At 67.9% G+C, this 115,343-nt stretch carries 84 protein-coding genes, 3 tRNA genes and 1 pseudogene (2 of these 88 running past the window's edge); 37 read left to right on the top strand and 51 right to left on the bottom strand.

Translation table 11 applies throughout. The features are described from left to right. Together ACFPFG_RS33035 and ACFPFG_RS33030 are read right to left on the bottom strand one after the other, a co-directional pair. Window positions 1-135, bottom strand: partial view of a response regulator gene (locus ACFPFG_RS33035; protein ID WP_380110078.1) — the 5' portion only. Its footprint begins 2,796 nt before the window's first position; 135 of the gene's 2,931 nt are visible here — the first part of the coding sequence; the start codon lies at window positions 133-135; its stop codon lies beyond the left edge, outside the window. Between the two features lie 131 nt (window positions 136-266). After that, window positions 267-923 carry a response regulator gene (locus ACFPFG_RS33030; RefSeq protein ID WP_183022038.1) on the bottom strand — a complete coding sequence of 219 codons (657 nt, stop codon included), beginning with the start codon at window positions 921-923 and terminating at the stop codon, window positions 267-269. 332 nt (window positions 924-1,255) lie between these two features. On the opposite strand from ACFPFG_RS33030, the gene gloA reads away from it, so the two are divergent. Then, on the top strand, window positions 1,256-1,705 hold the full coding sequence (gloA, locus tag ACFPFG_RS33025; RefSeq protein WP_220808962.1) for a lactoylglutathione lyase: 450 nt from the start codon (window positions 1,256-1,258) through the stop codon (window positions 1,703-1,705). A gap of 82 nt (window positions 1,706-1,787) precedes the next feature. Here the strand turns inward: gloA and ACFPFG_RS33020 are convergent, their stop codons facing one another. Beyond that, window positions 1,788-2,312, bottom strand: coding sequence for an OmpA family protein (locus ACFPFG_RS33020; RefSeq protein WP_380110075.1), 525 nt, complete (start codon window positions 2,310-2,312; stop codon window positions 1,788-1,790). 238 nt (window positions 2,313-2,550) lie between these two features. On the opposite strand from ACFPFG_RS33020, the gene ACFPFG_RS33015 reads away from it, so the two are divergent. Further along, entirely contained in the window at window positions 2,551-3,177 is a 627-nt protein-coding gene (locus ACFPFG_RS33015; RefSeq protein ID WP_197956145.1) for a gamma-glutamylcyclotransferase, read from the top strand. A gap of 134 nt (window positions 3,178-3,311) precedes the next feature. Further along, on the top strand, window positions 3,312-3,950 hold the full coding sequence (locus ACFPFG_RS33010) for a superoxide dismutase family protein (RefSeq protein ID WP_197956144.1): 639 nt from the start codon (window positions 3,312-3,314) through the stop codon (window positions 3,948-3,950). 20 nt (window positions 3,951-3,970) lie between these two features. Here the strand turns inward: ACFPFG_RS33010 and ACFPFG_RS33005 are convergent, their stop codons facing one another. Genes ACFPFG_RS33005 through ACFPFG_RS32985 form a run of 5 tightly spaced genes read right to left on the bottom strand, consistent with a single transcriptional unit; the run spans window position 3,971 to window position 9,408 of the window. Then, entirely contained in the window at window positions 3,971-4,747 is a 777-nt protein-coding gene (locus tag ACFPFG_RS33005; protein WP_183022033.1) for a CoxG family protein, read from the bottom strand. Then, complete coding sequence (locus ACFPFG_RS33000) at window positions 4,737-5,243, bottom strand: (2Fe-2S)-binding protein (RefSeq protein WP_183022032.1); 507 nt, start codon at window positions 5,241-5,243, stop codon at window positions 4,737-4,739. Before ACFPFG_RS33000 ends, ACFPFG_RS33005 begins: the two co-directional genes overlap by 11 nt. Then, window positions 5,240-6,136, bottom strand: coding sequence for an FAD binding domain-containing protein (locus ACFPFG_RS32995; protein ID WP_183022031.1), 897 nt, complete (start codon window positions 6,134-6,136; stop codon window positions 5,240-5,242). The genes ACFPFG_RS33000 and ACFPFG_RS32995 overlap by 4 nt, the downstream gene beginning before the upstream one ends. Then, the gene (locus ACFPFG_RS32990; RefSeq protein ID WP_380110073.1) at window positions 6,129-8,423 is read right to left on the bottom strand and encodes a xanthine dehydrogenase family protein molybdopterin-binding subunit; all 2,295 of its coding nucleotides are present in this window, start codon (window positions 8,421-8,423) and stop codon (window positions 6,129-6,131) included. Before ACFPFG_RS32990 ends, ACFPFG_RS32995 begins: the two co-directional genes overlap by 8 nt. Window position 8,424: 1 nt before the next feature. After that, complete coding sequence (locus ACFPFG_RS32985) at window positions 8,425-9,408, bottom strand: Bug family tripartite tricarboxylate transporter substrate binding protein (RefSeq protein WP_312371896.1); 984 nt, start codon at window positions 9,406-9,408, stop codon at window positions 8,425-8,427. Window positions 9,409-9,655: 247 nt separating this feature from the next. On the opposite strand from ACFPFG_RS32985, the gene ACFPFG_RS32980 reads away from it, so the two are divergent. Further along, window positions 9,656-10,204: a MarR family winged helix-turn-helix transcriptional regulator gene (locus tag ACFPFG_RS32980; protein WP_312371899.1), complete on the top strand. Its 549-nt coding sequence runs from the start codon at window positions 9,656-9,658 to the stop codon at window positions 10,202-10,204. Window position 10,205: 1 nt separating this feature from the next. Here ACFPFG_RS32980 and ACFPFG_RS32975 read toward each other — a convergent pair whose 3' ends face one another. After that, complete coding sequence (locus ACFPFG_RS32975) at window positions 10,206-10,784, bottom strand: nucleotidyltransferase family protein (protein ID WP_197956140.1); 579 nt, start codon at window positions 10,782-10,784, stop codon at window positions 10,206-10,208. Window positions 10,785-10,836: 52 nt separating this feature from the next. On the opposite strand from ACFPFG_RS32975, the gene pdxH reads away from it, so the two are divergent. After that, window positions 10,837-11,484 carry a pyridoxamine 5'-phosphate oxidase gene (gene pdxH, locus ACFPFG_RS32970; RefSeq protein ID WP_183022026.1) on the top strand — a complete coding sequence of 216 codons (648 nt, stop codon included), beginning with the start codon at window positions 10,837-10,839 and terminating at the stop codon, window positions 11,482-11,484. A gap of 30 nt (window positions 11,485-11,514) precedes the next feature. Here pdxH and ACFPFG_RS32965 read toward each other — a convergent pair whose 3' ends face one another. Further along, window positions 11,515-12,468, bottom strand: coding sequence for an AEC family transporter (locus tag ACFPFG_RS32965; protein ID WP_183022025.1), 954 nt, complete (start codon window positions 12,466-12,468; stop codon window positions 11,515-11,517). Between the two features lie 78 nt (window positions 12,469-12,546). Then, a complete protein-coding gene (locus ACFPFG_RS32960; RefSeq protein ID WP_183022024.1) occupies window positions 12,547-13,452 on the bottom strand; it encodes a LysR family transcriptional regulator in 906 nt (301 codons plus the stop codon). A gap of 139 nt (window positions 13,453-13,591) precedes the next feature. On the opposite strand from ACFPFG_RS32960, the gene ACFPFG_RS32955 reads away from it, so the two are divergent. The 3 genes from ACFPFG_RS32955 to ACFPFG_RS32945 all read left to right on the top strand — a co-directional run bounded on the left by ACFPFG_RS32955 (window position 13,592) and on the right by ACFPFG_RS32945 (window position 16,589). Then, on the top strand, window positions 13,592-14,461 hold the full coding sequence (locus ACFPFG_RS32955; RefSeq protein ID WP_183022023.1) for a pirin family protein: 870 nt from the start codon (window positions 13,592-13,594) through the stop codon (window positions 14,459-14,461). Window positions 14,462-14,568: 107 nt separating this feature from the next. Beyond that, window positions 14,569-15,255 (top strand): isochorismatase family protein, encoded by a 687-nt coding sequence (locus ACFPFG_RS32950; RefSeq protein ID WP_183022022.1) that lies wholly within the window; start codon window positions 14,569-14,571, stop codon window positions 15,253-15,255. Between the two features lie 272 nt (window positions 15,256-15,527). After that, window positions 15,528-16,589 (top strand): tyrosine-type recombinase/integrase, encoded by a 1,062-nt coding sequence (locus ACFPFG_RS32945; protein ID WP_197956139.1) that lies wholly within the window; start codon window positions 15,528-15,530, stop codon window positions 16,587-16,589. Between the two features lie 46 nt (window positions 16,590-16,635). Here the strand turns inward: ACFPFG_RS32945 and ACFPFG_RS32940 are convergent, their stop codons facing one another. From ACFPFG_RS32940 to ACFPFG_RS32900, 9 genes and pseudogenes are all read right to left on the bottom strand, one after another. Beyond that, window positions 16,636-18,834, bottom strand: coding sequence for a TonB-dependent receptor domain-containing protein (locus ACFPFG_RS32940; protein ID WP_197956138.1), 2,199 nt, complete (start codon window positions 18,832-18,834; stop codon window positions 16,636-16,638). A 240-nt stretch (window positions 18,835-19,074) separates the two neighbouring features. Further along, window positions 19,075-19,530: a hypothetical protein gene (locus ACFPFG_RS32935; RefSeq protein ID WP_197956137.1), complete on the bottom strand. Its 456-nt coding sequence runs from the start codon at window positions 19,528-19,530 to the stop codon at window positions 19,075-19,077. 123 nt (window positions 19,531-19,653) lie between these two features. Further along, window positions 19,654-19,968: a hypothetical protein gene (locus ACFPFG_RS32930; RefSeq protein ID WP_183022018.1), complete on the bottom strand. Its 315-nt coding sequence runs from the start codon at window positions 19,966-19,968 to the stop codon at window positions 19,654-19,656. Between the two features lie 49 nt (window positions 19,969-20,017). Continuing rightward, complete coding sequence (locus ACFPFG_RS32925; RefSeq protein ID WP_197957399.1) at window positions 20,018-20,473, bottom strand: Fur family transcriptional regulator; 456 nt, start codon at window positions 20,471-20,473, stop codon at window positions 20,018-20,020. Window positions 20,474-20,612: 139 nt separating this feature from the next. Next, complete coding sequence (gene msrA / locus ACFPFG_RS32920; protein WP_197956136.1) at window positions 20,613-21,179, bottom strand: peptide-methionine (S)-S-oxide reductase MsrA; 567 nt, start codon at window positions 21,177-21,179, stop codon at window positions 20,613-20,615. A 331-nt stretch (window positions 21,180-21,510) separates the two neighbouring features. Then, window positions 21,511-21,783 (bottom strand): annotated as a pseudogene (locus ACFPFG_RS32915) (DDE-type integrase/transposase/recombinase); the annotation flags it as partial. 654 nt (window positions 21,784-22,437) lie between these two features. Next, window positions 22,438-22,659: a hypothetical protein gene (locus tag ACFPFG_RS32910; protein ID WP_374617712.1), complete on the bottom strand. Its 222-nt coding sequence runs from the start codon at window positions 22,657-22,659 to the stop codon at window positions 22,438-22,440. A 12-nt stretch (window positions 22,660-22,671) separates the two neighbouring features. Continuing rightward, complete coding sequence (locus ACFPFG_RS32905; protein ID WP_380110068.1) at window positions 22,672-23,592, bottom strand: hypothetical protein; 921 nt, start codon at window positions 23,590-23,592, stop codon at window positions 22,672-22,674. A 93-nt stretch (window positions 23,593-23,685) separates the two neighbouring features. Next, window positions 23,686-24,456 carry a helix-turn-helix transcriptional regulator gene (locus tag ACFPFG_RS32900; protein ID WP_380110067.1) on the bottom strand — a complete coding sequence of 257 codons (771 nt, stop codon included), beginning with the start codon at window positions 24,454-24,456 and terminating at the stop codon, window positions 23,686-23,688. Window positions 24,457-25,424: 968 nt separating this feature from the next. On the opposite strand from ACFPFG_RS32900, the gene ACFPFG_RS32895 reads away from it, so the two are divergent. The 10 genes from ACFPFG_RS32895 (at window position 25,425) to ACFPFG_RS32850 (ending at window position 36,585) form a co-directional block, all read left to right on the top strand. Continuing rightward, window positions 25,425-26,123, top strand: coding sequence for a TetR/AcrR family transcriptional regulator (locus ACFPFG_RS32895; protein ID WP_183022012.1), 699 nt, complete (start codon window positions 25,425-25,427; stop codon window positions 26,121-26,123). Further along, window positions 26,120-27,361: an efflux RND transporter periplasmic adaptor subunit gene (locus ACFPFG_RS32890; RefSeq protein WP_380110065.1), complete on the top strand. Its 1,242-nt coding sequence runs from the start codon at window positions 26,120-26,122 to the stop codon at window positions 27,359-27,361. The genes ACFPFG_RS32895 and ACFPFG_RS32890 overlap by 4 nt, the downstream gene beginning before the upstream one ends. Window positions 27,362-27,363: 2 nt before the next feature. Then, window positions 27,364-30,591, top strand: coding sequence for an efflux RND transporter permease subunit (locus ACFPFG_RS32885; protein ID WP_380110063.1), 3,228 nt, complete (start codon window positions 27,364-27,366; stop codon window positions 30,589-30,591). Between the two features lie 43 nt (window positions 30,592-30,634). Next, a complete protein-coding gene (locus tag ACFPFG_RS32880; protein WP_197956129.1) occupies window positions 30,635-31,345 on the top strand; it encodes a protein-L-isoaspartate O-methyltransferase family protein in 711 nt (236 codons plus the stop codon). A gap of 77 nt (window positions 31,346-31,422) precedes the next feature. Then, entirely contained in the window at window positions 31,423-31,770 is a 348-nt protein-coding gene (locus tag ACFPFG_RS32875; protein ID WP_012205782.1) for a rhodanese-like domain-containing protein, read from the top strand. Window positions 31,771-31,860: 90 nt separating this feature from the next. Next, complete coding sequence (locus tag ACFPFG_RS32870) at window positions 31,861-33,336, top strand: TolC family outer membrane protein (RefSeq protein ID WP_183022007.1); 1,476 nt, start codon at window positions 31,861-31,863, stop codon at window positions 33,334-33,336. 370 nt (window positions 33,337-33,706) lie between these two features. Further along, entirely contained in the window at window positions 33,707-34,390 is a 684-nt protein-coding gene (locus tag ACFPFG_RS32865; RefSeq protein ID WP_183022006.1) for a response regulator, read from the top strand. Further along, entirely contained in the window at window positions 34,387-35,808 is a 1,422-nt protein-coding gene (locus ACFPFG_RS32860; RefSeq protein ID WP_197956127.1) for a sensor histidine kinase, read from the top strand. Before ACFPFG_RS32865 ends, ACFPFG_RS32860 begins: the two co-directional genes overlap by 4 nt. A 91-nt stretch (window positions 35,809-35,899) precedes the next feature. Further along, entirely contained in the window at window positions 35,900-36,160 is a 261-nt protein-coding gene (locus ACFPFG_RS32855; RefSeq protein ID WP_374617706.1) for a type II toxin-antitoxin system Phd/YefM family antitoxin, read from the top strand. Window positions 36,161-36,171: 11 nt separating this feature from the next. Then, entirely contained in the window at window positions 36,172-36,585 is a 414-nt protein-coding gene (locus ACFPFG_RS32850; protein WP_097202247.1) for a type II toxin-antitoxin system VapC family toxin, read from the top strand. 58 nt (window positions 36,586-36,643) lie between these two features. Here the strand turns inward: ACFPFG_RS32850 and ACFPFG_RS32845 are convergent, their stop codons facing one another. From ACFPFG_RS32845 to ACFPFG_RS32825, 5 genes are all read right to left on the bottom strand, one after another. Next, entirely contained in the window at window positions 36,644-37,963 is a 1,320-nt protein-coding gene (locus ACFPFG_RS32845) for a 3-deoxy-D-manno-octulosonic acid transferase (protein ID WP_380110058.1), read from the bottom strand. A 15-nt stretch (window positions 37,964-37,978) separates the two neighbouring features. Beyond that, window positions 37,979-39,367: a phosphomannomutase/phosphoglucomutase gene (locus ACFPFG_RS32840; RefSeq protein ID WP_197956124.1), complete on the bottom strand. Its 1,389-nt coding sequence runs from the start codon at window positions 39,365-39,367 to the stop codon at window positions 37,979-37,981. A 149-nt stretch (window positions 39,368-39,516) separates the two neighbouring features. Beyond that, entirely contained in the window at window positions 39,517-41,403 is a 1,887-nt protein-coding gene (locus tag ACFPFG_RS32835; protein ID WP_380110055.1) for a propionate--CoA ligase, read from the bottom strand. 115 nt (window positions 41,404-41,518) lie between these two features. Then, entirely contained in the window at window positions 41,519-42,190 is a 672-nt protein-coding gene (locus ACFPFG_RS32830) for an outer membrane protein (RefSeq protein WP_380110053.1), read from the bottom strand. A 189-nt stretch (window positions 42,191-42,379) separates the two neighbouring features. After that, window positions 42,380-42,982 carry an isochorismatase family protein gene (locus ACFPFG_RS32825; protein ID WP_063325974.1) on the bottom strand — a complete coding sequence of 201 codons (603 nt, stop codon included), beginning with the start codon at window positions 42,980-42,982 and terminating at the stop codon, window positions 42,380-42,382. 195 nt (window positions 42,983-43,177) lie between these two features. On the opposite strand from ACFPFG_RS32825, the gene ACFPFG_RS32820 reads away from it, so the two are divergent. From ACFPFG_RS32820 to ACFPFG_RS32810, 3 genes are all read left to right on the top strand, one after another. Next, complete coding sequence (locus tag ACFPFG_RS32820; protein ID WP_012205793.1) at window positions 43,178-43,813, top strand: C40 family peptidase; 636 nt, start codon at window positions 43,178-43,180, stop codon at window positions 43,811-43,813. A gap of 162 nt (window positions 43,814-43,975) precedes the next feature. Continuing rightward, window positions 43,976-44,233 (top strand): GlsB/YeaQ/YmgE family stress response membrane protein, encoded by a 258-nt coding sequence (locus ACFPFG_RS32815; RefSeq protein WP_183021998.1) that lies wholly within the window; start codon window positions 43,976-43,978, stop codon window positions 44,231-44,233. A 76-nt stretch (window positions 44,234-44,309) separates the two neighbouring features. After that, window positions 44,310-44,996, top strand: a complete 687-nt coding sequence (locus tag ACFPFG_RS32810) for a hypothetical protein (RefSeq protein ID WP_380110049.1) — start codon at window positions 44,310-44,312, stop codon at window positions 44,994-44,996. A 7-nt stretch (window positions 44,997-45,003) separates the two neighbouring features. On the opposite strand, the gene yghU is transcribed toward ACFPFG_RS32810, so the two are convergent. Beyond that, window positions 45,004-45,843 carry a glutathione-dependent disulfide-bond oxidoreductase gene (gene yghU, locus ACFPFG_RS32805; RefSeq protein WP_380110047.1) on the bottom strand — a complete coding sequence of 280 codons (840 nt, stop codon included), beginning with the start codon at window positions 45,841-45,843 and terminating at the stop codon, window positions 45,004-45,006. Between the two features lie 129 nt (window positions 45,844-45,972). On the opposite strand from yghU, the gene ACFPFG_RS32800 reads away from it, so the two are divergent. Further along, window positions 45,973-46,461 (top strand): EVE domain-containing protein, encoded by a 489-nt coding sequence (locus tag ACFPFG_RS32800; RefSeq protein ID WP_380110044.1) that lies wholly within the window; start codon window positions 45,973-45,975, stop codon window positions 46,459-46,461. A 188-nt stretch (window positions 46,462-46,649) separates the two neighbouring features. After that, on the top strand, window positions 46,650-47,675 hold the full coding sequence (locus ACFPFG_RS32795) for an FUSC family protein (protein WP_197956119.1): 1,026 nt from the start codon (window positions 46,650-46,652) through the stop codon (window positions 47,673-47,675). Here ACFPFG_RS32795 and ACFPFG_RS32790 read toward each other — a convergent pair whose 3' ends face one another. Continuing rightward, entirely contained in the window at window positions 47,676-48,941 is a 1,266-nt protein-coding gene (locus ACFPFG_RS32790; RefSeq protein ID WP_380110042.1) for an MFS transporter, read from the bottom strand. 133 nt (window positions 48,942-49,074) lie between these two features. Here ACFPFG_RS32790 and ACFPFG_RS32785 point away from each other — a divergent pair, with 133 nt between their 5' ends. Next, window positions 49,075-49,764 carry a hypothetical protein gene (locus tag ACFPFG_RS32785; RefSeq protein WP_380110040.1) on the top strand — a complete coding sequence of 230 codons (690 nt, stop codon included), beginning with the start codon at window positions 49,075-49,077 and terminating at the stop codon, window positions 49,762-49,764. Window positions 49,765-49,967: 203 nt separating this feature from the next. On the opposite strand, the gene ACFPFG_RS32780 is transcribed toward ACFPFG_RS32785, so the two are convergent. After that, window positions 49,968-50,585, bottom strand: coding sequence for a LysE family translocator (locus ACFPFG_RS32780; RefSeq protein WP_183021991.1), 618 nt, complete (start codon window positions 50,583-50,585; stop codon window positions 49,968-49,970). Window positions 50,586-50,650: 65 nt separating this feature from the next. On the opposite strand from ACFPFG_RS32780, the gene ACFPFG_RS32775 reads away from it, so the two are divergent. Then, window positions 50,651-51,580 (top strand): LysR family transcriptional regulator, encoded by a 930-nt coding sequence (locus tag ACFPFG_RS32775; RefSeq protein ID WP_374617700.1) that lies wholly within the window; start codon window positions 50,651-50,653, stop codon window positions 51,578-51,580. 140 nt (window positions 51,581-51,720) lie between these two features. On the opposite strand, the gene lpdA is transcribed toward ACFPFG_RS32775, so the two are convergent. Genes lpdA through aceE form a run of 3 tightly spaced genes read right to left on the bottom strand, consistent with a single transcriptional unit; the run spans window position 51,721 to window position 58,030 of the window. Further along, window positions 51,721-53,565: a dihydrolipoyl dehydrogenase gene (gene lpdA / locus ACFPFG_RS32770; protein WP_183021989.1), complete on the bottom strand. Its 1,845-nt coding sequence runs from the start codon at window positions 53,563-53,565 to the stop codon at window positions 51,721-51,723. 15 nt (window positions 53,566-53,580) lie between these two features. Next, window positions 53,581-55,293: a dihydrolipoyllysine-residue acetyltransferase gene (aceF, locus tag ACFPFG_RS32765; protein WP_380110037.1), complete on the bottom strand. Its 1,713-nt coding sequence runs from the start codon at window positions 55,291-55,293 to the stop codon at window positions 53,581-53,583. 19 nt (window positions 55,294-55,312) lie between these two features. After that, window positions 55,313-58,030 (bottom strand): pyruvate dehydrogenase (acetyl-transferring), homodimeric type, encoded by a 2,718-nt coding sequence (gene aceE / locus ACFPFG_RS32760; RefSeq protein ID WP_183021987.1) that lies wholly within the window; start codon window positions 58,028-58,030, stop codon window positions 55,313-55,315. A 320-nt stretch (window positions 58,031-58,350) separates the two neighbouring features. On the opposite strand from aceE, the gene ACFPFG_RS32755 reads away from it, so the two are divergent. The 6 genes from ACFPFG_RS32755 (at window position 58,351) to ACFPFG_RS32730 (ending at window position 65,963) form a co-directional block, all read left to right on the top strand. Beyond that, window positions 58,351-60,924 carry a PAS domain-containing sensor histidine kinase gene (locus ACFPFG_RS32755; protein ID WP_183021986.1) on the top strand — a complete coding sequence of 858 codons (2,574 nt, stop codon included), beginning with the start codon at window positions 58,351-58,353 and terminating at the stop codon, window positions 60,922-60,924. Next, entirely contained in the window at window positions 60,921-61,571 is a 651-nt protein-coding gene (locus tag ACFPFG_RS32750) for a response regulator transcription factor (RefSeq protein ID WP_012205807.1), read from the top strand. The genes ACFPFG_RS32755 and ACFPFG_RS32750 overlap by 4 nt, the downstream gene beginning before the upstream one ends. Before the next feature lie 85 nt (window positions 61,572-61,656). Next, window positions 61,657-62,511 (top strand): bifunctional methylenetetrahydrofolate dehydrogenase/methenyltetrahydrofolate cyclohydrolase FolD, encoded by an 855-nt coding sequence (folD, locus tag ACFPFG_RS32745; RefSeq protein WP_183021985.1) that lies wholly within the window; start codon window positions 61,657-61,659, stop codon window positions 62,509-62,511. Window positions 62,512-62,586: 75 nt separating this feature from the next. Continuing rightward, the gene (locus ACFPFG_RS32740; protein WP_312371973.1) at window positions 62,587-64,635 is read left to right on the top strand and encodes a M3 family metallopeptidase; all 2,049 of its coding nucleotides are present in this window, start codon (window positions 62,587-62,589) and stop codon (window positions 64,633-64,635) included. 214 nt (window positions 64,636-64,849) lie between these two features. Beyond that, window positions 64,850-65,545 carry a glutaredoxin family protein gene (locus ACFPFG_RS32735; protein WP_380110033.1) on the top strand — a complete coding sequence of 232 codons (696 nt, stop codon included), beginning with the start codon at window positions 64,850-64,852 and terminating at the stop codon, window positions 65,543-65,545. A 43-nt stretch (window positions 65,546-65,588) separates the two neighbouring features. Continuing rightward, window positions 65,589-65,963: a hypothetical protein gene (locus tag ACFPFG_RS32730; RefSeq protein ID WP_220808979.1), complete on the top strand. Its 375-nt coding sequence runs from the start codon at window positions 65,589-65,591 to the stop codon at window positions 65,961-65,963. A 21-nt stretch (window positions 65,964-65,984) separates the two neighbouring features. Here the strand turns inward: ACFPFG_RS32730 and rpiA are convergent, their stop codons facing one another. Continuing rightward, entirely contained in the window at window positions 65,985-66,677 is a 693-nt protein-coding gene (gene rpiA, locus ACFPFG_RS32725) for a ribose-5-phosphate isomerase RpiA (RefSeq protein ID WP_312371976.1), read from the bottom strand. Between the two features lie 34 nt (window positions 66,678-66,711). Between rpiA and ACFPFG_RS32720 the strand changes: the two genes are divergently transcribed. Continuing rightward, on the top strand, window positions 66,712-67,758 hold the full coding sequence (locus ACFPFG_RS32720; RefSeq protein ID WP_183021980.1) for a quinone-dependent dihydroorotate dehydrogenase: 1,047 nt from the start codon (window positions 66,712-66,714) through the stop codon (window positions 67,756-67,758). A gap of 174 nt (window positions 67,759-67,932) precedes the next feature. Here ACFPFG_RS32720 and ACFPFG_RS32715 read toward each other — a convergent pair whose 3' ends face one another. The 4 genes from ACFPFG_RS32715 to ACFPFG_RS32700 form a co-directional block, all read right to left on the bottom strand. Continuing rightward, the gene (locus ACFPFG_RS32715) at window positions 67,933-68,304 is read right to left on the bottom strand and encodes a hypothetical protein (RefSeq protein ID WP_183021979.1); all 372 of its coding nucleotides are present in this window, start codon (window positions 68,302-68,304) and stop codon (window positions 67,933-67,935) included. Window positions 68,305-68,306: 2 nt separating this feature from the next. Next, complete coding sequence (locus tag ACFPFG_RS32710) at window positions 68,307-68,726, bottom strand: phage holin family protein (RefSeq protein WP_183021978.1); 420 nt, start codon at window positions 68,724-68,726, stop codon at window positions 68,307-68,309. Window positions 68,727-68,734: 8 nt separating this feature from the next. After that, complete coding sequence (locus tag ACFPFG_RS32705; RefSeq protein ID WP_012205816.1) at window positions 68,735-69,046, bottom strand: DUF883 domain-containing protein; 312 nt, start codon at window positions 69,044-69,046, stop codon at window positions 68,735-68,737. A 202-nt stretch (window positions 69,047-69,248) separates the two neighbouring features. After that, a complete protein-coding gene (locus tag ACFPFG_RS32700) occupies window positions 69,249-70,349 on the bottom strand; it encodes an NAD(P)/FAD-dependent oxidoreductase (protein ID WP_183021977.1) in 1,101 nt (366 codons plus the stop codon). A gap of 232 nt (window positions 70,350-70,581) precedes the next feature. Here ACFPFG_RS32700 and ACFPFG_RS32695 point away from each other — a divergent pair, with 232 nt between their 5' ends. The 5 genes from ACFPFG_RS32695 to ACFPFG_RS32675 all read left to right on the top strand — a co-directional run bounded on the left by ACFPFG_RS32695 (window position 70,582) and on the right by ACFPFG_RS32675 (window position 79,032). Further along, window positions 70,582-72,933: an efflux RND transporter permease subunit gene (locus tag ACFPFG_RS32695; protein WP_183021976.1), complete on the top strand. Its 2,352-nt coding sequence runs from the start codon at window positions 70,582-70,584 to the stop codon at window positions 72,931-72,933. Continuing rightward, window positions 72,914-74,194 carry a hypothetical protein gene (locus tag ACFPFG_RS32690; protein WP_197956111.1) on the top strand — a complete coding sequence of 427 codons (1,281 nt, stop codon included), beginning with the start codon at window positions 72,914-72,916 and terminating at the stop codon, window positions 74,192-74,194. The genes ACFPFG_RS32695 and ACFPFG_RS32690 overlap by 20 nt, the downstream gene beginning before the upstream one ends. 104 nt (window positions 74,195-74,298) lie before the next feature. Next, window positions 74,299-75,318, top strand: coding sequence for a helix-turn-helix transcriptional regulator (locus ACFPFG_RS32685; RefSeq protein ID WP_183021974.1), 1,020 nt, complete (start codon window positions 74,299-74,301; stop codon window positions 75,316-75,318). A 55-nt stretch (window positions 75,319-75,373) separates the two neighbouring features. Next, window positions 75,374-77,230 carry an ABC transporter ATP-binding protein gene (locus ACFPFG_RS32680; RefSeq protein WP_380110028.1) on the top strand — a complete coding sequence of 619 codons (1,857 nt, stop codon included), beginning with the start codon at window positions 75,374-75,376 and terminating at the stop codon, window positions 77,228-77,230. Then, a complete protein-coding gene (locus ACFPFG_RS32675) occupies window positions 77,227-79,032 on the top strand; it encodes an ABC transporter ATP-binding protein (protein ID WP_380110026.1) in 1,806 nt (601 codons plus the stop codon). The genes ACFPFG_RS32680 and ACFPFG_RS32675 overlap by 4 nt, the downstream gene beginning before the upstream one ends. On the opposite strand, the gene ACFPFG_RS32670 is transcribed toward ACFPFG_RS32675, so the two are convergent. The 15 genes from ACFPFG_RS32670 to ACFPFG_RS32600 form a co-directional block, all read right to left on the bottom strand. Further along, window positions 78,984-79,706 carry a 4'-phosphopantetheinyl transferase family protein gene (locus ACFPFG_RS32670; RefSeq protein WP_374617694.1) on the bottom strand — a complete coding sequence of 241 codons (723 nt, stop codon included), beginning with the start codon at window positions 79,704-79,706 and terminating at the stop codon, window positions 78,984-78,986. The genes ACFPFG_RS32675 and ACFPFG_RS32670 overlap by 49 nt on opposite strands. Then, entirely contained in the window at window positions 79,703-81,109 is a 1,407-nt protein-coding gene (ccrA, locus tag ACFPFG_RS32665) for a crotonyl-CoA carboxylase/reductase (protein WP_183021970.1), read from the bottom strand. Before ccrA ends, ACFPFG_RS32670 begins: the two co-directional genes overlap by 4 nt. After that, a complete protein-coding gene (locus ACFPFG_RS32660) occupies window positions 81,106-81,879 on the bottom strand; it encodes a thioesterase II family protein (protein ID WP_183021969.1) in 774 nt (257 codons plus the stop codon). The genes ccrA and ACFPFG_RS32660 overlap by 4 nt, the downstream gene beginning before the upstream one ends. Then, window positions 81,876-91,730, bottom strand: coding sequence for an amino acid adenylation domain-containing protein (locus ACFPFG_RS32655; RefSeq protein WP_380110023.1), 9,855 nt, complete (start codon window positions 91,728-91,730; stop codon window positions 81,876-81,878). Before ACFPFG_RS32655 ends, ACFPFG_RS32660 begins: the two co-directional genes overlap by 4 nt. Further along, the gene (locus tag ACFPFG_RS32650; protein WP_183021967.1) at window positions 91,727-95,134 is read right to left on the bottom strand and encodes a non-ribosomal peptide synthetase; all 3,408 of its coding nucleotides are present in this window, start codon (window positions 95,132-95,134) and stop codon (window positions 91,727-91,729) included. Before ACFPFG_RS32650 ends, ACFPFG_RS32655 begins: the two co-directional genes overlap by 4 nt. Further along, a complete protein-coding gene (locus ACFPFG_RS32645) occupies window positions 95,131-99,774 on the bottom strand; it encodes a type I polyketide synthase (RefSeq protein WP_380110021.1) in 4,644 nt (1,547 codons plus the stop codon). The genes ACFPFG_RS32650 and ACFPFG_RS32645 overlap by 4 nt, the downstream gene beginning before the upstream one ends. Next, the gene (locus tag ACFPFG_RS32640; protein WP_380110019.1) at window positions 99,771-107,714 is read right to left on the bottom strand and encodes an amino acid adenylation domain-containing protein; all 7,944 of its coding nucleotides are present in this window, start codon (window positions 107,712-107,714) and stop codon (window positions 99,771-99,773) included. Before ACFPFG_RS32640 ends, ACFPFG_RS32645 begins: the two co-directional genes overlap by 4 nt. Next, window positions 107,711-109,837 (bottom strand): AMP-binding protein, encoded by a 2,127-nt coding sequence (locus ACFPFG_RS32635; RefSeq protein ID WP_380110017.1) that lies wholly within the window; start codon window positions 109,835-109,837, stop codon window positions 107,711-107,713. Before ACFPFG_RS32635 ends, ACFPFG_RS32640 begins: the two co-directional genes overlap by 4 nt. Before the next feature lie 101 nt (window positions 109,838-109,938). Beyond that, a complete protein-coding gene (locus ACFPFG_RS32630) occupies window positions 109,939-112,083 on the bottom strand; it encodes a TonB-dependent receptor (protein WP_380110014.1) in 2,145 nt (714 codons plus the stop codon). 154 nt (window positions 112,084-112,237) lie between these two features. Then, on the bottom strand, window positions 112,238-113,068 hold the full coding sequence (locus ACFPFG_RS32625; protein WP_183021962.1) for an outer membrane lipoprotein-sorting protein: 831 nt from the start codon (window positions 113,066-113,068) through the stop codon (window positions 112,238-112,240). A gap of 40 nt (window positions 113,069-113,108) precedes the next feature. After that, window positions 113,109-113,936: an AraC family transcriptional regulator gene (locus ACFPFG_RS32620; protein ID WP_197956102.1), complete on the bottom strand. Its 828-nt coding sequence runs from the start codon at window positions 113,934-113,936 to the stop codon at window positions 113,109-113,111. Continuing rightward, the gene (locus tag ACFPFG_RS32615; RefSeq protein ID WP_183021960.1) at window positions 113,926-114,891 is read right to left on the bottom strand and encodes a helix-turn-helix transcriptional regulator; all 966 of its coding nucleotides are present in this window, start codon (window positions 114,889-114,891) and stop codon (window positions 113,926-113,928) included. Before ACFPFG_RS32615 ends, ACFPFG_RS32620 begins: the two co-directional genes overlap by 11 nt. 169 nt (window positions 114,892-115,060) lie before the next feature. Beyond that, a tRNA-Val gene (locus ACFPFG_RS32610) sits at window positions 115,061-115,135 on the bottom strand. Between the two features lie 38 nt (window positions 115,136-115,173). Beyond that, a tRNA-Val gene (locus tag ACFPFG_RS32605) sits at window positions 115,174-115,248 on the bottom strand. A gap of 38 nt (window positions 115,249-115,286) precedes the next feature. Then, window positions 115,287-115,343: transfer RNA gene (locus tag ACFPFG_RS32600), tRNA-Val, on the bottom strand (it continues 18 nt past the right edge of the window).

Genomic DNA, 115,343 nt, shown 5'->3' with positions numbered 1-115,343 from the left:
CAGGGCTGCAAGCATTGCCACAACAATGACAAGAAGAGAAAAAACCAAGCCACCACCAAAAAGCAGTGTCTTGTTATATTTGGATAGAAGGTGGAGTTCTTCCTTTTCTCCAGCCTCTTTTTTATATGTTTCCATCTGGGCATCAAGATACAACCATAAAACAGGCTGTGAATCTCCTCATGTAATGACAGAAATCTTGCAGGAAAGCTGCCGATGGCATAAAACTCCGCCGAAGCGCCTGTGGCCATGACGACGCATTTCTGCTCCTATTTCCTGACGTCAATCCAGCCCATCTCAATTCCATAGCGGATGAGATCAATATCCTTGCGTATACCCAGTTTGTTCATGACTGCCACCTTGTGCGTGCTGACCGTCTTGATACTGCGGTAGAGTTTTTTTGCTATTTCGGACACCGTCAGGCCGGAGATAAAAAGAAGCAGAACCTCTTCCTCCCGTTTTGAAAGCTCTATCGATGTGCGCACCGCACCCAACCATTCTCCTCCCAGGAGCTTGCTTGCACTGGGCGATATGAATTGACCATCTGTGTATGCAGCGTAGATGGCGGGCAGCAGACTTCCCAAAGAATCAGTTTTATGCACAATTCTGTAGATTCCTTGGCTGGTAAGAGATTTCATGATTCCAATATTCTCGATCATTGTCAGCATGACGATCTTGACACTTGGGAATCTTTTGCGAATGACATTCAGCATCACCAGACCGTCGCCGTAGGTCCCACCGGGCATGCAATAATCGGTCACCAGTACATCGCATTCGTTGTTCCTCAGAAAGCTGATGATTTCCGTGGAGTTTTTCGCTCTACCTACAATCTCTATTTCACGCTTATCCTCCAAAACACTTTCTATGCCTGCTAGAACTGCCGGATGGTCATCGGCAATTAATATCCGCAAGACGAAGTTTTTCATAACTCAATAATTAAAATAATTCCACGAAGAACATTCCTATTCTAGGCAGCCGGCTACTAGGATTTAATTGGATTTGTCTGATTTTTTAAGCTAAAAATCTAAGATTTGTCTGATTTGTAAGTGTTATTGACGAAAAATCGGGTGCCAGTCCTAGGCTCCACTCCTAGAATTCAACAGACAGTTGCATCAATGGTTGAATGAATTCGGGCTGGATGATGCACGGACCCGAAGCGCCCGATCTGCGGGGAAGGTGCCAGGCCTGTGCGCGATGAAATCACTGCGGCGCTTGGCGGGCGGCTGAAGAGATGTCGGAATCCCGGCACAATCCAGGGATGCGAATCCTCCACACCATGCTGCGCGTTGGCAACTTCCAGCGCTCCATCGATTTCTACACACAGGTTCTTGGCATGCAGCTGCTGCGAACCTCCGAGAACCCCGAGTACAAGTACTCCCTGGCCTTCCTGGGCTTCGAGGGAGGCAACCCGGGCCAGGCCGAGATCGAGCTGACCTACAACTGGGGCACCGAGGCCTATGACATGGGCTCGGCCTATGGCCACATCGCCATTGGCGTGCCAGACGCATATGCCGCCTGCGAGAAGATCAGGGCCTGTGGCGGCAACGTGACGCGCGAGGCAGGTCCCGTCAAGGGCGGCACCACGGTGATTGCCTTTGTGACGGATCCGGACGGCTACAAGATCGAACTCATACAAGAAAATTCGCGCGCCCACGCCGGGACCCAGCCTGACGGTGACGCGAAGTTCGACCCGCTGCGCAATTCCTGATCCACGCAGCCCTCAAAAAGAAAAGGCCCGGAGCGTCAATCGCTCCGGGCCTTTTCTTTTTGGCCGTTTACAGCGGCAAGGCTCAGTCCACCAGGATCACTTCCACACGGCGGGCTTCGGCGTTGCTGCCGTCAGCCTGCAGCTGTTCGGGCTTCTTGAGTTCGACCTTTTCCTGTGCCACGCCCAGCGCGGACAGGGCGGCTTGGACTGCCAAGGCGCGCTTTTTGGCCAGCTCGGCGTTGAGTTCGGCGCTGCCCGTGGCGTCGTGGTAGCCCGAGATCACGGCGCGCTTGCCGCCCTGCACACCGGCGACCACGTCGGCCAGCGCTTCATTGGCACCCGCGGCCAGCTCGGCCTTGGCCGATGCGAAGTAGAACTTGACCACGCCGTTTTCGACCACGACACGTGCCACGTCTTCCTCCACGACCATGGGCGCCATGGCTGGCACAGGTGTGGCGCCAGCGGCCGTTTTTGCAGGGCCGTGCGCAATGCCGCGCTGGTAGACCACGACACCAACGACCGTGGAGACGACGAGCGCAATCAGCGCAAACAAAAAGCCCAGGGCAAAACGTTGTTGGCTATCGTCGTCGGATTGACTGAAGGACATGAAGCACTCTCCGTGAATGAGCTGTTGAAGGAAACCTGAAAGACTGCGAAAAACCGGCCGATTGTAGAGGGCCGCCGTCAACGCCCCTGCGCCCTGCCCGAGCCCTGCGCTGCCGCTCGGCTGCAACTGTGGCGCTGCAGAGACAAAAGACCGGCCTTGCCAGGGCAACGCAGGCACTTGTGCACCGTTTGCGCGTCCAGGCGTTAAAACGTCATTGTTCTTTCATGCTGTCGCGCCCATGTCCGCCCTGCCAGAATTTTCATTCGCCCGCCGAGAGTCCCAGCCCATGCTGGACGAGGCGCTGCACCGATGGGGCGGGAGCGATGATCTCTGGATCTTTGGCTACGGCTCGCTGATCTGGCGACCGGATTTCGATTTCTGCGAACGCCGCACGGCGCGTGTCTTTGGCTGGCACAGGGCGCTGAAGATGTGGAGCACCATCAATCGCGGCACGCCCCAGAATCCTGGATTGGTCTTTGGCATGCTGTCCGGCGGCAGCTGCCAGGGCATGGTGTTCCGCATTCCCCGGCACCACGGCCACGCCGTCATGGAAAAGCTGTGGCAGCGCGAGATGGCCAATGCCGTCTATGACCCGCGCTGGCTGCCCTGCCGCACCGGCCAGGGCACGGTGCAGGCCCTGGCGTTCACGCTGTCCCGGCAAAGCCCCAATCACACGGGCGAGCTGGCTCCCGAGGACTATCGCCGCATCTTCAGCGAGGCCAAGGGCATCTATGGCAGCACGCATGACTATGCGCGCGCGACCTTCGATGAGCTCAAGCGCCTGGGCATCCGTGACCGCGCGCTCCAGCGCCTGCTCAGCTACGCGGGCCAGCCCGATGCAGGCGCGCTGCAGGGCCCCGTTTGACGCCATCGCCGCACACGGGCGCAGAACGCTGTGCTCTCCGACATGGCCACCGTATCGCAAGCGGCATGATGGCGGCTGCGCGCCGTGCGCCCCGTGATTTTTTCAGTTCCCATTCCAACCAGGAGATTGCCGCCATGCCTTTGAACGCTTCCCAATCCAGCCACGCCGCCACTTCGCAGCCCGCCACCCCGTCCGCCGCCGTGAAGCTGCTGATGGCTACCGGCATGGTGCTGGCCCTGGGTGCCTGCGGCAGCCAGGCCAAGCCTCCTGCTGCAGCCGCAGCGTCCGTCCCGGCGGCTGTTACCGCAGCCCCCGCTGTCCGCAATGTGGCCATGGCCCAGTTGCAGCCCACGCAAGGCAGCAAGGTCAGCGGCAGCCTGCAGTTCACCCCCCAGGCCGATGGCAGCGTGCGGGTGCAGGGTTCGGTCCAGGGGCTGGCGCCGAACAGCGAGCATGGCTTTCATGTCCATGAAAAAGGCGATTGCTCCAGCCCCGACGGCCTGAGCGCGGGCGGCCACTTCAACCCCACAGGCCACGCCCATGGCCGCTTCGATTCTGCGACCCATCACACGGGCGACCTGCCCAGCCTGCGTTCCGATGCGCAAGGCATGGCAAGCATAGACTTCGTGTCGCGCGGCCTGGCACTGGACCAGGGCCCCAACAGCGTGGTGGGCCGCGGCCTGATCGTGCACAAGGACCCGGACGACTACACCACGCAACCCACCGGCAATTCGGGCGCGCGCCTGGCCTGTGCCGTGATCACGCGCGGTTGACGCCCAGCCTGGACTGCCGTTCAGTGCAGGCAGTCGCGCAACCATGCCGCGCATTGCTCGGCGCGTGCGCCCGGCCATTGGACGCTGAGCGTGGTGTCGCCACGGCGCAGTTCGACATGAATGATGTCGGCAGCGCCCGCGCCGCCCTCACCGCCCGTGCTGCCGAATAGCCGCCCCCACCAGCCACGGCCCCGCAGGTCTTGTGCCGTGGAGGGCAATTCCGAAGCTGGTGCTGGGGCTGGCGAATTCCGGGCTTGCACCACCTTTTCCCTGGCTGGCTCGGAGGCCGGCGCTGACACGACAGGCACAGGTGCCTGCATGACCGCCTCGCCCGCTGCGGGCTCCCCTCCCCCTCCTTCAAGCCGCGCGGCCAGATTGGCACCAAACTCCTCCCATATCCGGTCGGCCTTGGTTTTCATCACGCTCAGCCCGAAGGCGCCCAGACGGCCCAGCAGGTCCACATCGACCTTGATGCGCAGTTCGGTGCCGCCATCCGGCGTGGCGTTCAGGAAGATTTCGCTGCGCTGCTTGAGCGAGCTGGCCACCGAGGTGTCCTCTCCCGTCCCTTCCACGCGCAGATACTCGGGCGCGCGCTGCTCGACGATGCGCGTTCGCAACTTGAATCTGGCGCTGATGAAGGAGATCTTCTGGTGCATCACCGCCACGTATTCGGTGGGGCTGACCACTTCGATGGACTGCATGCCCGGTACGGCGCCACCCATGACCTGGGGATCGAGCAGCAAGGCCCACACTTGCTCTCGCGGGGCCGAAACGGCCAGGGTTTTCTCAATTTCCATGCATTTTCTCCGCGGCCACAAGGACCGATTCCACGATCTGGGTGTAGCCCGTGCAGCGGCACAGGTTGCCGTTGAGGCCATGGCGCACTTCGTCGGCGCCGGGATGGGGATTGCGCCCCAGCAGGTCGCAGGCGGCCATGATGAAGCCCGGCGTGCAGTAGCCGCATTGCAGTCCGCCGCATTGCATGAAGCTTTGCTGCAGGGGATGCAGCCGGTGCGACGGGTCTGCGCCCGCGCCGCCCGCAATGCAGTCGGCCAGTCCTTCGATGGTGGTGAGCGCGCGACCCTGTACCTGCACGGCCAGCAGCAGGCAGGACTTCACCACTTCGCCATCCAGCAGCACCGAGCAGGCGCCGCATACGCCCGTCTCGCAGCCGCGCTTGGTGCCCGTCAGGTGCAGGTCGTCACGCAGGAAATCCGACAGCAGCCGGCGCGCAGGCACCTCCACGCTGCAGGGCTCGCCGTTGACGGTGCATTCGATGCGATGTCGGCTCATGCCAGCTCTCCTTGCTCCAGTGCCAGGTCCAGGCCGAACAGTTCGGCCACGGTGCGGCGCACGTTGACGCGCACCATCTCTCGGCGGAAATCCGCGGAGCCGCGCAGGTCCGAAACCGGCGTGATGTCGGCCGCGACGATGTCACCCGCCTCCGCCGCCAAGGCCCAGGTGAGGGCACGGCCTTCAAGAAAGGCCTCGGCGCGCCGCTGGCGCACCGGTATGGGCGTGGAGGCGCCCACGACCAGGCGCGCATCGCGGCAGATGCCCCCGTCTGCGTGCGCCACCAGGGCCACGCTGGCCAGCGGCCGGTGTTCGGCCGCCGTGCGCAGAAAGCGCGTGTAGACACCGCTGCGCCGAACATCGCCTTCGCCCATGGGTGGCACGCGGATCTCGCTGACGATCTCGTCGCCTTCCAGCGCCGTGGCGTAGTAGTCGACCAGGAAGTCCTCGATGTCCAGCAGGCGCTCGCCTCTTGCGCTGGCCAGCACGATCTGGGCGCCCAATGCCATCAGGCAGCCGGGCGGGTCGGTGGAGGGGTCGGCATAGCAGAGGTTGCCGCCCACCGTGCCCTGGTTGCGCACCTGCGGGTTGGCCATGCGCTGTGCCATGCGGGCCAGAACCGGATAGTGACGCGACACCAGCGGCGAGGCCGCCAGGTCGGCATGGCGCACCAGGGCGCCGATACGCAGGCCACGCACCGGGTCGAAGTCCAGGCCGCGCAGCGCATCGATGCCTGCCAGCGAGACCAGGTGCGTGGGCGCGAGCATGCGCTGGCGCAGGCCCAGCATCAAGGCCGTGCCGCCTGCGATCACGCGGCAGTCCTCGCCCAGTTGGGCCAGCAACCGGCTGGCCTCCGCCACCGAGGTGGGCTCCAGGAAGTCGAAGTCATGCATGGCGGTCCTCTTCGGCGCATGCGCGCAGCGCGGCCAGGATTTTCTCGGGCGTGATCGGCAGGTCATGGATACGCACGCCGATGGCGTCATATACGGCGTTGGCGATGGCAGGCGCACCCGGCAGGATGGCGGTTTCGCTGGCCCCTTTGGCGCCATAGGGGCCGTTGGGCTCGTTGGACTCGACGAAGCCGCCACGCAACAGGGGCACGGCGTCGGCCGTGGGCATGATGTAGTCGGCGAAGTTGCCGTTGGCAAGGCGCCCGCCCTCCAGGTGCAGTTGCTCGTAAAGGGCCCAGCCCATGGCCTGGACGGTGGCGCCATTGGTCTGGCCGTGGATGGCGACGGGGTTCAGCGCCTTGCCGCAGTCGTCGGCCACATAGCTGTCAAGCACCCGGACCTGGCCGGTTTCCGTATCGACCTCGACCTCGACGGCCTGGGCCGCGAAGGAGTAGGCCGGCGCGATGTTGCCGTGCAGCTGGGCGTCGTGCATCTGCGTCTGGGCATCCCAGGTGTGGCTGACCTGTATGCCCTCGCCGCCATGGCGCCAGATGTGCTGGCGTGCGAGCTCGGCGATGTCCGCCGTACGGTCGGTGCCGCGCACGCGCACCAGGCCATCGGTCAGCTCCAGGTCGTCGGCCTGCGCCTCCAGCACGACGGCGGCCAGGGCCAGCAGCTTGCCGCGGGCGGCCCGTGCGGCACCCATGGCGGCATTGCCTGCAGCCATGGTCACGCGCGAGGCCAGCGAGCCTATGGCGAAGGGCGTGCTGTCCGTGTCGGGTGGGGCCACGCGGACCTGCGACAACGGCAGCGTGAGTTCATGGGCGACGATCTGGCTGAGCATGGTGGCCGCGCCCTGGCCCATGTCGCATTCGCCACTGAGCACAAGCACATGGCCATCCTCATGGATGCGCACCACCACGGTGGAGCCGTCCCAGTCGCCCATGGTGCGGTTGCCGCTGACATGCATGGCAGCGGCCATGCCCACGCCCCTGCGGCGGGCGCCAAGGGCCTGGCGGGGCCGGGCGCGCTTGCCGCGCCAGTCGATGGCATCAGTGGCCTGGTCTATGCATTCCTTGAGGCCGGCGCTGCCGATCTTCCAGCCATGCACGGTCACGTCGCCGGCTTGCACTGCATTGAGCTTGTGGACCTCGGCCGGATCCAGCCCCAGCTGCCCGGCCATGGTGTGGATGTGGCTGTTGAGCGCGAACAGCATCTGCGTGCCGCCAAAGCCTCGGAACGCGCCGTGCGGCGGATTGTTGGTATAGACCAGGGTCGCATGCGAGCGCACGTTGCTCTGCCTGTGCATATTGTCGCTGCGCATAGCGCTGACATGCATGACTTCGGCCGACAGGCCCGCATAGGCACCGCACTCGGCAACGATGCGCACCTGCTTGGCGAGGATGCGGCCGTCACGCGCCATGCCCAGCTTGAGCGTGATGCGCTCGGGCACGCTGGAGCAGCAGGCCAGGAAGTCCTCCAGCCGGTTGTTGACCAGGCGCACGGGCCGCCCGGTGCGCAGGGCCAGCAGGCCCGCCACGAGCTGGTTGTCGTCCTCGACGATCTTGCCGCCAAAGCCGCCGCCCGTGGTGGCCTGCACCACGCGGATGGCGGACACCGGCAGCTCCAGCGCCGCCGCCAGCCGGGCGCGCGCCAGGAAGACCGATTGCGTGGAGGTCTGTACCAGCAGGCGGCCGTCGGCGTCGATGGAGGCCAGGGTGGCCATGGGCTCCAGATAGCCCGGGTACTGGGCATGCGTGGTGTAGGTGGCTTCGTGGACGAGGTCGGCGGCGGCGAAGCCCGCCTCGGGATCGCCGCGCTCGAAGCGGATTTCGTGCGCGACGTTGCCCCGGCCCGGGTGCACGCCGGGCGCCTCTTCGTCCAGGGCCTCTTCGGTGGAGAGGATGGCGGGCAGTTCTTCGTACTCGACCTCGATCAGGTCCAGCGCATCGCGGGCGATCTCTTCTGTGGCGGCGGCCACGGCTGCCACCTCTTCCCCCGCAAAGCGCACCAGGCCGTCGGCCAGGATGCGCCGCTCCTTGTGGCTCACGCCCCAGGGCGTGCGCGGAGCATCTGCCCCGGTCAGCACGGCTTTCACACCGGGCAGCGCACGCGCGGCGGCAGTGTCCATGCGCACGATGCGCGCATGCGGATAGGGGCTGCGCAGCACCTTGGCGTGCAGCATGCCCGGCAGCTTGAGGTCGCCTGCATACTGGGCGCGGCCCAGCACCTTGGACAGCGCAGTGACCTGGGCCGTTTCGCGGCCCAGCGTGGAATTCGATGTATTCATGTCATTGCGCCGTGATGCCGAGCTCACGGATGACCGTGCCCAGGCGCTCGTAGTCGGCAGCGTTGACATCGGCCAGCACCTGCGGCGTCCCGCCCACCGGCACGGCGCCGAAGGTGGCCATCTTTGCCACCACCTCCGGCATCTTGAGGATGTCGTTCAGATGGGTGTTGAGCACCTGCACCACGGCAGCCGGCGTGCCCCGGGGCGCAAAGAAGCCGTTCCATGCCCCGGCGGCGATGTCCTTGTAGCCCAGTTCCGCCAACGAGGGCACGTCGGGCAGCAGGGGCGAGCGCCTGGGGTCGGTCACGGCCAGCGCACGCAGCTTGCCGGTCTGCAGGTATTGGGACACCGGCCCCAGCGTGACATAGGCCAGGCCCACATGGCCCGCCGCCACATCGTTGACAGCCGGCGCCACGCCGCGATAGGGAACATGCTGGATCTTCAAGCCTGCGGCGCGGTTCAGCCACTCGGCACCTATGTGCATGGGCGAGCCTGCGCCCGGGCTGGCATAGCTGAGCGTCTGGCCGGCCCTGGCCGCAGCCACCATGTCGGCCACGCTCTTGAAGCCCGTGGAAGGATGGGCCACGAGCAGCACCGCCTGGCTGGCCGTCTGTATCACGGGGGCGAATCCCTTCAAGGGATCGTAGGTCGCGGCCGGCGGCAGCCTCATCACCATGGGAGCGATGGTGAAGGGGTTGGGCGTGAACAGCAGCGTGTAGCCATCGGGCGCCGCCCTCGCGACCATATTGTTCCCCAGGGTGCCGCCCGCCCCGGGCCGGTTGTCCACCACCACGGGCTGGCGAAGCCGTGCAGAGAGCTTTTCGGCAAACAGGCGCGCCATGGCGTCCGTATCACCTCCTGCGGGATAGGCGACCACCACGGTGATCGGCCTGGCGGGATAGTCCTGGGCAAAGGCCGGGCCACAGGCAGCGGCGGCCAGGGCCAGTGCTGCAATGGTCAGGCCGCGCCGACGTTGGGGGTTCATCACTGGCTCCTTCGTCGAAAACGCGGACATGCGGGGATCGATGACTGGCATGGCCGCAAGGGCTGGCTATGGGATGGATTTCAATATTCCATACATGAAACATTGACTCTCCAAAGAATCGATATCGAATTTTCGTCAATAAGTTGATGAATCAACTTACTGAAACCACCAATTGACCATGGTCAAATTTCCATAAATTTCTTCACCAGGAAAACATTGGGCGGCCTGTGAAACAATCGGGAAGATCATGTCCAACCCGTCTTCTCCCCCTCCCCTGGCCGCCACGAACGCGGTCAATCCCTGGACCGACCTTGACGAAGCCGGCAGCGGCCTGACCGTCGATGCCTTCCTGACCACGCTGATGAGCCAGGTCGGCAATGCGCTGCGGCGCACCATCACCGTCCCCTATGCGGATGCGGCGGATCTGACGGTATCGGAATGGCGCCTGCTCGCCCTGATCGCCCATGCGGGCGAATTGCCGTTCAGCGCGCTGGTGGTGCAATCGACCTCGGACAAGGCGCTGGTCAGCCGCACGCTGCGGCTGCTTGAAGAACGTGGCCTGGTGGCGTTACAGGCGCAGGGCTCCACGCCGCGCAAGAAGATCCAGTGCGCCATCACCTTGGCGGGCCGGCAATTGCACGATGAGGTGATGCCCGTTGCACGCCGCCACCAGGCCGCCGCACTGCGCGTGCTGTCGCGGGAGGAGCGGGAGGTGATGCACCGTGCGCTGGTCAAGCTGCGTGGCTACTGTCAGACAAGCCAGGCCGGCCAGGCGAACGAAGGCGGGGAAGGCTGAATCAGCTGCAGGCGGTCTTGCCCCGCGCTTGCAGCAAGGCCTCGGCACGCGCCAGATCGTCCACGGTATCAATGTCGGCGAGTATGCCGACATCCTCCACACCGATCAGCACCAGGGCCCGCGCATCGCGCAGCGCCTTCAACAGGGGCGCCCCGCCCTTCTCGCCACTCAATGCCATGAGCGCCTCGCCGCAGACCGCCCCAAAACCGACCGGATGTCCACGTTGGCCTGCATGGATGGGCTGCGCCGCCTGCGCTCCGCTGCGCAGCGCATCGGCCACTTTCAGCAGCGTCTGCGGGCTCACCAGCGGCAGGTCGGCAGGCAGCACCAGCCAGCCCGGCGCACCTGCCGTGGCACGCACGGCGGCGGCCAGCGAGTCACCCATGCCCGGGTGGCCTGCATCCTCCAGGTGCCAGGGCAGACCGCTGGCGCGCACGGCGGCCAGCGTGTGATCGAGCACCGTGCTGCCGCCCAGCGGTGCGGACAGCTTGTGCAGGGTGCCGCCCGAGGCACGGAAACGCTCGCCACGGCCCGAGGCAAGGATGAGCACGCAAGGGCGGTCTTTGAAGTCTGTGAGCATGCGCAACTCTAGCCCAGCAAATGAGAGGCTGGGCGCAGGCACAATGCAGGCCATGAGCAGCATTTCCACCTCGATCGCCGATCTGCGCAAAAGCTACGAGCGCGCGGAACTGAGCGAATCGGCCTCCCTGGCCGATCCGCTGCAGCAGTTTGACCAATGGCTGCAGGAAGCCCTGAGTGCCCAGGTGCCCGAGCCCAATGCCATGACGCTGGCCACCGTGGGCGGTGACCTGCGGCCCAGCACGCGCATCGTGCTCATCAAGGGCTATGACGAGCGCGGCCTGGTCTGGTACACCAACTACGACAGCCGCAAGGGCCAGCAACTGGCGGGCAATCCGTTTGCAGCGCTGCAATTCCACTGGGTGGAGCTTGAGCGCGTGGTGCGCATCGAGGGCCGCGTGGAAAAGGTCAGCGATGCCGAAAGCGATGCCTACTTCAACAGCCGCCCGCTGGACTCTCGCATCGGCGCCTGGGCCAGTCCGCAAAGCCAGGTCATCAGCGGCCGCAGCGTGCTGGTGGCCAATGCGGCCAAGTACGGCGCGCAATTCCTGCTGAACCCGCCGCGCCCGCCGCACTGGGGTGGATTCAGGCTTGTGCCCGAACGCTGGGAATTCTGGCAAGGCCGCAAGAGCCGGCTGCACGACCGCCTGTGCTACCAGCTGGAAGGCGGTGCCTGGCTGCGCCAGCGCCTGGCGCCCTGAGCCCTGGATCGCTGGCGCTGCTGAAACCCATCAGCCCAGCAGACGCTGGGCCAGCCACAGCATCAGCGGCACGGTAAGCAAGGCCAGCGCCGTGGACACCGCAATGCTGGCGGACACCTCCTCCTGCATCACGCCATAGCGCTGCGTGAACAGGAACACGTTGGCCCCCACGGGCAGCGCGGCCGCCGTGAACATCACGGCCACCGGCAGGCCGCGCAGACCGAAGGCCCAGGCCAGCGCAAGCAGCAGCAGCGGATGCACCAGGTTCTTGACCAGCGCGATGCCCACGGCCTCGCGCAGGTTCTGGCCCACCTTGGTATAGGCCAGGGTGACACCCACCAGCAGCAGCGCCATGGGGCCCAGTGCCTGGCCAAGAACCTGCAGGGAGCGATCCACCACGCCAGGAAGAGCCAGTCCGGTCTGTGCGAACAGCAGGCCGGCGAGTATGGGCAGCGGTACAGGATGGACGATGCCGTTGCGCACGGCCTGCAGCACCGTGCGCCACATGGGACGCGGCGCGCTCTGGCCCGACCGCTGGTGTTCGCGGGCCTCGGCCAGCTCGAACACGATGGTGGCCGCCGTGAGCAGAATCAGCGCGTGCAGCGAAACGAGGGTGAACAGCGTCACCAGCCCGCCCTCCCCGTAGACCAGCCCCACCAGCGGCACGCCGATCATGACGGTGTTGCTGAACATATTGGCCAGCCCCCGCGCGGCCGAACGCGTGCAAAAGCCCCCCAGGAACATGGACACCCCGAAGATCAGCGCAGTCGCCAGGAAATACAGCGCCACGGGCTGAAAGTCCAGCTCCTGCACCCGCACCGCGCCCATGGTGCGAAACAGCAGCGCCGGCGTGAGCACCAGGAAAACGAGGTTGGACAAATCCTTGATGGCGGCGGCCCGCACCCAGCCCAGGCGGGCGGCAAGAAAGCCTGCGCCAATGCAAAGAATGACGGGGATGAGGGAGGCAAAGACGGGAGAGTTCACTAGCGGGATCGGGAAGCTGCGCCTGCGCAGGCTTGCGGCGCGCGCAGATTATGCGCCGCAGGCCCTACCCTGCCACATTCAGGCTTCTTCCAGGGCCTCGAAGGCCTGGGCCAGATGGTCGATCAGCAGCCGCACGGCGGGCAATTGCCCGCGCCGGGATGCGTACACCACATGGATCAGCTCGCGGCGCGGCCCCCATCCCGGCAGGACGTTGAGGAGCTCGCCGCGCGAGAACTCGCCATCCACGAACATGCGCGGCAGCTGCACCACGCCCACGCCGGCCAGCGCCGCATCGCGCAGGGTCAGCATGGCGCGTGTGACCAGGCGCGGGTGATGGCGGATCTCGGCAAGTGCACCGTCCGGGCCGTTGAGCACCCATCGGTGCTCGTCCTGCGGCTGGCCCAGGTCCATGCTGGGCAGGCGCTCCAGGTCGGCGGGGCCCGTGGGGTGGCCATGTGCCTGCAGCAACGCGGGGCTGGCAACCAGGCACTGTGCCCTTTCGGCCAGCACACGCAGCCTGAGTTCGCTGTCCTGCAGCGGCGGCGGCCGCACGCGCACGGCCAGGTCCATTCCTTCCGCCACCACGTCGACCCGGCGATTGGTCTCCTCCAGATGCAGTTCCACGCCCGGATGCTGCGCCATGAAATCGGCCAGCATGGGACCGATGCGCGTGGCCAGCAGCGCCACGGGACAGCTCATGCGCACGATGCCGCGGGGCTCGGCATGGATGAGGGCGATGGACTCCTCGGCCGCCTCGGCCTCCGTGAGCATGGCGCGGCAATGGGCGTAGTAGCTGCGCCCGGCCTCGGTCACGGCAAAGCTGCGCGTGGAACGCATCAGCAGTTGCGCGCCCAGCCGCTCCTCCAGCAAGGCTACGCGACGGCTGAGCTTGGATTTGGGAGCTCCCAGGGCCCGGCCCGCCGCAGCGAAGCCGCCGTGCTCGACCACTTTGGCGAAGTAATAGAGGTCGTTGAGATCAGGCATGACCATTGTTCTTAATTCAGGACGATGAAGGCAGATTTTGCCATCTACCGCATTCATCGTTCAAATTTTAAGATTCTCCCATGTGCAAGAAGTGGCTGGCGCAAACGCTGCGGCAGCCACGATTCCCAAGGAGAAGCAAATGCTCAAGAAGATGCTCGGCGTCTACAGCGCACCCCGTGCCCATTGGGTGGGTGACGGCTTTCCCGTGCGCTCGCTGTTCAGCTACGGCAACCATGGTGCGGCTCTGAGCCCCTTTCTGCTGCTGGACCACGCGGGCCCCGCCAGCTTCGAGCCCGCTGCCCAGCCTCGCGGCGTGGGCGTGCATCCGCACCGCGGCTTCGAGACCGTGACCATCGTCTATGAGGGCGAAGTCGAGCACCGGGACTCGACCGGCGCTGGCGGCCTGATCGGCCCTGGCGACGTGCAGTGGATGACGGCCGGCTCGGGCATCCTGCATGAGGAATTCCATTCCCATGCCTTCACCGAACGTGGCGGGCGGCTGGAGATGGTTCAGCTGTGGGTGAACCTGCCCGCCAGGGACAAGTCGGCTGCACCCGGCTACCAGACCCTGCTGGATGGACAGATCCCGTCCGTGGAACTGCCCGGCGGCTCAGGCCGGGTAAGGGTGATTGCCGGAGCCTTCGCGAACAGCCAGGGGCCGGCGCGCACCTTCACGCCCATCAATGTCTGGGACCTGCGCCTGACAGCCGGCAGCACCACCGAGCTGCGCGCCAAGGCCGGGCACACGCTGGCCCTGGTCGTGCTGCGCGGCACGGTGCTGGTCAACGACGCAGAGGTCGTTCGCGAGGGCCAGCTTGTGCACTTCGATCGCGAGGCTGACCTGGTGCGGCTGGAGGCCAACAACGACGCCACCGTGCTGTGGCTGGAGGGCGAGCCCATTGCAGAGCCCGTGGTGGGCCATGGGCCGTTCGTGATGAACAGCGAGGCCGAGATCCGCGAGGCCATTGCCGACTTCAACGCTGGTCGCTTCGGCCATATGGCGGCCTGAGCCCGGTCTGCCGCAAGGCTTTTCGCCCCTGCCCACAAGGCAGGGGCATCCCCTTCCCACCTCGACACCCCCTTTCCTTTCCCTTCACTTTTTCAGAGGAGCCCACCATGTCCCACAACCCGCTTGCCCATTTCGGAGACTCCCGTCCGGTCATCGACCCGGAGGACGCCGCCATGCTGCTGATCGATCATCAAAGCGGTCTCTTCCAGACCGTCAACGATATGCCCATGACACGGCTGCGCGCCCACGCTGCCGCCCTGGCGAAGATGGCCACACTGACCGGCATGCCAGTCATCACCACGGCATCCGTGCCACAGGGACCCAACGGCCCGTTGATTCCCGAGATCCATGCCAACGCTCCGCATGCCCGGTATGTGGCGCGCAAAGGCGAAATCAACGCCTGGGACAACCCCGACTTCGTTGAGGCCGTCAGGGCGACCGGCCGCCGCACTTTGATCATTGCCGGCACGATCACCAGTGTCTGCATGGCCTTTCCATCCATCAGCGCAGTGCACGAGGGCTACAAGGTGTTTGCAGTGATCGACGCCTCAGGTACCTACTCGAAGATGGCCCAGGAAATCACGCTGGCCCGCGTGGTGCAGGCTGGCGTGGTGCCCATGGACACGGCCGCCGTGGCCTCGGAACTGCAGCGCACATGGAATCGCGAAGACGCTGCGCAATGGGCTGAGGTCTATACCCAGATCTTCCCCGAGTACCAATTGCTGATCGAAAGCTACGGCAAGGCACAGAGCGTGGCGCTCCATGGCGAAGCCCTGGACTCGCAGCGCGCCTGAGTACGGCGGTTGAAGAATGCGCCGATAGCGCCAGCCTGATCGGCGCAGACCGCATAGCCAGGCATGGATGCCGGTGGAGAACCGGCCAGGAACGCGGGCGAGCCCTGTTCCTGGCCTGCACAGAAGCTGTGCGAATGGAGCATGCCGTTGACCCCCTCTTCTGGCGACTTGTCGCCACTGATGTTTCATCAGTCGCCGGCAAGATTGCTTATCGATTTCATGTAAGTTACATTGAATACCTGAATTGCCCTTCCATTTCGTTCGCAAAGCCTATGACGTCGTTGAACTCCCCAGCACCTGCCAGCAGCAAGCCGCCTTCCACTATCCCCGACGGGCTGGCCCTGTTCCGGCATTGGCTGGAAACCGAGGGCGCCAAGGGCTGGGATGCCCTGGACACGGCACCCGACAGCGGCTACGAAAAGGTATGGCGTGCCTGGCTGCGCAGCCTGGGCGATGCCGGCATCTCAGCCGAAGGAGGTCCCCCCTCGCCTGCCCCGCCGAAAGGGAAAGCCAAGGCGAAGGCCCGCGCCTGGCAACAGGCCACCGCCGTTGATGTCCAGAATTTCCTGCGCCCGCGCGAAGGCCAGTTGTCGGGCCACCAGCCCGGCCGCCGCATCAGCGAGGTCACGCGCAGGCGCTACTGGCGATTGCTGGAACGCATCTACGACCATGCGCTGGACCACGGCTGGATCAGCGCCAATCCCGCCGCAGGGCTGGCGCCGCAGGAACGCCCGCCTGCCGAAGACGGCCAGGGCCATTGCCTTCCCGCGCCGCTGTGGAATGCCCTGCCCCGCCACATTCCGATGGCCGACGGCTTTCAGTCGGCACGCGACCGCGCCATCTTGCTGCTGCTGTACGAACTGGCGCTGGCGCCCGAGGAGGTGCGCGGCCTGTGCTGGCGCGACGTGCTATCCACCGGACCAGGCGATGGCCTCCCCTGTCAATTGCATATCGATGGCGCGCGCGCCGCACAGCAGCGCACGCTGGAGCTGTCCGAAACGGTGGTGAAGGCGCTGCAGGACTGGAAGGGATTCAGCGCCGGCCAGCGCGGTCCGGAGGCCGTCCAACCCGGTGCCACGGTCTTTTACTCACGCGAGGGGCAGCCGCTGTCAGTGCGCGTGCTATTCCATGTGGCGTCGCAACTGATACAGCGCGCCCATGCCGCGCTGCCTGCCTCGGCGCAGCAGGCGCCGCTGCACCGCGTCGGGCCGCAGGTGCTGCGCAACACGGCCATCGTGCAGTGGCTGCGCGCGGGCCGTGCCGAGACCGAAGTCGTGCAGTGGATTGGCGTTGACAGCGCGCGCGCCCTGCGCCATCTGCAGCATTACCTGTAGCAGACGGCGCTGGAGCGCGGCGGGCAGTTCGCCCTGGAGTGCGTTCTTAGAACGACACCTTCACGCCCACCGTGATGTTGCGCCCCATCAGCGGCGCAGCGTTCTTGATGAACGATGTGTGGGCGAAGGCCAGGCGGTTGGTCAGGTTGTTGCCCTTGATGAAGAACTGCCAGGGCATGCCACCCGAGGTGCGCAGCGTGTAGCTGGCAGAGACGTTGAGCATGCCGTAGCCGTCCGTCTCGGTCTCATAGGCGGTGACGCGGTTCTGGCGCAGCACCTGCACCCATTCGGCCTGGGCATCCCAGCCCTTGTAGAAGGTATCCACGCGCAGGCCCACGCGTGCAGCGGGGATGCGCGGCAACGCGGAGCCGTCTTCCAGCCGCGCACGCACCGCGTCGCCGAACAGGGTCACGCCCCACTGGCGCGACAGCTTCTGGCGCACCTGGCCCTCCACGCCGGTGAAGCGCGCATCGGCCTGGGTGTACTGCAGCAGTTGCAGGCCATCGTGCTCGTCCAGCGTGGCGCCGTAGATATAGCCCTTGACGCGATGGTGGAAGGCATTGACGCTGAACGTGGTGTCGCCTGCCGTCTTGCGCAGGCCGATGTCCAGCGCCTGCGAGCGTTCGCGCTTGAGGTCGGCATTGCCGCGTTCGTAGGTGGAAGTCGCCATGTGCAGGCCGTTGGCGTACAGCTCCTCGGCCGTGGGCAGGCGGCTGCCCTGCGTCAGCGAAGCCGAGAGGCTGTAGCCCGGGGTGAACTTCCACACCGAGCCCAGCGAGAACGATGTGCCGCTGTGGCTGCGCGAGATGCCGCTTTGCTGGGCGTCCACGGTCTGGCGCTCGTGGCGCAGCGCAGCCTGCCAGCGCCAGTCCTGCCAGCGGTATTCCTCCAGCAGGTAGATGCTGTTGCGGCGGGTTTCGGTGGGTTGCACATAGGCCTCCTCCCCCTCGGCGCTGAACTTGCGCTGCACGGTCTGCAGGCCGACGACGCCGCGCCAGCCGGCGATGGGCTCCAGCTCTGCCTCCACGCGCAGGTCATGGGCGCGGTTCTTGAACGTGGTCGAGACCTGGCCACCTTCGATCTCGTCATGGCGATAGTCGGTCCAGCCACCGCGCACGCGCAGCGCCGCGATGCCAGCCGTCGGATTGCGCCATTCGCCGCGCAGATCCCAGCGCTCGCTGTTGAGATCGACCACCGGCACGCTGCCATGGTCGTGATCGTGTTCGTCGCCGCCATGGTCATGTCCGTCCTCGTCGCCGTGGTCATGGCCGCCGCAGTGCAGATGGTCGCCATGGGTGTGGCAGCCCTCGAAGCTGTGGTTGTGGCCCGGCAGGCCATAGCGCGCGGTCTGGCGGGTGTACGCCAGGCCCAGGTAGCCTTGCGTGCCGATCCAGGACAGGCCCAGGCTGCCCGTGTCCGTGCGGTTGAAGCTGCCGCCCACGCGCCCCTGGGACTGGCCGTTGGGCGCCCAGCCGCTGCCCACGCGGTAGTCGCCGGCATCGCGCGCCATGCCCTCGGCATGGATGGCCAGCTGGCCGGCGCCGCCCGTCAGCGAGAACGCGCCCGCCGTCTCGCCCGCGCCGGTGCTGCCGCGCAGCTGGGCCGAGCCCGTGATGCCGTTCTTGGGAATGGACGTGGGAATCTTGTCGTCCAGGATGTTGACCACGCCGCCCATGGCACCGCCGCCGCCGTAGATCAGCGCCGAGGGGCCGCGCAGCACTTCGATCTGCGTGGCCAGCATGGGCTCGCTGGCCACGGCATGGTCGGGGCTGATGGTGGAGGCGTCATGCAGCTCGGAGCCATCGCTGAGGATCTGCACGCGCGGGCCGTCCATGCCGCGGATGATGGGGCGGCTTGCGCCCGCACCGAAATGGCTGGCGTGGATGCCGGGCTCGCCGTCCAGCGTCTCGCCCAGCGTGGCCGCCTGGCGCAGCGTGAGCACGTCGCCTTCCAGCACCGTGGCCGGCGTGGACATGTCGGCCGAGGTCAGGCCCAGGCCGCTGGCCTTGACTGTCACCTCGTTGAGCACGGGGGCATCACTGCGCGGTGCGCCCGCCTCGGCGGTAGCTGCGGCCGCGGGTCCGGCTGCGGGGATGGGGTCGGCAGGCTCTGCCGCCATGGCCAGGCCGCCCGTCGCCGGGCCCAGCACGCCTGCCAGCAGCAGTTGCTGCAGCAGCGGGCGCAGTTTCGTCCTCTCCCCCTGCGCTTTGGCGTCCTGGTGGTATTGCTTTGTTGTCACTCTCATCACTGGTCTTCCCGGCAGCGGCCGGCCACGGCCCTGCGGGGCGTGGAAATCCGGGCGCTGCAAAAAATGGCGTCGGAAGCGGACGGCCACGGCACGCCCTGCAGGCGCGTGCGGCCATCCGATCGGATATGCATTCAAGGAACTGCCGGACCTGGGCGCGGCGCCTTGTTGCGATCAATGTAGCAAGGCGCGGCCAAACGGCTCTTGAGGACAGGCGCATGCAGCGCCAGCCCCGGAGATTCAAGCCGCCAAGTAGACAGTGATGGGATGCGGGGGACCCCGCGCATCGAAGAAGGCCGCCAGCATGCGGCCATCGCGCACGACGACCGGCTGGACGGGTTCGGCCTGCTCGCCCCAGAAAGGCGGCAAAACCACGGCGGATGGCGGCCCTGCCATACCTTCGTGCAACTGGTCCAGCAGTTGGCAGTCCGCCGGGCCGTGGCCCGAGAACAGCGCATGGACCCAATCGACGGGTGCATTGCAGGAAGAGGCAACCACCTCCACCGGGCCATGGAGCGTGGCTGCGGCCAGGCCGCCCGCGTGCACCACGCGGTGCATCTGGCCCAGCAACGGCGCCAGGGCAACGGACCAGACCAGCAGCCAGGCCACCAGCCACGCCCGATCCGGCACGGCGCCACGCAACGCAAGCCTTGAGGCCTGCGCTGGCAAGTGACGTTCCGGGGGTTGCAAGGGCATGGAGGGATCAGGGGCTGGATGGGCAGCGCAGAGTGTATGCGCCAATTTGCGGGGCAGGCTTCACCATCGCGTCACAAAGACTGGCGATTGCTCACGGCGCCACACGGCGGGCAGGTCCCCCACTCAATGCGCATGGCGCATGCCGCAGAACTTGCCCAGCGCCAGGCCCTTGCAATCGGCCTGCAGTTGCTTTTGGCATTGTTCATGGTCGCGGCCGGCGGCCAGGCACTGCGCGGCGGCTTCGTGGGCCTTGGCCATGGCGCGATGGCGTTCCATGTCGGCCCGGGCATGGGCATCGAGCGGCGCCGAGGCGCCCTGTGCCTTGGCGTCCGCAGGGGTCTTGGCGTGGTCATGGTCGTGATCGTGCGCCTGGGCAGCAGCGGCCAGAAAGACGGCGGCCAAGATCAGGGAAACGGAACGGAAGGGGGCGAAGGTCATGCGAGATCCTGAAGGGGCTATGCAAGAGAAAAAGGGGAAAACGGCCACCTCACGCGGACGCAGCCTTCCGGGAGTGCCCGGTGCCGCTGCAGTCCTGGCACAGCCCCGTCACCGACACATCGATGGCCTGGCCCTGCAGGCCGCTGGCCGCCAGGGCCTGCTGCAATTGCAGCAAGGCGGCCTGCAGTTGCACGCCGCCCCCGCCTGCCTCCCCTCCCAGACGAAAGGCGCTGTGGCAATCCGCGCACTCGAAGTGCGCAGCGGCGTCGCCTTCGCAGGCCGCGCCCTGCAGGGGCCTGCCGTACCGGGCCACGCGTGCCGCATCCACGCTGCGGCGCAACACGCCAGCTGCGGCCAGCCGGTCCAGCAGCCGGTAGACGGTGACACGGTTGACCTGCACTCCCTGGGCATGCAGGACGGCTTCCACGTCCGCCTCGCTCAGCAGCGCATCGGTGCGCAGCTCCCACAGCGCCAGCACGGCCCGCGTGGCGCGGGTCGAGCGCATGCCGGCAGGCAAAGGCAAGGGGGCGGGAGTCGACGAGGACATGGGCAATGCAAACGGGCTGAACGCAACAAGACGGCGTTATCGCAACCGGGTTGCATTATGCCCGCAAATCACAACCGCTTACACAACCCACCTGGCCTCATTGCTTGACCCAGCGCGCAAACGCACCCCGGAATTTCTGCACCTTGGGCCCCACCACAAAGGCGCAGTAGCCCTGGTTGGGATGGTTGAGGAAGTAGTCCTGGTGATAGTCCTCTGCCGGCCAGTAGCTGGCCAGGGGCTGCACCTCGGTGACGATGGGCGCGTCGTAGGCACCGGCCTGAGTGAGTTCGGAGATCAGCGTGCGCGCCACTTCGGCCTGTTGCTCATTCGTGGTGTAGATGCCGCTGCGGTACTGCGTGCCCACATCATTGCCCTGGCGGTTGAGCGTGGTCGGGTCGTGCGTGCCGAAGAACACGGTCAGCAGGTCGCGCAGCGGGATCACGGCAGGGTCGAACTGCACGCGGACGACCTCCGAATGGCCCGTCTGGCCGGTGCAGATGTCTTCGTAGCTGGGGTCGTCCAGATCGCCATTGGCGTAGCCGCTTTGCACGTCGCTCACGCCGCGCACACGGTCGAAAACGGCCTCGGTGCACCAGAAGCAGCCGCCGCCCAACACTATTGTTTCAAACCTCTTATCCTGTTGATTTTGTTCAGTTTTTTCCATGAAGCATGCTTCCTAAGTTTTGATAAAACGGCCGAAATCAGGTAAGTTCTTGGCAGAAATTTGCCAAAGAACACCTGCCGCAAAGGGTCCCTGCCAATGTCTGCCCTGCCTCTGGCGTCACACAGGTCCGATGGAAAAACAAGACCAAGGAGAAGCAGGTCAAGTTTAGGGTACGTGTCAACAAGAAGGTGAACGGGGAACCTGGAGTTGACCCGGTCCGGTGGGCGGTTTCTGGTTTGATTCTCAAACCATCTGGGGTGCTTCGTCAGCGTACGATGTACGATGGGTCGTGCTTGCAGGCATTGAATCGTGTCTGCTGGCTCCTTTCAAAGCCCTGGTCACGATGGTGGATGACATCTTGCGGCTTGCGCTGGGTCAGCGCCATATTGAGCGCCGATAGCACCAAGTCGGTCGTCATGCTCTCGCCCATAGACCAACCCACCACACGCCGGCTCCACACGTCGATGACCACGGCCAAGTACAGGAACCCCGCCCAGGCGGACACGTAGGTCATGTCGGCCACCCAGAGTTGATTGGGGTCGCTGGCCTTGAACTGGCGCTTGGCCAGGTCGTTGGCGGGTGAGACGCGTTTGTCTTGGCGCGTGGCAAGACGGCGCAGCCGTACCAACTCCTCGCGCTCGACGCAGCTCAAGCCGTCCTTGCCGGGCAGCGGCTTGCCACTATCAATGGCGGCTTGACCGACCCCGTTGGTGATGGACTGCGCCGGATACGGCGGCCTGACTTTGGACCTTTGCGGCTCCTTGAACACAAAAAATGATGTGTCCACGCAACCGGGTCAACTCAAACTCCATCTCATCTTCTCCCTCTTTGCTATATGCGCAGTATTAATATACCAGAATATATTAATAAATCAATATTGGCCTTGATTTATCTTTTGCCATATTAATTATATTCATATGGCAAATAATGAGAAAAGTATGACCAATGAGCAAACAAAGAAAATTAAAAATGGAACCTCTTAAATACTGCAAAGAACCAAAATTTCAAATAAAAGCTAAATTTTTATATTTTTCTACACCAACCATCTGAACAAAAATCTTTTTTAAATTTCTGAAAAATTTCATTTTTACTTAAATAAAACAATCATCAAAAGTATTTCTTTAAAGAAAAATAAACAATGGATTTTTTAATTGAACACATATTTGACTTATTAGATTCCCACAAAACAGCAGCCCATAATATAACAAAAAAAAGAAAGCCCCATCGCTGAGGCTTTCTTGTTTGTCAACCAAGGATATTAAATATGTCCCTCTCTTTTTCCAACATGACGAACAATCAAAAGAATTACTCCAACGATAAAAACCACTCCTCCGAGACTTTTATCAAGACCTCCGAGCAAGAGAGAAGCAAGAGCCAGCAGTGTTACCCGCCAGAAAAATATCATGCAAAAAAGAACAATGACAACAAAGATAAAGGATTTCATCTCGAAAATATTTCCCAAATAAGAGAAAATCTCCATAGGAGCTTTTCATTACCAAAAATGAGGAACACCCTTTGGTATTTCTTTTGTTGATTTAGGAATTTTGAATCGATTGATAATTGCGTCTTTAATATCTCCACCAATACTCAGCTCTTCCAGATTGAGAACGGGAGGCAAAAGTGAAGATTGAATATTAATAATTGGCTGCTTGGTCTTCGGGTTATCCAAAGAGAACGAATCAACTGCAATCACTGAATGCAATTGCCTGCCATCGTCCATGGCATAGGTTTGCAGTACATACCCATAGACTGTCAAGAGGAGTTCGGCAGAACGACTGCCCCGCTCCTTCAATTTAGTCAATTCCCCTTCAATTTGCCTTGCTTCAGCTTCCGATTTTGGCTTGTATTCCATTTTATATGGAAGACTACCCAGCAAGATATTGCTGTAATAAGTCTGAGGAGGAAAGGATTTATCTTTAATCTTAACTTCAATACCAGCAACACTCGGCGAGTTGAACTTGAAGTTGTTTTTTTCGTGGTCGTACTGGGTTACAGCAACCTTCTGAAAGGTGGTGATTTTGATATTGCCAAGCTTTTGGGCGTTATTCTTATATGCTTCCAGTTGTGGCTTGAGAGATTTCAGAATATCTTGTTTCTTGAAGCTATCGTCTTCGTTGCGATAGTTCTCGGACAATGTATGTGCAAGCATGCTGTCTGAACCTTTATAACCTTGACACCAATAAAGATAGGTGTATTTCATAAAGGTTGCATCACCAATTTGAAATTGGTCGTTGAAATCCAATGAGGTAGGGTAGGTCAGACTCTCTGAGTTCCTGCGAGCCAATCCAAAGACCTTTTCTTTTTGGTCAGTGGGATTCTGCATAGAAATAACTTTTTGACTTCCTTTGTCGCAAGCAATCAAAGGAAAGGGCAGAGCCAAGGTCAAAGTCAGCAAAATTCCAATTTGCCTCATAATTTTTCCGTCAGTTTACCGTAGCACCATGCCACAGAGGTAAAGGAATTTTTAAACGGATAGAGGTACTGTGCTACTGTCAGAACTGACAGGTCAAGGACAAATCAGACCTTGGCTGATAGCTCTAGCCACAGCTTGATGACGGCTTGATACACCAAGCTTTTGCATTGCATTGCCAATATGAAAATTGGCTGTTCTTTCGGAGATATTAAGAATCTTTGCCATTTCCCAAGAAGTTTTTCCCATGGCAGACCATTGCAAACAATCTTTTTCACGGATAGTCAGCACAACAATTGGCTTCTTATTTTTTGACGACGGTAAATTATCCAAGGCTTCATGCAAATGCAAAGCCAATAGCAATGCTTGGCCCGCCATATGGACTTCATGCCGCCCGGCCATCTCAATAGATGTTTCAGGTGGTCTATCTGATGTAATACTTAAAAGAGCACCACCAAACCCTCGTTTACCCCCAACGGTTACGGTTACCCCACTTGCTAGACCATGCTGACGAGCCTCATCCATCACAGGGTCTATTGAGGTAGAGAGTTTATTCCACATCACAGGCAACGGACTACTAACTGCACGAGCAATTACAGGGTCACGAGGCATATGGTTAACTTTTTGATAGTGCAACATCCAATCCGCAGGATACGTAGTAATAATTCCTTTATCTGCCAAATCTTCAATTGGAACTATTGGTCTCTCATCAGCATAAAAGACATTTTCATTTGTTGGCGGAGTCAAATTCGAATAGAAGAAATTACTAAATCCAAGTTTTTCAACTTGAGAATTGAAGACACAAGACAGCTCTTCGCAAGAGTCTTGCTTTAATAATTCTTCAAAGAAATGTAACTGATGGAACATTCGTGAGAGCTATTCTTCAACCATTGATTGAACTGAATCAAGCCAAAATATAAAAATAAAGCTCCGAATAGGAGCTTTAATAAAATACTTTTTTGGCTTATTGGTTTTCTTCAATCTTGTAGCCGTTTTCATAAAGCCACTGCTTCAACTCTGGGTTTCCGGCTTCGGGCTTAGTCTTTTGCAATTCTTTCAGGATAGCCTGAAGCCACAGAGGCAACCGACCTTTACTGCCATGCCATGTCTCTGAATGGTTATTTTTATTGCGATAAATGGGGACAAGGGTAGTATTTGATTTACCTTTATTGCTTGACTTTTCAGGCATTGCAACAACAGGGGCTTTAAACCCAAGGTCTTCAAAAGAAAGCTTGTACTGTGCAATTTTTGCTTTGATTTCTTCAACAACAGTCGCTTTTTAAGCTTGAATAATTTCTTGTTCTTTAGCTTGCAGTTCTGCAATCTTCTTTTGAAGTTCCGCAAGTGTCAGTTCTTCTGCCATCTCTTAAACCCCTTTGAAAAACTTTAATCCTCAATGATAGTGAGCTTTCTATTATTCTAAAAGCTTTTAACACTGCATAGCCCAGAGGCCTCCCGACGGAAGGTCAGTCATTCGGACAGGCCCGAACAAACGGCCATCAAAAGTAATAGCAAAGCAAAAATATCAAGATTTTTAAGTATGCTAGAGATTTGTGAACACAATAGAAATTTCACAAATTCCCACTTTTAAATTTCACACATCATTGATTTTATTGAGTTTTTTTACTCAGAAACAGAATTTGTGCACCAGAAACAGCCGCCGCACAGATAAATGGTTTCAGTCGCCATATGCGTCTTTTCTATGAGGATGCCAAAAAAATAGCTGCACGCCATCCATGCAGGCCGTTGCACCTACAGGTTAGCCCATGCACAAGCCAGGTGACGACGAACGGTTCTGCGGTTACGATAACTAACCCATCAGTCATTAATTTTCCGTGACCGACACCCCCGCCTCTTCACCCGCCCCCGCCGAGCCTTCAGGAAAGCGCAGCCGACGCAAGCAGGAGCGTCCCGGCGAGTTGCTGGAAGCGGCGCTCGACCTCTTCGTGGAAAAGGGCTATGCCGCCACCCGCGTCGAAGAAGTCGCCGCCCGCGCCGGGGTGTCCAAGGGCACGTTGTTCCTCTATTTCGCGAGCAAGCAGGAGCTTTTCAAGGCCGTGGTGCGCCACAGCATCGCGGGCCGCTTCGGCGAGTGGAGCGAAGAACTCGACAACTACTGCGCACCTTCAACCGATCTGCTGCGCTACTGCTTCAAGTCCTGGTGGGAACGCATCGGCAGCACCAAGGCGTCGGGCATCACCAAGCTCATGCTCAGCGAGGCGGGCAATTTTCCCGAGCTGTCGCAGTTCTACCACCAGGAAGTGGTTCTTCCAGGCCATGAGCTGATCCGACGCATCCTGCAGCGCGGCGTCGAGCGCGGCGAGTTCCGGCCCATGGATCTGGACCTGTCCGTGCACTGCGTGGTCGCCCCGATGATGTTTCTGATGATCTGGAAGCATTCGCTGGGCGGCTGCCTGCCCCATGGCGACTTCGATCCCGAGCGGTTTCTGGAATCCCAGATCGACTACCTGCTGCATGGCATGTGCCTGCCCCTTGCAGCCACCACACCACCCTCCTCCCCGCCCACACCATGAAGCGTCGCACCGGCTGGCTGATCGGCCTGGCCTTATTGATCGCCATCGGCGCCAGCGTATGGCGCGCCGCATCCACCCGGCACAGCAAGCAAAGCGCCATCGCCGCAGCCACCCAGCCGCGCGAGATGCCGGTGCGCGTGGGTCCGCAGGAAGTGGTGCAGCTGCAGCCACGCCAGCTGCAGTTGACCGTGCCCGTCAGCGGCGTGGTCCAGGCCGTGCGCAGCGCCGTGGTCAAGGCCTATGTGGCCGGCGAGCTGCGCGGCCTGCAGGTGCGTGAGGGTGACAGCGTGCGCAAGGGCCAGGAGCTGGCCCGCGTGGACGCCACCGAGGTCGAGGCCCGCTGGCGCCAGACCCGCCAGCAGGCCGATGCGGCCCAGGCGCAGCTGCAGCTGGCCCAGCGCCAGCACGACAACAACCAGGCCCTGGTCACGCAAGGCTTCATTTCGACCACCGCGCTGGCCACCTCCCAATCCAACCTGGATGCCGCACGCGCCAACCTGGCTGCCGCCCAGGCCGCCGCCGATGTGGCCCGCAAGAGCGTGACCGACAGCGTGCTGCGCAGCCCCATGGACGGCCAGGTTTCACAGCGCCTGGTGCAGGACGGCGAACGCGTGGGCGTGGAAACGCGGGTGCTGGAGATCGTCGATCCGTCCGACCTCGAGGTCGTGGCGCAGTTGGCGCCCGCCGATTCGGTGCGCGTGCAGGTCGGCCAGCAGGCCCAGTTGCAGGTCCAGGGTGCGGGCGACGATGTGGCCGCCGTGCCCGCGCGCGTGGTGCGCATCAACCCCAGCGCCCAGGCAGGTTCGCGCAGCGTGGCCGTCTATCTGCGTGTGCAGGCTGCACCGGTCAACGCAGGCGCCGCCGGCAGATCCATCCCCATTGTGCGCCCGGGCCTGTACCTGCAGGGCAGCATTGTCACGGGGCAGACCGAACAGCTGGCCGTGCCCTTGACCGCCGTTCGCACCGACCAGCCCCAGCCCTATGTGCAGTTGCTGCAGCCTGCGGGCGAGTCCGAAGCGGACAAGACCCTGCTGCGCGTGCAGCACCGCCCTGTCACGCTGGGCAGCCAGAGCGCGCAGGATGGCGCCACCTGGATCGCCGTGTCCAGCGGCCTGCAGGCCGGTGACCGGGTGCTGGCCGGCAGTGTGGGCGGCCTGCGCGCAGGCACGGCGGTGCAGATGCAGCAAATGCAGCAGGCCCCGCAGCCCCCGGCTGCGCCAGCCCCCGGAGCCCGCTGACCATGTGGTTCACGCGCGTCAGCCTGGCCAACCCTGTGTTCGCCACCATGCTCATGCTGGCCCTCATGGTGCTGGGCGTGTTTTCCTACCAGCGGCTCAAGGTGGACCAGTTCCCGAATGTGGACTTCCCCGTGGTCGTGGTCACGGTGGACTATCCGGGCGCCTCACCCGAGATCGTGGAGTCCGAGGTCACCAAGAAGATCGAGGAAGGCGTCAACTCCATTGCCGGCATCAACGCGCTGACCTCGCGCAGCTATGAGAGCACCAGCGTCGTCATCATCGAATTCCAATTGCATGTCGATGGCCGCCGCGCTGCCGAAGATGTGCGCGAGAAGGTGGCCTCGGTGCGCCCCACCCTGCGCGACGAGGTCAAGGAGCCGCGCGTGCTGCGCTTCGATCCGGCCAGCTCGCCCATCTGGTCCGTGGCCGTGCTGCCCCAGGCCGATGCCGGCGCCAGGGCGCCCGATGCCGTCGCGCTGACCAGCTGGGCCGATCAGGTCCTCAAGAAGCGGCTGGAGAACGTGCGCGGCGTGGGCGCCGTCAACCTGGTGGGCGCCACGCCGCGCGAGATCAATATCTACCTGCAGCCCGAGGCGCTGGAAGCCTATGCCATCACGCCCGACCAGATCGTGAACGCCGTGCGCAGCGAGAACCAGGACCTGCCGCTGGGCGCCATCCGCTCGCGCGAGCAGGAGCGCGTGGTGCAGATCGACGCACGCATGAAGCGCCCGCAGGACTTCGAGCGCATCATCGTCGCCCAGCGCGGCGGCGCGCCCGTGCGGCTGGGGCAGCTGGCGCGCGTGCAGGACGGCGCGGGCGAACTGGAAACCGTGGCCCTGTACAACAGCAGCCGCACCCTGCTGCTGTCCGTGCAGAAGGCCCAGGACGAGAACACCATCGAAGTCGTGGACGGCCTGAACGCCACGCTGCGCGAGATCGCCGCCGAAGTGCCGGCCGGCGTGCGGCTGGAGCCCATTGCCGACAGCGCCCGCCCCATCCGCGTGGCCGTCAACAACGTGCGCCAGACGCTGATCGAGGGCGCGGCACTGACGGTGCTCATCGTCTTCCTGTTCCTGAACTCCTGGCGCTCCACGGTGATCACGGGGCTGACGCTGCCGATTGCGCTGATCGGCACCTTTTTGTTCATGTACTGGTTCGGCTTCTCGATCAACATGATCACGCTGATGGCGCTGTCGCTGTGCGTAGGCCTGCTGATCGACGATGCCATCGTGGTGCGCGAGAACATCGTGCGCCATGTGCAGATGGGCAAGGACGCGCATGCGGCCGCGCTGGACGGCACGCAGGAGATCGGCCTGGCCGTGCTGGCCACCACGCTGTCCATCGTGGCGGTGTTCCTGCCCATCGGCTTCATGGGCGGCATCATCGGCAAGTTCTTCCACGAATTCGGCATCACCATCGTGGCGGCCGTGATGATCTCCATGTTCGTGAGCTTCACGCTGGACCCCATGCTCTCCAGCGTCTGGCATGACCCGACCATCCACGCCCATGGCGACAAGCGCGGCCGCAGCCTCTACGACCGCACGCTGGGCCGGGTCACGGCCTGGTTCGAGCGCGCTACCGACTCGCTGTCCCACTTCTACCAGGACGTGCTGGGCTGGGCGCTGCGCCACAAGATCACCACCCTGGCGGCGGCACTGGCCATCTTCGTGGCCAGCATCTTCCTGGTGCCGCTGCTGGGCACGGAATTCGTGCCCAAGGCCGATTTCTCGGAAACCACGGTGAGCTTCAACACGCCCGTGGGCTCGTCCATCGAGGCCACGGAGGCCAAGGCCCGCCAGGTCGATGCCATCATCCGCGCCCTGCCCGAGGTCCGCTACACGCTGGCCACCATCAACACCGGCACGGCCCAGGGCAAGATATACGCCAGCATCTACATCCGCTTGCTGGACCGCCATTTGCGCCAGCGCAGCGGCGATGAACTGTCGGGCGTGCTGCGCGAGCAGCTGCAAAGCGTACCCGGCATCACGGTCACGCATGTGGGCCAGCGCGAGCCCGTGGGCGGGCAAAAGCAGGTCGAATTCTCGCTGCAGGGCCCGGACCTGGGCGAGCTGGAGCGCCTGAACCGCGTGGTGATGGAACGCCTGCGCGGCATTCCCGGCCTGGTGGACCTGGACAGCAGCCTCAAGCCCGACAAGCCCGTGATCGATATCACGGTGCGGCGCGATGCGGCCGCCGACCTGGGCCTGTCGGTAGGCTCCATGGCAGCGGCGCTGCGCACCTGGGTGGCCGGCCAGACCGTGGGCAACTGGCGCGCCAGCGACGACCAGACCTATGACGTCAAGGTGCGCCTGGCGCCCGAATCGCGCAGCACGCCCCAGGACCTGGAGCGCCTGCCCTTCGCCCTGCCCTCCACCTCGGGCGACGGCGGCATGCGCATCGTGCGGCTGAACCAGGTGGCCACCGTCACGCCAGGCACCGGCCCCAGCCAGATCAACCGCCGCGACATGACGCGCGAGGTCGCCTTCAGCGGCAACGTCTACCTGCGCTCCAGCGGCGAGGTCTCGGCCGACATCCGCAATGCCCTGGCCGACATCGCCCTGCCGCCCGGCTACCGCACGCAGTTCAGCGGCGCCACCAAGAGCATGAACGAATCGTTCGGCTATGCGGTGTCCGCCCTGGCGCTGGCCATCATCTTCATCTACATGATCCTGGCCAGCCAGTTCAAGAGCTTCCTGCAGCCGCTGGCGCTGATGACTTCGCTGCCGCTGACGCTGATCGGCGTGGTGCTGGCGCTGATGATGTTCGGCTCGGCCCTGTCCATGTTCTCCATCATCGGCGTGGTCATGCTCATGGGACTGGTCACCAAGAACGCCATCTTGCTGGTGGACTTCGCCATCCGCGCGCGCGGGCCGCACAGCGACCCGGACACCGGACAGATCCGCGACGGCCTGCCGCGCGAGCAGGCCCTGCTGCTGGCGGCACGCGTGCGGCTGCGCCCCATTCTGATGACCACGCTGGCCATGATCTTCGGCATGGTGCCGCTGGCCTTCGCACTCAGCGAAGGTTCCGAGCAGCGCGCGCCCATGGGCCAGTCGGTGATCGGCGGCGTGGTCACCTCGTCGCTGCTGACCCTGGTGGTCGTGCCCGTGGTCTATTGCTACCTTGACGACTTCTCCCAGTGGCTGCGGCGCCTGTGGAACGGCGACCGGCACGACGCGGCACCCGGCCAGGGCGCCGCCAGCGCCCCCACCCCGCCGCGAGACTCGTAGAATCAAAGGTTTGTCCTGACAAGTCTTTCTCCGGAGATACCCCATGAGCCTGCCCCTGAACAGCCTGCCCGAACACCACAGCGCCCAAGCGCACGCGCGCTACAACATGATCGAGCAACAGATCCGCCCCTGGAACGTGCTTGATGAAGAAGTGCTGGCACTGCTGGGCAAGGTGCACCGCGAGAATTTCGTGCCGCCCGAGCACGCCGGCCTGGCCTTCATGGACCTGGAAATCCCCCTGGTTGCCTCGGCCGAGGAAGCCGCCGCCAAGGGCTGGTGCATGCTGGCCCCGCGCATCGAGTCCCGCATGCTGCAGGACCTGAAGATCAAGCCCACCGACCGCGTGCTGGAAATCGGCGCCGGCTCGGGCTACATGGCCGCCCTGCTGGCCGCCCAGGCCAAGGAAGTCGTGACACTGGAGATCGTGCCCGAGCTGGCCGAGATGGCCCGCGAGAACCTGCTGGGCGCCGGCATCACCAATGCCGAGGTCAAGCTGGCCGATGGCGCCACGGCAGCGGCCGCTCTGGGCCAGTTCGACGCCATCGTGCTCAGCGGCTCGGTCGCCCAGGTGCCGCAGGCCCTGCTGGCCCAGCTCAACGACGGCGGCCGCCTGGCAGCCATCGTCGGCCAGCTTCCCATGATGCGTTTCACGCTGGTGCAAAAGAACGGCCACCAGTTCGAGACCAGCCAGCCCTGGGACGTGGTGACCGCACGCCTGGCCAACTTCGAAGAGCCTTCGCGCTTCACGTTCTGAAATCCGCCATGGCGGCCGGAGTCCAGAGGATTCCGGCCGCTGCGGCAACTCCATTCCATTCCGCAAGGATCTTTCCGATGCTTCCCCAAGTGCCTCCCGCGCAACTCAACGATTGGCTGAACCAGCACTCCAGCGGCTCCGATGCCCTGCCCCTGGTGCTGGACGTGCGCGAGCCCTGGGAAGTGGCCCAGGCCAGCGTACGCCCCGAGGGCTTCGAGCTGCGCTGCATCCCCATGGGCGAGATTCCCTCGCGCCTGCAGGAACTCGATCCGGATCACCCCACAGCCTGCCTGTGCCATCACGGCGCACGCAGCATGCATGTCGCTGCCTTCCTGATGAACAACGGCTTCGAGACCGTGGCCAATATCAGCGGAGGCATCGATGCCTGGTCGCGCGAGCGCGACCCAGGCGTGCCGCGCTACTGAGCGGCAACACGCAAAAGAAACCCGGGACACGGCTGTACACCAGCCGTCCCCGGTGCTTCGTGACGACTGTGTTTTGATTCGAGGACCTCTATGCCCCTGCTTCGGCCCCTTGCCCCTGTCGCTTCCGCCCTGACCCGCCCATACGCCTGGCCCCTGCGCCACATGGCCTTGCTGCTGTGCGCGGCCGGCATGGGCTCGGCCCTGGCACAGGCTCCTGCCCCAGCCGTCCTTGCGCCCGCCCCTGCGGCCCCGCAGTCTGCCCTGCCCTCTCTGACAGCCTCTGCGGCCGCGGGCCAGAACCTGTCCGAACTGGTGGCCAAGGCGCGCGGCTACGACGCCCAGTGGCAGGCCCAGCAGGCCGACGCCCAGGCCGCCGCCAGCCGTGCCGAGCAGGCACGCTCGGGCCTGTTGCCCAGCGTGGGGCTGCAGGCCGGCGCCAACACCTCGCATGTGGAAGTCAGCGTGCTGCCGGGGAGCTTTCGCTCGCCCCAGCAGAACCTGCAGCTCAGCGCCCAGCAGCCGCTGTACCGCCCGGCCAACAAGATCGCCTACGACCAGGGCCAGCGCGGCGTGGACGTGGCGCGCGCCCAGTTGGACAGCGGCGAGCAGAACCTGCTGGTGCGGGTGGCCCAGGCCTACTTCGACGTGCTGGGCTCCCAGGACAGCCTGGCCGTGGTCAGAACCCAGAAGGCAGCCATTGCACAGCAGCTGGAATTCGCCAAGCGCAACTTCGAGGTCGGCACGGCCACCATCACCGACTCGCGCGAAGCACAGGCCCGGTTCGACCTGGCCGGCGCGCAGGAAATCGCCGCCGAGAACGATCTGCGCGTCAAGCGCCTGGTGCTGGACCAGATCGTCGGCGCCGTGGGCACCGTGCCTCGCCCGCTGGCCCAGCCGCTGCAGTTGCCGGCCCTGATGCCCGCCGACGCCCAGGCCTGGGTGGACACCGCACTGCAAGGCCAGCCCCAGCTGCGCCAGGCCCGCCTGGCGCTGGACATCGCCCAGCTGGAAACGAAGAAAGCCGAGGCCGGCCACAAGCCCACCGTGGACCTGCAGGCCGGCTACGTGGTCAACCGCTATCCCAACGGCTCGGTCACGCCGCAAATCGGCACCAGCTACCGCACCAATGCCGCCAGCGTGGGCGTGGTCATGAACCTGCCCCTGTTCGCCGGCTTTGCCGTGCAAAACCGCATCAAGGAAACCCTGGCGCTGGAAGACAAGGCGCGCGCACAGCTCGACGACGCCCAGCGCAACGTGGAGCAAAGCACGCGCACGGCCTTCTTCGGCGTGCAGTCGGGCCAGGCACAGGTCAAGGCGCTGGAGGCCGCGCTGGCGTCCAGCCAAAGCGCGCTGGACGCCAACAAGCTCGGCTACGAGGTCGGCGTGCGCATCAACATCGACGTGCTCAACGCACAGAGCCAGCTCTACCAGACCCAGCGCGACCTGGCCCTGGCGCGCTACCAGGTGCTGCTGGGCCAGCTCAAGCTGCGCCAGGCCGCCGGCACGCTCAGCGACGACGACCTGCGCGCCATCGATGCGCTGTCGCTCCGCGCGCCAGCCCCTTGAATCCCTGAAGCGCCCGCACGGCCGGCAGTGCCCCTGGCTGATGCCCGGCCGCCGTGGGCCGCGCGCCTGGCGCTGCAGCCCTGTGCTCTGGCAAAGCCGAGGCACGCAAACCTGCCACGACCAGAATCCAGGCAGCCAGCGCGCACAGCGCCGCCAGACGGCTCAGCAAGGAACAGCGGGAGGGTCTTGGCATGCGCGCCTTGCCTTCGTGGGGGTTGTCGAGCGGGCCACTGTGGCAAACCAGCCTGAAGACCTGCCCCGGCTTTCCTGAAGGAATGCTGAAGCGCATCGCCCGCGCCTTGACCGATACTCGCGGCAGCCCTCCCGCAGGCGCCGGTCCGCGGCATGGGAGCGGCACAGGAAACACACGATGAGACTGCTGCTGGTGGAGGACGATCTGGATCTGGGCAATGGCGTGCGCATCGCATTGGGCGATCACGCCATGGATGTGGTCTGGGTGCGCCGCCTGTCCGATGCGCTGCGCACGCTGGAGCAGCAAAGCTTCGAGATGGTGCTGCTGGACCTGGGCCTGCCCGATGGCGACGGCATCAGCCTGCTGACGCGCCTGCGCCGCGAATGGCGCCGCCTGCCCGTGCTGATCCTGAGCGCACGCGACAGCCTACACGACCGGCTGCACGGCCTGGACAGCGGCGCCGATGACTATCTGGTCAAGCCCTTTGCCCTGGCCGAACTGGTGTCACGCGTGCGCGCCCTGGCACGCCGCAGCTATGGGCAGGGCGACGGCACGCTGCATCTGCGCGGCCTGTCGCTGCACGAGCCCACGCGCCGTGTCAGCGTTGCAGGCCAGAACGTCGAGCTGTCGCGCTGCGAATTCGACCTGCTGGCCCTGCTGCTGCGGCGCATGGACCGCGTGGTCACGCGCAGCGGCATCGAGGAGGAAGTCATCCCGGGCGGCAGCGCCAACGGCAGCAATGCCCTGGAAGTCCATGTCTCCAACCTGCGCCGCAAGATCGGGCCGGGCTTCATACGCACGGTACGCGGCATTGGCTATGTCATCGACTCGCAGCCGATGGCTCCCCCCTCCTGCCCATGACATCGCACACCCTGCCGGGGCACCAGGCCAGCCCGAGATGGCGCCGCTGGCTGCGGCCCACACTGGGCCGGCGGTTGCTGCTGGCCCAGATGGGCGTGCTCACCGCGATCTGGACCGCGTTGCTGGTGGCAGCCATCTACATGGCCCACTTCCACAATGAATTGCTGGTCAGCAAGCCGGTCTACGAACTCGTCATGGCAGTGGCCGAGGACCTGGCCGACCTTCCGGACCGCCAGCAGCACAGCCTGGCCGCGCTGGACACGGCCCTGCGCCATGAGTACGGCGACGGAGACGACGACATCCGCTTCACGCCCACGCTGCTGGTCTGGCAGCGCGGCCAGCTCCTGTACCGCTCGCCCACGCCGGCACCCACCCTGCGCAACCGCGTGCTGGACACGGTCGAGGACATAGATTTCGAAGGGCAGACCTGGCGCATGAGCACGCTGCGCTCGGCCTCGGGCCAGACCGAAGTCACGCTGATGCTGCCGTCCTTCAAGGAACTGCTGATCACCCTCAACACCCGCAGCTATTACCTGCTGCCGCTGCTGATCAGCCTGCCCTTCCTGGCCTTTCCTGCCTGGTGGTCGGTACGCGCGGCGCTGCGCCCGCTGCGCCGCGTGGGCGACGAGCTGGCCACACGCGGCCCCGACGACCTCAGCGCGCTCACCTATGCGCCGCCGCACGCCGAGCTGCGGCCGCTGGTGCAGGACATCAACGCCCTGCTGGCCCGCGTGCGCTCCAGCAGCGAACGGGAACGCAACCTGATTGCCGATGCGGCCCATGAACTGCGCACGCCGCTGGCAGCCATGCACGTCAACGTGGAAGCCATGCTGCGCCATGGCGGCGAACCGCACCAGCAGGAACTCATGGACAGCCTGCTGCGCAGCAACCAGCGCGCCAGCCGCATGGTGGCCCAGTTGCTGCAGCTCATGCGCAGCGAGACCGAAGCGCCCGGCATGGCCATGCAGCCGCTGCGCCTGGACCTGCTGCTGGAAGACCGGCTCGCTGCACTCGACGCCCTGGCCTGCCGCCGCCCGGTGGAACTGGCCCTGGAAGCCAGCGAGCCACTGAGCGTGATGGGCGAACGCGAAGGCTTGGTCTCGCTGATCGACAACCTGGTGGACAACGCCATCAAATACAGCCCCGCGCACGCCACCGTGAGCGTGCGGCTACAGCGCCAGGGCGACAACGCGGTACTTCAGGTGCGCGACCGGGGCCCGGGCATCGCCGAGGCCTGGCGCCAGCGCGTCTTCGACCGCTTCTTCCGCGTACCCGACCAGAGCCAGAGCGGCAGCGGCCTGGGCCTGGCCATTGCCAGGACCGTGACCGAGCGGCACGGCGGCAGCATCAAGCTGCACAACGCTGAGGATGGAGGGCTGCTGGCAAGCGTCAACCTGCCCGTGCTGCAGGAAGGATAGGGCCCTTGATGCGTGCATGGGCCCAGGATTGCAGAGCCAACAGTCCAGGAACTAGACTGGGCCTGTAACCCGTGAGCGAAGGAGCGCAATCATGAAATCCTGGCCTGTGCAAGATGCCCAAGACCACTTCAACGAGCTTCTGGAAGCCTGCCTGACCGATGGCCCGCAAGTGTTGACCCGGCATGGCGCAGACACTGCCGTGCTCGTTCCGATGCAAGAGTGGCGCCGCCTGCATCCCGCTGCCGAACCTGCTTCGCTCAAGGAACTGCTGCTCTCGGAAGTGGGCCGCGCAGACCTGCTGATCCCGCCGCGCGGCCAGGCACACCGCAGGCCCATCGAACCCGCCAACTGAGTGCGCCAGAAATGTATTTGCTGGACACCAACATCATTTCAGAGCTGCGGCGCCCCAGGCCCCACGGAGCCGTCCTGGCCTGGCTTCAATCCCTGCCTGAGCCGGAGCTCCATCTGTCCGCGGTCAGCCTGGGCGAAATCCAGGCGGGCATAGAGCTGACCCGGCAACAGGATGCTGAGAAGGCCCAGGAAATCGAACGCTGGGCAGATCTGGTCTCCGCCTCCTACAACGTGCTGCCGATGGATGCCGAGACCTTCCGCATCTGGGCCCGGCTGATGCACGGGCGCTCCGATGCGCTGTATGAGGACGCCATGATTGCAGCCACGGCCATCCGCCACAGGCTGGTCGTGGCCACACGCAACATTCGCGACTTCGCGGATTTTGGCGTGGCGCTTGTCAACCCCTTTGAGTCGCCCTTTCGCTGAACGGGCAAAAGCCCTTTTGCTGCGCAGTCTTGCCTGCCCGCCCCCTGGCACAGGAGGATCAGGCAAGCGACCGCAACAGCCCGGCCACCGCCTGCGCCGTGGCCTGTGCGGCCCCGCGGTGCTGGTCCAGGAAGCCGCGCGCCTGGGCCACGGCATGGGCGTGGGCCTGTCGATCCCGGGCCAGGTCCACGGCCAGGCGCAGCCCGTGCTCCAGGTCGGGCGCGCGCAGCGCGGCGCCGGCTTCGCAGGCCAGGTCCGAGGCCTCGCTGAAGTTGAAGGTATGCGGCCCCAGCACCACGGGGCAGTCGCAGGCCAGGGCCTCGATGAGGTTCTGGCCGCCCAGCGGCGCAAAGCTGCCGCCCATGAGCGTGGCGTCGGCCAGGCCGTAGTACAGGGTCATCTCGCCCAGCGAATCACCGAGCCAGATGTCGATGTCATCCGCCGCAGCCCCGCAGGGCGGGCCACCCACCCACTGGCTGCGGCGCGAGACATGCAGGCCGCCGCCAGCCAGCAGCGCCGCCACTTCGTCAAAGCGCTGCGGATGGCGCGGCACGACCAGCCATTGCACGGCCCGGCCTGCCGGCCCCAGCGTGCGCAGGGCGGACAGCAGCATGGCCTCCTCGCCCTCGCGGCTGCTGGCCAGCAGCACCACGGGACGGGACACCGCAGTCTTCCATTCGCGGGCGCGCTCCAGCAGCGCAGCGTCCGGACGCGCATCGAATTTCAGGTTGCCGAGCACGCCGCGCACGGGCGCACCCAGCAGGCGCAGGCGCTGCGCATCGTCCTCGGTCTGTGCCCAGGCGGCGGCCAGGGCGGCATAGGTAGGGCGCGCCAGTGGCGCCACGCGCAGCGCCTGGCCCAGCGATTTGTCGCTGAGTCGCGCATTGGCCAGCGCCAGCGGCACGCCCTCTTCGTGGCAGATGGCGACCAGGTTGGGCCACACCTCGGTTTCCATGAGCACGCCGACCGCTGGCCGGAATTGCTGCACGAAGCGGCGCACGGCCGCTGGCGTATCCCAGGGCTGCCAGACCTGCAGGTCGCCGGGTTGCAGCAGCCGGCGGCCTTCGGTGCGGCCTGTGGCCGTGCCATGGGTCAGCAGCAGGCGCATACCGGGCAGGCGCTCGCGCAGCGCAGCCAGCAAGATGGCGGCAGCACGTGTCTCGCCCAGCGATACGGCATGGATCCAGACCCATTGCCCGCGTCCGTCCTGCCCCAGCGTGGCCGGCTGGTAGCGGCCAAAGCGCTCGGGAATGTGCTCGGCATAGACGGGCTCGGCCTCGGCGCGGCGCAGCAGCTTGCGGCGCAGCAGCGGCTGCGCCGCCCAGGTCACGGCGCTGTACAGCGCGCGCGCCCAGGACGTGGGAGAGCGTGAAGTCATCGCCTGGCGCGCAAATCAGTGCGCGGCGCCGCCAACCTGCGCGCCGGGCTTGACGCGCTCCAGCAGCGCCAGCATCTGCGCCTCGATGCGCGACAGCGCCTCCTGGGTCTGGCCCTCGAAGCGCAGCACCAGCACGGGCGTGGTGTTGCTGGCGCGGATCAGGCCGAAGCCGTCGGCCCAGTCCACGCGCAGGCCGTCGATGGTGCTGACCTGGGCCGGTGCGGCAAAGGTCTCGGCGGCCAGGGCCTGCAGTTCGGCGGCCAGGCGATGGGGCTCGCCTTCGGCGCAGGCCACATTCAGCTCGGGAGTGGAAAAGCTGGTGGGCAGCGCGTTGAGCAAGGCGCTGGGATCGGCGTGGCGGCTGACGATCTCCAGCAGGCGGCAGCCCGCGTAGGTGCCGTCATCGAAACCGTACCAGCGTTCCTTGAAGAAGATGTGGCCGCTCATCTCGCCGCCCAGCGGCGCATCCAGCTCCTTCATGCGGGCCTTGACCAGGGAATGCCCGGTCTTGAACATCACGGGCTCGCCACCTGCCTCGCGGATGGCGGGCGCCAGGCGCTGCGTGCATTTCACGTCATAGACGATGCTGCCGCCGGGCACGCGCGAGAGCACGTCCTTGGCAAACAGCATCATCTGGCGGTCGGGGAAGATGTTCTGGCCGTCCTTGGTGACGATGCCCAGGCGGTCGCCGTCGCCGTCGAAGGCCAGGCCCAGCTCGGCATCCGTGGTGCGCAGCGCCTCGATCACGTCACGCAGGTTCTCGGGCTTGCTGGGATCGGGATGGTGGTTGGGGAATTCGCCGTCCACTTCGGAGAACAGCTCGATCACCTCGCAGCCCAGCGCGCGGAAGATGCCGGGCGCCGAGGCCCCGGCCACGCCGTTGCCGCAATCCACCACGATCTTGATGGGACGCGCCAGCTTCACATCGCCCACGATGCGCGCCTGGTAGTCGGCCAGCACATCGGCGCGGCGCACGCTGCCGGTGCCCATGATCGTCCAGTCATCGCTTTCGACGCGGCGGCGCAGGGCCTGGATTTCCTCGCCGTAGATGGCGCGGCCGGCCAGCACCATCTTGAAGCCGTTGTAGTCCTTGGGGTTGTGGCTGCCCGTGACCTGGATACCCGAGCGCGCCAGCGTGCTGGCCGCGTAGTACAGCATGGGCGTGGTGGCCAGGCCGATGTCGATCACCTCGATGCCGACCTCGGTCAGGCCGGCAATCAGCGCCGCGGACAGCGAGGGTCCCGACAGGCGGCCATCGCGTCCCACGGCCACCACGGTCTCGCCGGCCGCCAGGGCCGCCATGCCGAAGGCGCGGCCCACGCCAAGCGCCACCTCCTCGTTGAGCGTGGACGGCACGATGCCGCGGATGTCATAGGCTTTGAAGATGGAAGATGCGACCTGCACGTCGAAAACGCTTTCTCGTCGGTTGAAAACAGGGCGCCGCAGCCCGGAACACGGCCCGGCTGCGGCCCAAGGCGCGATTGTAGGCGCGGCAGGCGGGGGCGCCGCCGCACATCACTCCGGCTACAAACGGTTGCAGCGCACGCCCGTCCTCACAGTTGCTGCTGCACCTGGGCCAGCGCAGCCGGGTCCTCCATGGTGCTGAGGTCGCCCGGGTCGCGCCCCTCGGCCACGGCCTGCATGGCGCGGCGCAGCAGCTTGCCGCTGCGCGTCTTGGGCAGCGCACTGACGAAGACCACGCGCGAGGGCCGTGCCACCGCGCCCAGCCGCGCATCGACCAGCTTCATCACATCGGCCTGCAGCGCCGCGCGCTCGGCCTCGCCCTCCAGCGCCGTCCGGGGCACGGCAAAGGCCAGCGCCGCCTGGCCCTTGAGCGCATCGGCCACGCCGACCACGGCGACCTCGGCCACCTGGGGATGGGCGGAGATGCATTCCTCGATCTCGCGCGTGCCCAGGCGGTGGCCGGCCACGTTGATCACGTCGTCCGTGCGCCCCAGGATGAAGAAGTAGCCGTCCTCGTCGCGAATGCCCCAGTCGAAGGTGCTGTAGACCATGCGGCCCGGAATGCTCTTCCAGTAGGTGTTGACGAAGCGCTGATCGTCACGCCAGACGGTCTGCATGCAGCCCGGCGGCAGCGGTCCCTCGATGGCCAGCACGCCCTTTTGCCCGGCGCCGAGCAGCTCCTCCCCAGTGGCCTCGTCGATCAGCTTGACGTCATAGCCATAGACGGCCTTGCCCGGGCTGCCGAAGCGCGTGGTCTGCTGCTCCACGCCGTTGCACAGCGTGAGGATGGGCCAGCCTGTCTCGGTCTGCCAGTAGTTGTCGATGATGGGCTTGCCCAGGGCCTGGCTGATCCACTGCGCCGTGGGCTCGTCCAGCGGCTCGCCGGCAAGCCACAGCGCCTTGAGGCTGGAGATATCGTGGCGGTGCAGGTACTCGGCATCGTGCTTCTTGAGCACGCGGATGGCCGTGGGCGCCGAGAACATGTGGGTGACCCGGTACTTCTCCACGATGCTCCACCAGATGCCAGCATCGGGCCGTATCGGCAGGCCCTCGTAGAGCACGGTGGCCATGCCGGCGATCAGCGGCGCATAGATGATGTAGCTGTGACCCACGACCCAGCCGATGTCGCTGGTGCAGAAAAAAGTCTGCCCTGCCTCGGCCCCGAAGATCAGCGGCATGCTGGCGGCCAGCGCCACCGTATAGCCGCCCGTATCGCGCTGCACGCCCTTGGGGCGCCCCGTGGTGCCGCTGGTGTAGAGCGTGTAGCTGGGGTCGGTGGATTCCACCCAGGTGCAGGCGACCTGGGCGTCGGCGTGCAGCGCACGCAGGCTGGCCCAGTCGTGGTCACGGCCTTCGCGCATGGGCGCGGGCGCCAGGCCACGGTCCACGATGAGCACGGCCGCTGGCTTGTGGCTGGCCAGTTGCAGGGCCTCGTCCAGCAAGGGCTTGTAGGCCACGACGCGCCCGCCGCGCGAGCCCGCGTCGGCACTGACGATGACCTTGGGCTCGGCATCGTCGATGCGCGAGGCCAGCGCCGCCGAGGCAAAGCCGCCGAACACCACCGAATGGATGGCGCCCAGCCGCGCGCAGGCCAGCATGGCAAAGGCCGCCTCGGCAATCATGGGCATGTAGATCTGCACGCGGTCGCCCTTGTGCACGCCCAGCGACTGCAGTACGGCGGCCATGCGCTGCACCTCGGCATGCAGTTCGCGGTAGGTGTAGACCTTTTCCGTGCCGGTCTCGGTGGAGATGGCGATCAGCGCGTTCTGGTCGGCGCGCCCGGCCAGATGCCGGTCCACGGCGTTGTGGCAGAGATTGGTCTGCCCCCCGACAAACCACCGTGCAAACGGCGGATTGTCGTAGTCGCAGATGCGCTGGGGCGGCACATGCCAGTCGATGCGGCGGGCCTGCTCGGCCCAGAAGGCATCGCGCTCCTCGATGGAGCGGCGGTGGAAATCGTCGAAACGCGGGGCCATTGTCTGTCTCCTGTCGTTGTCATGGATTGGCGGCTTCTGAATTCATAATTATTCATAATGCGCTTGCCAAAAGCTGACAACTCGGCGCTGCGCTGGCAGGCAGGCCCCTACAAACTCAGAAGCTGTAGCGCAGGCCGACCGAGATCTCGCTGGAACTCAGCTTGGCGCGCATCTGCTCATCCTGCAGGCCACGGACATTGGTGAAGTTGTTGGCGCCACTGTGGGTCTTGCCCATTCCCACATAGCGGTAGCCCAGGTCGATGCTGAGCTTTTGAATCGGCGAGTAGCTGACGCCAAAGCCCAGCGCATAGGCCAGATTGTTCTGGGAATCGCTGAAGTACTGGCGATTCGGATTGCCTTGCCAGCCGCTGGACTGCAGGTGGGCCAGGCCCAGGCCCGCCGTGCCGTAAACGGAGAACTGCGCGTTCAGGGGGAAATCCTTGTACGCATTGATCATCAGGCGCTGAGAACGGATGCTGTGGTGATTGAAGCTCGTGGGAAAGCGCGTGGAGCCGCTGGTGAACTCGTTGCTCCTGGGCAGGGTGTATTCGGCTTCCAGGCGCCAGTCCGACGGGAGCTGATAGCCCAGGGCCAGAGAGCCGCCTGTAGCGCGGCGGCTGTCGTCGCCAGGCACGAACTGCCCCAGGCCGGGGCGGGCGCTGGAGTCCATGTCGTGGGCTTTGTAGTTGGCGGAGTTGATGCGGACGGCGCCATAGAAATTGTCGGCAGCCAAAGCGCTGCCCGAGGCGGTCAGGATCAGGGCGGTGAAGGTCAGAACGTGCTTCATACAGTCTCTCTTGGGGGAATGCCGCCACTGTAGAAAAACGCCCTGCCCGCGCCTATTCGGCCGGCTACGCACGCAGCTCCGTAGAACTACGCGGTGCAGCGACAGCCCGCCTCCCAAGAACAGACAGGTCACCATGAAAAAAGGCGCTCCAAAGAGCGCCTCAAGACGGCGGACCCAGGAACCCGTGCCTTACTTGACCAGGGCCAGCAACTCCTTGAAGGCCGGGTGCTCGCAGCTGCGCAGCCACTCGAAGGCCACCATCTCCGTGGTCACCAGCTCGGCACCCGCGCCGGCCAGGCGGTCGAAGGCGGCATCGCGGTTGCGCTCGGTGCGCGAGCTGCAGGCGTCGGTGACGACCCAGACATCGAACTCATCTTCCAGCAGCTCCAGCGCCGTCTGCAGCAGGCAGACATGGGCTTCGCAGCCGGCAATCACCACCATGCTGCGCTCGGGCGCCTGCTGCTGGGGCTTTTGCAGGTGCTTGGGCAGGCTGCGTGCATTGCCGCCCTGGGGCCGTGCAGGAGGACGCAGCCACTCGCCCAGGCCCTCGGCCACGGCGCTGAAATGCATCTTGGACAGGGTCCGGTCGCACAGCGCGCGCAGTTCGGCGTCGTTGGCGCCCAGGCGCGAGGGATTCTGCTCGGTGCCGAAGACCGGCACGTCCACCAGCTGCGCCAGGCGCGCCAGCTTCACGGCATTGGCCAGAACTGCCGGTCCCTCGAAGATGGCCGGCATCAGGCGCTCCTGGTAATCGACGAGTACGAGCTGGGAGTCGGTGGCTTCAAGCAGCATGGCGGATCTTTCTTGGGAATATGGGGCGGCGCGGGCCGCCCTTCTTATAGAGGACAAAAGGGAAAGCTTTCCATTGTCGCAGCTTGCGTGCGCTCCCTGCCGCGCAGCCCGGATTCCTGAGGTAACTCAAAAACCCAGGCTTTCGGGGGTCTTATCGAATTTGTCCTACGTTTTTGCGTGGTAATCTCGCGCCCCATGTCCCGATGGCTTATTGCACTCCTGTTTGTCAGCGTCACGGCACACGCGGCTCCGCCCGAAATGCGTGACGACGATATGAATCAGCTGCTGGTCAACCGCAGCCTCATCTCGCAGCTGCGCGAAGCCCGCCACCACATGGCGGAACGCACTTCCGACTTCGTCAAGGAAGCACGACAAAGCGTCGCCGAAAAGACCTCCGATCTGGTCGTGACCGCCATGGGCTTCATCGGCGTTCCCTACCGCCGCGGCGGCAACAGTGCCGAAACCGGCTTCGACTGCAGCGGCTTCGTCCGCGCCATCTACTCCGAAACCCTGGGCAAGGTCCTGCCGCGCCGCGCTGACCAGCAGGCGCAGGCCACGGAAAAAATCGACAAGAACGAACTCAAGCCCGGCGATCTGGTGTTCTTCAACACCATGCGCCGCACCTTCAGCCATGTCGGCATCTATGTAGGCGACGGCAACTTCATCCATGCACCGCGCACCGGTGCGCAGGTCCGCGTGGAAAGCATGCAAAGCGCGTACTGGGCCCGCCGCTTCGATGGCGCCCGCCGCGTGCAGGATGCCGATGGCCTGGGCCTGGACGCCAGCAAGGCCGCTCTGGCCCTGCAGATGCAGGCAAGCCAGCTGCAGTGATCGCAGCGTCTTTTGCGCCAATCCACAAACGCCTGCCCATGCAGGCGTTTTGTTTTCCAGGGCCCTGCCCTGGCTTCGTTCCAGGTTGAGATGCTGTCCGACAGGGCCACCCGGTGCCCGGCCCTAGAGTCGCGGCATGGAAGCTTCAGTTCGGAGAAAAGCATGATGTCCTTGATTGGTACCCTCATCGTTGGCCTGGTCGTTGGCTTGCTGGCGCGGGCACTCAAACCCGGCGATGACAGCCTTGGCTGGATCATGACCATCCTGCTGGGCGTGGCAGGATCGTTTCTTGCCAGCTATGTCGGCGTCGCCATGGGCTGGTACGAGGCCGGGCAACCCGCAGGCTGGATCGCCTCCATCGTGGGCGCCGTCGTCATTCTCTTCATCTACGGCCTGGTGCGCAGCAAGAGCGCACGCTGACCACCCTGCGCGCCAGCCGCATCCGCCGGCTGGCGCATTTTCCTGATCGACATCTGCCCCGTCTTCACTGGCACGCATGATCTTTCGCACACCGGACAAGACCCCTCCCCCTCCACCACCGCGCCACGATGTGGCGCAAGCGGCCGAGAGCGCGCGCAAACTGCTGCACCGGCGTGCGCTGGTCGGCGCAGCGGCCAGCAGCCTGCCCATTCCGGGCCTGGACTGGCTGGTGGATGCGGCACTGCTGGCGCGGCTGCTGCCGCGCATCAACCGCGAATTCGGCCTCACGCCAGAACAGTTGGACAAGCTGGAACCGGGCAAGCGCGAGCAGGTGCAAAAGGCCGTGGCCATGGTGGGCTCGGTGCTGATCGGCAAGCTGATCACGCGCGACATGGTGGTGCGCCTGGCGCGCGCGGCCGGCATGCGCATGACGGCCACGCAGGCCGCCAAGTACGTGCCGCTGGCAGGCCAGGCCGCAGCGGCAGCGCTGGGCTATGCCACGCTGCGCTATCTGGGCGAGCGGCATATCCAGGACTGCATTCGTGTGGTCGAGCACGCAGAACTCGACATTCCCTCGCGGCTGGATCGCACGGCGCGCAAGGTCGAGCAGACAGGTCAGCAATTGGAAAACGCCAAAAAGGCCGACAAGGCCGATAGGACCGACAAGGACGGGCGCGAGGCCGAGCCCGCCCCCGAGCCCTCCGGCAAGCGCCCGCGCTTCTGGCGCCAGCCCGATCGCGGCCCCTGGGGCCGCTCCCAGTAGACGGCTCTCAGCCCAGGTCCGACGCCTGGTGGCGCTCGGGCACCTGGGTGGCTTCATCTCCCCAGGTACGATTCACGCGGCGCCCCCGCAGCACGGCCGGCCTCTGGGCAATCTCACGGGCCCAGCGCATGACATGCGTGTATTCATGGGCTGACAGGAACTCGGCCGCGCCATACACCTCGTTGAGCACCAGGACCCCGTACCAGGGCCAGATGGCGATGTCGGCAATGCTGTAGTTCGCCCCTGCAATGAACGGGTGCAGGGCCAGTTGGCGATCGAGCACATCGAGCTGGCGCTTGGTCTCCATGGTGAAGCGGTTGATGGGGTACTCGAACTTCTCGGGCGCATAGGCATAGAAATGCCCGAAACCACCGCCAAGGTAAGGTGCCGACCCCATCTGCCAGAACAGCCAGTTCAGCGTCTCGGTACGCGCAGCGGGCTCGGCAGGCAGCAGCGCACCAAACTTCTCGGCCAGGTACAGCAGGATGGAGCCTGACTCGAACACGCGCACCGGCGGCTCGACGCTGCGGTCCACCAACGCCGGGATCTTGGAATTGGGATTGACCTCGACAAAGCCGCTGGAGAACTGGTCGCCTTCGCCGATGCGGATCAGCCACGCGTCGTACTCCGCGCCGGCATGGCCAAGCGCCAGCAGCTCCTCCAGCATGATGGTGACCTTCACGCCGTTGGGCGTGGCCAGCGAATACAGCTGCAGCGGCTGCTGCCCCACCGGCAATGCCTTGTCATGGGTGGGACCGGCGACCGGGCGGTTGATGTTGGCAAAGGTGCCGCCAGAAGGCGCTGGCTGCCATACGGCGGGCGGGACATAGGTGGAGCTGTCGGTCATGCAGGGTTCCTGTGGTTCGCGGGCTGGGGAGAGGTGCCCGGCTGAAGGCCATTGTCCCGTCACCGGCGCGCTCCTGCCGGCGCGCGCGGAACGCCGCCACGGCGTCCGGGGATTTGCCACAATCGCGGCATGACTGCCGCCCCCACCTCCGCCCACCAGTTCTGGCTCATGAAGAACGAGCCAGACGAATTCTCCATAGACCACGCGCTGGCCGCGCCGCAGGCCACCATCGCCTGGGACGGTGTGCGCAACTACCAGGCGCGCAACTTCATGCGCGATGCCATGCAGGTGGGCGATGGGGTGCTGTATTGGCACTCCAGTTGCGCCGAGCCCGGCATCTACGGCATCGCCCGCATTGCAGGCAACCTGCGCGTCGATGCCTCGCAGTTCGACCCGCGCAGTCCCTACTACGACCCCAAGTCCTCGTCCGACAAGCCACGCTGGCTCACGCTGGACGTGCAGGCGCTGCGCAAGACACGCACGCTGCAGATCGCCGAGCTGCGCGAGCATCCCGAGCTTGCCGGCATGCGTGTACTGCAAAAGGGCAACCGCCTGTCGATCACGCCGGTCACGCCCGATGAATGGGCCTTCATCCAAGGCCTGCTCCAACCCGCCTGATATGCCCGACCCGCCTGCTGCGGGCTGCTTTCTTACAAGCAAGAAGCATCTCTCCTGCACATCGCTGCTGCACCGGCCGCTATGCTTTTAGGCATTTGCGAACCTGGATTTCGCATGCTGGAGGGAGAATCTTCGTGCGTTGGCGAAAAGCAAAAGCAAAAACACCCCCTGGAACACCCAAGAGCGGCATGGCCGCTGCGCCCGGCCGCCTGCGTCTGGCGCTGCGCGACGCCATCGCCGCCTCGCTGGGTGCGATGCTGGCCTGGGAGCTGTCCCACTACCTGCTCGGCCACCCCAAACCCGTCTTTGCAGCCGTCACGGCCCTGGTCTGCCTGGCTCCCGGCCTGCCCAGCCACCTCAAGCAGACCTGGGGTCTGGTGCTGGGCTGCGCCATCGGCATCATCGTCGGCGAATTGGCGTGGCTGCTGCCCGACACTATTCCGCTGCTGCGGCTGAGTCTGGCCTCGCTGGTCGCACTGTCTCTGGCCGCCATGCTCGGGCAGCCGCCCGTCGTCCCGATACAGGCGGGAGTCTCCGTCGTGCTGGTCCTGAGCATGGGACCAAGCGCAGCAGGCGAGACCCGGCTGGTTGACGTACTGGTGGGCGCCGGCGTCGGCCTGATGTTCAGCCAGGTGATCTTCACGGCCAACCCGCTGCGCGCCGTGTCACGCTCGGCAAGCGCCTTGCTGGGCCAGTTGGCCGAAGGGCTGGAAGCCACCCTGCGCGCCACCGCCACCCACGACACGCCTGATGCCACCGTCGCGCTGGGCCAGCTCACGCGCAGCAGCGATGCGCTGAGCGCACTGCGCGCAGCCATGGTGGAGGCGCAAAGCGCCAGCCGCTGGTCCCTGCGCGGCCGCCTGGGCGGCGCGGGGCTGCAGACCATCACCGGGCGCTATGACCGCCACGCCGTGCGCCTGTATGCCAGCGCGCTGCTGCTGGGCGAAAGCCTGGTGCGCGGCATGTCCCATGACAGTGGTCTCATGCCGCGCGCCATCGTCCTGCACTGCGAATGGCTGGTCGATGCCTGCCGCCAGTTGTCCGCCAACGGCAACGTGGTGGCCCTGCAGCCCGATGACGCCCTGGCCGAGCTGGCCGCCTCCGCGCCCAAGCCCCCCGCCCAGCCCGTGCCCCCGGCCTGGCTGCCCGCGCTGGACCATGCGCAGCAGATGGAAGAGGCCCTGAAGGCGCTGATAGGCTCGCGCGACGCGTGATCAGACTGCAGCGCGCCCGCGCGGCGCTGCACCCGCACCGCCGATGCGCCCGATCGCGCCGGCCAGCCACCAGCCGATGGCGCACATGGCCGCCGTCACCACCCAGGTCCACTGCCATCCGCCCGCCTGCACGGCCACGGCCGCCACCAGAGGCGGGCCTGCAAACTGCCCCACGCTGGACCATTGCTGCATGAAACCCACCGTGGTCGATACCGTGGACTCATCGGGGGCCAGCCGCACCGCCATGGAAAACAGCGTGCCCGGAATCAGCCCGCCCGCCGCCGAAAACAGCACCACTGCCACAAAGCGAAGCCACAACGGCGCCAGCGATTGCCCCTGCCATTGCAGATAGGCCAGCAGCGCACACGCTGCCATGCAACCAAAGCCCAGGCGCAAGGCACGTGAGGCGCTCCAGCCGCCTTGAAGCAAACGGCCCGAGGCCACATTGCCCACCATGTTGGCCAGCGCCACCACGGCCGTCAGCGTGCCCGATAGCGTGGCGCCCAGGCCGGCCTCGGCATAGACCGTGGGGAGAAAGCCGATGACGGCCATCCACTGCCCTGAATACACGGCAAAGGCCACAGCCACGCACCAGGGACCAGGGCTGCGCAAGGTAAGTTCCAGGCGAGGACGCCAGCCACCACCCGCCACTGACGTGCCAATGGGCACCTGCCTGTCTGCCGGCACGCCACACCAGACGGCAGCCCATGCGAGTGCAGAGACCAGACCCATCAGCAACCACCACACGGGCCAGGATGCCCAGGCCATCACCCACGGTCCCACCAGCAATCCGACGGCACTGCCCAACGGCATATAGGTGCCCCACCAGCCCATGCGCGCGCTCAGATCGCGAGGCGCCACGCTACGCCGGATCAGCCCCGGCCCCGGCATGGCCACCAGCAAAAAGCCCAGCCCCTCCACGGCACGCAAGGCCAGCAGCGGAGCAAAGCCCGTGGCAGCGGCACCCAGGGCGCTGGCCGCAGCCATCAGCAGCAGGCCTGCGAGCATGCTGCGCCGCAGCCCCCAGCGGTCTGCACCCAGGCCCACCACCAGGCCCAGCACCATGCCGGCCACCTGCACGGTAGACAGCAGAAAACCGGCCTGCAGCAGGGACAGGCCCAATTGCTGCTGCAGCACCGGCACGGCCGGCGGCAGCTTGCCCACATGCAGGGCCGCGCTGACGCCGGCCGCCACGACAATCCATGAGGGATGCCCTCCCTGCTTCGTTGTTTTCACTGGATGCTGCCTCCCGGGGGCGCATGCCATGCGCCCTGTAGCTGATGTGTGAAGTATCGAAAGCATAGGCCAAGCGGCGCCTGCAAACAGCACTCTTCTTACCTGCCTACCCGCCCGTATGGAGGCACACTGAACGCCTGCATCAACCCCCGAGGCCCTCCGCATGCGTTCATCGCTAGATTTCAGTTCCTGGTCTTCGCTGCTGTCCACGGTGTTGGGCCTGTTGCTGGTCACCTGCCTGATGATGGGCATTCGCCTGCTGTTCATGCAGACCGTGCAAAAGCGACGCGAGCGTGAAAACCGCCAGATCAATGAACGCCTGAAGTCGCTTATCGCCGCCTACAAGACGCTGGGCGGCTCCTTCACGGGGACGCTGCATGTGAGTCCCCTGCACCTGCGCGATCTGCGCAGGCCTGCCGCCGACGACGCCGATGCACCACCGGCTTTTGGCAGCGAGCGACAACGGCGCATTCGCGATGCGGTCGAAGCCGCGCTGTCCGATGTCATCTTGCTGGGTACGCAAGACCAGGTGCGCATGGCCGCCCAGGCGGCCCAGGACATGGTGGCAGGCCAGCCTGTCGAGACTGCGGCACTCGTCACTTCGCTGCGCGCCTTCATCCGCGAAGCGCTGGATCTGGAGCCGATCCCCGACAGCCTGCATGTTCCCAACCAGGGCCCCACGCGTCCCGGCGGCACGGCGGGCGGGGCACGCAAAGGTGGTGCGGAAGCCGGCGCTTCGAGCAAGGGCGGTGGTGGCAGCAGAGGCGGCGCAGGAATGGGCGCCTCAGGCATGGGCGGCCTGGGCATGGGCGCCGGCCTCCGCCATGGAGACGATGGCACTCCCCCACCATGAAAACCTGCCGCACAGGGTCAAATCGCAAGCCACCGGGACGCCAACCCGCTTGCCGGGCGGACTTGACACTCGCCAGAAACAGCTAAGCCTGCGAGGTACCGGACGGCACCCCGCAGGCCTCGCCTGCCGGGCAGTCGTGCATGCACAGCATGCCTTTCCCCCGTCCTCCCCTTCCCACCGATTCGTATCAGGTCGTCACGACCTCACAGCTGCAGCTTGGCACTGGCCAACAGCACACCGAACCCCACCAACATGCCGCCAAAGGCCCTGTCTATCCAATGCCGCACGGCCAGCAACCGCGCACGAACCCGCTGGGCGGAAAAGCACATCGCCACAATGCAGAACCACGCCACATGGGCCATCGAGATGAATCCGCCATATGCCAGCTGCGTGGCCAGCGGCGTGTCCTGTCCCACGATCTGCAGGAACAGGCTGACCACGAATACCGTGGTCTTGGGATTGAGCGCATTCGTCAGAAAGCCCATGCGCAGTGCCGCCAGGTCGGAGAGCGCGGCCACGGGCTGGCTGGGCAAATCGCCCTCCGGACGGCTGCGCAACATGGTCACGCCCAAATAGATCAGATAGGCTGCCCCCAGCAGCTTGACCGCGTCGAACAACCAGGTGGACTGCTGCATGAGCAGCCCGACGCCGAGCAAGGTATAGCCGACATGGACCAGCACCCCCAGGCCAATGCCCAGTGCCGTGAGCAGGCCCGCGCGGCGCGAGCGCAGCAGGCTGTTGCGCGTGACCATGGCGAAATCCGCCCCTGGGCTGATGACAGCCAGCAAGGTAATGGTGACTACAGCTATCCACTCGGTCATCGGTGATCCATTCGATTCAATGCAACGCGCCTGATAGTATTGGGCTTCAGTGAAAATATATAACGATGTTTTCTGACACAGCTGGTGAACTCAACTCACACACTCCGAGCAAGCGACTGCCGTCGCTGCAGGCCTTGCGCTGCTTCGAAGCGGCCGCCCGACGGGAGAACTTCAGCAAGGCGGCGGAAGAACTGCATCTGACCCACGGCGCCATCAGCCGGGCCGTGCGCCTGCTGGAGGACGATCTGGGCGTGCCCCTGTTTGACCGCCGCAGCCGCCGCGTCTTCCTGACCGAGGCGGGCCGCCACCTGGCCCAGGCCGTGCACGAAGGTCTGGAGCGCATGCGCCAGGCCACGCAGGAGTTGCGCTCGCGCGCCCGGCAGGCGCGCCGCTGGGTGCTGTCCTGCGAGCCCACCTTGCTCATGCGCTGGCTGATCCCGCGCTGGCCCCAGTTCCAGGAACAGCACCCCGAGTTGCAGTTGCACCTGATGGCGGGCGGTGGGCCTTTCTCTTTCGCGGACGGCATCGATCTGGCCATACGACGCGATGACTTCTCTCCGCCAGCGGGCTGTCATGCAGAGACCCTGTTTGCCGAGCGCATAGGCCCGGTCTGCCGGCCCCAGCGGCTGGCGCAGTGGTGCATGCACTCCGACGAGGGGCATGCCACCGGGCTGCGCCCGGAGGCACCCTTGCTGCAAAGTCGCACCCGCCCGGAGGCCTGGTCCACCTGGGCAGAGCACAGCGGTCAGCCTCCACCATCGGGACCCCAGCTGCAGTTCGATCATTTCTATTTCAGCCTGCAGGCCGCCGTGGCCGGCATGGGGCTGGCCATCGGCCCCTGGCAACTGGTGCGCGACGACATCGCCAACGGTGTGCTGGCAGCGCCCATGGGCTTTGTCGAAGACGGTTCGCGCTACTGCCTGCTGTCCCCCGCTCCGCCCACGCCAGATGGCGTGCACGACCAATTGCTGCAGTGGCTGCGCGCCCAGGCCTGAACAGGTCTGCCCCCTTGCCGTGCCTGTGTCTGGACCGGTGTCTGGGCTGATGTCTGTGTCCTTATCTGCGTCTCCCAAAGCAGAAAGGCAGCCGAAGCTGCCTTTCTGTCCTTGCCTGGCCTGAAAGCCAGGCCTTGCGCCTACTTGCGCTGCGGCGGCAGGTCCGTGCAGGAGCCATGCGCCACCTCGGCCGCCATGCCCAGGCTTTCGCCCAGCGTGGGGTGGGGATGGATGGTCTTGCCGATGTCCACGGCATCGGCACCCATTTCGATGGCCAGCGCAATCTCGCCGATCATGTCGCCCGCGTGTGTGCCGACGATGCCGCCGCCCAGGATGCGGCCATGGCCGTGCGCCTCGGGGCTGTCATCGAACAGCAGCTTGGTGACGCCTTCGTCGCGGCCATTGGCAATGGCGCGGCCCGAAGCCGTCCAGGGGAACACACCCTTCTTGACCTTGATGCCCTGGGCCTTGGCCTGATCCTCGGTCAAACCCACCCATGCCACTTCAGGGTCGGTATAGGCCACGCTGGGGATCACGCGGGCATTGAAGGCGCTGGCGGCCAGCTCCTTGTTGCCCTGCAGTTCGCCGGCGATGACTTCGGCAGCCACATGGGCCTCGTGCACGGCCTTGTGCGCCAGCATGGGCTGGCCCACCACGTCGCCAATGGCGAAGATGTGGGGCACATTGGTGCGCATCTGGATATCGACTTCGATGAAGCCGCGGTCCGTGACGGCCACGCCGGCCTTCTCGGCAGCGATCTTCTTGCCGTTGGGCGTGCGGCCCACGGCCTGCAGAACCAGGTCGTAGACCTGGGGCTCGGGCACGGTGATGCCGTCCTTGGCAGGCGCGAAGCTGACCTTGATGCCTTCGGGCGTGGCTTCGGCACCCACGGTCTTGGTGTTGACCATGATGTTGTCGAAGCGCGGCGCGTTCATCTTCTGCCAAACCTTGACCAGGTCGCGGTCGGCGCCCTGCATGAGGCCGTCCATCATCTCCACCACGTCCAGGCGGGCGCCCAGCGTGGAGTAGACGGTACCCATTTCCAGGCCGATGATGCCGCCACCCAGGATCAGCATGCGCTTCGGAACACCGGCCAGGTCCAGCGCGCCGGTGGAGTCCACCACGCGCGGGTCCTTGGGCATGAAGGGCAGGTGCACGGCCTGACTGCCGGCGGCAATGATGGCGCGCTTGAACTGCACGATCTTCTTGCTGCCGGTCTTTTCCTGGCCGTCGCCCGTGGTCTCTTCCACTTCCAGGTGGTTGGCGCCGGCGAAATTGCCGTAGCCGCGCACCACGGTGACCTTGCGCATCTTGGCCATCTGGCCCAGGCCGCCGGTCAGCTTGCCGATGACCTTGTCCTTGTGTCCGCGCAGCTGGTCGATGTTGACCTCGGGCGCGCCGAACTTGACGCCGGCCACCTCCAGGTGCTTGACCTCGTCCACCACGGCCGCCACGTGCAGCAGCGCCTTGGACGGGATGCAGCCCACGTTCAGGCAGACGCCGCCAAGGGTCTTGTAGCGCTCGACGATGACCACGTTCAGGCCCAGGTCGGCCGCACGGAAGGCTGCCGAGTAGCCGCCAGGACCGCCGCCGAGCACGACCACGTCGCAGTCGTAATCGGCCGCGCCACCGGCGTAGCTGGCTGCGGTCGGAGCGGGAGCCGATGCTGCGGGCGCTGCAGCGGCAGGCGCTGGAGCCGCCGCTGCAGGGGCCGGTGCTGCCGCCTGGGGTGCGGCGGCCGCTTCGCCAGCGGCCTCCAGCGTCAGGATCAGGCCGCCTTCGGCGATCTTGTCGCCGATCTTGACCTTGAGTTCCTTGACCACGCCGGCATGGCTGGAGGGGATCTCCATGGAGGCCTTGTCGGACTCCACGGTGATCAGGGACTGGTCCTTGGCCACGGTGTCACCGGGCTGGACCAGCAGTTCGATCACGCCCACTTCGGCGAAGTCGCCGATGTCGGGCACCTTGATGTCGATGATTGCCATGTGTCGGGCCTCCGTTTACAGCAGGATGCGGCGGTAGTCCGCCAGCACTTGGCCCAGGAAGGCATTGAAGCGCGCGGCCGAGGCACCGTCGATGACACGGTGGTCATAGGACAGCGACAGCGGCAGCGTCAGGCGCGGCACGAATTGCTTGCCATCCCACACCGGCTTCATCTGGCCCTTGGACAGGCCGAGGATGGCCACTTCAGGGGCGTTGATGATGGGGGTGAAGTTCGTGCCGCCGATGCCGCCCAGCGACGAGATCGAGAAGCAGCCGCCCTGCATGTCGGCAGCGCCCAGCTTGCCGTCGCGGGCCTTCTTGGCCAGCTCGCCCATTTCCTGGCTGATCTGCAGGATGCCCTTCTTGTCGGCATCGCGCAGCACGGGGACCACCAGGCCATTGGGCGTGTCGGCCGCAAAGCCGACGTGGAAGTACTGCTTGTAGACCAGGGTGTCGCCGTCCAGCGAGGCATTGAACTCGGGGAACTTCTTGAGCGCCGCAACCACCGCCTTGATCACGAAGGCCAGCATGGTCACCTTGACGCCGCTCTTCTCGTTCTCCTTGTTGGTGGAGACACGGAAGGCTTCCAGGTCGGTGATGTCGGCCTCGTCATTGTTGGTGACGTGCGGGATCATGACCCAGTTGCGCGACAGGTTGGCGCCGCTGATCTTCTTGATGCGCGACAGGTCCTTGCGCTCGACCGGGCCGAACTTGGCGAAGTCCACCTTGGGCCAGGGCAGCAGGTCCAGACCTGCGCCGCCGCCGGAGCCGCCCTTGGGAGCGGTCGCGGCCTGGGCCTTGGTCTGCACGGCCCCCGCCATGACGGACTTGGTGAAAGCCTGGATGTCGTCGGCCGTGATGCGGCCCTTGTTGCCCGAGCCCTTGACCTCGTCCAGCGGCACACCCAGCTCGCGGGCGAACTTGCGTACCGAAGGCGACGCATGGGGCAGCTTGCCCGTGGGCGCCACGGTGGGGTTGTGCGCAGGTGCAGCGGCGGGAGCCGATGCTGCAGCGGCAGCCACGGGAGCTGCAGCGGCCGGGGCAGCAGCAGCCGGTGCAGGGGCTGCAGCAGCAGGTGCAGGGGCTGCAGCAGCAGGTGCCGGGGCCGCAGCCTGGGCTGCAGGCGCGGCGGCGCCCTGCACGCTCATCTGGCCGACCACGTCGCCCACGTTGACCGTGTCACCGATCTTGAGCGTCAGCGCCGTGATGGTGCCGGCCGCTGGCGACGGGATTTCCATCGAGGCCTTGTCGGATTCGACGGTGAACAGCGATTGCTCGGCCGTCACGGTGTCGCCGACCTTGACCAGCATCTCGATCACGGCCACGTCCTTGAAGTCGCCAATGTCGGGAATCTTGATGTCGATCTGCGTGGCGGCGCCCGAGGCCGCAGGCGCGGCGGCGGGAGCAGCGGCCGGCGCAGGCGCAGCCACCGGGGCCGGGGCTGCAGCGGCGGGGGCCGGTGCGGCGGCTGCAGGTGCCGGGGCAGCGGCTTCCGCCGACTCGACCACGGCAATGATGCTGCCCTGCTTGACCTTGTCGCCCATGTTGACGCGCAGTTCCTTGAGCACGCCAGCGTGGCTGGAGGGGATCTCCATGGAGGCCTTGTCGGACTCCACGGTGATCAGCGATTGCTCGGCCTTGATCTGATCGCCGGCCTTGACCAGCACTTCGATCACAGCAACTTCGTCGAAATCACCGATATCGGGGACTTGAATTTCTACCAATGCCATATGTGTCTCCCGTTCTTACTCAAGCGTGCAGCGGGTTGATCTTGTCGGCCTTGATGCCGTACTTGGCGATCGCTTCGGCCACGGTGGTGGCGTTGATCTTGCCTTCTTCGGCCAGCGCGCGCAGTGCGGCAACCACGATGTAGTGGCGATCCACTTCGAAGTGCTCGCGCAGCTTGCGGCGGAAGTCCGAACGGCCGAAGCCGTCGGTGCCCAGCACCTTGTAGGTGCGGCCCTTGGGCATGTAGGGGCGGATCTGCTCGGCGTAGGCCTTCATGTAGTCGGTGGATGCGATCACCGGGCCATTGTGCGACTGCAGCTGCTGCGTGACGAAGGGCACCTTCTGGGTGTCCAGCGGATGCAGCAGGTTCCAGCGGTCGGCATCCTGGCCGTCGCGGGTGAGTTCGTTGAAGCTCGGGCAGCTCCACACGTCGGCGGCAATGCCCCAGTCGGCCAGCAGCAGCTCCTGGGCGAAGAAGGATTCGCGCAGGATGGTGCCCGAACCCAGCAATTGCACGCGCAGGCCGCTTTCCGGCACCTTCTGGCCGGGCTTGCACAGGTACATGCCCTTGATGATCTGCTGCTCGGTGCCGGGCGTGAGGCCGGGCATGGCGTAGTTCTCGTTGAGCAGCGTGATGTAGTAGAAGACGTTTTCCTGGTTCTGCACCATGCGGCGCAGGCCGTCCTGCATGATCACGGCGACTTCGTGGGCGAAGGTCGGGTCGTAGCTCACGCAGTTGGGAATGGTGTTGGCCAGGATGTGGCTGTGGCCGTCTTCGTGCTGCAGGCCTTCGCCGTTCAGCGTGGTGCGACCCGAAGTGCCGCCCAGCAGGAAACCGCGCGCCTGCATGTCGCCGGCCGCCCAGGCCAGGTCACCGATGCGCTGGAAACCGAACATCGAGTAGTACACGTAGAACGGGATCATGATCCGGTTGCTCGTGCTGTAGCTCGTGGCTGCCGCGATCCAGCTGCTCATGCCGCCGGCTTCGTTGATGCCTTCCTGCAGGATCTGGCCAGCCTTGTCCTCGCGGTAGTACATCACCTGGTCCTTGTCGACCGGGGTGTACTGCTGTCCAGCGGGGTTGTAGATGCCGATCTGGCGGAACAGGCCTTCCATGCCGAAGGTACGGGCCTCGTCCACCAGGATGGGCACGACGCGCGGGCCGATTTCCTTGTCGCGCAGCAGCTGCGTGAGGAAGCGCACATAGGCCTGGGTGGTCGAGATCTCACGGCCTTCGGGCGTGGCTTCGAGGATGGCCTTGAAGGTATCCAGCGCAGGCGCCGTGAATTGCTCGCTGGCCTTCACGCGGCGGTGCGGCAGGTAGCCACCCAGGGCCTTGCGGCGCTCGTGCAGGTAGCGCATTTCCGGGGTATCGTCGGCCGGCTTGTAGAAAGGCAGGTCGGCGATCTGGCTGTCGGGGATTGGAATGTTGAAGCGGTCGCGGAAAGCCTTGATGTCCTCGTCGCCCAGCTTCTTGGTCTGGTGGACGGTGTTCTTGCCTTCACCGATCTTGCCCATGCCGAAGCCCTTGACGGTCTTGACCAGCAGCACGGTGGGCTGGCCCTTGTGCGAATTGGCAGCGTGGAAGGCCGCATAGACCTTTTGCGAATCGTGGCCGCCGCGGCGCAGGTTCCAGATCTCGTCGTCGCTCATGTGCTCGACCATCTTCAGCGCGCGCGGATCGCGGCCGAAGAAGTTCTTGCGCACGTAGGCGCCGTCATTGGCCTTGAACGACTGGTAGTCGCCGTCGTTGCACTCGGCCATGATCTTCTTGAGCACGCCGTCCTTGTCCTTGGCCAATAGCTCGTCCCAGCCCTTGCCCCACAGCAGCTTGATGACGTTCCAGCCGGAGCCGCGGAACTCGCCTTCAAGTTCCTGGATGATCTTGCCGTTGCCGCGCACCGGGCCGTCCAGGCGCTGCAGGTTGCAGTTGATCACGAAGATCAGGTTGTCCAGCTTCTCGCGCGCGGCCAGCGAGATCGCACCCAGCGACTCGACCTCGTCCATTTCGCCGTCGCCGCAGAACACCCAGACCTTGCGGCTTTCGGTGTCGGCAATGCCGCGGGCATGCAGGTACTTGAGGAAGCGCGCCTGGTAGATGGCCATCAGCGGGCCCAGGCCCATGGACACCGTAGGGAACTGCCAGAACTCGGGCATCAGCTTGGGGTGCGGGTAGCTGGACAGGCCCTTGCCGTCCACTTCCTGGCGGAAGTTCAGCAGTTGCTCTTCGGAAATGCGGCCCTCAAGGTAGGCGCGGGCATAGATGCCGGGCGAGACGTGGCCCTGGATGTACAGGCAGTCGCCGCCGTGGTTCTCGTTTTCGGCATGCCAGAAATGGTTGAAGCCGGCCGCGAACATGTTGGCCAGCGAGGCGAAGGAGCCGATGTGGCCGCCCAGGTCACCGCCTTCGGGCGGGTGCAGGCGGTTGGCCTTGACCACCATGGCCATGGCGTTCCAGCGCATGTAGGCGCGCAGACGACCTTCGATTTCCAGGTTGCCGGGACAGCGGGCTTCCTGCGAGGCCTCGATGGTGTTCACATAGCCGGTGTTGGCCGAGAAAGGCATGTCCACGCTGTTCTGGCGTGCGTGCTCGAGCAGGTCCTCGATCAGCTTGTGCGCGTACTCGGCGCCTTCACGATCGATGACGGCCGACAGGGCGTCCATCCATTCGCGCGATTCTTGTTGGTCCAGGCCGGCGGGAACGCCTGCATTGCCTTGCGGGTCAGTCTGAGCTGTCATGGGAATGTCTCCTTGCAGAAGGTAGCGTCTTGGGGTCGAACCAGTGAGCGGCACAGAGCGCCAACGCAGGCGGGTAGTTCACCACGCCTTGCGCGGCACAGACCCTGTCTGGCGAACTTGAAAATACCGATTCACTGCCTCAATGCTCGGCGAGTGTCGCATACTTTTTTCGAATTTCAAATGGTGCTTTCTGATTTCATAATTTGAAATTATGCTGCAAACGCACATACAGTGAAGACTCCAAAGAACGTCGCCGAAGCGCCTCCGTGGCGACTTCAATACTCCTTAAAAACAGTCAGACTCTCCCCTACACTGGGCGCATGCAATCCTCCCCTTCCGAGCACGGCACGCACAGCCCTGCCCCCATGGCAGGCGTGGCCGCGCCAGTGCGCTGGTGGCGCAGCTGGTGGCGCAGTCTTTCCCCCACGCGCCAGGACCGCTTCGCGGCCCTCGCCCCCCTCGCAGCCGTACTGATGTTCATGGCGGCCATCGTGGCCTCGTTCTGGTATCTGCGCATGGAGGAGATAGACCGCGAGAAGGAAGCGCTGCACCGCGACGTGGAATACGCCCAGCAACGCGTGCGCCTGCGCCTGCTGGAGCGCCAGGAGCAACTGATGCGCATGGCGCGCGACATCGGCAATCACGACCTGGGCGAGTCCGACTTCGCCAGCCGCGCCGAAGCACTCATCAGCCAGTACCCGGAACTGCAGTCCATCACCTGGATCGACGCACAGCGGCGCATCCTGGCCAGCCAGTCCGCACCCACCGTGAGCAGCGAGCAGCTGCGCATCCCGCGCGAAGTGCTGCGCGCCGGCGATGCGCTGGAGGCCTACCAGCTCGCGCGCGAGATGCAGCAACCCATCTACGTGCAGGGACTGGCCCACAAGGGGGAGGCAGCGCCGCTGCTGCAGCTGCATGTGCCGCTGGCACAGGACGGCCGCTATATCGGCGAACTGCTGGGCGAGTATTCGATCGACAGCCTGCTGCGCTACGGCACGCCTACCGAAATCATGGCCCGCTACGCCATGACCATGCTCGACAGCCGCGGCCAGGTGCTGGCAGGCACGCCGCTGACGCCGCGCAAGCAGACCGCCACCGAGCTGCTGCGCTGGCGCACCGTTGCCAATGAGGACGAGGCCCCCGTCGCCCCCGTGGGCAACAGCCTGGTGCTGCGCGCCCAGGCCTATCGCACCTCGCTGGGCGTGGTCGGCAGCGGCCTGTTCTGGCTGGTGGGCACGCTCAGTGCCATGACGGCATGGCTGCTGCTGGCCACCTGGCGCCACACGCGCCGCCGCCAGCGCGCCCAGGAGGCCCTGGTCGCCGAGACCAACTTCCGCCGCGCCATGGAAAACTCCGTGCTCACCGGCATGCGCGCGCTGGACCTGCAAGGCCGCATCACCTATGTGAATGCCGCCTTCTGCCAGATGACGGGCTGGAGCGAATCAGAGCTGGTCGGCCAGATGCCGCCCTACTCCTACTGGCCCGACAACGACTACGACAACCTGCACTCCAAGCTGCGCGAAGAGCTTTCGGGCAAGACCATCGTCGGCGGCTTCCAGGTGCGCGTGCAGCGCAAGAACGGCACGCAGTTCGATGCGCGCCTGTATGTCTCGCCGCTGATCGACGCCCATGGTCAGCACACGGGCTGGATGTCGTCCATGACCGACATCACCGAGCCCAACCGCATCCGCGAGCAGCTGTCCGCCTCCTACGAACGCTTCACCATCGTGCTGGAGGCGTTGGACGCCTCTGTGTCCGTCGCCCCGCTGGGCAGCGCCGAGCTGCTGTTCGCCAACAAGCTGTACCGGCAATGGTTCGGCTCGCAGACCGATGGCCACCTGCAGCTCGTTGCCCAGGCCGGCGTGCTGCCCGTGCGCTCGCAGCCGCAAGGCATGGACGACGAGGACGGCCTCATGGGCCTGCCCACCGACTCGCTGACCAGCGCACGCAGCGAAAACGCCGAGATCTACCTGCCCGAACTGGGCAAGTGGCTGGAAGTGCGATCGCGCTACCTGAGCTGGGTGGACGGCCGCCTGGCCCAGATGGTGATTGCCACCGACATCACGCCGCGCCGCCTGGCCGAGGAACAGGCCGATCGCCAGGCCGAGCATGCCCAGTCCGTCAGCCGTCTGATTACCATGGGCGAGATGGCCTCCAGCGTGGCCCATGAACTCAACCAGCCGCTGACCGCCATCAGCAACTACTGCAGCGGCATGCTCACCCGGCTCGAAAAGGGCACGCTGACCGAAGAGCAGATGAAGTTCGCGCTGGAGAAAACCGCCCACCAGGCGCAGCGCGCGGGGCAGATCATTTTGCGCATACGCTCCTTCGTCAAGCGCAGCGAGCCCAACCGCACCCTGGCCCAGGTCACCGACATGGTCAGCGAGGCCGTGGAGCTGGCCGGGATCGAGCTGCGCCGCCGCAATGTGCAGCTGACCTACCACGTGGCCGAGCGCATGCCGGCCATCATGGCCGACACCATCCTCATCGAGCAGGTGCTAGTCAACCTCATGAAGAACGGCGCCGAATCCATCGAACAGTCGGGCCGCCCCAGCCACCAGCGCAATGTGGAACTGCGTGTGGTGCCGCGCACCATCGAGGAGCAGCGCGTCATCGAATTCAACGTGCAGGACACCGGCAAGGGCCTGCCGCCCGAGGTGCTGGAGCGACTCTTCGAGGCCTTCTTCACCACCAAGAGCGAAGGCATGGGCATGGGCCTGAATCTGTGCCGCAGCATTGTCGAGTCCCACCAGGGCCGGATGCGTGCCGAGAACCTCTACAATGGTTCCGAGGTTGTCGGCTGCCGGTTTTCATTCTGGCTGCCGCTGGCCCCGCCGGGCGACGCGACAACGCCGGCAGCGACCATTGAACCCACAACAAGGACGATTGCATGAGCTTGATCCCGAAAAAAGGCACTGTGTACGTAGTTGATGACGACGAAGCGGTTCGTGATTCGTTGCAATGGTTGTTGGAGGGCAAGGACTATCGTGTGCGCTGCTTCGACTCGGCCGAGACCTTCCTCTCGCGCTACGACCCACGCGAGATCGCCTGCCTCATCGTCGACATCCGCATGGGCGGCATGACGGGCCTGGAGCTGCAGGACCGCCTGATCGAACGCAAGTCCCCCCTGCCCATCGTCTTCATCACCGGCCACGGCGACGTGCCCATGGCGGTGAACACCATGAAGAAGGGCGCACTGGACTTCATCCAGAAGCCGTTCAACGAAGAGGAACTGCTGAACCTGGTCGAGCGCATGCTGGACCATGCCCGCGAAGCCTTTGCCGGCCACCAGCAGGCCGCCAGCCGCGATGCGCTGCTGGCCAAGCTGACCAGCCGTGAAGCCCAGGTGCTGGAGCGCATCGTCGCCGGCCGGCTGAACAAGCAGATCGCCGACGATCTTGGCATCAGCATCAAGACGGTGGAGGCGCACCGCGCCAACATCATGGAAAAGCTCAACGCCAACACCGTGGCCGATCTGCTCAAGATCGCCCTGGGCCAGGGCCAGACCGCTGCGGCGGCCAAGGCAGCCGTCGCCGGATAAGCCAAGAGACACCACCGCTTTTTTCAAAGAGCTGCTAGCGCTTGATCAACAAGCCCTAGCAGCATTTTTATTGGTATTCACTGCAATGACAGCCCAACTCATCGACGGCAACGCCCTCTCCCGCCAACTGCGTGCCGAAGTCGCCCAGCGCGCCACAGCCCTGAAGGCCCACGGCACCACGCCCGGCCTGGCCGTGGTCCTGGTCGGCGACAACCCGGCCTCCCAGGTCTATGTGCGCAACAAGGTCAAGGCCTGCGAGGACGCTGGCTTTCATTCGGTGCTGGAGAAGTACGATGCCTCGATGACCGAGGCCGAACTGCTGGCCCGCGTCGAGGCGCTGAACAACGACCCGGCCATCCACGGCATCCTGGTCCAGCTCCCGCTGCCCGCACACATCGACGATCACAAGGTCATCGAGACCATTTCGCCGCTCAAGGACGTGGACGGCTTTCACGTGGCCAGCGCAGGCGCGCTGATGGTGGGCGAAGTCGGCTTCAAGGCCTGCACCCCCTACGGCTGCATGAAGATGCTGGAATCCATCGGCATGAAGGACCTGCGCGGCAAGCACGCCGTGGTCATCGGCCGCTCCAACATCGTCGGCAAGCCCATGGCCATGATGCTGCTGGCCGCCAATGCCACCGTGACCATCTGCCACAGCGGCACGGCCGATCTTGCCGCCATGACGCGCCAGGCCGATATCGTGGTCGCCGCCGTCGGCAAGCGCAACGTGCTGACGGCCGACATGTGCAAGCCCGGCGCCGTGGTCATCGACGTGGGCATGAATCGCAACGACGAAGGCAAGCTCTGCGGCGACGTGGACTTTGACGGCGTCAAGGAAGTGGCCGGCTTCATCACGCCCGTACCCGGCGGTGTCGGACCCATGACGATTACCATGCTGCTGGTCAACACCATGGAGGCGGCCGAGCGCGCCGCCGGCTGACCAGGAGCTGACAACCATCGGGCGGCTCCCTGGGGAGCCGCTTGATTTCAATGCACCCGACGGCATCTGACACGCATGAGCAATCCCCTCCTCGAATCCTCCGACCTGCCCCTGTTCGATCGCATACGCCCTGCCGATGTCGGCCCGGCCATCGATATCCTGCTGACCGGGGCCGCAGAGGCCCTGGAGACCGTCACGGCACCCGACTTTCCGGCGCGCTGGGATTCGATCTCGGCCGTGCTCGATGTCGCCACCGAGAAGCTGGGAACGGCCTGGGGCGCCGTCAGCCACCTCAACAGCGTGGCCGATACGCCAGAGCTGCGCGCCGCCTACAACGAGTCCTTGCCCAAGGTCACCGAATTCTGGACACGCCTGGGTGCCGACGAGCGCCTGTACGCCAAGTACAAGGCCATTGACCCCGCCACGCTCAATGTCGAGCAGCGTGCGGCCTGGGACCATGCCATGCGCAACTTCGTGCTCTCCGGCGCCGAGCTGCGGGGCGAGGACAAGCTGCGCTTTGCCAAGATCCAGGAACGTTCGGCCGAACTGACGCAGAAGTTCAGCGAGAACGCGCTCGACGCCACCGATGCATTCGCCTACTACGCCACGGCCGAAGAGCTGGACGGCGTGCCGCAGGATGTGCGCCAGGCAGCCCGCTCCGCCGCCGAAGCCGAAGGCAAGCAAGGCTTCAAGCTCACGCTGAAGATGCCCTGCTATCTGCCCGTGATGCAGTTCGCAGCCAGCAGTGCGCTGCGCGAGAAGCTCTACCGCGCCTATGTCACACGCGCCTCCGACCAGGCCGAGGGCGATGCCATCCGCTTCGACAACACGGCCAACATCTCGGAGATCCTGGCCCTGCGCAAGGAGGAGGCGCAGTTGCTGGGTTACCGCAATTTCGGCGAGATTTCGCTGGTTCCCAAGATGGCGCATTCGCCACAGCAGGTGATCGACTTTCTGCGCGATCTCGCGCACCGGGCCCGCCCCTATGCCGAGAAGGATGTCGCCGACCTGCGAGCCTTCGCACGCGATGAGCTGGGCCTGGCCGATCCCCAGCCCTGGGACTGGGCCTATGTCTCCGAAAAGCTCAAGGAGGCGCGCTATGCCTTCAGCGAGCAGGAGGTCAAGCAGTACTTCCCTGCGCCCAAGGTGCTGGCCGGCCTGTTCAAGATCGTCGAGACGCTGTTCGACGTGGCCATCCGCCGCGACGCGGCGCCGGTCTGGAATCCTGCCGTCGAGTTCTACCGCATCGAGCGCAGCACGCCGCAAGGCCCCGAGCTGGTCGGCCAGTTCTACCTGGACCAGCCGGCGCGATCGGGCAAGCGTGGCGGCGCCTGGATGGACGATGTGCGTACCCGCTGGCTGCGCCCCGACAACCACAGGCTGCAGACGCCGGTCGCTCACCTGGTCTGCAACTTCGCCACCGGCGTCGATGGCAAGCCTGCCCTGCTCACGCACGATGACGTGATCACGCTGTTCCATGAAACCGGCCACGGCCTGCACCACATGCTGACCCAGGTCAACGAGCGCGACGTCTCGGGCATCGCGGGCGTGGAATGGGATGCCGTGGAGCTGCCAAGCCAGTTCATGGAGAACTTCTGCTGGGAATGGGAAGTGCTCAGGCACATGACCGCCCACGTGGACAGCGGCGAGCCGCTGCCGCGCGCCCTGTACGACAAGATGATCGCGGCCAAGAACTTCCAGTCGGGCATGCAGACGCTGCGCCAGATCGAGTTCTCGCTGTTCGACATGCTGCTGCATACCGAGCATGATCCGAAGGCAGACATCATGCCGCTGCTGGCCCGCGTGCGCGCCGAGGTGGCCGTGCTGCCGTCTACCCCCTACAGCCGCTCGGCCCACACCTTCAGCCACATCTTTGCAGGCGGCTATGCAGCCGGCTACTACAGCTACAAGTGGGCCGAAGTCCTCTCGGCAGATGCCTATGCGGCCTTCGAGGAAACCATGCTCGCCGATGGAACGCCCAACCCCGAAACGGGCCGCCGCTACCGCGAGGCGATTCTGGAGGCCGGGGGCGCGCGCCCGGCCATGGAGTCGTTCAAGGCCTTCCGTGGCCGCGAACCCCAGCTGGATGCACTGTTGCGCCACCAGGGCATGGCCCGGGCCTGAGAGCCCGGCCCCAGGTCTGCAGCGCCCTGATGGGGCGCTTTTTCCTGGCCCGCCCAACGCGGCCGGATGCGCACCACCACATCCGGCTGTGCGGCAAGGCAGCCCTGGGTGGATGGCACGCTATGCTTGCAGGCACTCATGGTCAGGCATCCATCCAGCGGCGCATTGGCCATGCCTGGCACGCAACCCTTCTCTCCTTCAATCGAGATCGTCCATGCAGTCTTCACTCAGCTCTGGCCACGGCGCGCTGCGCCACCTGATGCCTTGCCTCGCCCTCGCCTGCCTTGCCACAGCACTGCCGGCCGGTGCGCAACAGGTGTACCGCATTGTCGGACCCGATGGAAAGGTCACTTTCTCGGACCGCCCGGCCCAAAGCGCCCAGCAGCAGGCAGCGCCTGCCGCCCCGTCAGTCGCGGGCACCGCTGACAGCAATGCCAACCTGCCCTATGCGCTGCGCCAGATCGCCGGCCGCTTTCCGGTAACGCTGTACACCTCGTCCGACTGCGCGCCCTGCGACAGCGCGCGCCAGTTGCTCCAAGCCAGAGGCATTCCCTATGCCGAGCGCCTGGTGCAGACCGAGGCGGACGCCGCTGCCCTGCAAAAGCTCAGCGGCCAGAACAGCCTGCCGTTTGCCACCGTTGGCAAGCAGTTCCTGAGCGGCTTCTCGTCCAGCGAATGGACCCAGTACCTGGACGCCGCAGGCTATCCCGCCACCTCGCAACTGCCTGCCCAGTACAGGCGTCCATCGGCACAGCCATTGACCACGCCTACGCCCGCTGCGTCGGCGGCTGCATCGGCGCGCACAGCAGCACCCGCCGCTGCCGAGGACCAGGGCAGCAGGCGCCTTCCCACGCCCGCCCCGGCGCCTGGTGCACGCACCAACGACAACCCCGCAGGCCTGAGCTTCTAGGCAAGCGCCTGCCGCAGCAATCACGAGCCCGGCAGTGGATTCCATGCTGTCCGATGTGGTCTGGACCATGGCAAGGCTTGCCACGCTTGTCGGCCTGCCCGCGCTCATCGTGTGGAGCCTGGTTGCAAGGCCTTCATGGCGAGAGCCTTTCAGGCTGGCCAGTCTGGTGCTGGTGCCTTGCCTGATCACGCTGTGGTTCATGCATGACGGAGGCCTGGGCAACGGCCTCAACCGCCTGGCCTACTACATGACGACGGCTGCGTTCCTTGCCGTCTACACGGGGCTGGCGGCCATCGCCCTGCTCATGCAGCGCCACAAGAAACAGCGCGCGCAAGCTTCGTTGCGCGCGCTGTGCCTGGGTGCAGTGGCCCTGCTCGCATGGATCACAGGCGCCGTGGCGTTCGAGAGCCTCGGCTAGCCGAGGCCGGGGGGCCTTCGCTCAATAGTTGAGCGTCTGCACGCCTTCGGGCGTGCCCAGCAGGCAGACCGATGCCTTCTGGTGCGCAAACACTCCCACGGTCACCACGCCAGGCCATTGGTTGACTTCGGACTCGAAGGCCAGCGGTTCGGAGATCTTCAGGCCGCGCACATCAAGAATGTGCTGGCCGTTGTCCGTCACCAGGGGCACGCCGTCCTTCATGCGGATCTCGGCGCGGCCACCCAGGGCCTTGAAGCGGTTCGCAATCTGGGCAGCCGCCATGGGAATCACCTCCACAGGCAGCGGAAAGTCTCCGAGCACCTCGACGCGCTTGGAGGCATCGGCAATGCAGACAAAGCGCTCGGCCAGCGCAGCGACGATCTTCTCGCGCGTCAGCGCGGCGCCGCCGCCCTTGACCATGTAGCCGCGGCCGTCGATCTCGTCGGCGCCGTCGATGTAGACCGACAGGCTGGCGACTTCGTTGGCATCCAGCACCTTGATGCCCAGCGCCTTCAGGCGCTCGGTGCTGGCCACGGAGCTGGACACGGCGCCCGGGATCCGGTCCTTGATGGTGGCCAGTGCATCGATGAACTTGTTGACCGTGGAGCCGGTGCCCACGCCGACGATTTCGCCGGGCACCACATAGGCCAGTGCGGCTTGCCCGACCAGGGCTTTGAGTTCATCTTGGGAAAAAGAGGCAGCAGATGTCGTCATGAGGGAAAATCCAGGTAATCCTTTGATTATCCCCATGTCTCTGATCCCCTACGCCCTGACCCGTCCCTTTCTCTTCGGCATGGACCCCGAATCCGCCCACGATCTCACGATGAGCCTGATGGCAAAGGGGCAGAACACGCTCCTGCAGCAGGCATGGGCACAGCCCATGGTGAGTGACCCCGTCGAACTTGCCGGCCTCAGGTTCCCCAACCGCGTGGGCATGGCAGCGGGTCTGGACAAGAATGCACGCTGCATCGACGCGCTGGCCGCCATGGGCTTCGGCTTCGTCGAGGTGGGCACCGTGACACCCCGCCCGCAACCCGGCAATCCCAAGCCGCGCATGTTCCGCATTCCCGAACGCAATGCGCTGATCAACCGCCTGGGCTTCAACAACGAAGGCCTGGATGCCTTCCTGAGCAACGTCAGGCGCTCACAGGCCCGCGCCCAGGGCAAGCCCATGCTGCTGGGGCTGAACATCGGCAAGAACGCCACCACTCCCATCGAAGACGCCACCAGCGACTACCTCAAGGCGCTGGACGGCGTGTACCCGCATGCCGACTACGTGACGGTGAACATCAGCTCGCCCAACACCAAGAACCTGCGCGCCCTGCAAAGCGACGAAGCGCTGGACGCCCTGCTGGGTGCGATTGCCGAGCGCCGCGAGCAGCTGGCCACGCAGCATGGCAAGCGGGTGCCGGTGTTCGTGAAGATCGCACCCGATCTCGATGAGGAGCAGGTCGGCGTCATCGCCACCACGCTGCAGCGCCATGGCATGGATGGTGTGATCGCCACCAACACCACGATCAGCCGGGAAGCCGTCAAGGGCCTGCCCCACGCGCAGGAAACGGGAGGCCTGTCCGGCGCGCCGGTGCTGGAAGCCAGCAACCAGGTCATCCGCCAGCTGCGTTCCGCCCTGGGCAGCCGCTACCCCATCATCGGCGTGGGCGGCATTCTCAGCGGCGAGGATGCCGTCAGCAAGATCCGCGCAGGCGCCGACGTGGTCCAGATCTACAGCGGCCTGATCTACCGAGGCCCTGCCCTGGTGCCCGAGACCGCACGCGCCATAGCCCAGCTGCGTTGAGGCCGGTGCCAGAAAGACAGTTGCCGGGCAGTAGCCAGGTGGCTGCCTGGCCGTTTCCAGCCAAGGCAGGCTCGTCCAAGACACCACCGCCAGCGCTGCCGCACTGAATGCAGAACGCGAAAACGCCCGGCGTGCCGGGCGTTTTCTTTGGGAGAGAAGCAGGCTTCTCGGCCCTCAACCCCTGCGCTGCTGCCAGCGCAGGATCAGGGGCATGACGGTGGTGCCGAATCGCAGCAGCTTGCGCGGGCCCACCATCAGTGCGGCACCGGCCGCCACGGCCACGGCCACGGGATGCAGGCGCGCAAAGGTGATGGCACGCTCCACCAGCGGCGCGTCGGGCTGCACCTGGGTGGCAGAGCGGCTCAATGCCCGGGCCTGGGCCACGGCCGCAGAGCGCGCCTTGAGGCGCTCGCGCTGCTGGGCAATGCGTTGCATCACCTGCTGCTGCTCAACGGTGGATGTGGCCCAGAGCTGCGCATTGAGCCCCGTGGGCGCGGGCGGCGCGATGGCGTTGCGGGACGGGGAAGCGTTGGAAGCATCGACCATGGCTACAGCCTCTTCTTCAGCGCCTGCCAGTCCTGGCTCAGCTCGTTGCGGGTAAGGATGAAGGGGCGGGCCAGCCGGCGCACGGCGGCAAGCAATTGCCACAGGGCGATGGCCCAGACCGCCAGCCAGCCGCCGCCGACCAGCCAGGCCACCAGCACGCGGTGCTCGGTATCCCAGAACTGCACGAGCAAGGCCACCGACAGCGTGAGCATCACCACGACGCTGAGTCCAGCGAGCGCAATCAGCAGCACGACCACCGTCTGCATGCTGCGCTTGTGCTCGGCCCACTCAAGCCGGGCGAGGTCCGTCCGGTCCTCTGCGGCGATGGCCAGCTCGATCACGGAAGCGCGCCAGCGCGCCACCCAGGCATCCAAACCCAGAAGGGAAATCCAATTCACAGGCATCCTTTTCTGGTCAGGCATGCCGTTGATCAGCGACGGCCCAGCAGGAAGCCCAGCAAGGCACCCATGGCAAGGGCAGCGCCTGCGACGCGCCACGGCTCATCGTGGGCGTAGCGATCGGCAGCGTAGGCGGCATCCTTGGCCTGGCGGGCCGCTTCCTGCGCCGCACGCACGGCGGACTCACGCACATTGGACATGCCATCATCGATACGCTGGCGCAGCATATGGATTTCCGGCACTGCATCCAGCTCCTTGGCAGACAGCAGACCACGCAGGTCGCCGACCAGCTTTTCAAGATCGGCTTGTGCGGTGGAGACGGTGTCAGTGATCGATTTCGTCATGATGAGCCTTTCTATTGAGGTGAAAACAAATACAGCGGGGAGCAGGCAATCATGTCGCCCGATACCTGTCACGCAACATGGGCAGGGCCCTTGTTACATACAAGCATCTTATCCAATTGTTCCCGGGCTTCCGGGAAGCGAGGGGGCCTGCGCCTTGTCAGACAAGGCCTGCCGTGGCCGTGTGTCTTGAACCGGCAGATCCTCAGGCCAGCAATTGCGCCACATGCGCGCCAATGGCCAGGCAGCTCGTCAATCCCGGTGACTCGATGCCCAGCAGTTGCACCACGCCCGCAACGCCATGGCTCCGAGGCCCCTGGATCACGAAGTCTGCGGCGGCCTCGCCGGGGCCGCTGATCTTGGGCCGGATTCCTGCATAGCCAGGCTCCAGGGAGGCGTCGGGCAGCTCAGGCCAGTAGCGACGGATCTCCGCATAGAAGGCCTCTGCACGCGCCGGATCCACTTGCAGATCGTCCGCGCCATCGACCCACTGCACATCAGGGCCGAACTTCGCCTGCCCTCCCATGTCCAGGGTCAGGTGCACGCCCAGACCCGCCGCCTCGGGCACCGGGTAGATCAGTCGCGAGAACGGCGCACGCCCCGCCAGCGTGAAATAGTTGCCCTTGGCGTAGTAGGCATGGGGCACGTACTGCGACGGCAAGCCCCGGATGCGTGATGCCAGCGCCGGTGCCTGCAGCCCTGCGGCATTGACCAGCGTGCTGGCCGTCAATTCCGTGCCGTCCTCCGTGCGCAGCCAGATGCCGTCCGACACGGCGGCCGCCTCCTGCACCTGGGCATGGCAGACCACCATGCCACCCGCGTGCTCCAGATCGCCCTGCAAGGCCAGCATCAACCCATGGCTGTCGATGATGCCGGTGCTCGGCGAAGACAGGGCCGCCACGCATTGCAGCGCGGGCTCCAGGCTCCGGGCCTCGTCACGCTCCAGCCAGCGCAGATCATGGACGCCATTGGCCTCGGCCTTGCGTGCAATGGCCTGCAGCTGCCCACGCTGCGCCTCATCCGTCGCGACGATGAGCTTGCCGCAACGCCGGTACTCGACGCCGCGCTCTTCGCAGTAGGCATACAGCCGCTGCCGGCCTTCGACGCACAGACGCGCCTTCAGGGAATCCTGCGGATAGTAGATGCCCGCATGGATGACCTCGCTGTTGCGCGAGCTGGTACCTGTACCTATGGCCTCGGCCGCCTCCAGCACCATCACCCCCCTGCCCTGCAAGGCCAGCGCCCTGGCCACCGCGAGCCCCACGACCCCTGCCCCGACCACCACGCAATCGACTTGTTCGCTCATCTTGTCCGCCTGTTTTTCACCAGACTGTCGATTATCGGCGCGCCTGGCAGGCCGCGAGAGACCGTCCTTCACGGCGCCTGTGACCGCGCGCGCCATTCCCTGCCCTGTCTGATCCGGCACGAACAATTGCGCCCACAGTCGAGAACGATTCTCAGTTAACTTTGCCAATCCAATGCTTCCCCGGCCGTGACCATACGCCCGGACAGCCGGTTTCACCCCCCTTGGGATTCCCATGCATTCACCGCAATCACAGCCGCGTCGGCGCACCTGGTGGGCACAGCGCATCGTCAGCGGACGCTATGTCGTCTTCGCCATCGTCGCCCTAGTCACCGTCATCCTGGGCCTGCAGCTCCAGCACCTGCGCTTCGAGGAAAGCGAAGCGTCCTACTTCGCGGCGGACGACGCGCGGCTGCTCGCAGTCAAGCACTTCGAGCGCACCTTCGGCAACGACGACAGCGTGGTGGTGCTGGTGGAAAGCCCGGAGGTCTTCTCCAGCGCGCTGCTCGGCCGCGTCAAGGCGCTGGCCGCCGCGCTGGAGCAGGACACGCCCTATGTGCGCGAGGTCTCCTGGCTGGGCTCGGCCGAGGTCATGAGCGCCCAGGGCGACACGCTTCATGTGGGAGCCCTCTTCAAGGACATCCCCAGCGCGCCCCAGGACTTGGCGCGGCTGCGCAGCCGCGCGCTAGCCGACCCGGCCCTGGCCGGGCGCTTCGTGTCCGACGACGGCACGCTGACGGCCATCGTCGTGGAGCTCAAGGCCTATCCGGGCGACCGCGAGATGCAGCGCAAGGAGGTCGGCCCGGCCGTCGCCGAGATCGTGGCGCGGTTTCCCGACCTGCACACGCACCTGATAGGCGGGCCGGTCATGGCCCAGGCCTTCGACCAGCTGGTGGGCGAGGAGATCGGCCGCTTCGGGCTGATCGGCCTGGGGCTGTTCGGCACCATGCTGCTGGTGCTGCTGCGCAGCTTCAAGGCGGCGCTGATTCCGCTGGTGGTGATGGCACTGTCCGTGGTCTGGACCTTTGCGCTGGCGGCCGTCTTCGGCTGGCCGATGACGGGGCTGGCCGCCATGCTGCCGACACTGCTGGTCAGCATCGGCATCTGCGACAGCGTCCACGTCATCGCCGACTACCAGCAGGAGCTGGAGGGCGGCACGCCCCATCCCGATGCCGTGTCGCGCTCGCTGGAGCGGGTAGCGGTGCCCATTTTGCTGACCACGCTGACCAATATGGCGGCCTTTCTGGCCTTCGGCGGCGCGCCCCTGAAGCCGATCAACCAGCTCGGCGTGCTCGCGGCCGTGGGCATCGTGCTGGCGGCAGGACTGTCGCTGGTGCTGGCACCGGCCCTGCTGGCCAGCGGCCGCGCGCTGCGCCAGGCGCGGCCCGCGCCACAGCGTGAGGGCCAGCACGAAGGCAGGCTGGACCGCCTGCTGCAACGCACCATCGGCTTCGCCATGACCCGGCCGCGCACGGTGGCGCTGGGCTTTCTGGCCGCCACCGTGCTGGCGGTGGGCGCGGCGCACCGCGTCGAGCCGCAGACCAAGACCGTGGAGAGCTTCCCGCGCGGCGCGCCGCTGCGCCTGTCCTATGAACTGATGGACCAGCGCATGAAGGGCGCGATGGCGGTGGAGCTGGTGCTCACCGCCCCCAAGCCCGACGGTGTGCGCGAACTGGACTTCCTGCGCCGCATGGCGGCGCTGCAGGCGCGCATCGCCACCCACCCGATGGTGACCGAGACGCGCTCGCTGGCCGATGTGGTGGCGCGCACCAACCAGGCCCTGCACGGCGACGACCCGGCCTGGAACCGGCTGCCCGACACGCCCGAGCAGGCCGCGCAGTACCTGTTCCTCTACGAAACCAGCGGCGGCAAGTCGCTGGAGCGGCTGATGTCCTTCGACGGCGCCCAGGCGCGCGTCACCGTGCGCACCCGCAGCCTGGACTCGCGCGACCTGCGCGAGCTGGAGGCCTTCATCGATCGCGAGGCCACCCCCCTGCTGGCACCCGACACGCGCCTGGCGGCGGCCGGCAACTTCGCCCTGGTGGTGGCGCTGTGCGATCTGATCGTGCAGGGCGAGATGCTGAGCTTCGGCCTGGCGCTGGCGGCCGTCGCCCTGCTGCTGCTGCTGATCCTGCGCTCGCTGCGGCTGAGCCTGATCGCGCTGGTGCCCAATGTGCTGCCGGTGGTCTTCGCCTTCGGGCTGATGGGCCTGCTGGGCATCCCGCTGCACCTGCCGCTGATGATGCTGGCGCCGGTGGTGATCGGCGTGGCGGTGGACGACAACGTGCATTTCTTCGCCCATTTCCGGCGCCACCTGGGCGAGCTGGGCGACCAGGCCGCCGCGCTGCGCGCCACCGTGCGCCACATCGGCCGCGCGCTGCTGTTCAACTCCTCGGTGCTGTTCATGGGCTTCGGCGCCTTCGTGTTCTCGCAAAGCACGGACCTGTCGGAGTTCGGCCTGGTCGCGGCCTTCGCCTTCCTGTGCGCGCTGGTCAGCGACCTGCTGCTGGTGCCGGCCCTGCTGACGCTGTTCCCGCCGCGCGTGCCGGTGCCCGTAATGCCGTCGCATGCCCAGGCCCAGTCGTAGCCCTCTGCGCGCCAGCTGGGCCGGGGCCTGGGGCGGCGCCTGCATCGCCCCGGCCTGCATCGCCCTGGCCTGCGCCACTTCCGGTGCAGCGCAGGCGGAGCCCGCCACCGCCGATGCCGGCGCATCCTGGACCACCTCGGGCCACCTGATGTCGCAGCTGCGCTCGCGCCTGGACGACGGCCATGCCATGAGCGCGACGCAGCGCGCCTGGTTCGAAACCCAGTGGAAGTCGGGCCCGCTGTCGCTGCTGGCCTCGGCCTATGTGGACTGGGACCCGCTGGCCACCTACCGCCACTCCACCGTGCGCACGCGCCTGCACGAGCTGACGCTGGGCCGCGACCTCGGCGCCTGGCGGCTCGACGCCGGACGCCGCAGGCTGCGCTGGGGCGCGGCGGACGGGCGCAGCGTGCTCGACCTGGTCAACCCGGTGGACCTGTCCGACCCGTTCGCGGGCGGCATGCGCAACACCACGCGGCTGCCGTCCTGGCTGGCCACGGCCGAGCGCGAAGCCCTGGGCGGGCGGCTGCAGCTGGTGTGGGTGCCGCGTGCCGGCGTCGGCCGGCTGCCGCAGGCCGGCAGCCCCTGGGAGCCAGAGGCGCTGCGCCAGCAGCGTGCGGCCTCCGGCGCCTCGCCCACCCGCGTCGAGACGCCCGCGCGCCCGGAATACGGCGTGCGCTGGATCCGCTACGGCAACGGCTTCGACCTCGAAATGCTGGCCTACCAGGGCCATGCGCGCGAGCCGCTGGCCCTGGGCGGAGGGCGTTTCGCGGCGCCTGCCGTGCGCACCCTGGGCGCGGCGGTGCAAGGCGTGCTCGGCAACCACGGCCTGCGCGGCGAGATGGCCTGGGAGCCCGATGCCCCGCTGGTTTCGACCAACACGGGCGCGCTGGGACGCTCGCCACGCGTGCGGGCGGTGCTGGGCTGGGACCGCCAGTTCGACGACGGCCCCTACTTCAACCTGCAGGCCTACTTCGACCGCCAGGCGGCCTCGCCGCTGAACGGAGGCCGCAGCCAGCGGCGCCACGGCCTGACCTACCTGGTGCGCGAGCGCTTCCTCGACACCAGCCTGGAGGTCGGCCTGCGCGGCGTGCTGCAAAGCAGCGACCGCAGCGGCTCGGCAGAGCTGTACGCGCAATGGCAAATGGACGACCAATGGCGTTTCGATGCCGGCGTCATGCGCCTGTGGGGCAATGCCGCCAGCGAATACGGCATATGGCGCGGACAGTCCTCCTTTTATCTGTCCGCACGCCGTTCCTTCTAGCACCAGGCTCCGTCACGACCCCTTATCCGCCCCCGAAATACTTGACAAGCTTATGCCAATAGATCTTAATGAGAACCATTATCAATTCATGGAATCGGGCGGCATTGAAAATCAGGCTTTCCATTGCGGATGTGTTCGGACTGCCACCGGAACAGGCGCGCTTCGACACGTCGGAAGTGGCCACCCCGGTCAGCGGCCAGGTCTGGCAGATTCCGCCCGAACATGGCCACGGCCGTGTCTTCATCTCGGCCCTGCTCGGCAATGCCAGCCTGGCGCTGATGGAGTCCACCTTCCACCGGGACACAGAGATCTACGCCGAGGTGGTGGCCCAGCCCAATCTGAGCTTCACCGTCTGCCTCGAAGGAAGCCTGGTCAACGACACGGCGGGCAGCCCGCCCGTGCGCATCGGCCGCCAGGAGACGTTGTTCGCGCGCTACCCGGCGACCACGGCGCGCACCGACAGCCATGTGAGTTCGCACTTCAAGGGCGGCGAGCGCGGCTGCTTCCTCACCATCCACCTGAGCCCGAACTGGCTGGAGTCGGCCGAGGAGAGCTTCGTGCTCGAACGGCTGGGCAACACCCTGTCGCACGGCGTGCACAACTCCGGCCTGGCGTCGCAGTGGATGCTGGCCGTGGCGCACGAGGTGGTGCAGTGCACGCACCAGCCGCACATCCAGTGGCATTACCTGTCGGCCAAGGTGCTGGAGCTGTGGTCGCACCAGCTGGAGCTGCTGCGCAAGCTGTCGCTGCCGCGCACCGTGGCGCCGCGCATGAAGGCGGCGGACCTGGCCTGCATCCACAAGGCCGCCCAGATCCTGGTCAGCGAGATGTGCAATCCGCCGACCCTGATCGAGCTGGCCTGGCGCGTGGGCATCAACGACAACAAGCTCAAGTCGGGCTTTCGCACGGTCTACGGCACCTCGGCCTTCAGCTTCCTGCAAAAGCAGCGCCTGCAGCGCGCGCGCCAGCTGATCGGCGAGGAAGGCGTCGGCGTGATGCAGGCCGCGCAGATGGTGGGCTTTCGCAGCCCCAGCCATTTCTCGGCGATCTTCAAGGAGGCCTTCGGCGTGTCGCCCAGCGGCCTGTCCCTGGCCCCGGACACGGCCTCGCCGCCGCCCTCCTAGGCGCGCGCGTGCACAGCGGCGGCCTCCCAACCACCCCCACGGAGCAGCCGAACCCATGAGCACCACCCCCTTGTCCGATACCGCCGCAGCCGCCGAGGCGCGGCCCGGTTCCGCCAGCCTGCTGCGCCTGGCGCGCACCCAGCTGCCGCTGACGGCGGCCGCCAGCCTGCTGTCGCTGCTGGCCGCCCTGGTCCAGCTGGTGCCCTATGGCGTGCTGTATTTCATGGCCGTCGAGGTCTTTGCCGTCCAGCCGGATGCCGGGCGGCTGCGCCAGCTGGCCTGGATCGCGCTGGTGGCGCTGCTGCTGCGCTTTGGGTTCGCGGCCGGCTCCAGCCTGCTGGCCCATGTGGCGGCCTTTCGCGTGATGCACGACGTGCAGCTGCGCATGGCGCACAAGCTGTCGCGCGTTCCCATGTCCTTTTTCTCGCGCCATGGCAGCGGCGATCTGCAAAAGGCCTTCATGAACGACGCGGTGGCGCTGGAAGGCTTCATCGCCCATGGCCTGCCCGACATGGTGGCGGCGCTGACCGTGCCGCTGGCCACCACGCTGCTGCTGTTCACCGTGGACTGGCGCCTGGCCCTGGCCTCGGTCGCGGTGCTGCCCGTGGCCCTCATCCTGCAGGGCCTGTTCTTCGGCCGCCAGGCGCGCGCGCGCATGCAGGAGTGGCATGCGGTGCAGGCACGCATCAACACCGCCATGCTCGAATACCTGCGCGGCATCCATGTCATCAAGACCTTCGGGCTGGGCGCGCGCTCCTTCAGCGAATTGCGCGATGCCATCCACGGCTCGGTGCAATGGCTGTCGGACTACACGCGGCGCATGCGCGCCGTCTGGGTCGGCTTCACGGCCCTGCTGGGCTCCAGCCTGATCGCCATCGCCCCGCTGGGCGTGTGGCTGCACCAGCGCGGCGAGGTCAGCCTGCCGGTGCTGCTGCTGTTCATCGTGCTCGGCCCCCAGGTGCTGTCGGCCTTTCTGCGCCTGACCTATGCGGGCGGCGACCTGATGCGCATCAGCGAAGGCCTGCAGCGCATCAATGCCATCCTCGACAGCCCGGAACTGGACGCACGGGGCGCCACCGGCAGCGCCGGCCTGCCCGCGGACAACGGCCTGTCGCTGGAGGGCGTGGGCTTCAGCTACGACGGCCGCGCCATCCTGCAGGACCTGAACCTGCAGATACCGGCCGCGCAGATCACGGCCCTGGTCGGCCCCAGCGGCGCCGGCAAGACCACGGTGGCACGCCTGGTGGCGCGCCTGTGGGATGTGGACGCCGGCAGCGTTCGCCTGGGCGGCGTGGACCTGCGCGACATGCCGCTGGACGCGCTGCTGGACCGGGTCTCCCTGGTGTTCCAGGAGGTCTTTCTGTTTGCCGGCTCGGTTGCCGACAACCTGCGCCTGGCCTGCCCCGACGCCACCGACGCGCAGCTGCAGGAGGCCGCGCGCCTGGCGCGCGCGCACGAGTTCATCTGCCAGCTGCCGCAGGGCTACGACACCGTGCTGGGCGAGCGCGGCGCGCGGCTGTCGGGCGGCGAGCGACAGCGGCTGTCGATCGCCCGCGCCCTGCTCAAGCAGGCACCCATCCTGGTGCTCGACGAGGCCACGGCCTTCGCCGATCCCGAAAACGAGGCGCTGATCCAGGACGCGCTGGCCGAGGTTTTCCGTGGCAGGACCGTGCTGGTCATCGCCCACCGCCTGGCCACCGTGGTCGATGCCGACCGCATCGTGGTGCTGGACCAGGGCCGCGTCGTCGATCAGGGCCGGCATGCCGAGCTGCGCGCGCGCTGCCCGCTGTACCAGCGCCTGTGGGCCGACCAGCAGGAGGCCGCGCACTGGGAGATCGGCGCCGCCGCGCAGCGCCAGTACCGGTCCCCGCAAGCTCCCCTTCCCAGCCTTTCCCGCGAGACACTGCCATGAACCTGCTTGAACTCCTGCGCCTGGGCGACGACCTCTCGGGCAAGCGAGACCCCCGACTGCTGCAGGGCATGGCCCTGGCCGTCGGCGAGGCCCTGGCCGCGACCGCGCCCTATCTGCTGACCTATGTGCTGCTCGACGATCTGTTCGCCGGCCAGCTGTCGCTGCAGCGCACCGGCTGGCTGGTGGCCGGCATCGCGCTGGCCCTGGCGGTGCAGATCGGCTTCGGCATCCCGTCGGTGTCGCGCATCTACGGCGCGGCCTACGGGCAGATGGGCGAGGCGCGCATCCGCCTGGCCGACCACCTGCGGCGGCTGCCCATGGGCTTTTTCTCGCGCCGGCGCGGCGGCCAGCTGGCCGGCGTGCTGACCAGCGACATGGCGCTGATCGAGGATATCTGGTGCCACTTCATCGGCCTGTTCACCGTCTCGGCCGCCCTGCCGCTGTTCATGGGCCTGGCGCTGGTGGCCATCGACTGGCGCATGGGGCTGGCCATCTTTCTGACCCTGCCGCTGGCGGTGGTGGTGCTGCTGGGCGCGATGCGCCGCATGGACCGCGAGACACGGGCCCTGGTCCAGGCCTCGGACCACGCCAAGAACGCCAGCGCCGAGTATGTGCAGGGCATTGCCGTGCTGCGCAGCTTCGGCCGCCAGGGCGAAGGCCTGGAGCGCCTGCGCCTGGCGCTGGCGCAGCTGCGCGACGCCGCCATACGCATGGAGACCGGCCCCGCCCCGCTGATCCACGCCTTCAGCTTCATCACCGAGGCGGGCTTCGTCTGCGTGCTGCTGATCGGCAGCTACCTGCTCAGCGGCGGCACGCTGGGGGCGCCGGCCTTTCTGATGTTCGCGCTGCTGGCCATCACCATGACGCGCCGGCTGTCCGACCTGGGCATCACGCTGTGGCTGCTGCGCTTCGCCCACAAGGGGCTGCCGCGCGTGCGCAACCTGCTGGCGCAGGCCCCGCTGGCCGAGCCCGCGCAGGCCGAGGCGCCGACGCACTTCGAGATCCGACTCGATGGCGTGTCCCTGGCCTACGACAGCGCCGCCGATGCCCGGCATGCGCTGCACGACGTCAGTTGCACCCTGCCCGAGCGCTCGCTGACTGCCATCGTCGGGCCGTCGGGCGCGGGCAAGACCTCGCTGATGAATGTGATCGCGCGGCTGTGGGAGGTGTCCGAAGGCAGCGTGCGCATCGGCGGCATCGACGTGCGCGCCATGCCCTTCGAGGACCTGCACCGCCATGTGGCCATGGTGTTCCAGGACGTGGTGCTGTTCTCGGGCACGGTGGCCGACAACCTGCGCGTGGGCCGGCCCGATGCCGACATGCAGGCCCTGATGGCCGCTGCGCAGCAGGCCCGGGCGCATGACTTCATCATGGCCCTGCCCCAGGGCTACGACACCCCGCTGGGCGAAGGCGGCGCGCGCCTGTCGGGCGGCGAGCGCCAGCGCATCGCCTTTGCCCGCGCCATCCTCAAGGACGCGCCCATCGTGCTGCTGGACGAGGCCACGGCCAGCCTCGATGCCACCCATGAGCGCGAGCTGCAGCAGGCCATCGACCGGCTGACGCGCGACAAGACCGTGGTGGTCATCGCCCACCGCCTGCGCACGGTGCGGCATGCCGACCAGCTGCTGGTGCTGGAAGGCGGCCGCCTGGTCGAGCAGGGCCGCCACGAGGTGCTGCTGGCCGCCGGCGGCACCTATGCGCGCCTGTGGCGCAGGCAGTCGGAAGTCCGTGGCTGGAAGCTTGCGGGCCAGGATCAAGCCAAGGGCGAGGCCGCCCCCAGCACCACGACGGCGACGCGGTAGACGGTGCCCTGCCCGGCAACGGTACCGGACCACGCGCCGCGCATGGGACGGGCAGACGTGCCATCCGCAGGCCGCACCGAGAAGCGCTCGGGGCCGTCGAAACAGACCTCCAGCGTGGGAAAGCCGTGCGCCAGGCCCCTGCCCTCGGCCTTGGTGTAGGCCTCTTTTGCGGTCCAGCTGCGCGCCAGCCGGTCTCGTCGCTGCAACGGATGCATGCCCGCCAGGGCTGCGCATTCCGCAGGCGACAGGAACAGGCTGCGCGCCTCGTGCATGGCATCGAAGTGCTCCACGGCCTCGATGTCCACTCCCGGCTCCGAGCCATCGCGTGTCAGCGCGATCACGGCGCAGCCACGCGCATGCGACAGGTTGAAGCGCAGCAGCGGCCGCGCGTGGCCCGGGCACAGGGCCGGCTTGCCGAACGGCCCGCGCACGAAGCGCAGCTCCTGCGGCACGCAGCCGCATTCATGCGCCAGCAGTTCGCGCAGCCTGGCATGCGATGCCACATAGACGGCCTGGTCCGCTGCGTGGACGAAGCGGCTGGCACGCGCCGCTTCATCGGCGTCCAGCCACGACGCCATCTGCCGCAGCCGGCTGGGTGTCGCGCATACCGGAACCAGGACCACCTGCGGTGCAGGCAAGACCGCAGGGGCCGGCGGCTGCGCCAGCACGTTCATGCGGCGGCTCTGAGCGGCGCTGCCTGCACGTCGTTCACACGGGCACGGTGTTGCCTGAAGAGCTGAAAGCGCTGCTCGCCGATGCGCTCGCGCATCTGCGGATTGCGGATACCCAGGCCCTCGGTCTGGGCCAGGCACAGCACGCCGAGCTTGCCGACATGCCGGTTTTCCTTGACCACGGCCACAGCCTCGGCGGCCTGCTCCAGCGGGTAGGAATGCGAGACGGTCGGATGGATCTTGCCCAGGCAGGCCAGGCGGTTGGCCTCGTAGGCCTCGCGGAAGTTGGCGCCATGCGAACCGATGATGGATTTGACGTGCATCCACAGGTAGCGGTTGTCGTAGACATGCTGGTAGCCCGTGGTCGAGCCGCAGGTCACCACCTTGCCGCCGCGCCGCGCCACGAAGACGCTGGCCGAGAAGGTCTCGCGCCCGGTGTGCTCGTAGACGATGTCGATCTCCTCGCCGCCCAGCAGGCGTTCGGCCGCGCCCCGGAAGGCCACCAGCTGGCGCATGTTGAGTTCGCCGTTGTCCTTGATGAAGCCGCCGCGCAGCCGGGAGCGGTCGATCACCATCTCGCAGCCCAGCTCGCGCACCAGGGCCGCCTTCTCGGGGCCGGAGACCACGGCCACCGGACGCCCGCCGCCGTTGAGCACGTACTGGATGCCCACCGCGCCCATACCGCCCGAGCCGCCCCAGATCAGGACGTTGTCGCCCTGCTTCATGCGCGCGCCGTTGCGCGACACCAGCATGCGGTAGGCCGTGCCCGAGACCAAGGCCAGCGAGGCGGCCTCTTCCCAGCTCATGTGCTCGGGCTTGGCCATCAGCTGGCTTTCCTGCACCAGGCAGAACTGGGCCAGGCCGCCGAAATTGGTCTCGAAACCCCAGGCCCGCGCATCGGGATCGAGCAGCGGATCGTCGTGCCCGGCCGGATCGATCAGGCCGAAGACGCTGGGATTGACGGTCACGCGGTCGCCCGGCTTCCAGCGCGTCACGCCTTCGCCCACGCGCACCACCACGCCGGCCGCGTCGCTGCCCAGGATGTGGTAGTCCTGCTGGTGCAGGCGCCCGCGCGGATGGCTTTGCGCGTACTGGGCCAGGAACTGGTGGGTGGACAAGGGCTCGAAGATCGCCGACCAGACGGTGTTGAAGTTGATGCCGGAGGCCATCACGGCCACCACGGCCTCGCCCGCGCGCGGCTCGGGGATGGGCACCCGCACTGGCTTGAGCGAGCGGCGCGGGTCCTTGTCCTCGGTATCCATGCCGACGAACATTTCCTGGTCCTCGCGCAGGGTGGCCAGCGCCTGCATGGACTCGGGCAACCGCAGGTTCGCAAAATCGGCGCTGCTGGCCTGGGGTGACTCGATCATGTCGAGCAGGGTGGTGAGTTCGGTGGACAGCTTCATGCGAAGGACTCCTGGGTCAAATGGGGGGTCAAATGGAGGGCCAGCGTGCGGCCCACCAGGGCCGGCACAGACAGGGCCGGGTCGGAAAGGTAGAAGTGACCGCCCCGGAAGCGCTGCAGCGCGAAGCCGGCGTGCGTGTAGGGGGCCCAGGCCTGCACTGCCTCCAGCGGCGTCACGCCGTCGTCCGTGGCAGCCAGGGCGGTGATCGGGTGTGGCAGGGGCTGCCAGCTGCTGCGGTGCCAGCGCTCGATGAGTTCGAGGTCGGCGCGCAGCACCGGCTCCATCATGGCCATGTAGTCCGGGTTCTCCAGCACGCTGCGCGGCGTGCCGCCGCGCGCGCCCAGGGCCGCGAGGAACTCGGCCCGGGGCAGGCCGTGGATGGGCGCGGCGTCGGCGATGTGCGGCGCCCGGCAAGCCGACACCCACAGATGCACCGGCGTGCGCCCCATGCGCTGCAGCGCGCAGACCAGCTCGTAGGCGACCACCGAGCCCATGCTGTGGCCGAACAGCGCGAACGGCTGGTCCAGCCAAGGCCGCAGCTGCGCCGCCAGTTCGGCCACGAGCACCGTCATCTGGCGGTAGGCGGGCTCGCCGATGCGGTTCTCGCGCCCCGGTGCCTGGATGCGGCAGACCTGCACGCCGGCCGGCATCTGCGCCTGCCAGCCGCGGTAGAACGAGGCGCCGCCGCCCGCATGCGGCAGGCAGAACAGGCGCAGGCGCGGCTCCGACGTCATGGCCTCGGCCTGGATCCAGTTCCTGGACGGGCTCATTGCGCCAGCTCCTCGGCGGCCGCCTCGGCCACCAGGTGATCCACCCACTGCCCGACCTGGCCGGCCTGCATGCAACTGAAGTGATCGCCGGCGATGTCCGCCGTCACCAGCCGATCGCACAGGCCGTGCCAGGAGGCGGCGGCATCCAGATCGGCCGCGGCGCTCTGGCGGGCGCGCAGCAGGGTCACCGGCACCTCGCCCAGCGCGCGCGGCACATGCCGCGCCACTGCCTCGACATGATGGCGGAACAGCGCGAAGCGTGCCTCCAGGCCGTCGGCGTCCCTGCCCGTGGCGGCGGCCAGTTGGTCCACAGCCCGCTGCAAGGCCGGCCCGTCGGCGGCTGGCAGGCCGGCCAGCCAGGCCGCCAGCTGCGCCTGCGTGGCGCCCGGCGCCGGCGGCGCCACCAGCCCGTCGGGCCAGGCCTGGGCCGGCGCCGGCAGGCCCAGCCCGGCGGCGAACAGCGCCAGCGTGGCCAGCGGCCGGTCCACCAGGGCGGACGGCAGCGGCACGGTGTCGATCAGCAGCAGCCGCTCGACGCTTTCCCCCGCGTCGCGCAGCTGGCAGGCGGCCTCCCAGGCCAGCACGCCGCCCGAGCTGAATCCGCACAGGCGGTACGGCCCCTGGGGCTGCACCTGGCGCAGCGCATGCACATAACCATGCGCCATGGCCTCGATGGTCAGCGGCGGGTGCTGCGGCGACTGCAGGCCGTGCAGCACCCGGCCGGCCTCGCCCAGGGCCTGGGCCAGGGGCTGGAAGACGGACACCTCGCCATCGCTGCCGTGGAAGCCGAACCATGCGCATTCGCGGCCTGCGGGCCGGCCCGGCGTCAGCCGCACCACCAGCTCGCGCGGGCCCGGCGCCGCCCCTCCCGCGCAGGCCGCCATGGCCGCGAGTTCGGGCTGCGCGAACACCTGGCGCACCGACAGCGCCATGCCGTGGCGCTCCTTCATGCGCACGCACAGCCGCGTGGCCAGCAGCGAATCGCCGCCCAGTTCGAAGAACTGGTCGCGACGGTCCACGCCCGGCAGCGACAGCAGGGCGCACCATTCGGCGGCCAGCGCCTGCTCGGCAGGCGTGGCCGGCGGCTGGCTCTCGCGTGGCGCCACCGCCTGCGGCTGCAGCGCGGGCAGCGCGGCGCGATCGACCTTGCCGTTGGCGCTCAGCGGCAGGCGGTCGAGCACCATGCAGTCGGCGGGCACCATGTACTGCGGCAGGCGTTCCTGCAGGAAAGCGCGCAGCGCCTGGCCGTCGATGGCGGGCGCGCCCTCGGCCGGCACCACGTAGGCGGCCAGCGCCTGCTTGCGCTGCGACGCGGCCCCCGCGCGGCTGCGCCCGCCATCGCTGCCGATGGCCAGCACCAGGGCCTCGCCCACGGCCGGATGGGCGCGCAGGGCCGCCTCGATCTCGCCGAGCTCGATGCGGTAGCCGCTGACCTTGACCTGGTGATCGCGCCGGCCGAGGAATTCGATGTGGCCCTGCGGATGGAAGCGCCCCAGGTCACCGGTGCGGTACAGGCGCTCGCCCGTGGCCGGATGCACGATGAAGGCGGCGTCGGTGCGCGCGGCATCGCCCCAGTAGCCCATGGCCAGCCCGATGCCGCCGATGTACAGCTCCCCCACCACCCACTCGGGGCAGGGCTGCAGGGCGCCGTCCAGCACATGGAAGCCCTGGTTGGCCAGCGGCCGGCCGTAGGGAATGCTGCGCCAGTCGGCCTGCACGCCATCGACCCGGTGGTGTATGGACCAGATCGAGGCCTCGGTCGCGCCGCCCAGGCTGGTCAGGCGCGCCTGCGGCGCCGTCGCCTGCAGCGCCTGCGGCAGCGACAGCGGAATCCAGTCGCCGCTGAGCAGCACCGTGCGCAGGCTGCGCAGTGCCTGGGGGTCGCTGCCGGCCTGCTCCAGCAGCATCTGGCACAGCGCGGGCACGCTGTTCCACACGCTCACGCCATGGCGCGCCATCAGGGCCAGCCAGTGCTGCGCGTCGCGCAGGCCGTCGGCCTCGGGCAGGACCAGGCAGGCGCCGGCCGCGAAGCTGCCGAAGATGTCGTGCACCGACAGGTCGAAGCTCAGCGCCGACAGGCCCAGCAACCGGTCGCCGGCACCGATGCCGAAGCGCCGGTTGATGTCCAGCACCGTGTTCAGCGCCCCCCGGTGGTCGATCATCACGCCCTTGGGCGTGCCGGTGGAGCCCGAGGTGAAGATGATGTAGGCCAGTTCGCCGGCCTGCGCGGCATGCCATGCGAAGCCCTGCGCCTCGGCCGCACAGGCCTGCAGGGCATCGGCACCGGGCACCTGCAGCATCTGCAGCCCGTCGGGCCAGGCCAGCGGGGCATCGCCGGCGCCGACGATGGCATGGCGGATGCAGCAGGCCGCCAGCAGCGCCTGGCGCCGCGCCGCGGGCCACTGCGGGTCGATGGGCACATAGGCCGCGCCCGCCGCCAGGGCGCCGATCACGCCCAGCACCTGCTGCCAGCCCTTGGGCGCGACGACCGCCACGCGGTCACCGGGCCGCACGCCGGCCTGGCGCAGGCGCCAGCCCACCCATTGGGCGCCATCGTGCAGCGCCTGGTAGCTCAGCTGCTGCTCGCCGGAGATCAGCGCCGTGCGCTGCGGCGTGGCGGCCACCGTCCGGCGCAGCGGCGCCAGCAGGTCCATGGGGCCCTGCAGCAGCGCAGCATCGGCGGTGTCGTTGTAGTCGGCGCGGCGCTGTGCCTGGGCGGCCGGCAGCGCCACCGGCGCCACCTCGCCCCAGGCCGCATCGCTGTCGTCCGCCAGGCGGTCCAGCAGCTGGCAGTAGGCGCCGAACATGGCGTCGAGCAGCCCCTCGGGGAACAGCGCATCGACCGTGTCCCAGCAGACATTGAGGCGCCCGCCATGGTCGTGCACATGGTTGTCCATCCACACCTGCGGCGTCTGGCTGATGGTGTAGACCAGCTCGCCCAGCCGGCCAGCCTGGCGCTCGCGCTCGGCATGGCCGGTGTCGGCCTGTTCGGCCAGGCCGAAGGTGCTGGTGAAGACCACGGGCATGGCAGCGCGCTGGGCGCCGTCGCGGCGTGCGATCTCGCGCATCACCTGCACGCCGGTGAAGCTGTCGTGCGCCTGGTCGCGCAGCAGCAGCTGCTGCAGCTGGCGCGCGCGCAGCTCGAAGGGCAGCGCGGCATCGCCGCCGGCGGCCAGCAGGATCAGCGAGGTGAACTCGCCCACGATGTCGTTGACCTGGGGATGCACGGGCAGGCGGTTGAAGGTCGGCACATTGAGCGTGAAGCGCGGCGCGGCGCTCCAGCGCGCCAGCACCTCCGAATACACGGCCAGCAGCAGCCCCGAGGGGGTCAGGCCGGCGCGCTCGGCGCCACGCTGGCGCAGGCGCTGCCAGGCGGCGGGCGCCAGGCTGTACTCGCGCCGGCCAAAGCGCGGCGCGCGCAGCTGGGCCGGGTCCATGGCCAGCGGCAGCTGGGGCGCCGCCGGCAGCTCGTCCAGGCGCTGCATCCAGTAGTCGCGGGCACGCGCATGCTCGGCGCCCTGGCGGTGGCGCTGCAGCGCCTGCGTGTAGTCGCGAAAGCCCAGGCCCAGCGGCGCCAGCGGCTGCTCGGGCCGCGCATAGCAGGCCACCCATTCGCTCATCAGGATGCCGATGCTGCGCCCGTCGGTCATGATGTTGTCCAGGCTGATGTGCAGTCTTGTGCGCCGGTCATCCAGGCGGCTGGTGCGGATGTCGAACAGCGGCCAGCGGTCGGTGCGCGGCACGCGGTGCGACATCTCGTCGCGCACGGCCTGCAGGCGCTGCTGGCGCAGGTCGGCGGTGTCGCCGCGCAGATCGAGTTCGGCGATGTCATAGGCCGGGACCTCGGCCAGGATGCGCTGCATGCCGTCCGGCGCGATCACACAGCGCAGCATCTCGTGGCGCGCCACGAGTTCGCGCCAGGCCCAGGCCAGCCGCTCGCGGTCCAGCCGCTCGCAGTCCAGCTCCATGTAGCCATGGCAGGCCACGCTGCCCAGGGCCATGTCCTGGTCGCGGCCGATCCAGTAGGCCTGCTGCACGTCGGTCAGCTCGAAGGGCAGCGCCGCGTCGGCTGGGCATGGCTGCAGCAGCGCCGGGAGCGCCTCGGCGGCGGACATGCCCGCCGTCTGCGCCAGGGCCGCCAGCTTGCGCGCCATGGCCGCGACATTCATCTCGGCCATGAGTTCATTGGGCCGGATCTGCAGCCCCAGGGCCTGGCCCAGGCGGTGCGTGAGGTCGAGGAACATCAGCGAGTCGATGCCCAGGTGCAGCAGGTCGGCGTCGGGCGGGATGGCCGACGGCGCACGGCGCAGCAGCCGGCCCACCGTGCGCTGCAGGTGCAAGGCCAGCAGCTGTTCGCGCGCGGCCGCGTCGGGCGCGGCCTGCAGCGCGGCGCGCACCTGTGCGCCATCGGCGGCTTCGGTGCCGGTGCCGGCGCCGGTGGCGGCCTCGGCCCGGTCGGCCGCGGCGAGCGCCGCCTTGGCCACGGGCCGGAAATAGCCGGCCAATTGCGCCGGCGGATGGCCGCTCAGCAGCAGCGGCCAGTCGGCATCGAAGACACCGAGGTGCGGCGCACCGCCGGCCAGCGCCAGCGACAGCAGTTCCAGCGCGCGGGCCGGCGTGAAGCTGCGCAGGCCGCCGCGTTCGAGCCGCTGCAGCTGGGCGCTGGCGGCCACCGTGCCCACGTCCGACCAGGCGCCCCAGCTGATACTGAGCGCCGGCAGCCCGCGCGCCTGGCGGTAGGCCGCGAGGGCGTCGAGGAAGGCATTGCCTGCCACATAGTCGGGCAGTCCGCGCGTCGGCACCAGGGACACCGAGGAGGAGTACAGGAGGAAGAAGTCCAACGGCGCCTCTTCCGTGGCGCGGTGCAGGTTCCACGCGCCCTCGACCTTGGGCGCCATCACTTCGAGCGCGCGCTCCAGCGGCGGCAGCTCGCCCAGCTGTGCCGCATCGGTGACCACCGCGCAGTGCACCACGCCCTTGAGCGGTCGCTCCAGCGCTGCGACCAGGGCGCCCAGGGCGGCCGCGTCGCGCAGGTCCGCCTGTGCCACCTGCACGGTCACGCCCTGTGACTGCAGCGCCTGGATGGCGGCCAGGGCCGCCGCGGCCGGCGCATGGCGGCCCGCCAGCACCAGGTGGCGCGCGCCCTGGGCGGCCAGCCAGCGGGCCGTCTCCAGGCCCAGGCCGCCCAGGCCGCCCGCGATCAGATAGCAGGCCGCGGGATCGCAGGCCGGCGGGCGCGGCGCCGCCAGCGGCACCGGGTGCCGCTGCAGGCGCGGCACCAGCCGGCGCCGGCCGCGCAGTGCCTCCTCACCCTCCCCGCCATCGCGCTGCAGCAGGGCCGCCAGCAGCTGCTGGGCGTTTTCGCGCGCAGAGGCCAGCGGGTCCAGGTCCCACAGCGCCAGGCGCAGCTCAGGATGGCCCAGCGCCGCCACCTGGCTGAAGCCCCACAGCGGCGCCTGCGCCAGCGCTGGCGCTTCGCCAGGCGCCACGGCCTGGGCGCCGCGCGTCACGATGGCCAGTTGCGCCAGGCCCGACACCTCGGCCGCGCCCAGCGCGCCCAGCAGGCCCAGCAGCTCGCCCAGGCTGTGCTGCTGGGCAGCGCGCAGCTCGTCCCCCGTGGTCTGGGCATCGAGCTGGGCATCGAGGCCGCGCAGATGGACGATGCGCCCGAGCCCGCCCTGCTGGCCACGCACCCACGCGCGCAGTCGCTCGCCCAGCGCCGGGAAGTCCGAACGGTCGACGCGTTCGACCTGCTGGCCGCAGGCCTGCAGCCCGTAGGCCAGCGCCTGGCCCACGCCCCCGGCGTCGCAGACGATGAGCCAGTGGCCGGACGGCGGCGGCGCGGCGGCCGCACCAGCCGCGCCCACCCGAGGCGCCGCCAGCGCCTCCCAGACACGGCGGTAGACCGGCGCGTCCGTGTGCAGCGCCAGTGCAGGTGCGAGTGCAGGTGCAGGTGAGAGTGCGGGCGCAGGCCCACGCCGCGCCAGCAGCACGCGCTCTCCCAGCGCCGACGCCGCGCAGTCGGCACCGGGCAGGCTGGCCTGGGCATCGAAGCCCAGCCCGTCCAGCAGGCCATGCCACTGCGCCTCGTTCATGAAGGGCTGGATGCCGCGCAGTTCGGTGTCGCGCACCACGGGCAGCAGCAGGCCGGTGGTGATCTCGCCGATCAGCGTCTCGCGCACGATCTCGTACATCACCAGCACGCCCGAGGGCTGGAGCAGGTCGCGCACATGGGCCATGGTGGCGCGCAGGTCGACGGCCGCGTGCAGCACGTTGGAGGCCAGGATCAGGTCGAAGGACTGCGGCTGCAGCCCCTGCTGCTGCGGTGCGCGGTCAATGTCGAACAGCTGGTAGCGCACGAAGGGATGCTCCGCGAAGCGCTGCGCCGCGCGGTCCAGGAACAGCGGCGAGACGTCGCTGAAGACATATTCGCAGCGCCCGGCCGGCAGATGCGCCAGCACCTGGCACGTGGTGGCGCCGGTGCCGGCGCCGATCTCCAGCACGCGCAGCGGGCGCGTGCCGGCCTGCAACGCGAACGTGCGCACCAGCTCGCTGACCAGCGCATTGAAGTAGCGCGAGGTCGGCAGGTCCGCGTAGATGCCTTCGGCGCTGGTCAGCGAATCGTTGCCCAGCATGGCTTCGAGGCCGCTGGTGCGGCCCGCCAGCACCGCCGCCAGTTGCTCGGCCGCCTGCAGGAACACCGGCCGGAAATCCGGCGAGGCCTCCCAGGCAGGCGCGCACTGCGCGGCCAGCTGCGCCATGTGCGCGTCGTCGGGGGCGGTGAAGCCGCCATAGACGCCGTCGGCGCTGCGCTGCAGGTCGCCGGACTCGGCCAGCGCCTGCAGCAGGCGTTCCAGCAGTTGGTGAAAGCGCGCCTGCACGCCGCCGCGCCGCGCCAGCACGGCCACGGTGTGGGGCTGGCCGTCCTCGGCGAACAGGGCCAGGCGCTCGAAGGCGCGCAGCACCGAGGCGCGCGCATGGGCCAGCAGCAGGTCTTCATGGGCGCGCAAGGTCGGCAGGCCCAGCGCGGGCAGGCCCGCCTCGGCCTGGGCGCGGCCCGCCGACAGCAGCGCCTGCCAGCCGGGCGAGGCCGGCGCCGCTGCCGATGCGGATGCCGCGCCGCCGTGCAGGCCGCGATCCACGGCCTCCAGCCAGTAGCGCTGGCGCGCGAACGGGTAGCCGGGCAGCGGCACGCGCCGCGCCGGCAGGCCGCCGCCCAGTCCCAGCCAGGCGAGCGACACGCCGCGCGTGTACAGGCGCCCGGCCGCCAGCAGCCACTGCGTCTGGTCATCCAGCTCTCGCTTGAGCGTAGAGATGCAGTCGATGTCCGTGTCGGACCCCAGGCAGTCGGCGGCCAGGCGCGCCAGCACCGGATGGGGGCCGCATTCGAGCAGCACATCCACCTGCAACTCGCGCGCCAGGCAGTCCACGCCGGCCGCGAACAGCACGGGCTCGCGCAGGTGGTCGCACCAGTAGCGCGGCCGGGTGATTTCATCGTCGGCGACGACGCGACCGTACAGGTTGGACACCACGGGCATGCGCGGCGCGTGCAGCGTCACCTGGGCCACGCTGCGCTCGAAGTCGTCGAGCACGGCGTCCATGCGCGGCGAGTGGAAGGCGTCGGCGATGCGCAGCGGGCGCGTGCTCACGCCCTGCGCCTGCAGGGCCTGGTCGAAACGCTGCATGGCGGCGCTGCCGCCCGCCACCACCAGGTTGCGCGGGCCGTTGATGGCGGCGATCGACAGGTCGTCCTCGAAGCCGCGCAGGCCGGCGCGGACCACGGACTCCTCGGCCAGCACGGCGAGCATGCAGCCCCGGTCGCCCTCGATGGCCTCGGTCAGGCGGCCGCGCGCGGCCACCAGGCGCAGCGCATCGGGCAGGCTCATCACGCCGGCCACGCAGGCGGCGACGAATTCGCCCAGGCTGTGCCCCGCGACGGCGCAAAAGCGCACGCCGGCCGCCGTCCAGGCGCGGTACAGCGCGTACTCCACCGCGAACATCGCGGGCTGCGCATGGTCGGTACGCTGCAGCAGCGCCGTGTGGGCGCCGAACAGCACCTCGGACAGCGGCTGCTGCAGCACGCCGTCCAGCGCCTGCGCGCAGGCATCGAGGGCCTCACGGAACGCCGGCTGCGAGGCATACAGGCCCGCCGCCATGCCGGCGTACTGGGCGCCCTGCCCCGTGAACAGCGCCGCCACCCGGGGCGCGGCGGCCGCGCGCGCGCCCAGGCTGGCCCGCTCGCCCAGGGTGTCCAGCCGGGCGTAGCCGTCCAGGCCGGCGACCAGGTCGGCGCGGTCCAGGCCGAGCACGGCCAGCCGGTGCGCGCCGTCGTGGCGGCGTCCGGCCAGGGCCGTGTGGCAGATGTCGTGCAGCGCGGGGGCGTCCCCGGCCTGCAGCGCCGCCGCGTGGCTGGCGGCCAGGGCGCGCAACTGCGCCTCGCTGTGCGCGTTCAGCAGCAGGCCGGCGGCGGGCGCGGACGCCTCGACCGGGTCCGCAGCCGGCGCCTCTTCGAGGATCACATGCACATTGGTGCCGCCGAAGCCGAAGGAGCTGACCCCCGCGCGGCGCGGCGCCGGCCCCTCCTGCCAGGGCCGCAGCACGGTGTTCACGAAGAAGGGGCTGTGCGCGAAATCGATCTTGGGATTGGGCTGGGTGTAGTGCAGGCTCGGCGGGATCGCGCGGTGGCGCAGCGCCAGCACGGTCTTGATGAAGCTGGCGATGCCGGCGGCCGCGTTCAGGTGGCCGATATTGGTCTTGACCGAGCCCAGCGCGCAAAAGCCGGTGCGCCGGGTCTCGCCCCGGAAGGCGCGCTCCAGCGCCTGCACCTCGATGGGGTCGCCCAGCTCGGTGCCCGTGCCGTGGGCCTCGACATAGCCGATGCTGTCGGGGCTGACGTCGGCGGCGGCCAGCGCCTGGGCAATCACGCGCGCCTGGCCGGCCACGCTGGGCGCGGTATAGCCGATCTTGTCGGCCCCGTCGTTGTTGACCGACGAGCCGCGCAGCACGGCCAGCACCGTGTCGCCGTCGCGCAGCGCCAGGTCCAGCCGCTTGAGCACGACCACGCCCGCGCCATTGCCGGCCACCGTGCCGCCAGCCCGGGCGTCGAAGGCGCGGCAATGGCCGTCGGGAGAGAAGATCATGCCGGCCTGGTGCTCGTAGCCCATGGTCTGCGGCACGGAAATGTCGGCGCCGCCGGCCAGGGCCATGCTGCATTCGCCGGACAGCACGCTCTGCGCCGCCATGTGCACCGCCAGCAGCGAGGTGGAACAGGCGCTTTGCACGCAGACGCTGGGGCCGGTCAGGCGCAGCTTGTAGGACACGCGCGTGGCCAGGTAGTCCTTGTCATTGCCCATCAGCAGCTGCAGCAGCGAGGTCAGCCCGCCGCCGGTGAGCCGGGGCGCGGCCGCCAGCATGTAGGTGCTGATGCCGCTGCCGGCGTAGACACCGACCTCGCCGGCCGCCGGATCACCAGGCGCATAGCCGGCGTTCTCCAGCGCATGCCAGCAGCATTCGAGGAAGACCCGGTGCTGGGGGTCCATCAGCTCGGCCTCGGCGGCCGTGACCTTGAAGAAATCGGCGTCGAAGGCGTCGGCGTCCTCCAGCACCGAGGCAGCGCCGATGAAGCCGGGCCGCGCCACCTGCTCGGCCGGGAAGCCGGCGGCGCGCAGTTCGTCGGGGCCGAAGCGGCGGATCAGTTCGTCGCCCTGGGCCAGGTGCTGCCAGAAGGCATGGACATCGGGCGACTGCGGAAAGCGCCCGGCCATGCCGATCACGGCCACGGCGTCGGGATGGTCGAGCACCGCAGTGCCCAGGGATTGGCCAGCAGCCGGGGAGAAAGTCGAGGGATTCATGGATGGTCTTCGGCGAATTGGGGGCCGGTGGAGGGGGTGGCGGCCGGCCGCTGGGGCCGGCGCCTGGTCTGGACCGCACGGGCGCGGGCCTGGGCCATCAGGTTGTCGGCGTCGGCCGGCCCGTCCTGCGCCAGGTGGCGCGCCAGCGCGCGCACGCTGGCATGCTCGAACAGGGCGACGATGGACAGGCTGCGCGCCAGCTGCGCCTCCAGCGCCTGGTGGATGGCGACGATGTCCAGCGAGCTGGCGCCGATGTCGAAGAAGTTGTCCTGCGCGCTGACGGGCCCGCAGGCCAGCCGCTGCTCGACGGCTGCGGCCACCAGGCGCTCCATGGCGTCGGCGGGCGCCACATGGGCGGCGGCGCGCTGGGCCTGGAAGTCGGGCGCCGGCAGCGCCTGGCGGTCCACCTTGCCGTTGGCCGACAGCGGCAGCCCGCCGTCCAGCCGCACCCAGGCGGCAGGCAGCATGTAGCGCGGCAACTGTTCGGCCAGGAAGGCCTGCAGGTCGGCCTGGGTGGCAGTGCCCTGGTCGGCCGGCACCACATAGGCGACCAGCCGGCGCTGGCCCGAGGCGTCGGCCACCACCTGGACCACGGCCTGGCGCACGTCGGCATGGCGTGCCAGCACGGACTCGATCTCGCCGAGTTCGATGCGGTGGCCGCCGACCTTGACCTGGAAGTCCTCGCGGCCCAGGAACTCCACATGGCCCTCTGGGCAGAAGCTGCCCAGGTCGCCCGTGAAGTACAGGCGCTCGCCGGTGGCGGGGTGGAGCACGAAGCGCTCGGCCGTCTTGTCGGCATCGCCCCAGTAGCCGCGCGCCAGTCCGTCGCCGCCGATGTACAGGCGCCCGACCGCATGCTCGGGACAGGGCTGCAGCGCGTCGTCCAGCACCTGGATGGTCTGGTTGGCCAGCGGCATGCCGTAGGGAACGCTGCGCCAGCCCGGGCGCACCTCGGACACCGGGTACTGGATGGACCAGATGGCCGCCTCGGTGGCACCGCCCAGGCTCAGCAGTGCGGCGCCGGGTGCGGCCCGGGCCACGGCCCCGGGCAGGTCCAGCGCAATCCAGTCGCCGCTGAGCAGCACGGCACGCACCCCGTCCAGCGCGCCGGGCACGTGGCGGTGGGCCAGCAGCATCTGCATCAGCGCCGGCACGCTGTTCCACACCGACACGCCATGCTCGCGCAGGCACTGCCACCAGTGGGCGGGGTCGCGCTCATGGCCGGCCTGCGGCATGACGATGGCGGCGCCCGCGGCCAGCGTGCCGAAGATATCGAAGACCGACAGGTCGAAGCTCAGCGAGGACAGGGCGAACACCCGGTCGTCGGCATCCAGCTGCAGTCGGGCCTGCAGGTCCAGCAGGGTGGTGCGCACCGCACCATGCTCCATCATCACGCCCTTGGGGCGGCCGGTGGAGCCCGAGGTGAAGATCACATAGGCCAGGTCGTCGGCGCGGCAGGGCCAGGGCCGGATCGCAACCTCCGGACCCGGCACGGCATCGGCGAGCACCAACCGCTGCAGCGCGGTCGGCCACTGCAGGGCGGCGTCGGCGCGCGCATCGGTCACCACCCAGGCGGCGCCGGTCTGCTCCAGCAGTTCCTCGCGGCGCGCCTGCGGCAGCTCGGGGTCGATGGGCACGTAGGCCGCGCCGCTCATCTGGATGCCCAGCGCGGCCACCACCTGGCGCCAGCCCTTGGCGCAGCTGATGGCGACCAGCCGGTTCGGCGCGGCGCCGCCCTCGCGCAGCACCTGGGCCACGGCCTGGGCCCGCCGCGCCAGTTCGCCGTAGGCGATGCGCGTCTCGCCGTCGATCACGGCGATGGCCTCGGGCTGGCGCGCGGCCTGGCGCAGAAAGGCCGCGTACAGGGGCTCGTCGGACTCGGCCGCCAGCGCCTCGTCGCGCGTGGCGTTGTACTGCCGGCGGCGCTGCTGCTGGTCCGCAGGCAACGCCACCGGCAGCTCGCGCTGCCAGGCCGAGGCGTCGTCGGCCAGCTGGCGCAGGCTGTCGGCATAGGCCGCGAACATGGCCTCGATCAGACCCGGGGGGAAGGCATCGGCCACATGGTCCCAGTGGATGCACAGGCCACCGCCCTCCTCGTAGACCTGGTGGTCCAGCAGCACCTGGGGGGTCTGCGTGATCGAGTAGGCCAGCCGGCCCAGCTGTTCGCGCCCGGTATCGAGCCGCTCGCTGACGTCGCCCACCTGCAGCGCGCTGGTGAAGACCACCGGCATGAGCTTCTGGCCCTGGCCCGGCGAGCGCCCGGCCCAATCCTGCAGCACGCGCACGCCGCTGTAGACGCGGTGTTCGAGGTCGTCAAGAAAGCGCTCCTGGATACGCCGGGCGCGGGCCGCGAACGAGGGGGCCTGCCCGTCGGCCAGCGCCTCGACGCCCAGCAGCAGGGTCGCGGTGAAGTCGCCCACGATGTCGTTCATCTCGGGATGCCAGGGCTGGCGGTTGAACAGCGTCAGGTTGAGCGTGAAGCGCGGCTCGCGGCTCCAGCGCCGCAGCACATGCGAGAACGCGGTCAGCAGCGCCACCGTGGTGGTCACGCCGATGGCGCGCGACTGCTGGCGGATGGCCTGCCACTGCGGCGCGGCCAGCGCCAGGCGCAAGCGCGTGAAGTGCGGTTGGCGCAGCTCGCCCAGTTCGCGGGCCAGCGGCAGGGCCGGGGCCGGCGCCAGCGTCTGCAGCCGTTGCTGCCAGTGGCGCTGCGCGCGCGCATGGGCCTCGCCGCCCTCCTGGGCCTTGAGGGCCAGCACGTAGTCGCGAAAGCTCAGCGTGGTGCGCGGCAGCCGCAGCTGCGGGTCGCGGTAGCAGCGCAGCAGCTCGCCCTGGAAGATGAAGTTGCTGTAGACGTCGGAGACGATGGCGTCGAAGCTCCAGTGGATGCGCTGGCGCTCGCCATCGATCAGGCTGACGCGCACGTCGAACAGCGGCCAGCGATCGGCCGGGCGCACCTCGTGCGACATGTGCTCGCGCAGCGCCAGCAGCGCCTGCTCGCGCGCCGCCGCCTCCAGGCCGCGCAGGTCCTGCACCGCCACCTCGAACGGCGGCACCTCGGCCAGCGTCTGCTGGCGGCCGCTGTCGTGGACCACGGTGCGCAGCATGTCGTGGCGCGCGATGACCTGCTGCCAGGCCTGGCGGTAGCGCTCCACGTCCAGGCCTTCGATCTCGAATTCGAGGTAGGCATGGCTGGAGACATTGCCCAGCACGAAATGGCGGTTGCGCCCCAGCAGGTAGCCCTGCTGTATGTCGGTCAGCGGATAGGGGTCATGGCGGTGGGCGGTGTCGGGTTCGATCTGCGGCACGGCGCTGGCGGCCGGGGCTGCCATGGCGACCCCTTCGCCGCGCAGCAGCCGTTCCATGAGTGCGCGTTGCTGCGCGTCGAGACGGTGGGAGCTCATGCGGATACCTCTTCGGAAAGCGCCAGCGCGACCTGCTCGGGCGACATGCCGCGCACCTGCAGGTACACGGCCGCCACGCGTTCGGTCAGCCCGGGCCGGGCTTCATGATTGGCGATGTGGCGCGCGATGCGCGCGATGGTCTGCTCGGCGAACAGGGTCCGCACCGGCAGGTCGAATTGCAGGGCCTCGCGCATCTCGGCCATCAGCGGCAGGGCCAGCATGGAGTCGCCGCCCAGGGCCAGGAACGCGTCGTCCGTGCCCACGCGCTCCAACCCCAGGCGTTCCTGCCACAGCAGGGCCAGCACGCGCTCGGTGGCGCTGGCCGGCGCCACATAGGCCGGGCCGTCCAGCGGCCGCGCAGAGGTGGCGTCGGCAGCGTCACGCCGCAGGTCGGCGTTCTCGAACAGCGCCAGCGCCTGGCCCGTGGCCTCGGCGCGCGCGGCCAGCAGCGCCGGGAAGTCGGCCGTGGACACCACCACCTGGGGCAGGCCGGCGCGCAGCACGCGCTCGAAGCAGCCGGGCGCCTCCTCGGGCAGGATGCCGGTCTCGATCGCGCCGCCGGTGATGCGGTGGTGGCGCTCGGCCAGCTCCAGGATCATGCCGACCTGCAGCCAGTAGTCCCAGTTGACGCTGTGCACCACGCCCGCGCGCAGCGGGCCGGCCTGCGCATAGGCGTCGAGGAAGGCATTGGCGGCCGTGTTCTCGGCCTGGCCCAGGGTGCCCGCCAGCGCGCCCAGCGACGAGCACAGCAGCATGAAGTCCAGTGCCGGTGAACCGAACAGCTCGGCCAGCAGGCGCGTGCCGGCGACCTTGGCGCGCAGATTGCGCGTGTCCCCGGCGCTGCCCTCCAGCTGCATCAGCCCACCACCGGCCACGCCGGCCGCATGCACGATGCCATGCACCACGGCGCTGCCGAAGCGCTCGGCCAGCTGCGCCTGCACGGCCTGCATGCGGGCCCGGTCGGCCACGTCGGCCTGCACCGCCTCGACCTCGGCGCCCAGGGCCTCCAGCGAGCGGATCTGGCGGATGCGCGCCAGCGTGGCAGCATCGCCGCCCTCATCGGCCAGCAGCGCCGGCCACTGGTCGCGCGGCGGCACGGCGCTGCGTCCCAGTAGCACCAGGCGCGGCTGCCGGGCCTGGCGCGCCAGCCACTGGGCGGCCAGGCCGCCGATGCCGCCGAAGCCGCCGCTGACCAGGTACAGGCCCTGGTCGCGCAGCACCGGGCGCTGCGACCGGGCCGCCGCCGGCGGCAGGGCCAGAGGCTCGACGCCGAAGCGCCAGCGCCCCCCCTGGCGCCAGGCCAGCGACAGCAGGTTGCCGGTGCGAGCCGGCGCGCTGTCGATGTCGCGCATCAGGCCGTCGATCCAGGCGCCAGGCCGGGGCTGCTCCTCCAGGTCGATGTGGACGAAACCCTGTGCGGGAAACTCATAGGGCCAGGTGCGGCAGGCGCCGAGCAGGGTGGCCTTTTCAGGCAGCAGCCGCTCCTGGCCGGTCACGCCGAACACCTGGCTGGACAGCACCACGATGCCGGTGCCCGCGCCCGACAGCCCGTGGGCCGACAGCGCGCGCGCCAGGCACAGCAGGGCCGCATGGCCGCGCTGGTGCGCGGGCGCGTCCAGGGCCTCGTCCTGCGCGCCCGGCGCGGCCAGCGGCGCCAGCGCCCAGGCATGGACGATGCGGGCCGGCGCGCCATAGTCGGCCAGCGCGGCGGTGAACAGGCGGCGGTGGTCCTCGTCGCTGTCGGGGCGCACGCGGTAATGCGAGGCACTGACGCGCTCCCAGGCCGCGCCGGCTTCGACATGCAGCACGGTATGGCCTTCGCCACGGCGGGCCGCATCCAGCGCGTCCAGCCATTCGCCTTCCACGCCGAACAGCCATTCCACGCCGCGCGGCGCCGGCGTGTCGGCCAGCGCCGCGGGCGCCTGGCGCCAGGACGGTGCATAGAACCAGCGGTCGATGTCGCTGCGCTTGTCCAGCGCGGCCACTGCTGGGGCCACTGCTGGGACCACTGCCGGGGCCGCGGCGCGGCGCTCCAGCCAGTGGCGCTGGCGCTCGAAGGGATAGCCGGGCAGCGCCACGCGCCGTGCCGCCGCGCCGGACAGCAGCTGCGCGGTCTCCACGGCGGCGCCCGAGCACCACAGCGCGCCCAGGGCCTGGGCAAAGGCGCGCGCGTCGTCGCCGGCCTTCTCGCCGCCGTGCAGGCTGGCCAGGATGCAGTGGCTGCGGCGCGCCAGCGCATGGCGCCTGGCCAGCGTCGCCAGGCCACGGCCGGGGCCGAGTTCGAGCAGCGCATGGCGCCCGCCGTCCAGCAGCACCGCCACGCCGTCGGCGAAGCGCACGGTCTCGCGCATGTGCCGCACCCAGTAGTCGGCGCTGGTGGCTTCGCCGGCCGTGATCCAGGTGCCGCTGAGGTTGGACAGGAAGGGCACGGTGGGAGCCTGCAGGGGCATGGCCGCGACGGCGGCCCGGAAGGCGTCGAGCACCGGGTCGAGCAGGGCCGAGTGCGCGGCGCGGTCCACGCCCAGGCGCTGCATGACCACCTTGTCCCGGCACAGCGCGCCCTCGAAATCGGCGATGTCGCGCGCCGCGCCCGACACCATGCACATGCGCTCGGCATTGACGGCGGCGAGGGACAGGCCGGCCGGCAGCCGCTCGCGCAGCGCGGGCTCGTCCAGGCTCACCACCAGCATGGCGCCCTCTTGCGTGCCGCGGATCAGCTCGCCGCGCAGCACCACGATTTCGAGCACCTGCTCCAGCGTGAACACCCCGGCGGCCCAGGCAGCGGCATATTCGCCGAGGCTGTGCCCGATCAGGCAGGCCGGCTGCACGCCACGGCTGCGCCACAGCTGCGTCAGTGCGATCTCGACCGCGACCACGCAGGCCATGCCGAAGGGCGCATCGGCGAGGTCGGCCGCCACCGCGTCGGCCGCGCCGCCCTCGCCATCCGCCAGCAGCGCGCTGCGGATGTCGCGCCCCAGCCGGGGCTGCAGCAGCGCCGCGCAGCGGTCGATGGCCTCGCGGTAGACCGGCGCCTGGCGGTACAGGGCCGCGCCCATGCCCGCATGCTGGGCGCCGATGCCGGGGTACATGAAGGCCACGGCCTGGGGCGCCTCGGCGGCGGCGGCGCGTCCGGGCTTGCGCAGCTGGCCGGCCAGGTCGGCCACGCTGTCGAAGGCCAGGCTGCGGCGGTGGCGGAAGGTCTTGCGGCCCTGGGCCAGGGTGAAGGCGATGTCGGCCGGCCGCAGATCGGGCCAGGCCTGCAGGTGGTCGGCCAGGCGCTGCGCCATGCGCTCCAGCGCCTCGGGGCTGCGTGCCGACAGCACCGCCAGCTGCATGCCATCGGCCGCAGGCCGGTCCAGCAGCGGCGGCGCCTCTTCGAGCACCACATGGGCATTGGTGCCGCCGATGCCGAAGGAGCTGACGGCGGCGCGGCGCGGCGCGTCCTGGCGCGGCCAGTCGCGCGCCTGCGTGAGCACCTCGAACGGGCTGGCAGCCAGGTCGATGGCGGGATTGGGGCGCCGGTAGTGCAGCATCGGCGGCTGGGTGGCGCGCTGCAGCGCGAGCGCGGCGACGATGCTGCCGGCCACGCCGGCGGCGGCGCCCAGGTGGCCGACATGGCTCTTGATCGAGCCCAGCGCGCAGCGCTTGGGCCCCTGCGCGCCATAGACCCGGGACAGCGCCGCGAACTCGATGGGGTCGCCCACCGGCGTGCCCGTGCCATGCGCCTCGATGTAGCCCACCGAGTCGGCGTCGATGCCGGCCATGGCCAGCGCCTCGGCCAGCACCTCGGCCTGCCCTTCGACGCTGGGGGCCGCGTAGCCGACCTTGCGCGCACCGTCGTTGTTGACCGCGAAGCCCCGCACCAGGGCGACGATGGCATCGCCGTCGCGCAGCGCGTCCTCGGTGCGCTTGAGCACCAGCACGCCCAGGCCGCTGCCGTGGACCACGCCGGTGGCATCGGCGTCGAAGGCATGGCAGGCGCCATCGCGCGACATGCCGCCTTCCTGGTAGTCCCGGTAGACGCGCTGCTGCGGCACGTTGAGGCCGGTGCCACCGGCGATCGCCATGTCGCACTGCAGGTCCAGCAGGCTCTGGCAGGCCGTGGCGATCGCCACCAGCGAGGTAGAGCACGAGGTGGACACGCTCACCGCCGGCCCGCTGAAGCCCAGCTTGTGGGCCACGCGCGAGGTCAGGTAGTCCTTGTCGTTGGCGATCATCGCCTCCAGGTAAGTGTCGATGGCCTCCAGGTCGAAGTGGTCGGCCACATTGAACAGGTAGTTGTTGAAGTTGGCGCCCGCATAGATGCCCACATGGCCGGGGCAGCGGTCGGGCACATAGCCCGCGTCTTCGAGCGCATGCCACACCACTTCGAGGAACAGCCGGTGCTGCGGGTCCAGCAGGCTGGCCTGGCGCGGCGGCACCTCGAAGAATTCGGCCGCGAAGTCCTCCATGCCCTGCAGCAGGTAGCCCGATCCCGCGCCCGGCACCTCGCCGCCGCCGCGCACGTCGCGGCCCGCGCAGACATGGCGCCACAGCGTGTCCACGTCGTCGGCGCCCGGAAAGCGGCCGGCCATGCCGATGATGGCGACCGTGCCGTTCAATGAGGGAAGTTGGTAGCTTGCGCTGTGCTCTGGAGTCATGGCAGCAATGGGAGGTGGATGGAGGGGAGCGCGCCGGTGGCGCCGGCTGGCGGGGAATCGGAAGGCGTGGGCGTCGGTACGCCGGGCGTCGCTACGCCCCGGTGCAGCGCGCGCCGGCGCTCGCCGCGCGAGGCGGCGGCCGGCAGCGCGCCACCGCTGAGCGGCGGCGCGGCACCGGGCTGCAGGTGCGCGGCCAGGGCCTCGACGGTCGGGTGCTCATAGAGCGTCACCACCGAGGCCAGCTGCGGATAGGCCTGTTTCAGGCGCACGAACAGTTCGGTGGCCAGCAGCGAATTGCCGCCAGCCTCAAAGAAGTTCTCGCCCAGGCCCACGCCCGGGCGCTGCAGCAGTTCGGCCCAGAGCGCGGTGATGTGCTGCTGCACGGCGCTCATGCGCGGCGCCAGGGCCTGGCCCGGGGCCGCGGCCGGCCGGGCCTGCGCGGTCTGGGCCAGCGCCAGCGCGGCGATGGCGCGGCGGTCCACCTTGCCGTTGGCCGTCAGCGGCAGTGCCGGCAGCGGCAGCCAGACCGCAGGCCGCAGGGCCGGCGGCAGCACTGCGGCGGCATGGCCGCGCAGCGCCTCGGCCTGTGGCGCCAGGCCGGCATGGGCCACCCAGGCCGCAGCCAGCTGGCGGCGCGCGCCCTCGCCGGCGATAACCACCACCGCCGCCGCCACGCCCGGGTGGCGCAGCAGCGCGGCCTCGACCTCGGCGGGCTCGATGCGCACGCCCGAGATCTTGACCTGCCGGTCGCGCCGGCCCATGAATTCGAGCGTGCCGTCGGCGCCGTAGCGGCCCAGGTCGCCGGTGCGGTACATGGGCTCGCCGGTGCGTGGGTGGCGCAGGAAGGCGGCGGCGCTGCGCGCGGGATCGCCCACATAGCCGCGCGCCACGCCGACGCCGCAGACATGCATCTCGCCGACCACGCCGTCGGGCCGCTCCTCCAGCAGCGCGTCCAGCACGTGGTAGCGCGTGTTGGCGATCGGCCGGCCGTAGGGAATGCTGCGCCAGTGGGGCGCGACGCCCTCGACGGCATGCATCACGTTCCACAGCGTGGTCTCGGTGGGGCCGCCCACGCTGACCACCTGGGCGGCCGGGCTCAGCTGCCGCAGCCGCGCGGGCAGCGTGAGCGCGATCCAGTCGCCGCCCAGGAACACCGTGGCCAGCCGGGTGCAGGCCTGGCGCGCCAGGGCCTCGTCGGCGCGGGCATGGCTGAGCAGCATCTCCAGCATGGCGGGCACGCTGTTCCACACGCTGACGCCATGCGAGCGCATCAGCTGCAGCCAGTGGCCGGGGTCCCTGGCACCCGCCGGCTCGGGCATGACAATGGCCGCACCCACGCTCAGGGCGCCGAACAGGTCGAAGCAGGCCATGTCATGGTGAAGCGGAGTGAGGGCCAGCAGGCGGGCCTGGTGGTCGATGCCAAAGCGCTGCAGCGTGTAGTCGATGGCGTTGACCAGGCCCGGCTCTCCGATGCGCGCGCCCTTGGGCTCGCCGCTGGAGCCCGAGGTGTAGATGATGCAGGCCAGGCCGTCGTGCGGGCGCACGGGCCAGTCCGTGCCGGCGTCGCTGTGCGTCAGGCGATCTTCGACGACCAGTTGCGGCAGACCCGGGTCAGCCGGGTCCGCGAGGCCGGCCGGCCCCTGCGCGCGCACCAGCACCAGGTCCGCGCCCGCATCGCCCAGCATCCAGGCCAGGCGCGCGGCCGGCAGGTCGGCATCGAGCGGCAGCACCACGGCACCGGCCGCGAGCACGGCGAGCACGCCGGCCACCTGCTGCCAGCCCTTGGGCATGACCACCGCCACCACGGGCGCCGGCGCAGCGTCCGGGCGCCGGCCCAGGGCCTGCAGGATGCGCGCGGCGATGTCGCGCACCTGGACATGCAGCTCGCCATAGCTCATGGCCGCGCCCAAGCCCAGCACGGCGGGGCGCTCGGGATGCTGGCGCGCGCTGCGCACAAAGCGCGCGTGCAGCCGGTCCGGCGCCAGCGCGGCGACCAGGCCGTTGACGCGCTCGCGCACCTGCGCCTGCAGCGGCGGCAGGGGCAGCGGATCGATGGCGGTCCAGGCAGTGTCGTCGCTGGCCAGCCGTTGCAGCAGGCCGACATAGGCGTCGAACAGGGTGTCGAGCAGGCCTGGCGCGAACTGCGCCTGCAGCGCGTCCCAGAACACGAACAGCCCGCCGTCGCGCAGGTGGTACTGGCAGTCGATCCAGACCTGGGGCGTCTGCGTGATGAAGTCGTTGACGCGCCCGTCGTCGCCCCAGGCGTCGAGCAGGCCGATGTGCTCTCCGTCCAGCGCCTCCTCGGGCATATTGGTGAACACGAAGGGCATGAGCACGGGCGCGCCCGCGGCGGCCGGCTCCGCACCCTCCTCCAGGGCCTGCAGCCGGTGCAGGCGGTTGAGTTCGCGCAGCAGGGTGACGCCGGCCACGGGCAGGCCTTCCATGTCTTCCCACAGCTGCGCCTGCAGGCCGCGTGCCTGCGTGGCGAAGTCCTCGCCGGCCCGGCGGCGCACGGCCAGCAGGGTGAAGGAGGCGAACTCGCCCACCAGGCGCGGCACGTCCGGGTGCAGCGGCTGGCGGTTGAAGCGCGGTACGTTGAGCGTGAGATCGGTGGACTCGCTCCAGCGGCTGAGCACCCGCCCGTAGGCGGCCAGCATGGCCGTGGCTGCCGTCAGCGAATGGCGCGCCGCGCGCTGCTGCAGGCCGGCGAAGACGGTGCGGTCCAGCTGGCGCTGCCAGCGGCCGAAGCCGGGACGCGCGCCGACCGCTCCCCCGGCCGCTCCCCCGGTTGGGTCGCCGGCCTCGCACAGGGGCAGGCGCGGCGGCGGCGGCAGCTGCGGCAGGCGCTGCTGCCAGCGCTGCCAGGCCTGGGCATGGGCCGGCCCCTGTTCGAGTGCGCGCAGCCCCAGCACATAGTCGCGAAAGCCCAGACCCAGCGGGCGCAGCGCCGCCTGCGGATCGGTGTAGAGCCGGTGCAGCTCATGGAACAGGATCTGGTAGCTCCAGCCGTCCAGGCACCAGCCGTCGAGGCTGAAATGCAGGCGCGAGACGGCCTCGGGCAGGTGCGTCACGCGCAGCTCGAACAGCGGCCAGCGGTCCAGCGCCGCATTGCGGTGCGACAGCGCGGCGCGCACCGAGGCCAGGTGGGCCTCGCGCTGCGCCGCATCGGCGCCGCTCGCGTCATGGCAGGCCAGCACCACGGCAGGCACCTCGGCCAGCACCTGCTGGGAGCCGTCGGGCCGCGCGATGGCGCGCAGCATGTCGTGGCGCGCCACCAGCGCGTTCCAGGCCCGCTCCATGCGCGCCACGTCGAGCGCCGGCACATCGAGCTCCAGGTACATGTGGATGGCGACCTGCCCGCCGGCCACCGCCGCATGGCGGCCCAGCCAGTAGGCATGCTGCATGGGCGTCATGGGGAAGGGCTGGTGGCGCTGCGCGGGCTCGGGCACCAGCACCGGCAGGGCCGTGGCGGCGGGGCGCAGCGCCGCCAGCGCGGCCTGCCAGGCCTCGAAGGCGCCCTCCTCGCGCGCCAGCGTGGCCAGGAACTGGTGGCGTGGCGACGCGTCGCCCGCATGCCCGGCGGTGGCCTGGTCCCCGGATTCGGCGACGATCTCCTGGGCCAGGCCGGTCAGCGCACTGCGCGGGCCGATCTCGATGAAGCGCCCTGCCCCCTCGTGCAGCGCCAGCCGCAGCGCATCGGCGAACTGCACGGTGGCCTCGACATGGCGCACCCAGTAGTCGGCGCCGGCCATGTCGTCGCCGGCGCGCCGGCCGCTGACGGTGGAGATCAGGGCGCGCTGCGGCCGCTGGTAGGCCAGCGTGCGCGCCACGGCCGCGAAGGCCTCGCGCATGGGCTGCATGGACGGCGAATGGAAGGCATGGCGCACGCTGAGCGGCTGGCAGACCAGGCCGGCCTGCTGCAGCGCTTGCACGCAGTCCGCCAGCGCCCTGCGCTCGCCCGACAGCACCACCTGGCGCGGCGCGTTGACGGCCGCCAGCGACAGCTGCGGCCAGCGCGCCAGCACGCCGTCCAGGGCCTGGGGCGCAGCGAACACCGCGCACATGCCGCCGTCCTCGGGCAGGGCCTGCATGAGGCGCGCCCGCGCCATCACCAGGCGCAGCGCGTCGGACTGCGAGAACACGCCGGCCAGGCAGGCGGCGGCGAACTCGCCCACGCTGTGCCCGATCAGCAGGTCGGCACGCACGCCCTGCGCCTCCCACATGCGGGCCAGCGCCAGCCCGATGACGAACAGCGCCGGCTGCGCCTCGCCGGTGTGGGCCAGCGCCTCGGGATCGGTGCTGAACAGGCGCTCGCGCAGGTCCAGGCCGAACTCCGCCTGCAGCTGGGCGCAGCATGCATCGACGGTGCGGCGAAAGCCCGGCTCGCCGGCATAGAAGCTGCGGCCCATGCCTGCATGGATGGAGCCTTGCCCGCTGAACAAAAAGACGGTGCGCGGCGCGGCGGCCGCGACCGGCACGGCGGGCACGGCGGGCATCGGCGCGGGAACCGGTGCCTGCAGCCGCGCATCGAGCCAAGCGCACAGCGCGTCCAGGCTGGGCTGCTCGAACAGCAGCGTGGGTGCCGTGCGCAAGCCCCAGGCGGCTTCCAGCCGCTGGCGCACCAGCATCGACATCACGGAGTTGAGCCCCAGCTCGAACAGGTTGGACGCCTCCTCGATGCGCGCCACGGGCAGCTTCATGGCCTCGGCCAGGGTCCGGGCCAGCCAGTCGCGGCGCTCGCCGGCCGGGTGCGTGGCGCCGGGGGCGGCGGCCGGTGCTTCGGCCGACTCAGCGGGTTCGGCCGGCCCGGCGGCCAGCCGCTCGAAAAGCGTGGCCGCGCCCTGCTCGCGCCGGTGGCGCACAAAGCGCGGCCAGTCTGCCGAAACCAGGGTGGCCACGGCATCGGCCGCGCCCGCCGCCTGGCGGATGCCGGCCATGAGCGCGGGCAGGCGCATCGGCGCAATGCCGATGGCGTCCAGCACGGCGGCGTCGCTGTCGCTCATCAGGCCGGCGATCTCCAGCCGGCCCAGGCGCAGCGACAGGCCCGCCAGCCCCTGGGCGCGGCGTTGCGCGGCGATGGCGTCGAGGAAGGCATTGCCCGCGCCATAGGCCGCCAGCGTGCGCATGCCCCACAGCGCGGTGACCGAGGAGCACAGCCAGAAGAAGTCGAGTGCGGCAGCGCGGCTGAGCCGGTCCAGATGGCGCGCGCCGTCCACCTTGGCGCGCCAGCCGACGCCCCAGGCGCCGTCCCGGCCCAGTTCCGACAGGCCGGCCTGGTCGAGCGCGCCGGCCGCATGCACGATGCCCTTGAGCCGGCGGCCGTCGCGCGCCAGCTGCGCCAGGCAATCCGCCACCGCATCGGCCCGGGACACATCCAGGCCCAGCACGTCCACGGCCACGCCGCGCGCCCGCCAGGTGGCCACGCGCCCGGCGCAGGCCGCGTCGCGCAGCAGGCGCTGCGGCCCTTCGCGCGAGGCCAGCACGAGGTGGCGCGCGCCGGCCTGCACCAGCTCCTGCGCCAGCGCCATGCCCAGCGCGCCCAGGCCGCCGGTCAGCAGATAGCTGCCGGCCGGGTCGCAGGCGAAGGCGGCGGCGGCAGCCGGCGGCGGCGCGGCATCCAGACGCGGCACCTCGACCGCGCGGCCCGCTGCGCGGATGGCGAATTCGTCCTCCGCCGTGGTACTGGCCAGGCAGGCGGCCAGCGCGTCCAGCGGTTGGCGGTCCTCGCCGGCCGGCAGATCGACCAGGCCGCCCCAGCGCGGACCAAGTTCCAGCCGCACCGAACGCGCCCAGCCCCAGATCGCGGCGCTGTTCAGGTCCGGCGCGTCGGCCCAGGCCTGGCCGGTGACGACCCACAGCCGCAGCGCGGCGGGCTGCGCCTGCACCCATTGCGCCACGGCAGCCAGTTCGTCCAGCACGGCTTCGAGCGCTTGCCCCTCGGGCGCCAGCCAGACGCAGTGGCCTGCCTGGCTGTCCTGCGGCAGCGACTGCACCGTGGCATGCGCCACGAAGGGCGCGCCCTGGGCCTGCAGAGCCCGGGCCAGCGCCTGTGCGCAGGCGGTGTCGGCACTCAGCAACAGGCAGGCCGGCGCCTGGGCGCCGGGGGTGGCGCTCCAGGGCTGCCACTGCAGTGCATACGCCAGGTTGCTGGCGGCCTGCGGGACGGCCGCGCCGGCGAACGGCCATTGGCGCGCCAGCCAATGGCGCTCGCGCGCAAACGGATAGCGCGGCAGGGCGCAGCGGCGGCCCTGGTGGCCCGGGAAGCAGGCGGCCCAGTCCACGGGCTTGCGGCGCAGCCAGGCCTGACCGGCATCGCGCAGCGCGGCCGGCAAGGCGCCGGCATCCAGCGCGGCCGCATCGGTCCACACGCCGGTGGCTGCGGCCGGGGCGGCCAGCCAGGCGTCGAGCCGCGCCACGGCCTGCGCCAGGCTATCGGCCGCCAGAAGCAGGCGCTGCGGCAGGGCCTTGCGCCCGGTGGCGGTGCTGAAGCACAGCGTGCACAGGTCCGTGCCGCCGCCCTCGGCCATGCGGTCGCGGTAGCGCCTGGCCAGCGCCTGCAGGGCCTCGGGCGTGCGCGCCGACAGGGGCAGCAGGCACAGGGCCGGAGGGGCGCCGGCGGGCGGCTGCGCCGCCGCGTCGGCGGGGGCCTCCTCGAGCACCATGTGCACATTGGTCCCGCTCAGCCCGAAGGCGCTGACCGCCGCGCGGCGCGGCGCGCTCCAGTCCTGGCGCTCGGTGAGCACGCGCACGGGGATGCGGTCCCAGGGCACATGCGGGTTCAGCCGTTGCACATGCAGGCTGGCCGGCAGTTGCCGGTGCTGCAGGGCCGCGCACAGCTTGAGCAGGCCGGCCATCCCGGCCGCCGCCTCCAGGTGGCCGATGTTCGACTTGGCGGAACCGATCCACAGCGGCGCGGACGCCACGCCGCGCGCCGGTCCGTAGGCGCGCGCCAGTGCGCCGACCTCGATGGGATCGCCCATCAGCGTGCCCGTGCCATGGGCTTCGACATAGCTGACCTGTGACGGCTGCAGTGCCGCATCGCGCAGCGCGGCGGCGATCACGCGCTCCTGCGCCAGCCCGTTGGGCGCCGTCAGGCCATTGCTGGCGCCATCATGGTTGACGGCCGAGCCACGAATCACAGCGATGACGGGATCGCCCGCGCGCTGCGCGTCCGCCAGCCGCTTGAGCACCACCAGGGCCACGCCCTCGCCGCGCGCATAGCCGTCGGCCGCGGCATCGAAGGCGCGACAGCGCTGGCTGAGCGACAGCGCGCGCAGGCGGCTCAGCGCCACCATGGGGGCCGGCGACAGCAGCAGGTTGACGCCACCGGCGAGCGCGCAGTCAGTCTCGCCGCTGCGCAGGCTGCGGCAGGCCTGGTGCACGGCCAGCAGCGACGAGGCGCAGGTGGTGTCCAGCTGCATCACCGGCCCCTGCAGGTTCAGGTGGTAGGCCACGCGGCCCGCCGCCAGCGCGCGCATGCCGCCGAGCTGCTGGTGCATGGAGGCCGCCGGCAGCTCGTGCATCTGCAGCGACAGCTGCGCATAGTCGTCCGAGCACAGCCCGACGAAGAGGCCGGTGCGGGCGCCGAAGGCTGCATCGGGCGCCAGGGCGGCCGACTCCAGCGCATGCCAGGCGGTCTCCAGCAGCAGGCGGTGCTGCGGGTCCATGGCCGCCGCCTCATCGGGCGCGATGGCGAAGAAGCCCGCGTCGAAGCGATCGACTTCCTCGACAAAGCCGGCCTCGGCGGCATAGCTCTTGCCGGCGGCCTCGGGATCGGCATCGAACAGGGCCGCCTGGTCCCAGCGCTGGGGCGGCACGGGCGCCAGCGCATCGCGCCCCGCCTGCAGCAGGGCCCAGTAGCTGTCCAGATCGTGCACGCCGCCGGGAAAGCGGCAGGCCGCGCCAACGATGGCAATGTCTTCGTCGCGGGGGAGCGTCATGCGGGAACCTTCTCGTGCGGTGCGCGGGCTGCAGGATGCGGCAAGGCCGCCAGATGCGAGGCCAGCAGGGCCGGCGACGGGTAGTTCCAGGCGACCTCGGCCTCCAGCTCGATGCCACGCCACCGGGCCAGGGCATCGACCATGCGCACGGTCAGCGCCGAGTCCATGCCGAAGGCCGAAAAACTCAGTTCGGCGTCCACGCCGCCGGCCTCCACGTCGCAATGCGACTGCAGCCACTGCTGCAACCATTCGAGCGTGGACGCTTCGTCGTGCACTGCGGCGGCACCGGGCAGGCCGACCGCGCCGTAGCGCCGGCTTTGCTGGCCCGCGTCCGCGCACAGCGCCTGCTGGGCATCGACCGCGCCGCGCCGCCAGGCGTAGGCGCAGTCCAGCCGGTCTTCGAGGAACAGCGTGCGGCACAGCTGGCGCTGCACCTTGCCGCTGGTGGTCTTGGGCAGGTGGGCCTGCGCGATGAGGCACAGCGCGAACAGCTGCAGCGCATGCCGGGCCGCCACCGCCTCGCGCACCCGGCGCAGCAGCGCGGCGCCATCGACCTGGCGCATGTGGCTGCGGCGCAGCTCCTGCACGACGACCAGCTGCTCCTGGCCATCGGCCACCACGGAAAAGGCCGCGCAGCCGTCGGGCATGAAGGCTTCATCGCAGCGGGCCACGCTGTGTTCGATGTCCTGCGGCGCATGGTTGACACCCCGGATCACCAGCATGTCCTTGATGCGGCCGACGATGTAGAGCTGGCCGGCGCCTTCGTTGCCCGGGTCGATGAAGCCCAGGTCGCCGGTGCGCAGATAGGGGGTGGCGTCCCCGGCCGCATCGGCCAGGCGCGCATGGCAGGCCTGCTGGCTGGCCTGGGCCTGTCCCCAGTAGCCGTCCGAGACGCTGGCACCGGCGAACCAGACCTCGCCGACCTCGCCGTCGGCGCGCGGCGCGCCGGTGGCGGGGTCCACGATGCGCAGGCGGTGGTCGGGCATCCAGGGGCCGCAGCCCGCCAGCCAGGCGTCGCCGTCCGCGCAGTCCAGGCCCGGCTGGCCGGGCTGCGCGCGCTCCAGCACCTGGAGACGGCCGCGCTGCAGGGCCGCCGCGTCCACGCGCAGCAACGGCGTGGGGCCGGGATGGGCGCTGGTGACCATCAGCGTGGCCTCGGCCAGGCCGTAGGAGCCGCTCAGCGCCTCGGCGCGCAGGCCGCAGGCCGCAAAGCGCCGGGCAAAGGCCTGCAGGGTGCGCGCACGCACCGGCTCGGCGCCGCTCCAGGCGACCTGCCAGCTCGACAGGTCCAGCCCCGCCAGCTGCCGCTCGTCGATGTCGCGCAGACAGGCCTCGTAGGCGAAATTGGGGGCGCCGCTGTTGCTGCCCCGGTGGCGGGAGATGGCCTCCAGCCAGCGCGCGGGCCGCTGGATGAAGGCTGCCGGCGGCATCAGCACCAGCTCGGCGCCGACATACAGCGACTGCAGGATCTTGCCGATCAGCCCCATGTCATGGAAATGCGGCAGCCAGCTGACGATCACCGAGGCCGCATGGTTGCCCCAACGCGACTGGATCATGGCCTCGTTGGCCAGCAGGTTGCGGTGGGACACGCGCACGCCCTTGGGTGCGCCGGTGGAGCCCGAGGTGTACTGCAGCAGCACCAGGTCGTCGCCGCGCGCGGCGACGGGCGCCAGCGCCGGGTGCCCGCCCTGCTCCTCGGCGAGCCAGGCCAGCGCGCGCAGCGGCGCGCTGGCCTGCAGGGCGGCGGCCAGCCGCGCCTGCAGCGCGCCTTCGCCGAGCACGCAGGCAATCTGCGCATCCTGCACTATGTGCTCGTACCAGCGCAGGCTGCGGTTGGGCTTGGGCAGCGGCACGGGCACGGCCACCATGCCGGCCTGCACGCAGGCCCAGAAGGCCACCACGAAGTCGATGCCCGCCTCGTACATCAGCAGCACGCGGCTGCCCCGCGCCTGGCGGGCGGCCAGCGCCTGCGCCAGGGACGCGGCGCGGCCGTAAAGCGCTTCGTAGCTGGCGGCTTCGGTCTGCGCCTCGCCCTGGCGCAGAAAGCGCAGCGCGGTCTTGCCGGGGGCGGCGCTCACCCGGGCGCGCAGGACCTCGCCCAGGCCCTTGTCTGCATCAGACATTCCTGTGTTCTCCGTCGTGAAGCGAAATGAATCTCGGGCCGGGCTGCGGCAGGCCGCCGCAGCCGGTCATGGGCCCGCGCGGCGGCGGGACCGGGCAGCGGTCAGAACTTGACGGCCACGTCGATGCCCACCGTGCGCGGCGCGCCAAAGGCGACCTGGGGGGCGAGGGTCAGCGGGTTGACCGCCGCGTCGCGGATGTACTTGCGGTCCGTCAGGTTGCGCACCCACAGGGCAGCCGACCAGCGCTTGTCCTCGATGCCCAGGCGCAGGTTGACCAGGCTGAAGGCCTTGCCCTTCATCTGGTTGGCCGCGTCGTAGTAGACGTCACCGACATGGCTCACCTCGGCGCGCCCCACCAGCTGCAGGCCGTTGCCCAGCAGGTGGCGCTTCTGGACCGCCGCCGAGACGATGCGCCCGGGCGCGAAGGGCACGCGGTTGCCGGTGTAGTCGGTGCCGGCCACGGCATCGCGGTAGGAACGGAACTTGGCGTCCAGATAGCTCAGCGAGGTGGACAGCTGCCAGCCCTGGGGCAGCAGGTAGGCCGCATCGAACTCCAGGCCCTGGTGGCGGGACTTGCCGGCGTTGCGGGTCACCTCGGGGCCGACGCCCAGCGACTGGCCGATCTGCTGGTTGTCGACATTGGTACGGAAGACGGCGGCGTTGAGCTGCAGGCGCTTGTCCTGCGAGGCCAGCTTCAGGCCGGCCTCGTAGTTGATATTGGTCTCGGGCGCATAGGCGCGGTCGGCCTCGCTGAGCACGACGGTGTTGAAGCCGCCACTGCGGTAGCCCTTGGTCACGGTGCCGTACAGCAGGCTGCTGTCGGCGGGCTTGAACATCACGCCGACCTTGGGCGCGGTCTGCGAGAACGAGCGCGCATGGCTTTGCGCCGGCGTGGCGGCCACCTGCGTGCCGCCCATGTAGGAGGCGGATTCGGCCCCGAAGGAGACCGTCTCGCGCTCATGGCGCAGGCCGGCCTGCACGCCCCAGCGCGGCGTGAACCAGTACTCGGCATTGCCGAAGAAGGCCGTGCCGCGCGTGCGGTACAGGCTGCCGGTGAGCGTCTCCACGCCCATGGGCACCATGGCCAGCCGGTCGTTGCCGCGGCGCCGGTCGTTGAACAGGAAGACGCCACCCAGCCAGGACAGGCCGGTGGCCTGGGGATTGCGCGAACCCAGGCGCAGCTCCTGCGTCCACTGGCGCTGCTGGACCGCATAGACGTCATTGGCCATGGGCTGGGGCGTGCCGTCGAACTCGCCCGTGAAGGTGTACTTGTTGTCACGCAGGCCGGTGATCGAGGTCAGGGTGAACAGATCCGTGTCGTAGCGCACCCGCAGCGAGGCGCTGCGCAGGTCCTTGTCGTCGCGGCCCGGGAAGTCGTAGGCCACCTGGTGGGGCCGGGTGTCTTCGAGGCGGCGGCCGGTGGCGGCGGTCTTGTCGTAGTAGCCGTCGCGGATGCGCGCCACTTCCAGGCCCAGGGTGATGTCCAGGCGGTCGTTGGGCAAATAGCGCAGGCGCAGGCGCAGGCCGCGCTCGTCCAGCGGGTCGGCATCGCGCCCCAGGTAGGTGTTGCGGGTGTAGCCGTCACGCTGGACCGAGGCCGCCGAGATGCCCAGGAACAGGTTTTCCTGGTTGATCGGCACATTCATGTCGGCACTGGCCTGGCGCAGGCCATGGTTGCCCAGGCTCACGCGGCCCTCGCCGCGCAGCTGGCCATCGGGCTGGCGCGTCACGATGTTGAGCACCCCGCCCATGGTGTTGCCGCCGTACAGCGTGCCCTGGGGCCCGCGCAGCACCTCCATGCGCTCGATGTCGAACAGCTGCAGATTGGCGGGGAAGGCGAAATGGTCCAGGTAGGGCACGTCGTCCACATACAGCCCGACGCCGGGCGTGTTCAGCCGCTGGCCGATGCCCCGGATGGACAGCAGCGGCGTGCTGCCCGCCTGCAGGTTGTGCAGGCTGCCGATGCGGCCGATCAGGTCGCTGGTGCTGGTGATGCCCTGCTCGCGGGCATCGGCGCCGCTGAGCACGTAGACGCTGGCGCCCACGCTCTGGTTGTCCTGCAGCACCTTCTGGGCCGTAACCTGCACGTCCGGCAGGCCCTGGGCCTCGGGGTCCTGCGCGGCCACCTCCTGCGCCCGCGCCAGGCTGCCGGCCGCGGCCAGTCCGGCAAGCAGGGACAGCGCCAGCGGCCGCATGCGCAGGCGGTTTTTCGGGAAGGCTGCGCGCCCGGGTTTGCTCTGATTCATCTCGGCTCCTCACCACACAAAATGCACATCAATTGCGAACAATTCTCAATCAACGCAGATTGTGCTCAGAGGACTGCCGGGGCGACAGCGCGAGGCACGCGGCCGGCGGAGAGTTAGTGTCGGTCCACGGACTTTTGGTGGCGATAGCCACCATTCAGCGCAGGCTGGCGTGCTCGAACAGGCGCGCCGGCAGGCCGCCGTTGATGCGTGTTTCCTGTGCCAGCAGCACGGTGCGCGAGCGGCCGTCGGCCGAGGTGACCACGGTGCGGGTGCGGCTCCAGGCGTCGCCGAAACGCTGGAAGTCCAGGTAGCTGGCGGTCTTGATCAGCTGGCCCGCGCGGTCCATGTACTCGACCTTGACCGGCAGCCACAGGTCTTCGCGTACCCAGGTCACGCGGCGCGAGTATTCGGAGACGTCGGCGCGCACCGGCCGCGACTCGATCACCTGGCACATGGCCTCGCCGCAGGCCTCGCGGCGCAGCCACTGGTGCGTGTCGTCGTCCACGCTGCGGTCCTGCAGGTCCTCGTTGAGCAGATCGCTGCGCATGAAGGACCCGCGCCGCGCGCTGCCCGCGATGCGGCGCACGATGCGCTCGCTGGGCAGGAACATCCACATGTCGTCGTCGCGCGCGATGTCGTCGTAGTTCCAGGTCAGGTATTTGATGCCGCGCGCATCGGTGGGTTCGTGGAACACCAGCAGGCCGCGGCTCTCGTCGGCCAGGCGCGCCGAATAGCTCTCCAGGCCCCGGCGCAGCACCACGCCGTCGCGCTCGATGGTCATCTGGTAGCGGCGATAGACATCGCGGTGCGTGTCGGCCTGGCGTGCGCGCTGCACGATGTCGCGGGCGTTGGGCTGGGCCGTGGCGGCCGGGCCGGCGGCCTCAGCCGGGGCCGCCGGTGCGCCCTGCGCATGGGCCAGCGCCGATCCGGCGAGCAGCAATGTGGCAAGGGTCTGTCTGAGGGCTTTCTCGCAGAGGCAGGGCATGGCTTCCTTGGGTTCAGGTCGCGGCGATTCCGCCTGCCGATTATTCGGCGCGCACCCGGCTCCCAGTGTTCTGCGCGGCTCCATCAGGGGCCTGAACCGCTTCGCGCAGCGCGCGCGGCTCCTTGCCGAACAGCGCGCGGCAGGCCGCCGCGAAATGCCCGCCGGCGGCCAGCCCCACGCCATGGGCGATGTCGGCGATGGGCAGCGTCGTCTGCTCGATCAGCCGCCGCGCCTCAATCAGCCGTTCGCGGCGCAGCCAGGCATAGGGCGGACTGCCGAAGGCGAGAGGAAAGGCGCGCTTGAGCGCCGCCGGGCTCAGGCCGACCTCGCGCGCCAGCGCCTCGATGCCGGGCGGGTCCTGCATGCGCGTGCGCAGGATGGCGGCGGCACGCAGCACGCGGGCATCGGGCGCGGGCCGTGGGTCGGCACAGGCCGCCGGCGTGGTCAGCAGGCGCATGGCCGCGAAATGGCAGGCCAGCGCGCTGGCCGCATCGGGCTGCGCCAGCCGCGCCGCGATGCGCTCGATGGCCACGGCCGATTCCGCGTCGATGCTGCGCAGGCCCGCCTGCGCGGACCATGGCGCATCGTCGAAGCGCACACAGCCGGGTGTGTCGATCAGCAGCGCATCCAGGGGCGGCGACTGCGGCGGCAGCACCAGGCCCGTGACCTGCCGCGTGCGCCCGAACCAAGCCTGTCCCGCGCAGACGGCGTCACCGTCCACCTGCAGCGCCCCCGCGCGCACGAACAGCGCGGCCAGGCCGGCGCAGTCCAGGGCGGCGGCGCCATGCGCCGGCAGCAGGCGCAGCCGCAGTCCGCTGGGCAGCACCCGCGCGACGGGCGCGAGGGGCGCGTCGGCCTCAGCTGCCATAGCGGCCCGGCACGATGCCGAAGCGCTCGCGGAACTGCCGCGCGAAATGCCCGGCCCGCGTATAGCCCACCGACAGCGCGGCCGCCTTGACCTGCTGGCCCTCGATCAGCGCGCAGCGCGCGGCCTCCAGCCGCAGCGCCTTGACATAGCCGTAGACGCCGCAGCCGAAGAGCTGGGCGAACGCCAGCTTCAGCCGCGAGCCGGACAGGCCGACCTCGCGCGCGATCTCGTTGACGCCGGGCGGGTCCTGCAGCCGGTGCGCCAGGCGCGAGGCCGCATCGAGCGCCTGCTCCAGTTCGAGGGGCGCCAGCTTGCGCCGGGCCGGCGTGCGGCGCTGGGCGTCGATGCGCGCGAACAGGTAGTCCGACAGCAGCTCCAGCACCATGGACTCGCGGCGCAGGCGCTGCAGCGGCGTCTGTCCTTCCTGCGCGACCAGCCGGCGCGCATGGCCGAGCATGGCCGGCGGCATGCCGCCGGCCTCGATCAGCGATACGTCGCGGCCCTCGACGGCGCGGCGCCAGGCGTCGGGCAGGGACAGCTGCCAGCTCTCGGCCCAGCCCAGCACAAACTCGCGCGACACCGACAGGTCCACCGCCGCCAGCCGGTGGCATTGCGACAGCTCGGTGGTCCAGCTGGTCTGCGGCAGCAGCCAGGCAAAGGCGGCGCCCGCGCCGCCGCGCAGCGCGGGCAGGGGCGCCTCGGGCTCGGCGCCGAGCTTGCCGTCCACCACGAAGCACAGGTTGACCAGGCAGCTGGGCTGCTCGGCCGCGATACGGGTGGGCCGGTGCAGGCTGCCCTGGGTCACCCCCAGCAGTAGGCCTTCGTCCAGCGCGCACAGTCGCGTCGCGCCCTGCCCCATGTAGGCCGGCCATTGCATCACGTCGTCGTGCGACAACGCGTGCGGTTCGGGCATGCCGATCTCGATGAGATCCCCGGCGGTGCGTCGCACTTGCATCTTCTTGGAGCCTGTCGGTGACGTCGGTATTGAGAATGATTCTCTGTCAATGATACAGGCCGATGGGCCGGCGCAGGCACGCAGCCGCTCCAGCCAACAGACAAGGTCGCAGCAGGAGCACTGGAAAAAGAAAAACCCCGCAAATCCTGGATTCACGGGGTTGTGGAATTGGTGGGTGATACATGGATCGAACATGTGACCCCTGCCGTGTGAAGGCAGTGCTCTACCGCTGAGCTAATCACCCATGAAGCCGGCTGCGAGGCCAACTTCCTTGGAAAAAAATGGTGGGTGATACATGGATCGAACATGTGACCCCTGCCGTGTGAAGGCAGTGCTCTACCGCTGAGCTAATCACCCATGAAGCCGGCTGCGAGGCCAACTTCCTTGGAAAAAAATGGTGGGTGATACATGGATCGAACATGTGACCCCTGCCGTGTGAAGGCAGTGCTCTA

The organism is Delftia deserti (assembly GCF_042653485.1).
Classification (GTDB): domain Bacteria; phylum Pseudomonadota; class Gammaproteobacteria; order Burkholderiales; family Burkholderiaceae_C; genus Comamonas; species Comamonas acidovorans.
This window is presented reverse-complemented; position numbering and strand designations above follow the sequence as displayed.

Excerpts from the sequence above, each read along its gene's own strand:
- ACFPFG_RS33030 (WP_183022038.1), bottom strand. The coding sequence starts at position 923 with ATGAAAAACTTCGTCTTGCGGATATTAATTGCCGATGACCATCCGGCA.
- gloA (WP_220808962.1), top strand. The coding sequence starts at position 1,256 with ATGCGAATCCTCCACACCATGCTGCGCGTTGGCAACTTCCAGCGCTCC.
- ACFPFG_RS33020 (WP_380110075.1), bottom strand. The coding sequence starts at position 2,312 with ATGTCCTTCAGTCAATCCGACGACGATAGCCAACAACGTTTTGCCCTG.
- ACFPFG_RS33015 (WP_197956145.1), top strand. The coding sequence starts at position 2,551 with ATGTCCGCCCTGCCAGAATTTTCATTCGCCCGCCGAGAGTCCCAGCCC.
- ACFPFG_RS33010 (WP_197956144.1), top strand. The coding sequence starts at position 3,312 with ATGCCTTTGAACGCTTCCCAATCCAGCCACGCCGCCACTTCGCAGCCC.
- ACFPFG_RS33005 (WP_183022033.1), bottom strand. The coding sequence starts at position 4,747 with ATGGAAATTGAGAAAACCCTGGCCGTTTCGGCCCCGCGAGAGCAAGTG.
- ACFPFG_RS33000 (WP_183022032.1), bottom strand. The coding sequence starts at position 5,243 with ATGAGCCGACATCGCATCGAATGCACCGTCAACGGCGAGCCCTGCAGC.
- ACFPFG_RS32995 (WP_183022031.1), bottom strand. The coding sequence starts at position 6,136 with ATGCATGACTTCGACTTCCTGGAGCCCACCTCGGTGGCGGAGGCCAGC.
- ACFPFG_RS32990 (WP_380110073.1), bottom strand. The coding sequence starts at position 8,423 with ATGAATACATCGAATTCCACGCTGGGCCGCGAAACGGCCCAGGTCACT.
- ACFPFG_RS32985 (WP_312371896.1), bottom strand. The coding sequence starts at position 9,408 with ATGAACCCCCAACGTCGGCGCGGCCTGACCATTGCAGCACTGGCCCTG.
- ACFPFG_RS32980 (WP_312371899.1), top strand. The coding sequence starts at position 9,656 with ATGTCCAACCCGTCTTCTCCCCCTCCCCTGGCCGCCACGAACGCGGTC.
- ACFPFG_RS32975 (WP_197956140.1), bottom strand. The coding sequence starts at position 10,784 with ATGCTCACAGACTTCAAAGACCGCCCTTGCGTGCTCATCCTTGCCTCG.
- pdxH (WP_183022026.1), top strand. The coding sequence starts at position 10,837 with ATGAGCAGCATTTCCACCTCGATCGCCGATCTGCGCAAAAGCTACGAG.
- ACFPFG_RS32960 (WP_183022024.1), bottom strand. The coding sequence starts at position 13,452 with ATGCCTGATCTCAACGACCTCTATTACTTCGCCAAAGTGGTCGAGCAC.
- ACFPFG_RS32955 (WP_183022023.1), top strand. The coding sequence starts at position 13,592 with ATGCTCAAGAAGATGCTCGGCGTCTACAGCGCACCCCGTGCCCATTGG.
- ACFPFG_RS32950 (WP_183022022.1), top strand. The coding sequence starts at position 14,569 with ATGTCCCACAACCCGCTTGCCCATTTCGGAGACTCCCGTCCGGTCATC.
- ACFPFG_RS32945 (WP_197956139.1), top strand. The coding sequence starts at position 15,528 with ATGACGTCGTTGAACTCCCCAGCACCTGCCAGCAGCAAGCCGCCTTCC.
- ACFPFG_RS32940 (WP_197956138.1), bottom strand. The coding sequence starts at position 18,834 with ATGAGAGTGACAACAAAGCAATACCACCAGGACGCCAAAGCGCAGGGG.
- ACFPFG_RS32935 (WP_197956137.1), bottom strand. The coding sequence starts at position 19,530 with ATGCCCTTGCAACCCCCGGAACGTCACTTGCCAGCGCAGGCCTCAAGG.
- ACFPFG_RS32930 (WP_183022018.1), bottom strand. The coding sequence starts at position 19,968 with ATGACCTTCGCCCCCTTCCGTTCCGTTTCCCTGATCTTGGCCGCCGTC.
- ACFPFG_RS32925 (WP_197957399.1), bottom strand. The coding sequence starts at position 20,473 with ATGCGCTCGACCCGCGCCACGCGGGCCGTGCTGGCGCTGTGGGAGCTG.
- msrA (WP_197956136.1), bottom strand. The coding sequence starts at position 21,179 with ATGGAAAAAACTGAACAAAATCAACAGGATAAGAGGTTTGAAACAATA.
- ACFPFG_RS32910 (WP_374617712.1), bottom strand. The coding sequence starts at position 22,659 with ATGGAGATTTTCTCTTATTTGGGAAATATTTTCGAGATGAAATCCTTT.
- ACFPFG_RS32905 (WP_380110068.1), bottom strand. The coding sequence starts at position 23,592 with ATGAGGCAAATTGGAATTTTGCTGACTTTGACCTTGGCTCTGCCCTTT.
- ACFPFG_RS32900 (WP_380110067.1), bottom strand. The coding sequence starts at position 24,456 with ATGTTCCATCAGTTACATTTCTTTGAAGAATTATTAAAGCAAGACTCT.
- ACFPFG_RS32890 (WP_380110065.1), top strand. The coding sequence starts at position 26,120 with ATGAAGCGTCGCACCGGCTGGCTGATCGGCCTGGCCTTATTGATCGCC.
- ACFPFG_RS32885 (WP_380110063.1), top strand. The coding sequence starts at position 27,364 with ATGTGGTTCACGCGCGTCAGCCTGGCCAACCCTGTGTTCGCCACCATG.
- ACFPFG_RS32880 (WP_197956129.1), top strand. The coding sequence starts at position 30,635 with ATGAGCCTGCCCCTGAACAGCCTGCCCGAACACCACAGCGCCCAAGCG.
- ACFPFG_RS32875 (WP_012205782.1), top strand. The coding sequence starts at position 31,423 with ATGCTTCCCCAAGTGCCTCCCGCGCAACTCAACGATTGGCTGAACCAG.
- ACFPFG_RS32870 (WP_183022007.1), top strand. The coding sequence starts at position 31,861 with ATGCCCCTGCTTCGGCCCCTTGCCCCTGTCGCTTCCGCCCTGACCCGC.
- ACFPFG_RS32865 (WP_183022006.1), top strand. The coding sequence starts at position 33,707 with ATGAGACTGCTGCTGGTGGAGGACGATCTGGATCTGGGCAATGGCGTG.
- ACFPFG_RS32860 (WP_197956127.1), top strand. The coding sequence starts at position 34,387 with ATGACATCGCACACCCTGCCGGGGCACCAGGCCAGCCCGAGATGGCGC.
- ACFPFG_RS32855 (WP_374617706.1), top strand. The coding sequence starts at position 35,900 with ATGAAATCCTGGCCTGTGCAAGATGCCCAAGACCACTTCAACGAGCTT.
- ACFPFG_RS32850 (WP_097202247.1), top strand. The coding sequence starts at position 36,172 with ATGTATTTGCTGGACACCAACATCATTTCAGAGCTGCGGCGCCCCAGG.
- ACFPFG_RS32845 (WP_380110058.1), bottom strand. The coding sequence starts at position 37,963 with ATGACTTCACGCTCTCCCACGTCCTGGGCGCGCGCGCTGTACAGCGCC.
- ACFPFG_RS32835 (WP_380110055.1), bottom strand. The coding sequence starts at position 41,403 with ATGGCCCCGCGTTTCGACGATTTCCACCGCCGCTCCATCGAGGAGCGC.
- ACFPFG_RS32830 (WP_380110053.1), bottom strand. The coding sequence starts at position 42,190 with ATGAAGCACGTTCTGACCTTCACCGCCCTGATCCTGACCGCCTCGGGC.
- ACFPFG_RS32825 (WP_063325974.1), bottom strand. The coding sequence starts at position 42,982 with ATGCTGCTTGAAGCCACCGACTCCCAGCTCGTACTCGTCGATTACCAG.
- ACFPFG_RS32820 (WP_012205793.1), top strand. The coding sequence starts at position 43,178 with ATGTCCCGATGGCTTATTGCACTCCTGTTTGTCAGCGTCACGGCACAC.
- ACFPFG_RS32815 (WP_183021998.1), top strand. The coding sequence starts at position 43,976 with ATGATGTCCTTGATTGGTACCCTCATCGTTGGCCTGGTCGTTGGCTTG.
- ACFPFG_RS32810 (WP_380110049.1), top strand. The coding sequence starts at position 44,310 with ATGATCTTTCGCACACCGGACAAGACCCCTCCCCCTCCACCACCGCGC.
- yghU (WP_380110047.1), bottom strand. The coding sequence starts at position 45,843 with ATGACCGACAGCTCCACCTATGTCCCGCCCGCCGTATGGCAGCCAGCG.
- ACFPFG_RS32800 (WP_380110044.1), top strand. The coding sequence starts at position 45,973 with ATGACTGCCGCCCCCACCTCCGCCCACCAGTTCTGGCTCATGAAGAAC.
- ACFPFG_RS32795 (WP_197956119.1), top strand. The coding sequence starts at position 46,650 with ATGGCCGCTGCGCCCGGCCGCCTGCGTCTGGCGCTGCGCGACGCCATC.
- ACFPFG_RS32790 (WP_380110042.1), bottom strand. The coding sequence starts at position 48,941 with ATGGCATGCGCCCCCGGGAGGCAGCATCCAGTGAAAACAACGAAGCAG.
- ACFPFG_RS32785 (WP_380110040.1), top strand. The coding sequence starts at position 49,075 with ATGCGTTCATCGCTAGATTTCAGTTCCTGGTCTTCGCTGCTGTCCACG.
- ACFPFG_RS32780 (WP_183021991.1), bottom strand. The coding sequence starts at position 50,585 with ATGACCGAGTGGATAGCTGTAGTCACCATTACCTTGCTGGCTGTCATC.
- ACFPFG_RS32775 (WP_374617700.1), top strand. The coding sequence starts at position 50,651 with ATGTTTTCTGACACAGCTGGTGAACTCAACTCACACACTCCGAGCAAG.
- lpdA (WP_183021989.1), bottom strand. The coding sequence starts at position 53,565 with ATGGCAATCATCGACATCAAGGTGCCCGACATCGGCGACTTCGCCGAA.
- aceF (WP_380110037.1), bottom strand. The coding sequence starts at position 55,293 with ATGGCATTGGTAGAAATTCAAGTCCCCGATATCGGTGATTTCGACGAA.
- aceE (WP_183021987.1), bottom strand. The coding sequence starts at position 58,030 with ATGACAGCTCAGACTGACCCGCAAGGCAATGCAGGCGTTCCCGCCGGC.
- ACFPFG_RS32755 (WP_183021986.1), top strand. The coding sequence starts at position 58,351 with ATGCAATCCTCCCCTTCCGAGCACGGCACGCACAGCCCTGCCCCCATG.
- ACFPFG_RS32750 (WP_012205807.1), top strand. The coding sequence starts at position 60,921 with ATGAGCTTGATCCCGAAAAAAGGCACTGTGTACGTAGTTGATGACGAC.
- folD (WP_183021985.1), top strand. The coding sequence starts at position 61,657 with ATGACAGCCCAACTCATCGACGGCAACGCCCTCTCCCGCCAACTGCGT.
- ACFPFG_RS32740 (WP_312371973.1), top strand. The coding sequence starts at position 62,587 with ATGAGCAATCCCCTCCTCGAATCCTCCGACCTGCCCCTGTTCGATCGC.
- ACFPFG_RS32735 (WP_380110033.1), top strand. The coding sequence starts at position 64,850 with ATGCAGTCTTCACTCAGCTCTGGCCACGGCGCGCTGCGCCACCTGATG.
- ACFPFG_RS32730 (WP_220808979.1), top strand. The coding sequence starts at position 65,589 with ATGCTGTCCGATGTGGTCTGGACCATGGCAAGGCTTGCCACGCTTGTC.
- rpiA (WP_312371976.1), bottom strand. The coding sequence starts at position 66,677 with ATGACGACATCTGCTGCCTCTTTTTCCCAAGATGAACTCAAAGCCCTG.
- ACFPFG_RS32720 (WP_183021980.1), top strand. The coding sequence starts at position 66,712 with ATGTCTCTGATCCCCTACGCCCTGACCCGTCCCTTTCTCTTCGGCATG.
- ACFPFG_RS32715 (WP_183021979.1), bottom strand. The coding sequence starts at position 68,304 with ATGGTCGATGCTTCCAACGCTTCCCCGTCCCGCAACGCCATCGCGCCG.
- ACFPFG_RS32710 (WP_183021978.1), bottom strand. The coding sequence starts at position 68,726 with ATGCCTGACCAGAAAAGGATGCCTGTGAATTGGATTTCCCTTCTGGGT.
- ACFPFG_RS32705 (WP_012205816.1), bottom strand. The coding sequence starts at position 69,046 with ATGACGAAATCGATCACTGACACCGTCTCCACCGCACAAGCCGATCTT.
- ACFPFG_RS32700 (WP_183021977.1), bottom strand. The coding sequence starts at position 70,349 with ATGAGCGAACAAGTCGATTGCGTGGTGGTCGGGGCAGGGGTCGTGGGG.
- ACFPFG_RS32695 (WP_183021976.1), top strand. The coding sequence starts at position 70,582 with ATGCATTCACCGCAATCACAGCCGCGTCGGCGCACCTGGTGGGCACAG.
- ACFPFG_RS32690 (WP_197956111.1), top strand. The coding sequence starts at position 72,914 with ATGCCCAGGCCCAGTCGTAGCCCTCTGCGCGCCAGCTGGGCCGGGGCC.
- ACFPFG_RS32680 (WP_380110028.1), top strand. The coding sequence starts at position 75,374 with ATGAGCACCACCCCCTTGTCCGATACCGCCGCAGCCGCCGAGGCGCGG.
- ACFPFG_RS32675 (WP_380110026.1), top strand. The coding sequence starts at position 77,227 with ATGAACCTGCTTGAACTCCTGCGCCTGGGCGACGACCTCTCGGGCAAG.
- ACFPFG_RS32670 (WP_374617694.1), bottom strand. The coding sequence starts at position 79,706 with ATGAACGTGCTGGCGCAGCCGCCGGCCCCTGCGGTCTTGCCTGCACCG.
- ccrA (WP_183021970.1), bottom strand. The coding sequence starts at position 81,109 with ATGAAGCTGTCCACCGAACTCACCACCCTGCTCGACATGATCGAGTCA.
- ACFPFG_RS32660 (WP_183021969.1), bottom strand. The coding sequence starts at position 81,879 with ATGAGCCCGTCCAGGAACTGGATCCAGGCCGAGGCCATGACGTCGGAG.
- ACFPFG_RS32655 (WP_380110023.1), bottom strand. The coding sequence starts at position 91,730 with ATGAATCCCTCGACTTTCTCCCCGGCTGCTGGCCAATCCCTGGGCACT.
- ACFPFG_RS32650 (WP_183021967.1), bottom strand. The coding sequence starts at position 95,134 with ATGAGCTCCCACCGTCTCGACGCGCAGCAACGCGCACTCATGGAACGG.
- ACFPFG_RS32645 (WP_380110021.1), bottom strand. The coding sequence starts at position 99,774 with ATGACTCCAGAGCACAGCGCAAGCTACCAACTTCCCTCATTGAACGGC.
- ACFPFG_RS32640 (WP_380110019.1), bottom strand. The coding sequence starts at position 107,714 with ATGACGCTCCCCCGCGACGAAGACATTGCCATCGTTGGCGCGGCCTGC.
- ACFPFG_RS32635 (WP_380110017.1), bottom strand. The coding sequence starts at position 109,837 with ATGTCTGATGCAGACAAGGGCCTGGGCGAGGTCCTGCGCGCCCGGGTG.
- ACFPFG_RS32630 (WP_380110014.1), bottom strand. The coding sequence starts at position 112,083 with ATGAATCAGAGCAAACCCGGGCGCGCAGCCTTCCCGAAAAACCGCCTG.
- ACFPFG_RS32625 (WP_183021962.1), bottom strand. The coding sequence starts at position 113,068 with ATGCCCTGCCTCTGCGAGAAAGCCCTCAGACAGACCCTTGCCACATTG.
- ACFPFG_RS32620 (WP_197956102.1), bottom strand. The coding sequence starts at position 113,936 with ATGGCAGCTGAGGCCGACGCGCCCCTCGCGCCCGTCGCGCGGGTGCTG.
- ACFPFG_RS32615 (WP_183021960.1), bottom strand. The coding sequence starts at position 114,891 with ATGCAAGTGCGACGCACCGCCGGGGATCTCATCGAGATCGGCATGCCC.